General features: G+C 69.7%; 103 protein-coding genes and 3 pseudogenes (1 of these 106 running past the window's edge). 57 read left to right on the top strand and 49 right to left on the bottom strand.

What is annotated here, in order from left to right; genetic code table 11:
- Window positions 1–156, bottom strand: partial view of a Zn-ribbon domain-containing OB-fold protein gene (locus tag DMP23_RS04525; protein ID WP_337820254.1) — the 5' end (the start) only. 828 nt of this gene lie to the left of the window's left edge; the window shows 156 of its 984 coding nt (coding positions 1–156); its start codon is at window positions 154–156; its stop codon lies off the left edge, out of view.
- Between the two features lie 81 nt (window positions 157–237).
- On the opposite strand from DMP23_RS04525, the gene DMP23_RS04520 reads away from it, so the two are divergent.
- The 4 genes and pseudogenes from DMP23_RS04520 (at window position 238) to DMP23_RS04510 (ending at window position 3986) form a co-directional block, all read left to right on the top strand.
- The gene (locus DMP23_RS04520) at window positions 238–1767 is read left to right on the top strand and encodes an acyl-CoA synthetase (RefSeq protein WP_337820253.1); all 1530 of its coding nucleotides are present in this window, start codon (window positions 238–240) and stop codon (window positions 1765–1767) included.
- A gap of 840 nt (window positions 1768–2607) precedes the next feature.
- A pseudogene (locus DMP23_RS47975) lies at window positions 2608–2778 on the top strand (helix-turn-helix domain-containing protein); the annotation flags it as partial.
- A 33-nt stretch (window positions 2779–2811) separates the two neighbouring features.
- The gene (locus DMP23_RS04515) at window positions 2812–3135 is read left to right on the top strand and encodes a helix-turn-helix domain-containing protein (protein WP_240691576.1); all 324 of its coding nucleotides are present in this window, start codon (window positions 2812–2814) and stop codon (window positions 3133–3135) included.
- On the top strand, window positions 3132–3986 hold the full coding sequence (locus tag DMP23_RS04510; protein ID WP_337819872.1) for an IS3 family transposase: 855 nt from the start codon (window positions 3132–3134) through the stop codon (window positions 3984–3986). Before DMP23_RS04515 ends, DMP23_RS04510 begins: the two co-directional genes overlap by 4 nt.
- Before the next feature lie 64 nt (window positions 3987–4050).
- Here the strand turns inward: DMP23_RS04510 and DMP23_RS04505 are convergent, their stop codons facing one another.
- Window positions 4051–4839 carry a crotonase/enoyl-CoA hydratase family protein gene (locus DMP23_RS04505; protein ID WP_337820252.1) on the bottom strand — a complete coding sequence of 263 codons (789 nt, stop codon included), beginning with the start codon at window positions 4837–4839 and terminating at the stop codon, window positions 4051–4053.
- Window positions 4840–4904: 65 nt separating this feature from the next.
- Here DMP23_RS04505 and DMP23_RS04500 point away from each other — a divergent pair, with 65 nt between their 5' ends.
- Window positions 4905–6500, top strand: coding sequence for an acyl-CoA synthetase (locus DMP23_RS04500; protein WP_337820251.1), 1596 nt, complete (start codon window positions 4905–4907; stop codon window positions 6498–6500).
- Window positions 6501–6508: 8 nt separating this feature from the next.
- Window positions 6509–7615 (top strand): nitronate monooxygenase, encoded by a 1107-nt coding sequence (locus DMP23_RS04495; RefSeq protein WP_043829264.1) that lies wholly within the window; start codon window positions 6509–6511, stop codon window positions 7613–7615.
- Window positions 7616–7618: 3 nt separating this feature from the next.
- On the opposite strand, the gene DMP23_RS04490 is transcribed toward DMP23_RS04495, so the two are convergent.
- Window positions 7619–8512, bottom strand: a complete 894-nt coding sequence (locus tag DMP23_RS04490; RefSeq protein ID WP_337820250.1) for an alpha/beta hydrolase — start codon at window positions 8510–8512, stop codon at window positions 7619–7621.
- A 61-nt stretch (window positions 8513–8573) separates the two neighbouring features.
- Between DMP23_RS04490 and DMP23_RS04485 the strand changes: the two genes are divergently transcribed.
- Entirely contained in the window at window positions 8574–9035 is a 462-nt protein-coding gene (locus DMP23_RS04485; protein WP_037810014.1) for a MarR family winged helix-turn-helix transcriptional regulator, read from the top strand.
- 321 nt (window positions 9036–9356) lie between these two features.
- Here DMP23_RS04485 and DMP23_RS04480 read toward each other — a convergent pair whose 3' ends face one another.
- Window positions 9357–10166: a S1 family peptidase gene (locus DMP23_RS04480; RefSeq protein WP_337820249.1), complete on the bottom strand. Its 810-nt coding sequence runs from the start codon at window positions 10164–10166 to the stop codon at window positions 9357–9359.
- 293 nt (window positions 10167–10459) lie between these two features.
- A complete protein-coding gene (locus DMP23_RS04475) occupies window positions 10460–11677 on the bottom strand; it encodes an APC family permease (protein ID WP_337820248.1) in 1218 nt (405 codons plus the stop codon).
- A gap of 75 nt (window positions 11678–11752) precedes the next feature.
- On the opposite strand from DMP23_RS04475, the gene DMP23_RS04470 reads away from it, so the two are divergent.
- From DMP23_RS04470 to DMP23_RS04420, 11 genes are all read left to right on the top strand, one after another.
- Window positions 11753–12529, top strand: coding sequence for a GntR family transcriptional regulator (locus DMP23_RS04470; protein ID WP_337820247.1), 777 nt, complete (start codon window positions 11753–11755; stop codon window positions 12527–12529).
- 55 nt (window positions 12530–12584) lie between these two features.
- A complete protein-coding gene (locus tag DMP23_RS04465; protein WP_037810020.1) occupies window positions 12585–12965 on the top strand; it encodes a DoxX family protein in 381 nt (126 codons plus the stop codon).
- A 105-nt stretch (window positions 12966–13070) separates the two neighbouring features.
- Complete coding sequence (locus DMP23_RS04460) at window positions 13071–14189, top strand: TIGR03364 family FAD-dependent oxidoreductase (RefSeq protein ID WP_337820246.1); 1119 nt, start codon at window positions 13071–13073, stop codon at window positions 14187–14189.
- Entirely contained in the window at window positions 14183–14869 is a 687-nt protein-coding gene (locus DMP23_RS04455; protein WP_337824360.1) for a phosphonatase-like hydrolase, read from the top strand. Before DMP23_RS04460 ends, DMP23_RS04455 begins: the two co-directional genes overlap by 7 nt.
- Entirely contained in the window at window positions 14866–15900 is a 1035-nt protein-coding gene (locus tag DMP23_RS04450; RefSeq protein ID WP_337820245.1) for a 2-aminoethylphosphonate ABC transporter substrate-binding protein, read from the top strand. The genes DMP23_RS04455 and DMP23_RS04450 overlap by 4 nt, the downstream gene beginning before the upstream one ends.
- Window positions 15897–16964 (top strand): ABC transporter ATP-binding protein, encoded by a 1068-nt coding sequence (locus DMP23_RS04445; protein ID WP_337820244.1) that lies wholly within the window; start codon window positions 15897–15899, stop codon window positions 16962–16964. The genes DMP23_RS04450 and DMP23_RS04445 overlap by 4 nt, the downstream gene beginning before the upstream one ends.
- A complete protein-coding gene (locus tag DMP23_RS04440) occupies window positions 16961–17824 on the top strand; it encodes a 2-aminoethylphosphonate ABC transporter permease subunit (protein WP_337820243.1) in 864 nt (287 codons plus the stop codon). The genes DMP23_RS04445 and DMP23_RS04440 overlap by 4 nt, the downstream gene beginning before the upstream one ends.
- The gene (locus DMP23_RS04435) at window positions 17802–18599 is read left to right on the top strand and encodes an ABC transporter permease (protein ID WP_337820242.1); all 798 of its coding nucleotides are present in this window, start codon (window positions 17802–17804) and stop codon (window positions 18597–18599) included. The genes DMP23_RS04440 and DMP23_RS04435 overlap by 23 nt, the downstream gene beginning before the upstream one ends.
- 74 nt (window positions 18600–18673) lie before the next feature.
- Window positions 18674–19162 carry a hypothetical protein gene (locus tag DMP23_RS04430; protein WP_337820241.1) on the top strand — a complete coding sequence of 163 codons (489 nt, stop codon included), beginning with the start codon at window positions 18674–18676 and terminating at the stop codon, window positions 19160–19162.
- Window positions 19163–19206: 44 nt separating this feature from the next.
- Window positions 19207–19707 (top strand): hypothetical protein, encoded by a 501-nt coding sequence (locus DMP23_RS04425; RefSeq protein WP_235146630.1) that lies wholly within the window; start codon window positions 19207–19209, stop codon window positions 19705–19707.
- A gap of 317 nt (window positions 19708–20024) precedes the next feature.
- The gene (locus DMP23_RS04420) at window positions 20025–20462 is read left to right on the top strand and encodes an SRPBCC family protein (protein WP_037810029.1); all 438 of its coding nucleotides are present in this window, start codon (window positions 20025–20027) and stop codon (window positions 20460–20462) included.
- Between the two features lie 18 nt (window positions 20463–20480).
- Here the strand turns inward: DMP23_RS04420 and DMP23_RS04415 are convergent, their stop codons facing one another.
- The 4 genes from DMP23_RS04415 to DMP23_RS04400 form a co-directional block, all read right to left on the bottom strand.
- Complete coding sequence (locus DMP23_RS04415) at window positions 20481–22142, bottom strand: fumarate hydratase (protein WP_337820240.1); 1662 nt, start codon at window positions 22140–22142, stop codon at window positions 20481–20483.
- A 1257-nt stretch (window positions 22143–23399) separates the two neighbouring features.
- Complete coding sequence (locus DMP23_RS04410) at window positions 23400–24431, bottom strand: sigma-70 family RNA polymerase sigma factor (protein ID WP_037810032.1); 1032 nt, start codon at window positions 24429–24431, stop codon at window positions 23400–23402.
- A gap of 277 nt (window positions 24432–24708) precedes the next feature.
- Window positions 24709–25134 (bottom strand): D-aminoacyl-tRNA deacylase, encoded by a 426-nt coding sequence (gene dtd, locus DMP23_RS04405; protein WP_337820239.1) that lies wholly within the window; start codon window positions 25132–25134, stop codon window positions 24709–24711.
- Window positions 25131–26663 carry a class I SAM-dependent methyltransferase gene (locus DMP23_RS04400; RefSeq protein WP_337824359.1) on the bottom strand — a complete coding sequence of 511 codons (1533 nt, stop codon included), beginning with the start codon at window positions 26661–26663 and terminating at the stop codon, window positions 25131–25133. The genes dtd and DMP23_RS04400 overlap by 4 nt, the downstream gene beginning before the upstream one ends.
- Between DMP23_RS04400 and DMP23_RS04395 the strand changes: the two genes are divergently transcribed.
- Both DMP23_RS04395 and DMP23_RS04390 read left to right on the top strand, forming a co-directional pair.
- The gene (locus DMP23_RS04395) at window positions 26656–27948 is read left to right on the top strand and encodes an amidohydrolase (RefSeq protein ID WP_037810035.1); all 1293 of its coding nucleotides are present in this window, start codon (window positions 26656–26658) and stop codon (window positions 27946–27948) included. The two genes, DMP23_RS04400 and DMP23_RS04395, sit on opposite strands and share 8 nt — an antisense overlap.
- 8 nt (window positions 27949–27956) lie before the next feature.
- A complete protein-coding gene (locus DMP23_RS04390; protein ID WP_134668229.1) occupies window positions 27957–28301 on the top strand; it encodes a DUF3099 domain-containing protein in 345 nt (114 codons plus the stop codon).
- Window positions 28302–28693: 392 nt separating this feature from the next.
- Here DMP23_RS04390 and DMP23_RS04385 read toward each other — a convergent pair whose 3' ends face one another.
- The 3 genes from DMP23_RS04385 to DMP23_RS04375 are packed head-to-tail and all read right to left on the bottom strand — an operon-like array spanning window position 28694 to window position 31140.
- A complete protein-coding gene (locus DMP23_RS04385; RefSeq protein WP_134668171.1) occupies window positions 28694–29563 on the bottom strand; it encodes a carbohydrate kinase family protein in 870 nt (289 codons plus the stop codon).
- Window positions 29560–30474, bottom strand: a complete 915-nt coding sequence (locus DMP23_RS04380; RefSeq protein ID WP_337820238.1) for a pseudouridine-5'-phosphate glycosidase — start codon at window positions 30472–30474, stop codon at window positions 29560–29562. The genes DMP23_RS04385 and DMP23_RS04380 overlap by 4 nt, the downstream gene beginning before the upstream one ends.
- A gap of 9 nt (window positions 30475–30483) precedes the next feature.
- On the bottom strand, window positions 30484–31140 hold the full coding sequence (locus tag DMP23_RS04375) for an HD domain-containing protein (protein WP_337820237.1): 657 nt from the start codon (window positions 31138–31140) through the stop codon (window positions 30484–30486).
- A gap of 84 nt (window positions 31141–31224) precedes the next feature.
- Here DMP23_RS04375 and DMP23_RS04370 point away from each other — a divergent pair, with 84 nt between their 5' ends.
- Window positions 31225–31467, top strand: a complete 243-nt coding sequence (locus DMP23_RS04370; RefSeq protein WP_020657970.1) for a DUF3039 domain-containing protein — start codon at window positions 31225–31227, stop codon at window positions 31465–31467.
- 128 nt (window positions 31468–31595) lie between these two features.
- A complete protein-coding gene (locus DMP23_RS04365) occupies window positions 31596–32447 on the top strand; it encodes a hypothetical protein (protein WP_134731151.1) in 852 nt (283 codons plus the stop codon).
- A 2-nt stretch (window positions 32448–32449) separates the two neighbouring features.
- Here DMP23_RS04365 and DMP23_RS04360 read toward each other — a convergent pair whose 3' ends face one another.
- Window positions 32450–33676: a YihY/virulence factor BrkB family protein gene (locus DMP23_RS04360; protein ID WP_337820236.1), complete on the bottom strand. Its 1227-nt coding sequence runs from the start codon at window positions 33674–33676 to the stop codon at window positions 32450–32452.
- A gap of 227 nt (window positions 33677–33903) precedes the next feature.
- Here DMP23_RS04360 and DMP23_RS04355 point away from each other — a divergent pair, with 227 nt between their 5' ends.
- The 6 genes and pseudogenes from DMP23_RS04355 (at window position 33904) to DMP23_RS04330 (ending at window position 41956) form a co-directional block, all read left to right on the top strand.
- Window positions 33904–35649: a DEAD/DEAH box helicase gene (locus DMP23_RS04355; protein ID WP_337824358.1), complete on the top strand. Its 1746-nt coding sequence runs from the start codon at window positions 33904–33906 to the stop codon at window positions 35647–35649.
- 349 nt (window positions 35650–35998) lie between these two features.
- Complete coding sequence (locus DMP23_RS04350; protein ID WP_037819186.1) at window positions 35999–37135, top strand: sugar ABC transporter substrate-binding protein; 1137 nt, start codon at window positions 35999–36001, stop codon at window positions 37133–37135.
- A 95-nt stretch (window positions 37136–37230) separates the two neighbouring features.
- The gene (locus DMP23_RS04345) at window positions 37231–38004 is read left to right on the top strand and encodes an ATP-binding cassette domain-containing protein (RefSeq protein ID WP_037819184.1); all 774 of its coding nucleotides are present in this window, start codon (window positions 37231–37233) and stop codon (window positions 38002–38004) included.
- Window positions 38005–38021: 17 nt separating this feature from the next.
- A complete protein-coding gene (locus DMP23_RS04340) occupies window positions 38022–39455 on the top strand; it encodes a sugar ABC transporter permease (protein WP_037819236.1) in 1434 nt (477 codons plus the stop codon).
- 22 nt (window positions 39456–39477) lie between these two features.
- Window positions 39478–40648 (top strand): annotated as a pseudogene (locus DMP23_RS04335) (ROK family protein).
- 474 nt (window positions 40649–41122) lie between these two features.
- Window positions 41123–41956, top strand: a complete 834-nt coding sequence (locus DMP23_RS04330) for a transposase family protein (RefSeq protein WP_337820148.1) — start codon at window positions 41123–41125, stop codon at window positions 41954–41956.
- A gap of 683 nt (window positions 41957–42639) precedes the next feature.
- Here DMP23_RS04330 and DMP23_RS04325 read toward each other — a convergent pair.
- Window positions 42640–42819 carry a DUF7455 domain-containing protein gene (locus DMP23_RS04325; protein WP_037358805.1) on the bottom strand — a complete coding sequence of 60 codons (180 nt, stop codon included), beginning with the start codon at window positions 42817–42819 and terminating at the stop codon, window positions 42640–42642.
- A 341-nt stretch (window positions 42820–43160) separates the two neighbouring features.
- Between DMP23_RS04325 and DMP23_RS04320 the strand changes: the two genes are divergently transcribed.
- From DMP23_RS04320 to DMP23_RS04310, 3 genes are read left to right on the top strand one after another with little or no spacing between them, the layout of a single operon-like run.
- Complete coding sequence (locus DMP23_RS04320) at window positions 43161–43961, top strand: EamA family transporter (RefSeq protein WP_337824357.1); 801 nt, start codon at window positions 43161–43163, stop codon at window positions 43959–43961.
- Between the two features lie 58 nt (window positions 43962–44019).
- Window positions 44020–45372 (top strand): glutamine synthetase family protein, encoded by a 1353-nt coding sequence (locus DMP23_RS04315; RefSeq protein WP_337820235.1) that lies wholly within the window; start codon window positions 44020–44022, stop codon window positions 45370–45372.
- Window positions 45360–46115 carry a DUF6885 family protein gene (locus DMP23_RS04310; protein ID WP_337820234.1) on the top strand — a complete coding sequence of 252 codons (756 nt, stop codon included), beginning with the start codon at window positions 45360–45362 and terminating at the stop codon, window positions 46113–46115. Before DMP23_RS04315 ends, DMP23_RS04310 begins: the two co-directional genes overlap by 13 nt.
- Here DMP23_RS04310 and DMP23_RS04305 read toward each other — a convergent pair.
- Window positions 46085–46471, bottom strand: coding sequence for a winged helix-turn-helix transcriptional regulator (locus tag DMP23_RS04305; RefSeq protein ID WP_337820233.1), 387 nt, complete (start codon window positions 46469–46471; stop codon window positions 46085–46087). The two genes, DMP23_RS04310 and DMP23_RS04305, sit on opposite strands and share 31 nt — an antisense overlap.
- Here DMP23_RS04305 and DMP23_RS04300 point away from each other — a divergent pair.
- Window positions 46362–47168, top strand: coding sequence for an NAD(P)-dependent oxidoreductase (locus DMP23_RS04300; protein ID WP_337820232.1), 807 nt, complete (start codon window positions 46362–46364; stop codon window positions 47166–47168). The genes DMP23_RS04305 and DMP23_RS04300 overlap by 110 nt on opposite strands.
- A 2-nt stretch (window positions 47169–47170) precedes the next feature.
- On the opposite strand, the gene DMP23_RS04295 is transcribed toward DMP23_RS04300, so the two are convergent.
- From DMP23_RS04295 to DMP23_RS04285, 3 genes are all read right to left on the bottom strand, one after another.
- Entirely contained in the window at window positions 47171–48604 is a 1434-nt protein-coding gene (locus DMP23_RS04295) for an APC family permease (protein ID WP_238607523.1), read from the bottom strand.
- A gap of 110 nt (window positions 48605–48714) precedes the next feature.
- The gene (locus tag DMP23_RS04290; RefSeq protein ID WP_037819172.1) at window positions 48715–49368 is read right to left on the bottom strand and encodes a response regulator; all 654 of its coding nucleotides are present in this window, start codon (window positions 49366–49368) and stop codon (window positions 48715–48717) included.
- Window positions 49365–50540, bottom strand: coding sequence for a histidine kinase (locus DMP23_RS04285; RefSeq protein ID WP_134731245.1), 1176 nt, complete (start codon window positions 50538–50540; stop codon window positions 49365–49367). Before DMP23_RS04285 ends, DMP23_RS04290 begins: the two co-directional genes overlap by 4 nt.
- 124 nt (window positions 50541–50664) lie before the next feature.
- Here DMP23_RS04285 and DMP23_RS04280 point away from each other — a divergent pair, with 124 nt between their 5' ends.
- From DMP23_RS04280 to DMP23_RS04265, 4 genes are read left to right on the top strand one after another with little or no spacing between them, the layout of a single operon-like run.
- Window positions 50665–51234: a hypothetical protein gene (locus DMP23_RS04280; RefSeq protein WP_337820231.1), complete on the top strand. Its 570-nt coding sequence runs from the start codon at window positions 50665–50667 to the stop codon at window positions 51232–51234.
- A complete protein-coding gene (locus DMP23_RS04275) occupies window positions 51231–51434 on the top strand; it encodes a hypothetical protein (protein WP_037819169.1) in 204 nt (67 codons plus the stop codon). Before DMP23_RS04280 ends, DMP23_RS04275 begins: the two co-directional genes overlap by 4 nt.
- Window positions 51435–51444: 10 nt before the next feature.
- Window positions 51445–51822: a hypothetical protein gene (locus DMP23_RS04270; protein ID WP_337820230.1), complete on the top strand. Its 378-nt coding sequence runs from the start codon at window positions 51445–51447 to the stop codon at window positions 51820–51822.
- A gap of 21 nt (window positions 51823–51843) precedes the next feature.
- Window positions 51844–52821: a phosphotransferase family protein gene (locus DMP23_RS04265; protein ID WP_337820229.1), complete on the top strand. Its 978-nt coding sequence runs from the start codon at window positions 51844–51846 to the stop codon at window positions 52819–52821.
- Window positions 52822–53294: 473 nt separating this feature from the next.
- On the opposite strand, the gene DMP23_RS04260 is transcribed toward DMP23_RS04265, so the two are convergent.
- From DMP23_RS04260 to ppgK, 8 genes are all read right to left on the bottom strand, one after another.
- A complete protein-coding gene (locus DMP23_RS04260; RefSeq protein ID WP_337820228.1) occupies window positions 53295–53891 on the bottom strand; it encodes a hypothetical protein in 597 nt (198 codons plus the stop codon).
- A gap of 139 nt (window positions 53892–54030) precedes the next feature.
- Window positions 54031–54966: a DUF3592 domain-containing protein gene (locus DMP23_RS04255; RefSeq protein WP_337820227.1), complete on the bottom strand. Its 936-nt coding sequence runs from the start codon at window positions 54964–54966 to the stop codon at window positions 54031–54033.
- Between the two features lie 80 nt (window positions 54967–55046).
- Window positions 55047–56738 (bottom strand): ABC transporter family substrate-binding protein, encoded by a 1692-nt coding sequence (locus DMP23_RS04250; RefSeq protein ID WP_337820226.1) that lies wholly within the window; start codon window positions 56736–56738, stop codon window positions 55047–55049.
- Between the two features lie 40 nt (window positions 56739–56778).
- Entirely contained in the window at window positions 56779–58911 is a 2133-nt protein-coding gene (locus DMP23_RS04245; protein ID WP_037819153.1) for an ABC transporter ATP-binding protein, read from the bottom strand.
- Window positions 58908–59915, bottom strand: a complete 1008-nt coding sequence (locus DMP23_RS04240) for an ABC transporter permease (protein WP_337820225.1) — start codon at window positions 59913–59915, stop codon at window positions 58908–58910. The genes DMP23_RS04245 and DMP23_RS04240 overlap by 4 nt, the downstream gene beginning before the upstream one ends.
- On the bottom strand, window positions 59915–60892 hold the full coding sequence (locus DMP23_RS04235; protein ID WP_037819149.1) for an ABC transporter permease: 978 nt from the start codon (window positions 60890–60892) through the stop codon (window positions 59915–59917). Before DMP23_RS04235 ends, DMP23_RS04240 begins: the two co-directional genes overlap by 1 nt.
- A 613-nt stretch (window positions 60893–61505) precedes the next feature.
- Complete coding sequence (locus DMP23_RS04230) at window positions 61506–62933, bottom strand: RNA polymerase sigma factor (protein WP_134666455.1); 1428 nt, start codon at window positions 62931–62933, stop codon at window positions 61506–61508.
- Window positions 62934–63155: 222 nt separating this feature from the next.
- Window positions 63156–63917, bottom strand: coding sequence for a polyphosphate--glucose phosphotransferase (ppgK, locus tag DMP23_RS04225; protein ID WP_037819144.1), 762 nt, complete (start codon window positions 63915–63917; stop codon window positions 63156–63158).
- Between the two features lie 64 nt (window positions 63918–63981).
- Here ppgK and DMP23_RS04220 point away from each other — a divergent pair, with 64 nt between their 5' ends.
- The gene (locus DMP23_RS04220; RefSeq protein WP_337820224.1) at window positions 63982–64809 is read left to right on the top strand and encodes an inositol monophosphatase family protein; all 828 of its coding nucleotides are present in this window, start codon (window positions 63982–63984) and stop codon (window positions 64807–64809) included.
- Between the two features lie 34 nt (window positions 64810–64843).
- On the opposite strand, the gene cei is transcribed toward DMP23_RS04220, so the two are convergent.
- Entirely contained in the window at window positions 64844–65527 is a 684-nt protein-coding gene (cei, locus tag DMP23_RS04215; RefSeq protein ID WP_037819138.1) for an envelope integrity protein Cei, read from the bottom strand.
- Window positions 65528–66037: 510 nt separating this feature from the next.
- Here cei and DMP23_RS04210 point away from each other — a divergent pair.
- A complete protein-coding gene (locus tag DMP23_RS04210) occupies window positions 66038–66346 on the top strand; it encodes a DUF4193 domain-containing protein (protein ID WP_013224476.1) in 309 nt (102 codons plus the stop codon).
- A gap of 385 nt (window positions 66347–66731) precedes the next feature.
- On the opposite strand, the gene DMP23_RS04205 is transcribed toward DMP23_RS04210, so the two are convergent.
- Entirely contained in the window at window positions 66732–67217 is a 486-nt protein-coding gene (locus DMP23_RS04205) for a DUF3093 domain-containing protein (protein WP_337820223.1), read from the bottom strand.
- A gap of 24 nt (window positions 67218–67241) precedes the next feature.
- Between DMP23_RS04205 and dut the strand changes: the two genes are divergently transcribed.
- Both dut and DMP23_RS04195 read left to right on the top strand, forming a co-directional pair.
- Window positions 67242–67745, top strand: a complete 504-nt coding sequence (gene dut, locus DMP23_RS04200) for a dUTP diphosphatase (protein ID WP_043838363.1) — start codon at window positions 67242–67244, stop codon at window positions 67743–67745.
- Window positions 67745–68410, top strand: coding sequence for a DUF3710 domain-containing protein (locus tag DMP23_RS04195; RefSeq protein WP_037819129.1), 666 nt, complete (start codon window positions 67745–67747; stop codon window positions 68408–68410). Before dut ends, DMP23_RS04195 begins: the two co-directional genes overlap by 1 nt.
- Window positions 68411–68473: 63 nt before the next feature.
- Here DMP23_RS04195 and DMP23_RS04190 read toward each other — a convergent pair whose 3' ends face one another.
- Window positions 68474–69181 carry an alpha/beta hydrolase gene (locus DMP23_RS04190; protein ID WP_337820222.1) on the bottom strand — a complete coding sequence of 236 codons (708 nt, stop codon included), beginning with the start codon at window positions 69179–69181 and terminating at the stop codon, window positions 68474–68476.
- Window positions 69182–69285: 104 nt separating this feature from the next.
- Here DMP23_RS04190 and DMP23_RS04185 point away from each other — a divergent pair, with 104 nt between their 5' ends.
- Both DMP23_RS04185 and DMP23_RS04180 read left to right on the top strand, forming a co-directional pair.
- Window positions 69286–69666 (top strand): OB-fold nucleic acid binding domain-containing protein, encoded by a 381-nt coding sequence (locus DMP23_RS04185; protein ID WP_009075573.1) that lies wholly within the window; start codon window positions 69286–69288, stop codon window positions 69664–69666.
- 9 nt (window positions 69667–69675) lie between these two features.
- On the top strand, window positions 69676–70422 hold the full coding sequence (locus DMP23_RS04180; RefSeq protein WP_037819126.1) for a DUF3159 domain-containing protein: 747 nt from the start codon (window positions 69676–69678) through the stop codon (window positions 70420–70422).
- 53 nt (window positions 70423–70475) lie between these two features.
- Here the strand turns inward: DMP23_RS04180 and DMP23_RS04175 are convergent, their stop codons facing one another.
- On the bottom strand, window positions 70476–71132 hold the full coding sequence (locus tag DMP23_RS04175) for a potassium channel family protein (RefSeq protein ID WP_009075577.1): 657 nt from the start codon (window positions 71130–71132) through the stop codon (window positions 70476–70478).
- Window positions 71132–71797: a potassium channel family protein gene (locus tag DMP23_RS04170; protein ID WP_037819124.1), complete on the bottom strand. Its 666-nt coding sequence runs from the start codon at window positions 71795–71797 to the stop codon at window positions 71132–71134. The genes DMP23_RS04175 and DMP23_RS04170 overlap by 1 nt, the downstream gene beginning before the upstream one ends.
- Before the next feature lie 150 nt (window positions 71798–71947).
- On the opposite strand from DMP23_RS04170, the gene DMP23_RS04165 reads away from it, so the two are divergent.
- Window positions 71948–73996: an APC family permease gene (locus tag DMP23_RS04165; RefSeq protein WP_134666449.1), complete on the top strand. Its 2049-nt coding sequence runs from the start codon at window positions 71948–71950 to the stop codon at window positions 73994–73996.
- The gene (locus DMP23_RS04160; RefSeq protein WP_337820221.1) at window positions 73993–75183 is read left to right on the top strand and encodes a class I SAM-dependent RNA methyltransferase; all 1191 of its coding nucleotides are present in this window, start codon (window positions 73993–73995) and stop codon (window positions 75181–75183) included. The genes DMP23_RS04165 and DMP23_RS04160 overlap by 4 nt, the downstream gene beginning before the upstream one ends.
- Before the next feature lie 688 nt (window positions 75184–75871).
- Here the strand turns inward: DMP23_RS04160 and DMP23_RS04155 are convergent.
- The 3 genes from DMP23_RS04155 to DMP23_RS04145 are packed head-to-tail and all read right to left on the bottom strand — an operon-like array spanning window position 75872 to window position 80449.
- Window positions 75872–77425 carry a GMC family oxidoreductase gene (locus DMP23_RS04155; RefSeq protein WP_043838358.1) on the bottom strand — a complete coding sequence of 518 codons (1554 nt, stop codon included), beginning with the start codon at window positions 77423–77425 and terminating at the stop codon, window positions 75872–75874.
- Entirely contained in the window at window positions 77422–78948 is a 1527-nt protein-coding gene (locus DMP23_RS04150) for an APC family permease (protein WP_337820220.1), read from the bottom strand. Before DMP23_RS04150 ends, DMP23_RS04155 begins: the two co-directional genes overlap by 4 nt.
- 31 nt (window positions 78949–78979) lie before the next feature.
- Window positions 78980–80449 (bottom strand): aldehyde dehydrogenase family protein, encoded by a 1470-nt coding sequence (locus tag DMP23_RS04145; RefSeq protein WP_134666443.1) that lies wholly within the window; start codon window positions 80447–80449, stop codon window positions 78980–78982.
- A 209-nt stretch (window positions 80450–80658) separates the two neighbouring features.
- Here DMP23_RS04145 and dxs point away from each other — a divergent pair, with 209 nt between their 5' ends.
- Window positions 80659–82575, top strand: coding sequence for a 1-deoxy-D-xylulose-5-phosphate synthase (gene dxs / locus DMP23_RS04140; RefSeq protein ID WP_337820219.1), 1917 nt, complete (start codon window positions 80659–80661; stop codon window positions 82573–82575).
- A gap of 335 nt (window positions 82576–82910) precedes the next feature.
- Here dxs and DMP23_RS04135 read toward each other — a convergent pair whose 3' ends face one another.
- Window positions 82911–83543, bottom strand: coding sequence for a hypothetical protein (locus tag DMP23_RS04135; protein WP_337820218.1), 633 nt, complete (start codon window positions 83541–83543; stop codon window positions 82911–82913).
- Window positions 83544–83710: 167 nt separating this feature from the next.
- Between DMP23_RS04135 and DMP23_RS04130 the strand changes: the two genes are divergently transcribed.
- Window positions 83711–84337 carry a cupin domain-containing protein gene (locus tag DMP23_RS04130; RefSeq protein ID WP_337820217.1) on the top strand — a complete coding sequence of 209 codons (627 nt, stop codon included), beginning with the start codon at window positions 83711–83713 and terminating at the stop codon, window positions 84335–84337.
- A 55-nt stretch (window positions 84338–84392) separates the two neighbouring features.
- Window positions 84393–85256 carry a LysR family transcriptional regulator gene (locus DMP23_RS04125; protein ID WP_337820216.1) on the top strand — a complete coding sequence of 288 codons (864 nt, stop codon included), beginning with the start codon at window positions 84393–84395 and terminating at the stop codon, window positions 85254–85256.
- On the opposite strand, the gene DMP23_RS04120 is transcribed toward DMP23_RS04125, so the two are convergent.
- From DMP23_RS04120 to DMP23_RS04100, 5 genes are read right to left on the bottom strand one after another with little or no spacing between them, the layout of a single operon-like run.
- Window positions 85222–86670: a purine-cytosine permease family protein gene (locus DMP23_RS04120; RefSeq protein ID WP_337820215.1), complete on the bottom strand. Its 1449-nt coding sequence runs from the start codon at window positions 86668–86670 to the stop codon at window positions 85222–85224. The two genes, DMP23_RS04125 and DMP23_RS04120, sit on opposite strands and share 35 nt — an antisense overlap.
- A complete protein-coding gene (locus DMP23_RS04115; protein ID WP_337820214.1) occupies window positions 86670–88076 on the bottom strand; it encodes an aminobutyraldehyde dehydrogenase in 1407 nt (468 codons plus the stop codon). The genes DMP23_RS04120 and DMP23_RS04115 overlap by 1 nt, the downstream gene beginning before the upstream one ends.
- On the bottom strand, window positions 88073–89716 hold the full coding sequence (locus tag DMP23_RS04110; protein WP_337820213.1) for a thiamine pyrophosphate-binding protein: 1644 nt from the start codon (window positions 89714–89716) through the stop codon (window positions 88073–88075). The genes DMP23_RS04115 and DMP23_RS04110 overlap by 4 nt, the downstream gene beginning before the upstream one ends.
- Complete coding sequence (gene speB, locus DMP23_RS04105) at window positions 89713–90666, bottom strand: agmatinase (protein WP_337820212.1); 954 nt, start codon at window positions 90664–90666, stop codon at window positions 89713–89715. Before speB ends, DMP23_RS04110 begins: the two co-directional genes overlap by 4 nt.
- Window positions 90663–92114: a sodium:solute symporter gene (locus DMP23_RS04100; RefSeq protein WP_336158296.1), complete on the bottom strand. Its 1452-nt coding sequence runs from the start codon at window positions 92112–92114 to the stop codon at window positions 90663–90665. The genes speB and DMP23_RS04100 overlap by 4 nt, the downstream gene beginning before the upstream one ends.
- A 107-nt stretch (window positions 92115–92221) precedes the next feature.
- Between DMP23_RS04100 and DMP23_RS04095 the strand changes: the two genes are divergently transcribed.
- From DMP23_RS04095 to DMP23_RS04085, 3 genes are read left to right on the top strand one after another with little or no spacing between them, the layout of a single operon-like run.
- Window positions 92222–93706 carry a PucR family transcriptional regulator gene (locus DMP23_RS04095; RefSeq protein ID WP_337820211.1) on the top strand — a complete coding sequence of 495 codons (1485 nt, stop codon included), beginning with the start codon at window positions 92222–92224 and terminating at the stop codon, window positions 93704–93706.
- Window positions 93707–93765: 59 nt separating this feature from the next.
- Window positions 93766–94437 (top strand): response regulator transcription factor, encoded by a 672-nt coding sequence (locus tag DMP23_RS04090; protein ID WP_009075614.1) that lies wholly within the window; start codon window positions 93766–93768, stop codon window positions 94435–94437.
- Window positions 94434–95558, top strand: a complete 1125-nt coding sequence (locus tag DMP23_RS04085) for a sensor histidine kinase (RefSeq protein ID WP_337820210.1) — start codon at window positions 94434–94436, stop codon at window positions 95556–95558. The genes DMP23_RS04090 and DMP23_RS04085 overlap by 4 nt, the downstream gene beginning before the upstream one ends.
- A gap of 50 nt (window positions 95559–95608) precedes the next feature.
- On the opposite strand, the gene DMP23_RS04080 is transcribed toward DMP23_RS04085, so the two are convergent.
- From DMP23_RS04080 to DMP23_RS04070, 3 genes are all read right to left on the bottom strand, one after another.
- Window positions 95609–97222: a PHP domain-containing protein gene (locus DMP23_RS04080; RefSeq protein ID WP_337820209.1), complete on the bottom strand. Its 1614-nt coding sequence runs from the start codon at window positions 97220–97222 to the stop codon at window positions 95609–95611.
- A 143-nt stretch (window positions 97223–97365) separates the two neighbouring features.
- The gene (locus tag DMP23_RS04075; RefSeq protein WP_337820208.1) at window positions 97366–99474 is read right to left on the bottom strand and encodes a 3-hydroxyacyl-CoA dehydrogenase NAD-binding domain-containing protein; all 2109 of its coding nucleotides are present in this window, start codon (window positions 99472–99474) and stop codon (window positions 97366–97368) included.
- The gene (locus DMP23_RS04070; RefSeq protein ID WP_037819076.1) at window positions 99474–100673 is read right to left on the bottom strand and encodes a thiolase family protein; all 1200 of its coding nucleotides are present in this window, start codon (window positions 100671–100673) and stop codon (window positions 99474–99476) included. The genes DMP23_RS04075 and DMP23_RS04070 overlap by 1 nt, the downstream gene beginning before the upstream one ends.
- Before the next feature lie 283 nt (window positions 100674–100956).
- On the opposite strand from DMP23_RS04070, the pseudogene DMP23_RS04065 reads away from it, so the two are divergent.
- Window positions 100957–101265: pseudogene (locus tag DMP23_RS04065) on the top strand (tetratricopeptide repeat protein); the annotation flags it as partial.
- A 790-nt stretch (window positions 101266–102055) separates the two neighbouring features.
- On the opposite strand, the gene DMP23_RS04060 reads toward DMP23_RS04065, so the two are convergent.
- Genes DMP23_RS04060 through DMP23_RS04050 form a run of 3 tightly spaced genes read right to left on the bottom strand, consistent with a single transcriptional unit; the run spans window position 102056 to window position 104920 of the window.
- A complete protein-coding gene (locus tag DMP23_RS04060) occupies window positions 102056–103027 on the bottom strand; it encodes a 3-hydroxyacyl-CoA dehydrogenase NAD-binding domain-containing protein (protein WP_337820207.1) in 972 nt (323 codons plus the stop codon).
- Window positions 103024–104136 (bottom strand): NAD/NADP-dependent octopine/nopaline dehydrogenase family protein, encoded by a 1113-nt coding sequence (locus tag DMP23_RS04055; protein ID WP_240690770.1) that lies wholly within the window; start codon window positions 104134–104136, stop codon window positions 103024–103026. Before DMP23_RS04055 ends, DMP23_RS04060 begins: the two co-directional genes overlap by 4 nt.
- A gap of 37 nt (window positions 104137–104173) precedes the next feature.
- The gene (locus tag DMP23_RS04050) at window positions 104174–104920 is read right to left on the bottom strand and encodes an SDR family NAD(P)-dependent oxidoreductase (protein WP_337820206.1); all 747 of its coding nucleotides are present in this window, start codon (window positions 104918–104920) and stop codon (window positions 104174–104176) included.
- A gap of 75 nt (window positions 104921–104995) precedes the next feature.
- On the opposite strand from DMP23_RS04050, the gene DMP23_RS04045 reads away from it, so the two are divergent.
- The gene (locus DMP23_RS04045) at window positions 104996–105760 is read left to right on the top strand and encodes an IclR family transcriptional regulator (protein WP_337820205.1); all 765 of its coding nucleotides are present in this window, start codon (window positions 104996–104998) and stop codon (window positions 105758–105760) included.
- A gap of 35 nt (window positions 105761–105795) precedes the next feature.
- On the opposite strand, the gene DMP23_RS04040 is transcribed toward DMP23_RS04045, so the two are convergent.
- From DMP23_RS04040 to DMP23_RS04030, 3 genes are all read right to left on the bottom strand, one after another.
- Window positions 105796–107067, bottom strand: coding sequence for a ribonuclease D (locus tag DMP23_RS04040; RefSeq protein WP_238607493.1), 1272 nt, complete (start codon window positions 107065–107067; stop codon window positions 105796–105798).
- A 71-nt stretch (window positions 107068–107138) separates the two neighbouring features.
- The gene (locus DMP23_RS04035; protein ID WP_033291604.1) at window positions 107139–107855 is read right to left on the bottom strand and encodes a response regulator transcription factor; all 717 of its coding nucleotides are present in this window, start codon (window positions 107853–107855) and stop codon (window positions 107139–107141) included.
- A gap of 672 nt (window positions 107856–108527) precedes the next feature.
- A complete protein-coding gene (locus DMP23_RS04030; protein ID WP_037819065.1) occupies window positions 108528–109091 on the bottom strand; it encodes a DUF3000 domain-containing protein in 564 nt (187 codons plus the stop codon).
- Window positions 109092–109778: 687 nt separating this feature from the next.
- On the opposite strand from DMP23_RS04030, the gene hemE reads away from it, so the two are divergent.
- The 5 genes from hemE to DMP23_RS04005 all read left to right on the top strand — a co-directional run bounded on the left by hemE (window position 109779) and on the right by DMP23_RS04005 (window position 114585).
- A complete protein-coding gene (gene hemE / locus DMP23_RS04025; RefSeq protein WP_337820204.1) occupies window positions 109779–110861 on the top strand; it encodes a uroporphyrinogen decarboxylase in 1083 nt (360 codons plus the stop codon).
- Window positions 110858–112267: a protoporphyrinogen oxidase gene (gene hemG, locus DMP23_RS04020; protein ID WP_337820203.1), complete on the top strand. Its 1410-nt coding sequence runs from the start codon at window positions 110858–110860 to the stop codon at window positions 112265–112267. Before hemE ends, hemG begins: the two co-directional genes overlap by 4 nt.
- A gap of 46 nt (window positions 112268–112313) precedes the next feature.
- Complete coding sequence (gene hemQ, locus DMP23_RS04015; RefSeq protein ID WP_037819061.1) at window positions 112314–113006, top strand: hydrogen peroxide-dependent heme synthase; 693 nt, start codon at window positions 112314–112316, stop codon at window positions 113004–113006.
- 6 nt (window positions 113007–113012) lie between these two features.
- A complete protein-coding gene (locus tag DMP23_RS04010; protein ID WP_337820202.1) occupies window positions 113013–114380 on the top strand; it encodes a CoA transferase in 1368 nt (455 codons plus the stop codon).
- A 64-nt stretch (window positions 114381–114444) separates the two neighbouring features.
- On the top strand, window positions 114445–114585 hold the full coding sequence (locus DMP23_RS04005) for a hypothetical protein (RefSeq protein ID WP_337820201.1): 141 nt from the start codon (window positions 114445–114447) through the stop codon (window positions 114583–114585).
- Window positions 114586–114596 lie beyond the last annotated feature (11 nt).

Raw genomic sequence — 114596 nt, 5'->3', positions numbered from 1 at the left:
CGGCGGCACGTGCACGCGACCGTCGCTGCCGCGCACGCCTTCGATCCGGCGTTCGCAAAGCGCGTTGACGAACCGGCCGAGCACCGGGCCGGTCGAACGGGTGTAGTCGAAGCCGACGTTGAGCGGCGCCGACAGAGGGGCATCCGAAACCGTCACGGCTCCGAGTGAAACACGTTCTCGAATCCGAGGCAAGGAACCTGTTGTGTCTATGTGGAACGCGTTCTAGATTTGGGAGCTATGGACCTGGGACTGTGGACCATCGCCGCGGCCGAGCCCGCCCGGGTGGCGCTGGTGGATCCGGACGGGCGGGAAATTTCCTACGGCGATCTGACGGCGAAAGCCAACCGGTACGCCTCGGGGCTGCGCGAACTCGGCCTCGGCGTCGGCGACTCGGTAGTGCTACTGCTGCCGAACGGCGACGACCTGGTCGCGGCGTACTTCGCAGCGATCCAGACTGGGCTGTACGTGGTGGTGGTGAACTGGCATCTCGTCGGACCGGAAGTCGCGTACATCCTCTCCGACAGCGGAGCCAAGGCGTTTCTGGCGCACGAGCGGTTCGCCGACGTCGCGGTGGCTGCGGCCGATGAAGCCGAACTGCCTGCTTCGGCGCTGTTCGCCGTCGGTTCGGTGCCGGGCTTCCGTCGGGTCGAGGAATTGGGCGCGGGGCTCGGGGAGGGGCGGCCGGACAATCGGACCGCCGGGTCGCCAATGCTCTACACCTCAGGCACGACCGGACGGCCCAAGGGAGTCAAGCGGCCGTTAACCGGGGCGGATCCGGATCAGGTGCCTGCCGCGTCGACGTGGTTCTTCGGGGTGTTCGGGCTGCAGCCGTTCGACGAGCACGTGCATCTGTGCGGGTCGCCGCTGTATCACACGGCGGTGCTGAATTTTGTGGCTATTTCGCTGCAGCTGGGGCATACCGCGGTGCTGATGGATCGTTGGGACGCCGAGGAAATGCTGCGGCTGATCGAGCGGCATCGCGTTACGCACAGCCATATGGTGCCGACTCAGTTCCGGCGGTTGCTTGCCCTGCCGGACGACGTGCGCACGAAATACGATCTGAGTTCGCTGCGCGTGATGATTCACGGGGCCGCGCCTTGTCCGCTTGAGGTGAAGCGGCAGATGCTCGAGTGGTGGGGCCCGGTCGTGACTGAGTATTACGCGGCGACTGAAGGCGGCGGGACGGTGATTTCCGGCGAAGACTGGTTGCGGAAGCCCGGGTCGGTCGGGTTGCCGTGGCCGGGGTCGACGATCCGGATTCTCGATGACGCCGGGGAAGAAGTGTCGGTCGGCGAGACCGGTGCGGTGTACATGAAGATGGGCGACTCGAAGTTCGAGTATCACCGGGACAAGGCCAAGACGGAGAAGGCCCGGGTCGGGGATTTGTTCACGTTGGGTGACGTCGGGCATCTTGACGAGGACGGGTATTTGTTCCTGCATGACCGCAAGGCCGACATGATCATTTCCGGCGGGGTGAATATTTATCCCGCGGAGATCGAGGGGGAGTTGGTGATGCATCCGAAGATCGCCGACGTCGCGGTGTTCGGGGTGCCGCATGAGGATTGGGGGGAGGAGATCAAGGCGGTGGTGCAGCCTGCGGAGGGGGTTGAGGGGTCGGAGGAGTTGACGGCTGAGTTGCTGGCTTATGCGGAGACTCGGTTGGCTCGGTTCAAGTTGCCTCGGTCGGTGGACTATCTGCCGGAGCTGCCTCGGGATCCGAATGGGAAGTTGTATAAGCGGAAGTTGCGGGAGTTGTACGTTTCTTGAGGTGTCGCTGGGGCCCGGTGTCTCGCACGCGGAGGGTGCGGTGGGGTCCGCTGCTCCTCGGCGGGGGCTCACCGTCCCTCGACTGGTCGCTGGGTCGGGCTCACCGTCCCTCGACTGGTCGCTGGGTCGGGCTCACCGTCCCTCGACTGGTCGCTGGGTCGGGCTCACCGCCCCTCGGCCTGGCTGTGGGATGGGCCCATCGTCCCTCGGCTTGGTCGTGGGTTGGGGCTCACCGTCCCTCGGCTTGGTCGTGGGTTGGGGCTCATCGCCCCTCGGCCTGGTCGTGGGGTGGGCCCATCACCCCTGAGGCTGGTCGGTGGGTGGGCCGCTGGCCTTCGGCCCTGTCGTGGGATGGGGGCTCGCCGCCCCTCAGCTGGTCGCTGGGTGGGGCCCACCACCCCTCAGCCTGATTGTGACTACGGCGCGGGGGTGCTTGTCAAGGCGGGAAAGATGCCTTGACAAGCACCCCCGCGCCGTGTTTTTGGCTGTGTATCGGGGTTGCGGGGGTGTGGGTGCCTTGATTCGTTGGGTGCGTCGGTTGCGGTTGGTGCGCGGCTTGGGTGGTTGGTTGCGGTGGGGTTCGCGGGTTGCGGTTTAGCGCCCCAATGTGGCATTGGGTGCATCCCGCGCACCCAATGTGGCGTTCGGTGCATCTGACGCACCCAATGCCGCATTGGGGCGCATCGCGGGTGCCCGGCGTACGGGGGCGGGCGGTCCGTGAAGGGCTCCTTGAGGGAATCTGAGTCCGTGAAGGGGTCCCTCACGGCGTGCGGGAGGTGCGGGAGGCGAGTGAGGGGAACCCTGGGGGAATCAGGGTCAATGTGAACTGCGCCCCGGAAGTTGGACTGGGAATCCAGTTCCAGCTGTCCGGGGAGTGGTTCGTTGCATCCACACAGTTCGTTGTCTGAGTGGCAGCGGGCGTCCGCTGTTGCGTTGTTCGAGGACGGGTATGGCGCGAAGGCCGTGGCGTCCCGGTTGGGGGTGTCGGCGGGTGCCGTGCGACGCTTGCGTGATCGTTGGAGGCTGCGGAGCGCGGGAGCGCTGATGAACAAGCCAGGCAGGCGGTCGTTCGCGTTCGAGTTCAAGCTGGAGGTCGTGCGCCGGTATGTCGGCGGCGAGGCGACCGCGGCCGAGCTGGCGCGCGAGCACGGGCTGTCCTCGCCCAAACTCGTGGAGAACTGGGCGCGGGCGTATCGGCGCGAGGGCGAGGACGCGTTGCGGCCCAAGCCGAAAGGCCGTCCGCCCGGTGTCGCGGACTCGCCGGGTCCCGGCGAGCTGGAGCGGTTGCGGGCGGAGAACCTGCGGCTGTCGGCGGAGAACGCCTACCTAAAAAAATTGCGGGCCTTGAGGGAGCAGGGGCGAGGGTGAAAACCCAGGCCGTCGCCGCCCTCAAGGCCGACTATCCGCTGCCGGTGCTGCTGGCGGTCGCGGGCCTGGCCCGGTCGACGTTCTTCTACCACCAGGCCCGGCCCGACCGGCCCGACCCGCACGCCGGGCTCAAGGCCGCGATCGCCGAGGCGTTCGAGGCCGCCCGCGGCCGCTACGGGCACCGGCGCGTCCACGCGGTCCTGGTCCGCGCCGGCTGGCGGGTGGCGAAGAAAACCGTGCGCACGCTGATGAACGCCCTCGGCCTGGTCTGCCAGGTCCGGCGGCCGCGCCGGCGCCGGACCTGGCCCGGGCAGCCCGGCACGGCCGCCGAGAACCTGCTCAACCGCGAGTTCGGCGCCGACGCCCCGGACACCAAATGGGTCACCGACGTGACCGAGTTCCGCATCGGCGACCGCAAGCTCTACCTCTCGCCCGTGATCGACCTGTTCGACCGGTCCGTGGTCGCCTACGCCTGCGGGCCGTCCCCGACGCTGGAGCTGACGAACTCCTCGCTGCGCGCCGCGATCGCGACCCTGCCCGCCGGAGCCCGCCCGCTGGTGCACTCCGACCAAGGCTTCCAATACCAGCACGCCTCCTGGCGCACCCTGCTCGCCGACGCCGGCCTGACCCAGTCGATGTCCCGGCGAGCCACCTGCCTGGACAACGCCGTCGCCGAGAACTTCTTCGGCCACCTCAAAGAAGAACTCTTCCACCACACCAAGTTCGACACCGTCGACACGTTCATCACGGCACTGCACGACTACATCGACTGGTACAACACCACCCGCATCTCCACCACGCTCCAAGGCCTGAGCCCGGCCGAATACCGAGCCCAGACCCCCGCCGCCTAACCTCTACATAACCAGTCCAACTTCCGGGGCCCAGTTCAATGAGGGGTCCCCTCACGTACCTTCGTCAGCGGCCTTGGAAGTCGGGCTTGCGTTTTTCCGTGAAGGCCTTCGGGCCTTCCTTCGCGTCGGCGGAGGCGAAGACTTCGATGCCGTATTTGGCGTCTAGTTTGAAGGCTTCTTCCTCGTGCATGCCCTCGGTGTCGCGGATGGTCTTGAGGATCGCGCGTATCGCGAGGGGGCCGTTGTCGTTGATCAGTTCAGCGAGTTCCAGCGCGCGAGCCAGCGCTTGACCGTCGGGGACGACGTGGCCTACCAGGCCGATGTCGCGTGCCTCCGCGGCGGTGATGTGCCTTCCGGTGAGGAGGAGGTCGGCGGCGACGGTGTACGGGATCTGCCTGGGCAGCCGCACGGCTGAGCCGCCCATCGGGAACAGGCCCCAGCGGGGTTCGGAGACGCCGAATTTCGCGCTCTCCGCGGCTACCCGGATGTCCGTGCCCTGCAGGATTTCCGTGCCGCCCGCGATGGCCGGGCCTTCGACGGCGGCGATGAGCGGTTTGGTGAGGCGGCGGCCCTTCAGCAGGCCCTCGATGCGGCTCGGGTCGAAGGAGCCGTTCGAGAAGGACTTGTCGGGGGCGTTGCGGGACATGGATTTCAGGTCCGCGCCCGCGCAGAACGCGCCGCCGGCGCCGGTGAGGACGCAGCTGCGCACCTGGTCGTCCGAGTCCACCCGGTCCCAGGCCTCGACCATGATCGAAAGCATTTCGCCGGTGAGGGCGTTGCGGGCTTCCGGGCGGTTCATCGTCACCACGAGCGTGTGGCCTTCGAGGCTGACGAGTGCGTGGGGTTCGGCCACCGGGGCCTCCTTCTCAGCTGGCCGGGGTCATTGCCCAGAACGATAACATGTTCTACTTTGGGTGCGTGGCACTCAACATCGCGGATCTACTCGAGCACGCCGTCGACGCCGTGCCGGAACGCGTCGCGGTCGTGTGCGGCGGACGCCAGGTCACCTTCGCGCAGCTGGAGAAACGCGCGAACCGGCTGGCGCACCATCTGTCCGCGCACGGCGTGGGACCCGGTTCCCACATCGGTGTCTATTCCCGGAACTCCATCGAGGCGCTGGAAGCCATGTTCGCCGCGTACAAACTGCGCGCGATCGCGGTGAACGTGAACTACCGCTACGTCCACGGAGAACTCCGCTATCTGTTCACCAATGCCGACCTGGTGGCGCTGGTGCACGAGCGGCGCTACTCCGACCGGGTGGCGGCGGTGCTGCCGGAAACGCCAAAACTGAAACACGTTGTAGTCGTCGAGGACGGGTCGGACACGCCGTACGAGACGGGCGTCGAGTACGAGTCGGCGCTCGAGGGCGAGTCGGACAAACGCGACTTCGGCGAGCGCAGCGCCGACGATCTGTACATCCTCTACACCGGCGGCACCACCGGTTACCCCAAGGGCGTGCTGTGGCGGCACGAGGACATCTGGCGCGCGCTTGGCGGCGGCATCAACTTCGTCACCGGCGAGTACGTCCCGGACGAATGGACGCTCAGCGAACAAGGCAAATCCGGTTCGCTCGTGCGCCTGCCCGCCGCGCCGCTGATCCACGGGGCCGCGCAGTGGGCCGCGTTCGGTGCGCTGTTCACCGGCAGCCCGGTGGTGTTCGTCCCGCAGTTCGACGCGCACGACGTGTGGCGCGCGGTGCAGGAACACAAGGTGCAGGTGCTGACGATCGTCGGCGACGCGATGGCGCGGCCGCTCGTGGATGCGTACCGCTCCGGCGAGTACGACGCGTCGTCGCTGGTCGCAGTGTCGAGCCACGCGGCGCTGTTCTCGCATTCGGTGAAGCAGGAATTCCTCGAGATGCTGCCGAACGTCGTGATCACCGACGCGATCGGTTCGTCGGAGAGCGGGTTCACCGGAATCGGCATGGTGGGCAAGGATTCCGACCATTCCGCCGGTCCGCGGGTCAACTTCGGCAAGGACGCCATCCTGCTCGACGACGACGGCAACCTGATCGAACCGAAACCCGGCGCGATCGGGCTGATCGGCCGTCGCGGCCACGTTCCGCTCGGCTATTACGGCGACCCGGAGAAAAGCCGCACCATCTTCACCGAGATCGACGGCGTCCGCTACGTCGTGCCCGGCGACTACGCGCGCTACGAGGAAGACGGCACGGTCACGTTGCTGGGCCGGGGATCGCAGTGCGTGAACACCGGCGGCGAAAAGGTGTATCCCGAAGAAGTCGAGGGCGCGCTGAAATCGCATCCGGACGTTTTCGACGCACTGGTCATCGGCATCCCGGACGACCGGCTCGGCCAGCGCGTCGCCGCCGTCGTCCAGCCGCGGCCCGGCGTGCGGCCGGATCTGGCCGCGCTGGAAGCGCACGTGCGGACCGAGGTCGCCGGGTACAAGGTGCCGCGAACGGTGTGGCTGGCCGAGGAAATCGGCCGTTCGCCGAGCGGGAAGCCGGATTATCCGTGGGCCCAGCGGTACGCCGCCGAACACGAACCCGCCTAGGAGGGCGCATGCGCACATCGTTGTGCGACCGGTTCGGCATCGAGGTGCCGATCTTCGGATTCACCCCGTCGGAACACGTCGCGGCCGCGATCAGCCGCGCGGGCGGCATGGGCGTGCTGGGCTGCGTCCGGTTCAACGACGCCGCCGAACTCGACGCGGTGCTGTCCTGGATGGACGAGAACACCGACGGAAAGCCTTACGGCGTCGACATCGTGATGCCGGCGAAGATCCCTTCCGAGGGCACCCAGACCGACCTGAACGAGCTGATCCCGCCGGGACACCGGGAATTTGTCGATAAAGTGCTGAAGGACCTCGCGGTCCCGCCGTTGCCCGACGACACCGACGAGCGCGCCGGGGTGCTGGGCTGGCTGCACTCGGTCGCCCGGTCCCATGTGGACGTCGCGCTGAACCACCGGATCAGCCTGATCGCCAACGCACTGGGCTCGCCCCCGGTCGACGTGATCACCCGCGCCCACGACGCGGGCGTCCCGGTAGCGGCGCTGGCGGGCAAGGGCTCGCACGCCGCTCGGCACGTCGACAACGGCGTGGATCTCGTTGTCGCACAAGGACACGAGGCAGGCGGCCACACCGGCGAGATCGCGACCATGGTGCTGGTGCCGGAAATCGTGGACGCCGTCGGCGACCGCGCCCCGGTCCTGGCAGCCGGAGGAATCGGCTCCGGCCGCCAGGTCGCCGCCGCGCTGGCACTGGGCGCTTCGGGCGCGTGGATGGGCTCGTACTGGCTCGCGACGCAGGAGTACCTCCAGACGATGCCCGAATCGGAGGCGATGCAGGACGCACTGGTCGCAGCGACCTCCGCGGACACCGTCCGGACGCGGATCTACACCGGCAAGCCGGCCCGCCTGCTGAAGACCCGCTGGACGGAGGCCTGGGCGGCGCCGGGTGCGCCGGAACCGCTGCCGATGCCGTTGCAGAACCTGCTGGTTTCCCATGCGCACAACCGGATCCACGCCGCCGCGGACCCGTCGGTGGTGTCGATGCCGGTGGGCCAGATCGTCGGAAGGATGGACCGGGTCCGCCCGGTGGCCGAGGTGATGGCGGATCTGGTGCAGGGGTTCGACGAGACGGTTTCCCGGCTGGACAAGCTTCGCTGAGCTTCAGGCGAGGCGCTGCTTGACGAAGAGGGCGGCCCGGTCGAGGGCTTGCCCTGCTTCGTCGAGGGTGTCGGTGAAGGTTTGGAAGACGTGCGGGACGTCGGCGGTGATGTCGAGGATCACGTCGACGTCCGCCTCGCGGGCGCGTTCTGCCAGCCGGACTGAGTCATCCAGCAGGACCTCGTTCGTGCCGACCTGCAGCAGGATCGGCGGGAAGCCGGTCAGGTCGGTGTGGACCGCCGGGGCGAGGAGCGGCTGGGCCGGATCCGCGCCTGCCAGGTACAGCTTGCCGGTCTTGGCCAAGCTTTCCCTGGTGAAGAAGGGGTCGGCGGCTTCCTTGTCCACCATGGACGCTCCGGAATGCGTGTGGTCGAGTCCCGCCGAGAACGCGACGATCCCGGCGGGCATCGGCAGCCCCGCGTCGCGCGCGGCGAGGGTGGTGGTGACGGAGAGGCCGCCGCCCGCGGAGTCGCCGGCGAAGACGATCGAGGACGGGTCGTTGTCTTCCAGGAGGCTGAGGTAGGCCGCGAGGCAGTCTTCGATCCCGGCCGGGAACGGGTGCTCGGGCGCGAGCCGGTAATCCAGCGAGAGCGCGCGGATTCCGGTGCGCAGAACCAGGTTCGCGGTCAGTCCCATCGCGGTGTGCGGCGAACCCAGCGCGAACGATCCGCCGTGGAAGTACAGGATCGTGCCCGGCCGCGGCGTGCCCGGAGGTTCGACGAGGACGGCCGGTCTCCCGGCGAGCGTGGTCGGAGTTTCGCGATGTTCGGCCGGCACGGGGTACTGGCTCATGAACGCGGTGAACCCGGCCCGCATCTGATCGATCGAAGTCGCTTCGGGCCGCTCCGGTGCGTTTCGCAGCTTTTCGTCCACCGCGCGGCGCTGTTCCCTGCTCATGGGGTCCCCTCAGGATTCCGTGGAAGTATATGCTGAGGCATCTAATGATAGACTATATGCCATGGCAGGTACTTCGGCAAACGAGCAGTTCTTCGACCATCTCGTGCGCTGCGAGACCCGGATCTACAACGCGCTGACGGACGGCCTCAAGGCCGAGCACGGCATCGGCGCGTCGCAGTTCGAATTCCTGCAGTACCTGGGACGGCATCCGCGGTCCCGGGTCGCGGACCTCGCGGTGAACTTCGCCGTCGGGATCGGGGCGACCAGCAAGAGCGTCGACCGGCTCGAAGCACGCGGATGGGTGCGCCGGGTGCCGAACCCGGAGGACCGCCGGTCGTCGCTGCTCGAGCTGACCCCCGCCGGACGCGAGCTGGCCGAGGCGATGGAGAAGACGTTCCAGGACCAGCTCGAGCTGCTGATCGGCTCGGTGGTGGGGGAGGACCGGGTCGCGGAGGTCGTCGCGGTGCTCGCCGAACTGCGGGGGGTGCTGGAGGAGCGGGGGGCGGGGCTTCCTGCGGGTTAGGTTTCGCGGGTTCTGGTGGCGGGGTTGATTCCGGCACGGCGGCGCGGAACACGGCGACTGCGGGCAAGCTGCCAGCGTGGCATCGCAGGCTTTGTCTCAGGAGGAGGTTCGCGAGCTGCGCCTTCCAGCAGCAGTCCGGGCCCCTCGCTTCTGCGACGTGCTCGGCACAATGCCGCGCGAGCCGGGTGCGGAACCCCAGTGGAGTCCCGTGCCCGGCTCGTCAGCGCAGGGGTCAGATTCTGCGACGCGCCCGGCACAACGCCGCGCAAGCCGGGTGCGGAACCCCAGTGGAGTCCCGCGCCCGGCTCGTCACTATAGGGGTCAGATCTTCCCGGCCGCCGCGGCGATGTCGGAGGCGAACGTGCTCACCTCGGTGTACACGCCGGGTGCGTGGGCCCTGGCGCAGCCGTCGCCCCAGCTGACGATGCCTACCTGGATCCATTCGCCCGCTCCGTCGCGGCGGAACATCGGGCCGCCGGAGTCGCCCTGGCAGGTGTCGACTCCGCCGGTGTCCAGCTTGCCCGCGCACAGTTCCGCGTCCGGCTTCAGGTCGGCGTAGTCGCCGCCCTGGGACTGGCACGTCGAGTCGTCCACGAACGGGACCTCGGCCTTCAGCAGGTAGCGCTGCTGCGCGCCGCCTTCCTGGGCCGCGCCCCAGCCGGCGATAGTGAAGGTGCCGGAGTTGTTGTCGGCGTTCTTCGCGATCGGCAGCGTCGGGATTCCGCTCACCGGGCTCGCCAGCTTGATCAGTGCCCAGTCGCCGCCGGTGGAGTCGTACGTCGGGGAGCGGTAGACGTAGGTCGAGCGCACCTTTTTCGCGCTCGAGCTCTGCAGATCGACCACGCCGAGCGTCGCGGTGATCGACGAGTCCGCTCCGGTGCGGTCGACGCAGTGCGCGGCGGTCAGCACGATCTGGTCGGTGTACAGCGCGCCGCCGCAGCCCATCGAAAGCCGGACCATCCACGGGAATTCCCCTTGGTCGGCGCGGGTCCCGCCGACGACCTGAGGCTCCGCACCCGGCGACGGCGGCGTCGACGCGACGGCGGGTGTCGCCAGTCCGGCGGCGGCTGCGAGTGCTGCCGCGCCTGCCAGTACTCGCGTGAGCATGCTGAATTTTCGCTTGTCGGCCAAGGGGATTGTCCTTCCGGTGTCCACAGTGGAGCTTCCGCTCCCGGGGGCGGGGAGGTGTCGTGCGTGACGAATCGACTACACCAGAGCGGCGGTAAGTGGACAACCAACTTTCTTCGGATCTTTCGGATTCTTCACCGGATCCGGCAGATTTCGCCGCCGCAGACGACGCGAAAAAGCAGCCTTGACCTGGGGATGCAGGAGAATCGGAGTAACCCGCCGGAGACGGAGCGAGGGGGACTTTCGTGCACCGCCTGCCGCGCACGGGCCGGAATCCCGTGCGAGAAAGCCAAAACTCAGCGCGCAGCCCCTCGGCGGCGCACCAAGTACGCCACCACCCCGAGCCCCAGCACCAAACACCCGCTGACCACCGAAGCGACCGGCAAACTGAACGCCAGCACCGCGCACCCCGCCAGCCCGCCGGCCGCGACCACCTTCGGCGCGGCTCCCTCGTCCCGGCGCAGGGTCAACGCGGAAGCGTTCGCTACGGCGTAATAAGCCAGCACCGCGAACGACGAAAACCCAATCGCGCCACGCAAATCCGTCGTCGTCGCCAGTACCGCGACCACCACGCCCACCGCCAGTTCAGCCCGGCGCGGCACCGAAAACCGAGGATGCACCGCGGCCAAGAACCGCGGCAAATGCCCGTCGCGCGCCATCGCGAGCGTCGTCCGCGAAACGCCTAGCACCAAGGCCAGCAACGATCCCAACGCGGCCACCACGGCGCCGACTCGAACCACCAGCGACAGTGACGGCACGGCCGAAGCGAGCGGATCGGAGCTCGCGCCGATCCCGTCCGGTCCCAACGACACCAGCAGCACCACCGCCACCACGGTGTACACCACGAGCGTCAGTCCCAAAGCGAGCGGAATGGCCCGCGGAATCGTGCGGGCGGGATCGCGGACTTCCTCGCCAAGCGTGGCCAGCCGGGCGTAGCCGGCGAATGCGAAGAACAGCAATCCGGCGGCCTCGAGCACTCCGCCGCCGTGAAACGGAGTCCACGGCGAAACGTGCGGGTCGGAAAATCCGAAAACCGCGACCAAGGCAAGCACGAGAAGGGTGATGCAAACGATCACCCGGGTAGCCAAAGCGGACCGGTGCACGCCGAGATAGTTCACGCCAGTGACCAATCCGATCACGCCGACCGCGAGAATGCTCCGCCAAGGCTGTCCGAGCCCGGGTGCGGCGTAAGCGACGACGGTCAAGGTCATGGCCGCGCAGCTCGCCGTTTTCCCGACGACGAATCCCCAACCCGCTAAGTATCCCCAAAATTCACCCAGGCGAGCGCGTCCGTACACATACGTGCCACCGGATTCGGGGTACAGCGCGGCAAGCCGGGCGGAAGAAGTCGCGTTGCAGTAGGCGACTAACGCGGCGACGGCGAGCGCGGGCAGCAATCCCGCGCCCGCGGCGCGCGCGGCCGGGGCGAACGCGGCGAAAACGCCCGCGCCGATCATCGAACCGAGTCCGATGAATACGGCGTCGGCGAGGCCTAACCGGCGGGCCAAAGGCATTGCGGGGTCCTCCCGTGGGGTCAGTTCGCGAGACAGCGAACCACGCGCCGCGCGTCTGGCATAGGCTCGGGTCTCGTGCCCACGTCTTCGCCGCTGTCCCGCCTGTCCGCCGACGGACCGGTCCGCGACGGCATCCCGGATCACGGCCGCGTGCCGCGCTACTACGCGGTGAAGGTCGAACTGCTGGCCGTCATCGCCGAACTGGGCGAAGGGAGCGCGCTGCCCACGGAACGCGAACTGTGCGAACGGTTCGAGGTGTCCCGCGCGACGGTCCGGCAGGCGGTCGGCGAGCTGGTCCTCGAAGGCAGGCTGTCGCGACGGCAGGGGAGCGGCACGTACGTCGCCGCGCCGAAGCTGGTCCAGCCGCTCGCGCTCGTCAGCTACACCGAAGGCCTGCGCCGACAAGGAATCCGGCCCGGCCGCACAGTGATCACGCTCGAACGCCGCGCCGCGGGCACCGGATTGGCCGTCGACCTGCGGATCGAACCGGCCGCCGAGGTGATCCACCTGGAACGCGTCCTGCTCGCCGACGACGAACGCGTCGGCCTCGAATCGACCTTCCTCCGCGCCGACAGGTTCCCGACGCTGCAGGAGGATTTCGACCCGGAGCAGTCGCTGTACGCGTACCTGCGCGACGAACTGGGCGTCGTCTTCGACGGGGCCGAGGAACGCGTGGAGACCGTCCTCGCGACGCCCCGCGAGGCGCTGCTCATCGGCACGAATCCGGCGCTGCCGATGCTGCTGATGCACCGCGTGTCGTGGGGCCCGGACGGCGAGCCGTTCGAGCGGGTCCGGTCGCTTTACCGCGGGGACCGGCTGAGTTTCGTCACGCGACTGAGCCGCGTCGAGTAGCTGTCACAGTCCGCGCCGCCGGTTCGTTCCCTCTGCATCGAACGGAGGGACAACCATGGACATCGCATTGTGGACCGCGCAGGCGGCTCTCGCCTTGCTCTTCGCTTTGTCCGGCGTGCTGAAGTCGGCGATGTCGCGCGAGCGGCTGCTCGAAACGGGGCAAACCGGGGTGGCGGCCTATCCGATGCCGGTCGTGCGCTTCACCGCGATCTGCGAACTCCTCGCGGCGGCCGGTCTGATCCTGCCCCGGCTGACCGGGATCGCCCCGGTGCTCACCGGGTGGGCGGCGGTCGGCCTGGCCGTGGTGATGATCGGGGCGATGGCGGGGCACGCGCGGCTGGCGGTCACGGAACACCGCCCGAAGGAGTACCGCAACGTCGCGGCGAATGTCGTGATCCTGGCGGTCTGCGTGTTCGTCGCCGTCGGCCGGCTCTGAAGATAACAGAACGGTAACTCATCTGGTCCAATATTCGAGGCTGCTTCACCTGGCGTTCCCCGTGTCGACAGGCTCCGTTGAGCGCGGGCGGCGACTGTTGCGGCCGTGCGAATCCTCATCGTTGGCGGCGGCGTGCTCGGCACCCAGCACGCCTGGCAGGCCGTGGAACGCGGCCACGAAGTCCTTCAGCTCGAACGCGAGCCGGAGGCGCGCGGAGCGTCCGTCCGCAACTTCGGGCTGGTCTGGGTCGGCGGGCGGGCCGCCGGTCCGGAGCTGGAGGCGGCGGTGCGCGCCCGGGAACTGTGGGAGCGGATCGGCGAACGCGTGCCCGCGCTGGGTTTCCGGCCCAACGGCTCACTGACGGTCGTCCGGACCGACGCTGAGCTGGCTGTCGCGCAGGAGGTCGTCGCCGGGCCGGAGGCGGCGGAGCGCGGCTTCAAGCTGCTCGACGCGAAGGAAACCCGGGCGCTGAACCCGGCTCTGCGCGGCAACTTCTCCGGCGCGTTGTGGTGCGAGCGCGACGCGGCGGTCGAACCGCGGACCGCGCAGCCTGCGCTCCGTGAAGCGCTCAAAGCGAGCGGGCGTTACCAGTGGCTGCCGGGCCGCGAGGTGCGGAACCTGACCGAAAACGGCGTCGTGGACGATCACGGCGAGCGCCACGAAGGCGACGTCGTGGTGTTCTGCACCGGCGCGTGGCTCGGCGGGCTGGTCCGTGAGATCGTGGGCGAGATCCCGGTGCGGCGGGTCCGGTTGCAGATGGCGCAGACCGAACCGCTCGACGAGCCGTTGCCCACTAGCGTCGCGGACGGCGACAGCTTCCGGTACTACCCGGCCTACCGCGGTGGCGCGCTCGACGCGATGAACGAAGCCCAGCCGCAGGGCGAAATCGCCGCGCAGAACGCGATGCAACTGCTGATGGTGCAGCGCCGCGACGGCTCGCTCACCATCGGCGACACGCACGAGTACGCGCAGCCGTTCTCCTTCGACGTCACCGAAGACCCGTACGAACACCTCGCCGAAGTAGCGGGTGCCCTGCTCGGCCGTCCGCTGCCGCGAATCCGCCGCCGTTGGGCCGGCGTCTACGCGCAGGCAACCGACTCGGCAGCTGTGGTGCACCGGGAACGGTTGTCCGGCAACGCTTTTCTCGTCACCGGTCCTGGCGGCCGGGGAATGACCTGCTCGCCCGCAATCGCCGAAGACACCGCAAAGGAGCTGGGCTGGTGACCACCGAACTCGTCGTGCTCGACATGGCCGGAACCACCGTCGCGGACGACGGACTCGTCGAACGCGCCTTCACCGCGGCGATCGCCGCCGCCGGAGTGTCCGAAGAGGACGATCGATACGCCGGAATGCTCGACTACGTCCGGGAAACCATGGGTCAGTCGAAGATCGTCGTATTCCGCGCGTTGCTCGGCGACGAAGACCTCGCCCAGCGCGCGAACGCCGAATTCGAGGGCTCGTACGGACGGCTGGTCGCGGCCGGGGAGTGCAAGCCGATCCCCGGTGCCGAGGAAACCATCCGCGGCCTGCGGGAGAACGGCATCCGGGTCGCGTTGACCACCGGATTCGCGCCCACGACGCAGTGCGCGCTGCTGGACGCGCTCGGCTGGCACGACCTCGCCGACCTCGCGCTCGCTCCCGGCGACGGCGTGCGCGGCCGGCCGTATCCCGACCTGATCCTCGCCGTCGCGCTGAAACTGCAGGTCACCGACGTCCGCAACATCGCGGTGGTCGGCGACACCCCCACCGATGTCCGCACCGGTCTCGCCGCCGGCGCCGGAATCGCCGCCGGAGTGCTCACCGGCGCCAGCAACCGCGCCGACCTGGAAGCAGCAGGCGCGACCCACGTTCTCGACTCCGTCTCCGCCCTCCCCGCCGTACTCGAAGGAGCCACCCAGCCATGAGAATCCGGAAAGCGACCGTCGTCGCTCTCGTCGCGGCCCTCGCCGGCCTGCTGTCCGCGTGCGGCGGCACGGCGGGCGGCGCGTCCGGCGACCAGACCGTCACCGTGTACACCGCGGACGGGCTCGAGGACTGGTACAACGCCCGGTTCGCCGAGTTCAAGCAGCAGGCCGGGATCACCGTCCAGGCCGTCACCGCCGGTTCCGCCGAGGTCGTTTCGCGCGTGGGCAAGGAAAAGGCCAACACTCAGGCCGACGTACTCGTGACGCTCCCGCCGTTCGTCCAGCAGGCGGCGAAGGAAGGCCTGCTCGCGGCGTCCGCGCCAAAGGGCGTCGACCAGGTTCCAGCCGCGCAGAAGGACCCGCAGGGCCGCTACTACGCGATGATGAACAACTATCTGAGCTTCATCTACAACCCGAAGCAGGCGAACCCCGCCCCGAAGACCTGGAACGACCTTCTCGACCCGAAGTACAAGGGCAAGCTCCAGTACTCGACGCCGGGCGAAGCGGGCGACGGCACCGCGGTGCTGCTGCAGGCCCAGCACGTGTTCGGCGACCAGGGCGCGCTCGATTACCTCGGCCGCTTGCAGGCGAACAATGTCGGGCCGTCGTCGTCCACCGGCAAGCTGCAGCCGAAGGTCGCGAAGGGCGAGATCCTGGTCGCCAACGGAGACCTGCAGATGAACCTCGCCGAGATCGACAAGAGCGGCGGGTTCTCGGTGTTCTTCCCGGCTGACGCGCAGGGCAAGCGGTCCACCTTCGCGCTGCCGTACTTCGCCGGTCTGGTCAACAATGCTCCGCACGCGGACAACGCGCGCAAGCTGCTCGACTTCCTGTTCTCGCCCGAAACCCAGGCGAAGGCCAGCGACGCGTACGGCATCCCGGCCCGCTCCGACGTCAAGCCGCAGGGCCCGAAGGCGGAGAAGATCACCGCCGCGATGTCCGGAGTGGACATTTGGACCCCGGACTGGAACAACGTCCTCGGCCGCCTCGACGCCGATCTCGCCGCGCACCGGAAGGCCACCGGGCAGTGACTCCGGCAGTAGAGTTCCGCGGCGTATCCGTCCACTTCGGAGCGACGCAAGCGCTTGCCCCGCTGGATCTCTCGGTAGCGCGCGGCGAAACCCTCGCGCTGCTGGGACCCTCCGGTTCCGGCAAGTCGACCGCGCTCAAGGCGCTGGCAGGGTTCCTTCGGCCGAGCGCCGGACGGGTGCTGCTCGACGGCCAGGACGTCACCGATCTGCCGCCGCATCGGCGCGGTCTCGGCGTGGTGGTGCAGAGCTACGCGCTGTTCCCGCACCAGCGGGTCGCCGACAATGTCGCGTTTGGACTGAAGGCGCGGAAGATGCGCCGGGCGGACGTGGTGAAGCGCGTCGGCGAGGTGCTGGAACTGGTCGGGATGAGCGAGTACGCGCGCCGGTATCCCCGTGAGCTGTCCGGCGGGCAGCAGCAGCGGGTCGCGCTGGCGCGGGCGCTCGCGATCCGGCCCAACGTCCTGTTGCTCGACGAGCCACTGTCCGCATTGGACGCCGCTCTGCGTGAGGACATGGTCGCGGAACTGCTGCGGCTGCGGGCCGAACTGCCGGACACGACGCTGATCTACGTCACCCACGATCAGAGCGAAGCGCTCGCGCTCGCCGACCGGATCGCGGTGCTGCGCGACTCCCGGCTGGTCGAACTCGGTCCGTGCGAACAGCTTTACCGTCGTCCGGCCACCGAGTTCACCGCGAGCTTCCTCGGCGCGGCGAACCTGATCCCGGTCGAACTGGTGCGTGCGGACGGGACCGTCGCGACGGTCCGGCTGGCCGGGCGCGAGCTGTCCGCCGAACCGTCCGGCACGCTTCAACCGGAGCGGCCGGTGGCGCTCGGCGTGCGGCCGCACCGGATTTCGGTCGGCGAACCCGGACCGGGCACCTTCCCGGCTCTGGTGCGCGGCGTGCAGTGGCGCGGTTCCGGATACCGGCTCGACCTGCGGCTCACCGACGAGGTGTGCGACATCCGCGCCGAGGTGCCGGACAGTCCGGTGCTGCCCGCGGTCGGCGACCGGGTCGGGGTGTCCATTCCGGACGGTTGCCCGTTGGTGGGGGTGGGCGGATGACCGGCCTCGCCCTCGGCACCGCCGCGGTCGCCCCAGCTCGCCGCAGCACGCGGCCCCGCCGGTACCGGATCGGCTGGCTGCTTCCGCCCGCGATCGTGGTCGCCGGGTTCTTCGGCTATCCGCTGGTGCTGGTGATCCTGCAGTCGTTCACCGCGCAGGACGGTAGTTTCGGGCTTTCGGTGTGGACGCAAGTGCTGTCGTCGCCGGAATTCGGCCGCGCGGTGTGGCAGACAGTGTTGCTGGCCTTGGGTTCCACCGTCGGTTGCGTGCTGCTCGGCGGATTTCTCGCGCTGGTTGTCGTGTTCGTCCCGTTTCCCGGGGCGACGCTGCTCGCCCGCCTCGTGGACACGGTGCTGGCGTTCCCGTCGTTCCTGATCGCGCTGGCCTTCACCTTCCTTTACGGCGGCGCGGGAGTCTTCGGCACCGCCGGGTTTCTGTACTCGCCGTGGGGCGTCCTGCTCGCCGAGATCACCTTCTACACGCCGTTCGTGATGCGGCCCGCTCTTGCTGCGTTCAGCCAGGTTCCGTCGGCCCAACTGGACGTCGCGGCGAGCCTCGGCGCGCGGCCGGGCCGGGTGCTGTGGCGCGTGGTGCTGCCGGAAGCGTTGCCGTCGCTCGCGTCCGGTGCGTGTCTGGTGCTGCTCTTGACGATGAACGAGTTCGGCATCGTGCTGTTCCTCGGCGCCAAGGGCGTCTCGACGTTGCCGATGCTGGTGTACGGCAAGGGAATCGTCACGTTCGACTTCCCGGCCGCGTCCGTGGTCGCGGTGGTGAACGTGGTGCTGTCGCTGGTGCTCTACACGGTTTACCGGCGAGTCGTCAGGGGAGGGGGCCGTCGTGCTGCTGTGGACGCGGCGTAGCCGGTTGCTGGTGTGGCTGGTGTTCGGCGTGGTTTTCCTCGGGGTGGTGGCCGCGCCGCTGGTGATGATCGTGCTGGCGTCGTTCGCCGGTAGTTGGACCGGTGTGCTGCCCAGCGGGCTCACCGGGGCGCATTACGCCGACGCGCTGTCCGGCGAGACGTTCGCGAGCTTGTCGGTGAGCGTGCAGACCGGGGTGATCACGTCGCTGGTCTCGGTGGTGCTCGGCACCTGGGCCGCGCTGGCCGTCGACCACGCGCCGCCGAGGCTGCGCCGGATCGCGGATTCGCTGTTCCACCTCCCGATCGCGGTGCCGTCGGTGGTGCTGGGGCTCGCGTTGCTGGTGGCGTTCAGCCGTCCGCCGGTGGCGTTCAACGGCACGCGCTGGATCGTCCTCGCCGGACACTTGATGATCCTGCTGCCCTTCGCGTACAGCACGGTTTCGGCCGCGTTGCAACGTGTTGATCCGCTGCTCGCGCAGGCCGCGGCGAGTCTCGGCGCGCGTCCGTTGCGGGTGCTGGTGCGCGTGCGGTTGCCGGTGCTGCTGCCCGCGATGTCGGCTTCGGCCGGTTTGGCGCTGGCGATGTCGATGGGTGAATTGGGCGCGACGATGATGCTGTACCCGCCAGACTGGCGGACGCTCCCGGCGACCATTTTCTCCCTCACTGACCGGGGACAGGTGTTTCTCGCGTCCGCGAGCACGGTGCTGTTGCTGGTGGTGACACTGGCCGGGGTGGTGCTGCTGGGGCTGGTGCGGGGGAAGGCTTCGGCCCGGTGAAATAGTTTCCCGCCCGGATGCAACCTTCCGGGCCGCGATTCCGTCCGCGTTGCATGCGGACTACAGGGAAAATCGTGGGAGCGAGCGCGCTGCTGCTGACGGTCGCGGCGTGCGGGGGCAACGGAACCGTGGCTGCGCCGGTTTCCTCGGGGCCGCCAGCTAGTTCGACGTCGGTTTCCTCGCCGCCGTCTTCTTCGCCGTCGGTCTCCCCGCCGCCGGCTTCAGCGCCGCCGAAGAGCCGTCCGACGCAGGGCGTGCCGCCGGGGGACACCGCGCCCGCGGCCGGGCAAGTCAACGCGTCGGCCCTTCCGGCTGGCTATCCCCACGACGTCACGCTCGCCGAGGGCGGCTCGGTCGTGGTGATCCAGGCCGAGGAAGGCGGATGCGACAAGCTCAGCGCGAAGGCGGGGGAGCAGACGGCGACTCAGGTTGTCGTGCTGGTGACGCTTACCAAGGCGCCGCACGGGCAGATGTGTCCCATGCACATCCGGGAGATTTCGTTGCCGGTACGGCTCGCGGCACCGCTGGGCGGGCGGGAATTGGTATTGAAGCCCGGTCCGTGAAGATCGGGTGCAACCCGGCGGGGCGGTCGGTCCGTCCAGGGATCATGAGGTACTCGACGAAGCTGATCGGAACGACACGACTGGCGGGCGCGGCACTGGTGCTCACGATGGCAGCCGCGTGCGGCAGTCCGACGAGCATGGCGAACGCACCAGCGTCCGGGACCGAGACTGCGCCGCCGAGCGGCAGTGCTTCGGCGCCGCCGTCGTCGCCGGGCAAGCCCCAGTTCAACCCGCCCGCGGGGGCGGTGCGGGTTCCGGACAAACAGGTGGACGGGGCTGCGTTGCCTAAGACGTTTCCCAAGGAGGTTTATTCGGACAGCGGGGGGAAGGTGCTCGTGGTGCGGGCTGAGGAAGGCGGGTGCGGGCATGCGCTCGGGTCCGCTGTCGAGCAGTCTGCGCAGCGGGTGGTGGTGGATTTGAGCGAGACCAAGGCACAGACCGGGCAGATGTGCACGATGGATCTGCGGCATCCGGTGATTTCGGTGCCGTTGGGGGCGCCGTTGGGGGAGAGGACTGTGGTGTTGAAGCAGTCTCCGCCTCGGTGAGGTCGTGGGGTGAGGGGTCGGACGGCTTCGTCGGGGGGTCGTTCGGCTCGTCGCCTGGCGGCGACATTGCGCCTTGAGGTTGGCCACCACCCCTCAGCCTGATTGTGACTACGGCGCGGAGGTGCTTGTCAAGGCGGGAAAGATGCCTTGACAAGCACCTCCGCGCCGTGTTTTTGGCTGTGTATCGGGGTTGGGGGGGTGTGGCTGCCTTGATCGTTGGGTGCATCGGCGCGGGTCTGGACTTCCTTCGGAAGTCCATAGTGGACTTGTTGTGTGCGTCGATGGCAGGGGGAGGGGTGCGCCCCTAGGCTGCGTGAATGGGAACTCGCCAGGTTTCGCGCAGTGCTGTCGTTGCTGCGGCGCCGGAACGGATTTTCGCGTTGCTCGTCGATCCGGCGCAGCATCCGCTCATTGACGGGTCGGGCACGGTGCGGGCCAGTCAGGGGTCGGCGCCGGCGCGGTTGTCGTTGGGGGCGCGGTTCGGCATGGAGATGCGGATGGGGGCGCCGTACCGGATTCAGAACACCGTGGTCGAGTTCGAGGAGAATCGGCTGATTGCTTGGCGGCACTTCTCCGGGCATCGGTGGCGTTGGCTGCTCGAGCCGACCGAGGACGGGCGCACCGAGGTCACCGAGACCTTCGACTGGTCTACTGCTCGGTCGCCGCTGGCTATTCGGTTGCTCGGGTTCCCTAAGCGCAACGCCGAGGCCATCGAGAAAACTCTCGCCCGGTTGGGCGGGATGTTTCCCGGATGACCTCGGCGTCAGCCGGAATCAGCGGAAGCTGATCTGCAGGACCGGTTCGCTGGTTTCGGAGAAGAAGTCGTTGCCCTTGTCGTCGATGACGATGAACGCGGGGAACTCTTCGACCTCGATTTTCCAGACCGCTTCCATGCCGAGTTCGGCGTACTCGAGCACGTCGACCTTCTTGATGCAGTCCTTCGCCAGCCGTGCGGCCGGGCCGCCGATCGAGCCGAGGTAGAAGCCGCCGTGTTCCTTGCAGGCCGCGGTGACCTGCTTCGAGCGGTTGCCCTTCGCCAGCATCACGAGCGAACCGCCCGCGGCCTGGAACTGGGCGACGTACGAGTCCATCCGGCCCGCGGTCGTCGGGCCGAACGAACCGGACGCGTAGCCGTCGGGGGTCTTCGCCGGGCCCGCGTAGTAGACCGGGTGGTCGCGGAGGTACTGCGGCATCTCCTCGCCGGCGTCGAGGCGCTCGGCGATCTTCGCGTGGGCGATGTCGCGCGCCACGACCAGCGGGCCGGTCAGCGACAGGCGCGTCTTCACCGGCAGTTGCGCCAGCTGGGCGCGGATCTGGTCCATCGGCTGGTTCAGATCGACCGACACGACCTCGTCGGACAGGTCTTCCTCGGTGACGTCCGGCAGGAAGCGGGCCGGGTCGCGCTCGAGCTGTTCGATGAACACGCCCTCGCTCGTGATTTTCGCCTTCGCCTGGCGGTCGGCCGAGCAGGACACCGCGACGCCGACCGGGCAGCTCGCGCCGTGCCGGGGCAGGCGGATCACGCGGACGTCGTGGCAGAAGTACTTGCCGCCGAACTGGGCGCCGATGCCGAACTGGCGCGTCATCTCCAGCACCTGCTGCTCGAGGTCGCGGTCGCGGAACGCGTGGCCCAGCTCGGACCCCTCGGCGGGAAGGTTGTCCAGGTAGCGCGCGGAAGCCAGCTTCGCGACCTTGAGGTTGAACTCGGCCGACATGCCGCCGACGACGATCGCCAGGTGGTACGGCGGGCACGCGGCGGTGCCCAGGCTGCGCAGCTTCTCGTCCAGGAACCGGGCGAGCCGCTTCGGGTTCAGGACCGCCTTCGTTTCCTGGTACAGGAACGTTTTGTTCGCGCTGCCGCCGCCCTTGGCCATGAACAGGAACTCGTACGACGGGTCCGCTGCGTCGGTGTCTTTGTGATACAGCTCGATCTGCGCCGGGAGGTTCGTGCCGGTGTTGCGCTCTTCCCAGAAGTTGATCGGGGCCATCTGCGAGTAGCGCAGGTTCAGCTGCTGGTAGGCGTCGAAAATGCCCTGCGACAGCGCGCGCTCGTCGTCGCCGCCGGACAGCACACCCTCGGTGCGCTTGCCGATGACGATCGCGGTGCCGGTGTCCTGGCACATCGGCAGCACGCCGCCTGCCGAGATGGCCGCGTTGCGGAGCAGATCCATCGCGACGAAACGGTCGTTGCCGCTGGCTTCGGGGTCGTCGACGATCGCGCGCAGCTGCTGCAAGTGTGACGTACGCAACAGGTGCTGGATGTCGGTGATCGCCGTGCGCGCGAGCGTCGTCAGCGCTTCCGGATCGACCTTCAGAAACTTCCGCCCGGCGGCTTCGACGGTCTCGACGCCGTCGGCGGTGACCAGCCGGTATTCGGTGGTGGTGTCCTTGCCGAGCGGCAGGACTTCGGTGTGCTGGAACGTGGTGGGCGGCACAGCGAGGCTCCTTTGCCCTGATCGGGATTGGCTCACGGTACTCAGCGGGTTCCGCCCGGTCGCACGGGCGCGGGGACGCTGTGGGATAGCGCACGCCAGCGGTGCTTCCCGCGGGTTTCGGGCAGGCATGGTCGGGAGGCCGGGCCCACCCCGACGGACCCGACCTCCCGGGGAAAGCGGACCGGATGCGCACACACCCGCCCCGCGTGACCAACGGGACCCCCGCCGGCGCGTTGACCGGACGCCGCACAGCGGGGGTCGCGAACGCTTGCTACCCACTGCCCAGAACCGCCAAACGCGAACGAGACGCGAATTCCACGAACGGGTGCGCGGAGTGGTGACGGAATTGCGGTGGGTGTCAGGACGAATCGGATCAAGGGGATGAAACGGGGCACGAAAGGGGGAGGATGCGCTCAAAAGGAGCTGAAGTGGCTGGTGGGGCTCAAGAGGCTGGTGGGGCTGGTGGTGTTGATGAGGCGATTTGTCGGCAATTCGACGTTGCTCTTGCCGAGGTAGTGGATGGGGGGATCGGGGCTGGGTAGGACGAAGCCGCTGGTCCGGGAGCTGAGGAGGCACGCTGGCACCGGGGGGGCAGATGAGGAGGGCTGGGCGCGCCCTCAGTTCGAGAGCTGCGCGATTCCGCCGTTTCCAGGGAGACGGACGGGGTTGGAGACGACGAAGCCAGCGACGCTGCCGTCATCGGAGCGGCGGACGGGGAAATCCAGGGTTTGGCTCCGGCACCCAGTCCGGAAGCGAAGCGATGCCGCCGCCATCGGAGTGTCGGATGGCGAAAATCCGGGGCTGGACGCGGCGCCCCGGCCCAGAAGCCGGGCGACCTCGCCGTTGTCGAAGCGGTGGATGCGAGAAATCCGGGGCCGGACACCCGGCCCCAGCCCAAAGGCGGGCGACTCCGCCGTCCTCGGAGCGGCAGGCAGTGGAAATCCGGGTCCGGACACGACAAGACCCCCGGTCCGAAAGCCGAACCGAGGGTCTTGCGCAACCAGCGGTGCGAACCGCTGCCCATCGAAACAATCTGTGGTCGAGGAGTCCCCGTCCCGCCTGACCGGGCCCCACCCGATTCCCACGGAAAACCCTGACCGTGCCTGTCCGCGTGCTTGCCGCGGCCGGGCTCACCGGACCCCGCGCCCGGTCAGTCCGCCGCGCCAGCCCGAATGCTCGCTGACCGGCTTCTCCGCCCTCCCCGGAACCCGGAACCCGAGCCCGAACCCCGGCCCGGGTCCGGAGAGGGAAGAAAACTCAGCTGGCGTACGCCCGCAGCCGGTCGGCGCGCTCGCCCTGGCGCAGCTTCGCCATGACCTCGCGTTCGATCTGCCGCACGCGTTCGCGCGACAGGCCGAAGTGCTTGCCGATCTGGTCGAGCGTGCGCGGCTGGCCGTCGTCGAGGCCGTAGCGCAGGCGGATGACGTGCTGTTCGCGGTCGTCCAGCGTGGCCAGGACCCGGCGGAGGTCGTCTTGCAGCAGGCCGGAGATCACGGCGCTCTCGGCGTCGGTCGCCTCCGAGTCCTCGATGAAGTCGCCCAGCGGGGCGTCTTCCTCGGTGCCCACCGGCATGTCGAGGCTCACCGGGTCGCGCGACTGGTCGAGCAGGTCCGAGATCTTGTGCACCGGAATGCCCGATTCGGCGCTCAGTTCCTCGTGCGTCGCGTCGCGGCCCAGCTGCTGGTGCAGGTCGCGGCGGATCCGGGCCAGCTTGTTCACCTGTTCGACCAGGTGGACCGGCAGCCGGATGGTGCGGCCCTGGTCCGCCATGCCTCGGGTGATGGCCTGGCGGATCCACCACGTGGCGTACGTGGAGAACTTGAACCCCTTGGAGTAGTCGAACTTCTCCACCGCGCGGATCAGGCCCAGGTTCCCCTCCTGGATCAGGTCGAGCAGCGGCATGCCCCGTCCGGTGTAGCGCTTCGCGAGCGACACCACGAGCCGGAGGTTGGCCTCCAGCAGGTGGTTCTTCGCGACGTGGCCGTCGCGGACCAGCGCGCGCAGTTCCTTGCGGCGCTGCGGCGTGAGGCCCTCGGCGGTGTCGAGCATGTGCTGGGCGAAGACCCCGGCTTCGATCCGCTTCGCCAGCTCGACCTCGTCGGCCGCGGTGAGCAGCGCGGTCTTGCCGATGCCGTTCAGGTACACGCGCACCAGGTCGGCGGCGGGGCTCTGGGCGTCGAGGTCGGCGTCGGTGAGCGCCCCCACGCTCACCCGCTCCTCGGTCTGCTGTGCTGGAATCCCGCGCTCGCGAATCCCGCGCGCTTCGCGTTCGAGAGTCTGGACTGACATTCTGCCTCCCCGGTCACGGGCTGAACGTGTCTCGCCGGCGCCTGCGGGACGGGGCCTGTGGAATCCCGTGTCCGCGGGCCCAGCCGGCTTGGCTGGACACTGGTCTCAACGCTCCGGGTAGGTGAAACGTTCCCGGCTCGCTGAAATGAGGACGGGCGTACCCGCCTCGCGGTTGCTCCACCAAAACTGAGGTTTTGCTGAGAACCGCTGCGCTCCGGGGAATGCGCTCGAATCGCGCTCCGTGCCTTCGATGTTACGCGGCCTTCTCCAATGTGGTCTAGACCTCAACGAGAACGGTGAACGGACCGTCGTTCACGCTTTCCACCGCCATCTCCGCGCCGAACCGTCCGGTCGAGACGGTCGCGCCGCGGCCGCGCAGTTCCGCGACCACGGCGTCCACCAGGGGTTCGGCGATTTCCGGCCGGGCGGCGGCGGTCCACGACGGGCGGCGGCCCTTGCGGGTGTCGCCGTAGAGCGTGAACTGCGACACCACGAGCAGCGGCGCGCCGGTCGTCGCGCACGATTCCTCTTCGCGCAGCAACCGGAGCTCGTGCAGTTTGCGGGCCATCGTTTCGGCTTTCCCGGGATCGTCGTCCCGGTGCACGCCCAGCAGCACGAGCAGTCCGGGTTCCTTGATCTCTCCGGCAATCTCCCCCGCGACGGTCACGCTCGCGCGGGTGACCCGCGCCGCCACCGCCCTCACCGCGGCGAACCCGGCACGAGCATGCCGTGCCGCACAAGTTCGCGGACGATCGGCAAAGCGGCGGCGGTCAGTTCAGCCGAATCGAGGCCCTGCGCGGCGGACAGCAGGTCCAGCAGATCCGACAGCGGCAACGCGCCGCGGCAACCCGCGAGAAGGCGCGTCGTGAGTTCGTCGACCTCGTGCTGCCAACCGGGTCCGTCGGTGCGATGCAACCGCCGCACGGTTGTTTCCCAGCCCTCATCTCCGGGAGAGTCGACGCGTTCGAGCAGCACTGTGTCGGGTACCCGAAACGCTACGTCCCACACATTGTCGCCGTGCGTACGCAGCCACTCGACGCGGTCGAGCCAGTTCGCTGCTTCGGGACCCAGCGGGTCGTCGTAAGCCTGTCGCAGGTCTTCGCAGACAACAGTCGGCGTCTGACCGTTCGCGCGCCGCAGCGTCACGAAGCCGAATCCGATGCCCTGTACGTCGTTTTCGGTGAACCAGTCGAGCCACGCGGCGGCTTTCGCGCGGCCTTCGGGCGAGCGTGGGTCGATGCCTTCGTCGCGAAGCCAGGTGCCGACGTACAGCCCGGGGTCGGCGACGTCGCGCTGTACGAACCAGGCGTCCGTCTCAGGGGGCAGCCAGCGCGCGACGCGGTCGCCCCAGTCTTCGCCGCGACGGTGCAGCCACGACGCGAGGAGCTGACCCGTGCCGCCGTCGTTGAGGAAGCTCGGCAGCTGACGGACGACCAGCGCGCTCGCGTCGTCGCCGGCCAAGCCGGAGTCGCGGTAGGTGTAGTCGACGCGCGGCGGACCGACCACGAATGGCGGATTGCACACGATCTGGTCGAAACGGCGGCGCGCGACGGGCGCGAACCATTCGCCGCGCAGCAGCTCGACGTCCAGCTCGTTCAGCCGGAAGGTGCCCGCGGCCAGCGCAAGCGCGCGGGCCGACACGTCGGTCGCGGTGACTCGCTGCGCGTGCCGGGTCGCGTGCAGCGCCTGGACGCCGTTGCCGGTGCCCAGGTCGAGCAACGTGCCGACGGGGCGGCGGCTGGTCGCGCGGATCAGGCTCAGCGACGCGTGGCCGACACCGAGAACGTGGTCCTCGGGCACGACGTGGCCGAGCATGTCGGCGTCGAGGTCGGAGACGACCCACCACGAACCGTCCTCGTCGCCGTGCGGGCGGATGTCGAGCGCGGCGCGGAACTCGTCCCCGACCGTCCGCAGGATGCCCGCTGCCACCGCGTCGTCCGCGCTGAGCGGGGCGAACGCCGACGAGACGGCCTTCTCCGGCTCGGCGAGACCGAGCAGGAACAGCCGGATGAAGACGCCGAGGTCGCCGGCGTCGAGGCTCGCGCGGCGGGCGGGTTCGGGCTCGCCGCGGCCGAGCGCCGTGTGCGCTGCGCCGCCGAGCGCGTCGACGACGCCGTCAGCGTCGTAGCCGGTGCGTCGGAACGCTTCGCGCAGCCGCGCGCAGAGGTCGTCGGAAAGGTCAGGAAGAGGCGTGTTCGTGCTCACGGTGGGTAAGCCTGCCACGATGAGCATCGTGACCACCGAGACCACCGAGCGTGTCCTGGCTCCGCTTGAAGCGGCACTGCCGGAGCTTGAAGCGCTGTACGTCGATCTGCACCGTCATCCCGAGCTGGCGTTCACCGAAACCCGCACGGCAGCCGAGCTGGCCCGACGGCTGACTGAAGACGGCTTCGAGGTGCACACCGGCATCGGTCGCACCGGCGTAGTCGGCGTCCTGCGCAACGGCGAAGGACCGACTGTGCTGCTTCGTGCGGACATCGACGCGTTGCCGGTCGAGGAGCAGACGGGGCTCTCGTACGCGAGCACTGCGCGCGGCGTCGACTCTGAGGGTCGCGAAGTGCCGCTGATGCATGCCTGCGGGCACGACATGCACGCGACGTGGCTCTCCGGTGCCGCGCATCTTCTCGCGGCTTCGCGGGACGAGTGGTCCGGCACGCTGCTCGCGCTGTTCCAGCCTGGGGAAGAGGCCGGGGACGGAGCTGCCGGAATGGTCCGCGACGGTCTCTTCGACCGGGTCGGCCGTCCCGACGTGGTCTTCGGGCAGCACATCGTGCCTGGTCCGGCCGGGTGGGTGCTGACCCGGCCGGGCGTGATCATGGCGGCGACCGACACCTTGCGGATCACCCTGCACGGACGCGGCGGGCACGGGTCGCGGCCGGAAACCACGGTCGACCCGGCGGTGCTGGCGGCGTCCGTGGTGCTCAAGCTGCAGACGATCGTGTCGCGCGAGATCGCGGCGACCGAGCCTGCCGTGGTGACTGTCGGCTCGATGCATGTCGGGACCGCGGCGAACGTGATCGCTGACCATGCCGTGCTCGAGGTCAACACTCGGGCCTTCGACGACGCCGTGTTGGTGCGGCTGCGCAAGGCGATCGAGCGGATCGTGAACGGTGAAGCCGCGGCCGCGGGGGCGCCTCAGCCGCCGACGGTGGAGGTCGTCGCGTCCTATCCGGTCACGGCGAACGACACTGCCGCGTCGGACGAGTTGACCGAGGTGTTTCGCGGGCACTTCGGTGCTGAGGCGACGATGCCCGCGCCCCTGGTCACCGGCAGTGAGGACTTCAGCGAGTTCGGCCGGGCGGCCGGGGTGCCGTCGGTGTTCTGGCTGGTCGGAGGGTTCGACGCGCAGCAGGTGATCACGGCGATGACCGAGGGGCGGTTCGAGACCGACGTGCCCTCGAACCACTCGTCCAAGTTCGCGCCGGTGCTGCACCCGACGCTGCGGACCGGGGTCGAGACGCTGGTCGTCGCCGCGTTGTCCCGGTTTGCCCGCCCGGGTGTCGCGGAAGGCCGGTGAGTGAGACGATGGAACACGGAGGTGGTGCTGTGAACGCACCCCACGGAGCCGATCCCCGCCCCGAACCTGTGTTGATCACCGAGGCCGAGCCGTCGCTGGACGATCAGCTGGCGTCGCGGAAGCGGAAGTACGTCATCATGATGGTGTGCCGGATTCCCTGTCTTATTTTGGCCGGGCTGACTTATCACACGTGGTGGCTGGCTATTTTGTTTTTGGTGATTTCCGTGCCGTTGCCTTGGATCGCTGTGCTGATCGCTAATGACCGGCCGCCTAAGAAGTCGGAGAAGGTCAATCGGTATGCGCGGGATGCTCGGCAGATCGAGGGGCGGAAGCATCGGGTGATTGACGGGTGATTGACGGGTGATTCGGCTCGTCGCCTGGCGGCGACATTGCCGTGGGGGTTGCGTGGGGCACCCCGAAGCTTGATTGTGCTGACGGTCGGTGGGTGCTTGTCAAGGCGGGAAAGATGCCTTGACAAGCACCCACCGACCGCAGATGAGCTTCGTATCGGGGTGCGGGGGTGGTGTGGGTGCCTCGCTGGTTTGGGTGCGTCGGCTGCCGGTTCTCGGGTGGGGCTAGCGCCCCAATGTGGCATTGGGTGCATGTGACGCACCCAATGTGGCGTTCGGTGCGTCTGACGCACCCAATGCCACATTGGGGCGCATCCCGGGTGGCGAGGGTGGGGCCGTGAGGGGGGCCCTGAGGGAATCTGGGGCTGTCAGGGGGCCCCTCACGGACCTTTGTTTTAGGGTTGCGGGCCGATTCGGCTTACTGCCAGTGCGCCTAGTTGGGTGCCTGTGCGTAGTACGTCCACTGTGGACTTTCCGGCTAGCCAGGTGGTGAGGACGCCTGCGTCGAAGGCGTCGCCTGCGCCGGTGGAGTCCACGCAGGTTGTTTCTACTGCTGGGACTGAGGAGACGCCGGTTGCGTCGATCCAGCTCGCGCCGTCCAGGCCTGCGGTTACTACTACTGCGCCTACGGTGTTCAGCAGTTCGGTGGCCGAGGACGGGTCTGCGGAGCCGGTCAGGGCGACTAGTTCTTCGGTGTTCGGCATGAGCAGGTCGGTGCCGCGTACGTCGTCCAGGAAGGCTGACGGGTCGTGGATGTGGGCGGCTGCTTGGGGGTCCACGGAGGTCGTCAGCCCGGCTTTCTTCGCGGCGGCCAGTGCGGCTAGGCCTGCGGGGCGGGAGGACGGGTCCAGCAGGACATAGCCGGACAGGTGCAGGTGGGTGGAGCCTGCCAGTGCCTCGGAGGTGACGTCTTCGGGGGCGAAGCGTTTGTTCGCGCCTCGGTCGGCGAGCATGCTGCGTTGGCCTTCGCCGTCTACCAGGACTACTACGCAGCAGGTCGGGGCTTCCGGATCGGTCGCGAAGGCGCAGCGGACTCCTGCGGCTTCCAACTCGGCTCGGATCAGGCGGCCGCCCGAGTCGTCGCCGATTCGGGCGATCAGGGTGGTTTCTGCTCCCAGGGAGCGCAGCCACAGGGCGGTGTTCGCTCCGGCGCCGCCGCCGGTGAAGCGGATTGCTGCTCGGGCGTCGCCGCCGTGGGGGAGGGGCTGGTCGTGTCGCGCGACGACGTCTAGGCCCGCGTCGCCGACTACTACGATTCCGGTCACGACAGGGCCACCGCCACCTCGGTCGCGAGTTTGGCGTTGGACAGCACCAAAGCCTCGTTCGCGTCGATGCTGACGCCTTCGCTGGCGGTGTGGAAATGCTCGAGCAGCACGGGGGTCACGTCCGCGCCGTGTACGTCGCCGTCGGCCAGTTTTGCCAGGCCCTCGCGCAGCAGGCGGTCGTGCAGTGCACGGTCCATTTCGGACTCTTCCGGAATCGGGTTTGTCAACAATACGCCCGAATTCGCGTACCGGCGGTGCGCGGAGATGACCGCGGCGGCTTGCTTCGGGTCGTCCACGCGCCAGCCGACGGGGTGGCCGGACGAGCGGAGGTAGAACGCGGGGAAGTCGTCGGTGCGGTAGCCGAGGACGGGCACCGAGTTCGTTTCCAGCACTTCCAGGGTGGCGGGGATGTCCAGGACGGACTTCACGCCGGAGCACACGACCACGGTCGGCACCTTGGCGAGGACGCCGAGGTCGGCCGAGACGTCCCAGCTCTGTGCCGCGCCCAGGTGCACGCCGCCGAGGCCGCCGGTGGCGAAGACGCCGATCCCGGCTGCCGCGGCGAGCGGCGAGGTGCCGGCGACGGTCGTGGCGCCGGAGCGGCCGAGGCCGACCGCGGGGCCGAGGTCGCGCAGGGACAGCTTGTCCAAGCCGGCGTCGGGGGCGCAGACGCGCTCCAGTTCGGCGGGGGACAGGCCGATGACCGGCCGTCCGTCCAGTACGGCGATGGTGGCCGGGACGGCGCCGCCGTCTCGTACGGTTTGCTCGATACGGCGGCCGACGTCGAGGTTCCGTCCGTACGGGAGGCCGTGCGAAAGGATCGTGCTCTCGAGCGCGACGACGGGGTGACCGTCACGCAACGCCGAGGCGACTTCCTCGTGGACGAACAGGGGAGTGGTCTGGGTGGTCACGAACGGACATCATCTGTGATCGCCGCGCACGCTGCGGCATCGGGTCAGCTCTGCCTGCAGATTCTGCCGCGCGGCGGCTTCCCAGCGTGAGCGCGCGCTTTCGGTGAGGTACAGCGCAGGTCGCGCGAGGAGGCTTTCCAGTACCGCGGCGCGGCCGGTTGCCCAGGCGTCGTCGGGATAGTGCGCGTACTCCTGGCGCACGTTGTCCACGTACGCGGCGTACACGGCGGGCGGTGCGCCGAGGATGGCTAGGTCGGCGTCGAGGAGGGCTGCTGCGGCTAGGTCGCCTTCAGGGGCTTCGTGGGCGGCGGTGGCGAGGATGAGGGCTCCGGCCTGGTCGATGTGCGCAGCGGCAACCCCTGCGCGCGTGAGCCAGCGGCGAAGCCACTCCGCGCTGCGCTGCTCGTCTTCGCCGGGTACGGCGTCGTAGACCACGTCGTGTGCCCACGCGGCGAGTACGACGACAGCGCGTTCGTGGAAGGGCAGGTCGGCCGCTAGCCGCTCCGCGTCGTGCGCGACGGCGGTGGCGTGGGCGAGGTCGTGGTAGCGGCGGTGCGGTTCGGTGTAGCGCGTTTCGAGGTCGGCCCAGGCGTCGTGGCCGACGCGGTGGTCGCCGCCGAGGCGGGTGAGGCAGCTGTGCCAGCGGGGTGCGGACTCGTGCGGCATCCGGGCTCCTGAGGGGTCCCTTGGCAGGTCAGGCGAGCCTAGCCGGGCATTACCGCGGGCGCGGCGCTGAGGCATGATGGTGGGGTGAGCACCGAAACGCTGACCAAGCCGGAGACCGACAGCACCGAGTCGACCGACGACGACTCGCCGAAGATGTTCCACTACGTGCGCAAGAACAAGATCGCCGAGAGCGCGGTCATGGGAACGCACGTCGTGGCGCTCTGCGGCGAGGTCTTCCCGGTCACGAAGTCGCCCAAGCCGGGGTCCCCGGTCTGCCCCAAGTGCAAGAAGATCTACGAGGGCCTCCGTCCCGGCGGCGACGACTGAGCGCGCTTCCCGCGCGTCCCGGTGCGCGGGAACAAAGGTGAAAATCCTTCACTCGGTGGCTGTGCACCCGGGGAGGAACTGGTAGACCTGCAGTCCGGCCAGTCGCCTCCCCGCAGGAGTGTCCCCGCATGCGCGCAACCGGGATCGTGCTTTCCCTCGTCGTCCTGATGTCCGCCTTCAGCGCCGTCGCGGCGGGCGCCGCGGACGCGGTGACCGGATGGACCACCGTCGGCTCGGACCGGGCCCGTCCGCTCGACGAGAGCCAGGGCCTCGCCACTGTCGAGCGCTCGTCCGGCACCAGCATCCGCTACACCGGCATCGGCACCGTCGACCCGGGTCTGGCCTCGAAGGGCTGGAACCACATCGGCGACCCGGGGTCGGCGAAGGGCTGGTACGTCGAGCCCTACCAGCGCGACGACCGCGGCGCGAAGCTCTTCCGCGTCGAAGCCCCGGACGGCTCCCGCGCCGACTACCAGCACGCGCTGGAATCGTGGGAGGCCAACAACAACTCGTTCGCCGCGGTGTCGCCCGACGCGCGCTGGCTCGTGTCCGGCGAATGGGGCACGATGGACCGCCTGCTCGTCTACCCGATGCCCGGCGTCGCGGCCACCGACCCCGGCCAGAACCTGCCGTACGCCTCGGCGATCCGGCTCGACCACCAGGTACGCGACGTCCAGGGCTGCGATTTCGTCTCCGCGACCCGGCTCATGTGCTCCTCCGACGACCCGGACGGCAGCCTCTTCGGCACCACCAAACCGCTGCTGCAGGTCGATCTCTCCGGTTCGGTCTCCGGCTCCGATGTCACCGGGCACGTCACCTCGCTCGGCCAGTTGCCGCTGGAAAGCGGCTGCGGCGGCAACTTCGAGGTCGAGGGCATCGACTACGACGAACGCGACGGCGGCACCCTGCGCGTGGTCGTGATGTCGCCGAGCGTCTGCATCGCCTTCGACAGCAAGACGTGGCGGTTCCGCCAGGGCTGACCTCAGCCCTGCTGCGAGCGCGGTTCCGAGCCGGAAGAAGGCTCGGAGCCGCGCTGGTCCGGGGCACGCTCAGGCCGCGCGAGCTGCACGGTCTCCGATTCGGGGCGCTGCACCTCGGCGCCGTTCGGCTCGTCGTGGCCGGTCTCGGACTCGGCGGTGTCGTCTTCGGGGTGCCGTTTCGGCCGGCGCAACGGCATCGTCGTGCGGTCCCACAGGCGGCGGCCCTCCTCGGCCCGCATCCGCTCGTTCGCGCGTTCCATCTCCAGCCGCCGCCACTTGCGCCGCTGCCGCCGGGTCGCCTTCGCGGGCCACAGCTCCTGGATCGCGCTGTTGAAATACGCGCCGCCGACCACCGCGAGGCCGATGAAGAACATCAGCAGCAGGAACGCGATCGGCGCGGCGAGCGCGCCGTAGGTGTAGCCGGTCTTGGTGATCCAGTTCAGGTAGATCCGCAGCCCGATGCTCGACACCAGGAACACCACGCCGGCCAGCATCGCGCCCGGCAGCCCGCGGTGCCAGGGCAGCCGGCGCGGCAGCGCGAGCTTGTACAGCGTCGTCAGCGCGAGCGCGATCATCACGCCCAGCACCGGGTAGTAGAGCGTGCCGACCCAGGACGAGACCATCGGCCGCCAGTCGACCGGGAAGAACTCCGGCAGCAGGTCCGGCCCGATCGCCAGCAGCGGAAGCCCGATCACGAGCCCGATCAGCGCGCACAGGTACAGCAGCAGCGCGAAAATCCGCTGCCACACCTCGTTGCGGACGCCGTACTGGTCGTGCGCGACGGTGATCGCGTCGACGAACGACGACATCGCCGACGAACCCGCCCACAGCGAGATGACGAAGCCCACGGACACGATCTCGCCCTTGCCGACGGTGAGGATGCTGTTCACCGTCGGTTCGATGATCTCCTGCACGGCGTTGGCGCTGAAGATGGTGTGGCTGAAGGTGATGATCCGGTCGTGCACCGCGGTGACCACGTTCTGGCCGAACCACTCGCCGATGAACCCGACGCTGCCCAGCAGCCCGAGCAGCAGCGGCGGGAGCGACAGCGTCTGCCAGAACGCCGCCTCGGCGGCCTCGGAGAAGATGTTGCCGTCCCACGCTTTCGCGAGCGTGCGGGTGAGCAGCCGCCACGGCCCCCTGCGCACGGTCTTCTCCGGCACGCTCTTCTTCGGCACTGCCTTGCCGTCCGGCTCTGCCTCGCCGGCGTCCGGTGTCACCTCGCCCATGGTGTGTCCCAGCATGGTCCATGCGCGCGGTTTTGGCTCGTCACCCCCGCCGAGAGGGGGCGTGTCGGAGGACACCACCCGTGGCGGTGGCGGGCGCCCGGGGACTCGGAAGGTAAGCTGGCCGACGTGCCCTCATCGCGGCGCCCGGCGGCGAAGCCGGTGCCACAGTGGGGGTTTTCGCACGTCACGGCCGCGCGGAGCGGCCCGAGGAGGGGGTGAACCGAGTTTTGTCCGAGACGACCCAGCCGGTCCTCGGGGCGCCGCCCGCAGCGACGGACTCCACCGCGCGCCCGCTGCGCGCCTGGCAGCGCCGAGCGCTCACGAAGTACCTGTCGAGCAAGCCGAAGGACTTCCTCGCGGTCGCGACGCCGGGCGCGGGCAAGACCGTCTTCGGCCTCCGGATCGCCGCCGAACTGCTGTCGGACCGCACGGTCGAGGCGGTCACGATCGTCACCCCGACCGAGCACCTGAAGCACCAGTGGGCGGCCTCGGCCGCGGCGGCGGGCATCCCGATCGACTCGAACTTCCGCAACACCACCGGCGTCACGTCGTCGGACTACCGCGGCGTCGCGGTCACCTACGCGCAGGTCGCCGCGCACCCCACGCTGCACCGGGTGCGCACGGAGAACCGCAAGACCCTGGTGATCCTCGACGAGATCCACCACGCGGGCGACGCGAAGTCCTGGGGCGACGCGACCAGCGAGGCGTTCACGCCCGCGGTGCGCAGGCTCGCGCTCACCGGGACGCCGTTCCGCAGCGACGACTCGCCGATCCCGTTCGTCACCTACGAACCGGACGGCGGCGGGTTCCAGCGCAGCAAGGCCGACCACTCCTACGGCTACTCCGACGCCCTCGCCGACGGCGTGGTCCGGCCGGTCGTCTTCCTCGCCTACTCCGGCGAGGCGTCGTGGCGCACCAGCGCGGGCGAGGAGTTCACCGCGCGGCTCGGCGAGCCGCTCACCGCGGAGCAGAACGCGCGCGCTTGGCGCACGGCGCTCGATCCGGCGGGCGAGTGGATCCCGGCGGTGCTGCAGGCCGCCGACACGCGGCTCAGCCAGGTACGGCAAGGAATCCCGGACGCGGGCGGCCTGGTGATCGCCACCGACCAGGAAACCGCGCGCGCCTACGCCAAGATCCTGGAGCGGATCTGCGGCGAAACGCCGACGCTGGTCCTGTCCGACGACCCGAAGGCGTCCGGGCGGATCAAGGAGTTCTCCGAGACCAAGGAACGCTGGATCGTCGCGGTCCGGATGGTGTCCGAAGGCGTCGACGTCCCGCGGCTGGCCGTCGGCGTGTACGCGACCAGCGCGTCCACCCCGCTGTTCTTCGCGCAGGCCATCGGCCGCTACGTGCGGGCCCGGAAAAAGGGCGAGACGGCGAGCATCTTCCTGCCGAGCGTGCCGGTGCTGCTGGAACTGGCCAGCGAGCTGGAAGCGCAGCGCGACCACGTGCTCGGCAAACCGCACCGGGAGAAGGAAGGCTGGGACGACGAACTGCTCGCCCAGGCCAACCGCACCGAGGCCGAACCGGGCGAGGAGGAGAAGGCGTTCACCTCGCTGCACGCCTCCGCCGAACTCGACCAGGTCATCTACGACGGCAACTCGTTCGGCACCGCGGTCTTCTCCGGTTCCGACGAGGAGCAGGAGTACCTCGGCCTTCCCGGGCTGCTGGAGCCGGACCAGGTCCGCGCGCTGCTGCGCAAGCGGCAGGAAGAGCAGATCTCCGACGAGAAGCGGCGCAAGCCGAAGGACGAGCAGCCGGCCGCGCCGCCGGTCCGGTCGCAGTCGGTGAGCGAACGGCTCGGCGCGCTGCGCAAGGAGCTCAACGCGCTGGTCGGCGTGTACCACCACCGCACGAAGAAACCGCACGGCGCGATCCACAACGAACTGCGCCGCCAGTGCGGCGGCCCGCCCACCGCGATGGCGACGGTGGAGCAGCTCGAAGAGCGCATCGTCACGCTGCGCTCCTGGTAGTTCTCCAGGCACCGCGGCGGGGCGCACGGCGGGTCCGTGCGCCCCTTCCCCAGGTAGAACGGTTCGTCCGGTTCGATCCGGGCGCCTGAACGGGCACCCCTGCCCTGCGGACCGGACAAGACCGGACAAGTTCTCGTTACGCTCGGTGCGTGGCAGGGATCACTCAGTCAGCGCAAGCCCCTGATGAGGGCTGCGTTGCCGAACCGTGTCCATTTGGTGTCGGTTACTCGATCCCGCCATCTTCCGCAGAGCCGCTCCGCAGCATATGTTGTCGGCCACAACATATCTGCGACGGTGCACGGGGACCCCTCCCGATCACCCCGCGAGCATGATCGGAGAAGGAACGAGGATGCGCACCAGAACCCTTACCCTCCTCGCCGCGACGGTGAGCGCCGGCCTGGCGCTTTCGGCGTGCGGCGCCAACAGCGCGGGCTCCGGCAACTCGGGGGACAGCAAGAGCTCCGCCTCCGCCCCGGCAGGCGGCGGCGCCAACGGCAAGGTCGGCGTGATCCTGCCGGAGACCGCCACTTCGGCCCGCTGGGAAGCCTTCGACAAGCCGATGCTGCAGGCCGCGCTCTCCGCGCAGGGCTTCAGCGCCGACATCCAGAACGCCCAGGGCGACAACCAGAAGTTCTCCACCCTGGCCGACGGCTTCATCAGCTCGGGCGTCAAGGTGCTGGTCATCGCCCCGTCCGACCCCGCGGTCGGCGCGGCGATCGAGGCCAAGGCCAAGAACGCAGGCATCCCGGTCATCGACTACGACCGCCCGAGCCTCGGCGGTTCGGCCGACTACTACGTCTCGTTCGACAACGAGAAGGTCGGCGAAATCCAGGCGCAAGGCCTCGCGGACGCGCTGAAGAGCAAGCCGGGAGCCAACGTCGTCCAGATCGAGGGCGCGCCGACGGACAACAACGCGACCCTGTTCGCCAACGGCCACGACAAGGTCCTCAAGCCGCTGTATGAGTCCAAGGCGCTGAACCTCGTGCAGAAGCAGCCCATCGACAACTGGGACGCCCAGGTCGGCGGCACGACGTTCGAGCAGATCTTCACCCGCGTCGGCGGCAAGGTCGACGGCGTCGTCGCGGCGAACGACGAGCTGGCGGGCGCGGTGATCACCGTGCTGAAGAAGAACGGCCTCAACGGGAAGGTCCCGGTCACCGGCCAGGACGCGACCGCGGCCGGGCTGCAGGCGATCCTGCGCGGCGACCAGACGCTGACGATCTTCAAGCCGATCAAGGAAGAGGCCGAGAACACCGCGAAGCTGGCCGCCGCGCTGGCCAAGGGCGACAAGGCCGCCGCCGACGCGATCGCCACCGGCAAGCTGCACGACCCGAAGAACAACCGCGACCTGAAGTCGGTGCTGCTGCAGCCGCAGCTGATCACGATCAAGGACATCAAGACCGTCGTCCAGCAGGGCTACGTCAAGGCGTCCGACATCTGCACCGGCGACCTCGCCGCCAAGTGCACCGAAAACGGCATCTCCTGACGCAGCAGTAACTCCCCGCCAGAGCAGCCGGGCCGGGACGCGTTCCCCCGACGCGCGTCCCGGCCCGGTATCCACGCGAGAGACAAGCGAATCCCATGAGCGAGCCCATTCTCGACATCACCGGCCTGAACAAGAGCTTCGGCCCGGTCCACGTCCTGCACGACGTGGACTTCGCCGTGCGGGCGGGCGAAGTGACCGCGCTCGTCGGCGACAACGGGGCCGGCAAGTCCACTTTGGTCAAATGCATCGCGGGCATCCACCCGTACGACACCGGAGCCGTGCGGTTCAACGGCGCGGACGCGCACATCCGCGGCCCCAAGGACGCCGCCGAACTCGGCATCGAGGTCGTCTACCAGGACCTCGCCCTCGCCGACAACCTCGACATCGTGCAGAACATGTTCCTCGGCCGCGAGCGCGGCAGCAGCTGGCTGCTCGACGAGGCCAGCATGGAGAAGGCCGCGCGCGAGACGCTGGCGTCGCTCGGCGTGCGCACGGTGAAATCCGTCCGCACCCCGGTTTCCTCGCTGTCGGGCGGTCAGCGCCAGACGGTCGCGATCGCGAAATCCGTGCTGTGGAACAGCAAAGTCGTCATCCTCGACGAACCGACCGCGGCGCTCGGCGTCGCGCAGACCAAGCAGGTGCTCGATCTGGTGCGCCGGCTGGCCGAACAGGGCCTCGGCGTGGTGCTGATCAGCCACAACATGGCCGACGTGTTCGAGGTCGCGGACCGGATCGCGGTGCTGTACCTCGGCCGGCTGGTCGCGGAGGTGCAGACCGGCGACGTGACGCACAGCCAGGTCGTCGAACTCATCACCGCGGGCCGATCGGGCGATCTCGGCCTGGCCCGTCCCGAAGCTGTCGCGCTGTGAGCGAGAAAGAACCCGCCATGACCGAAACTTCCGAGAAGCCGCAGACGCCGGACGCGCCCTCCGGGGCGATCGCCGACTTCGGCATCGACACGACCTCGCTGTCCACCGGCGAGGCGATCAAGGACTACTTCGCGCGGATGAAGGACGGGCAGCTCGGCTCGATTCCCGCCGTGCTCGGCGTGATCGTGCTCGCCGTCCTGTTCAGCGCGCTGTCCGGCGACTTCTTCACCCTGCAGAACATCGCCAACCTGCTCGAGCAGGGCGCGGGCCAGACCATCATCGCGATGGGCATCGTGTTCGTGCTGCTGCTGGGCGAGATCGACCTGTCCGCGGGCACCGCGTCCGGCGTCTGCGCGTCGCTGATGGCGCTGCACTATGTCCACAATGGAAACCTGCTGGGCTCCATGGGAACCGGCGTCTTCATCACGTTCATCGCGGTGCTCGTGCTCGCGGTGGTGCTGGCGCTGCTGCAGAAGATCTGGGCCGGGGCGGCGGTTTCGCTGGTCGGCATCGTGGTGATCATGGTCGGCGCGCCGGTCAACGCGTGGGTCGAAATGCTCATCGCGGTCTGCACCGGCACCGCAATCGGCTGCATCACCGGTTTCCTGGTGTCGAAGATCGGCATGCCGTCGTTCGTCGTCACGCTGGCGCTGTTCATCGTCTGGCAGGGCGTGATCCTGCAGTTCGTCGGCGAAGGCGGCACGCTGCCGATCAGCACGAGCGACACGCTCAACGCGGTCGCCAACGGCAACCTCTCGATCGTCGGCAGCTGGGTGCTTTTCGTCGTCGCGGCAGGCGGATACGCGGTTCTCGCGCTCGGACAGCACTTCTCGCGGCTGAAGCGCGGGCTGGTGGTCCAGCCGACGCCGATCGTGCTGGCGAAGGTCGGCGCCATCGCGGTCGTCGCCGCGGTCGCGACCTATCTCCTCACCATCAACCGCGCGTCGAACGACCTCGTCGTGATCGCGGGCGTGCCGTACGTCGTGCCGATCGTCCTGGTCCTGCTGGTGGCGGGCACCTACGTGCTCAACCGCACGAAGTACGGCCGGCACCTGTACGCGGTGGGCGGCAACAAGGAAGCCGCGCGTCGCGCCGGCATCAACGTGCCGAAGCTGCGCACCAGCGTGTTCGTGATCAGCTCGTCGTTCGCGGCGATCGGCGCGATCGTGTACTCGTCGAAGGTCGGTTCGGTCAGCGGCCAGTCCGGCGGTCTGAACACCCTGCTGTTCGCGGTCGGCGCGGCGGTCATCGGCGGCACCTCGCTGTTCGGCGGCAAGGGCCGGATCATGGACGCGGTGATCGGCGGCGCGGTGCTGGCGATCGTGAACAACGGTCTCGGCCTGCTTCAGCAGAAGGCCGCGGTGGTCAACATCATCACCGGCCTGGTGCTGCTGCTGGCCGCTTCGGTGGACGCGTTGTCGCGACGGCGGGCTGAGGCGTCAGCACGCTGAGGGCAGATGGGAAGATGATCCGGTGAGCAGCCCGCCCGTCGCCCGCCCGGACGAGGTGCGCCGGCACAACCGCACGACTCTGTTGCGCCTGCTGCACGTCGGCGGGCCCAGTACGCGGGCTGCCCTGGCCACCGAGCTGGGGCTCAACCGGAGCACCATCAAAACCCTCGTCGACGGTCTCGCCGAGGCAGGCGTGGTCGAGGAGAAAGTGCCGAGGCCAGGGCGAGGGGCGGGCCGCCCCTCGCTCCTGGTCCTGCCGCAGCCGCACGCCGCGGTGGTGCTCGCGGTCGATTTGCAGGTCGAACACGTGGCGATCGCGCTGGTCGGGCTCGGCGGGCAGATCCTCGGGCGCAACAGCTGGAACCTGCACACCCGGACGCGGACCGCGGACGAGGTGATCACGCACGTGATCGAGTCGACCCGGGTCCTGGCGAGCGACCTCGGCGTGGAACCGATCGCGGTCGGCGTGTCGGTGCCCGGGGTGGTGCGACGGGCCGACGGGCTGGTGCACGAAGCGCCCAACCTGCGATGGACCGATGTGGCGCTCGGGGACCGGCTGTCGGCGGTGCTGCGGATTCCGGTGCTGGTAGCCAACGACGCCGAGCTGGGTGCCGTTGCCGAGCATTTGCGCGGGGCGGCTCGGGGGTCTTCGGACTCGGTGTACGTGTCCGCGGACGTCGGTGTCGGCGGCGGGGTGATTTCGCAGGGGTCTTCGCTGCGCGGCGGCGCTGGGTATGTCGGCGAGATCGGGCACATGGCGATCCGGCCTGGCGGGCGGGCTTGTTATTGCGGCAGCCGCGGGTGTTGGGAGACCGAGATCGGCGAGGCCGCGCTGTGCCGGGCTCTGGGGTTGCCGGAGGACACGCCGCGCGGGGTGATTCTCGTTGAGCTGCGGGAGCTGGGGCTGGATACTGTCGCGGCTTCTTCCCGGTTGGCTGAGTATGCGGAGTGGCTGACGTTGGGGCTGGTCAACGTGGTCAACCTGCTGGGGCCGGAGCTGGTGGTGCTGGGGGATTTGCTGACTGTGCTGCCGGAGTCGGTGATGCGGGCGGTTGCCGAGGAGGTTCGGGGGCGGAGTTTGGTTTCCCGGGCTGTTGGGGGGGACTCGGATCGTGAGTTCGGCTTTGGGGGCGGATGTGAAGCTGCTGGGGGCTGCTGAGGTGGCTTTTGAGGTGGTTCTGGATACGGTTTGACGTCCTCTTCGGCTCGTCCCCTTCGGCTCGTCCCCTTCGGCTCGTCGCCTGGCGGCGACATTGCGCCTGTTGGTTGCGTGGGGCACCCCGAAGCTTGATTGTGCTGACGGCTCGGGGGTGCTTGTCAAGGCGGGAAAGATGCCTTGACAAGCACCCCCGAACCGCAGGGGAGCTTCGTATCGGGGTTGGGGGAGGGGCTGGGTGCCTCGCTCGTTGGGTGCGCTGGCTGCGGTCTGGTGGGTGGCGGTGTAGCGCCCCAATGGGGATTTTTCATCTTGTTGGTGCTGGTTAGGTGGGGTTGACGGGGCTGGTTGTGGTTGTGCTGTAACGGAGTTGCGGGGCGGGCGTGGGCCGGGCGGGAACGCGGCGGAGCCCCCGGATGTTGATCAAGTCGTGACTCGAGAAAAAACGTCCGGGGGCTCCGCTCTCACTGTCTCACAGCAGGTTCTGGCCTCGTATCGCAGCGTGCTGCCGGTGTCGCCGCCCACGATCGCGATGCTGGCCGGGTTGATCGGCCGCCGCCGCCGGGCGATCGGGTCGCGGTGGCGCAAGGCGTCCCCGGCCGAGCAGGCGGTGCTGGTGCTGGCGATGCTGCGCCACGACCAGCGGCTGCTGGACCTGTCCCGCGCCAACGCGGTGTCGGCCGCCACGCTGCGCCGCTGGCTGCTGGAGGCCATCGACCTGCTCGCGGCCCGGGCGCCGCGGCTGGGGCGGGTGCTGCGGCGGCTGGCCGCCCGCGGCGCGGCGGTGGTGCTGGCCGACGGGACCCTGATCCGCACCCGCCGCCGCACCGGCACAGACAATCGCCGCAACTACAGCGGCAAGCACAAACACCACGGCCTCAACGTCCAAGGCCTCACCGACGAACACGGACGGCTGCTGTGGGTCTCGGCCGTGCTGCCGGGCAGGACCGCCGACATCACCGCCGCCCGCCGCCACCGGCTGCGCGACCGCCTCCACGCCCACGGCCTGACCCCCGCCGCGGACAAGGGCTACCAGGGCTGGCACAAAGACGTCCGCGACACCCGCCACTGCCCGGACTGCGGCGGCCCCTGCGCGCAGATCGTGCTCACCCCGTTCAAAGCCGAAACCAACCGGCCGCTCACCGAGCCGCAGAAACAGGCCAACAGCGTGTTCAACGCGATGCGCTGCGCGGTCGAGGGCGGCTTCGCCGCCCTCAAAACCTGGCGCGTCCTCGACAAACTCCGCATCGCACCACGCCACGCCACCACCCTCGTCCGCGCCCTGCTCGTCCTCACCCAGCACGAACAAGCCGTCCGCGACACCGCCCAGCCCACCCCGGCCTGACAACTACCACACCCCGTCAACCCGCCATGAACAGCACAAACCAGGATGAAAAATCCCCAATGTGGCATTGGGTGCATCCCACGCACCGAACGCCGCATTGGGTGCATCTGACGCACCCAATGCCGCATTGGGGCGCATCCGGCGGCGGTGGGTGTGGGGCGAGCGAGGCGGGGTCGTGAGGGGAACCCTGCGGGAATCAGCGGCCGTGAGGGTTCCCCTCACGGCATGCCAGCTGGCCAGCCTGCGGAAACGTGGTTGTTCGAGGTCCGTGAAGGGCTCCTTGAGGGAATCCAATTCCCTCAAGGAGCCCTTCACGGACCTTGGGGAAGCGTCTCGCGCTCGGAGCGTGCTCTTGCCGGTTAACGGGGCAGGAACGCGGCGAGGCGGCGCCCATGGGTTGTGCCCCCGCGGAGGTCAGCACTTGCCTAGGCGGCGGGTGTGACGGAAATCGGCGTTCGCCGAGGCTGTCGGTGCGAGGGGGTCAGCACTTGCCGCCGTGGCGGGCGTGCGGGGCCAGTGCGGAGGCCCAGGACTCGCTCAGGCAGCCGAGTGGAGCAGGTTCGCGCCTCAAGTGCCTGACGCGGCCACAGCAAACCGAGTGCGTAACTCGGCCCGAAAAACGCCGGAGGCGGCAAGCGCGCTGCGCCTGCCGCCTCCGGGTAGCTGTTGTCGGGTGAGCGAACTTACTTCTGGATCTCCGCGGCCAGTTCCTTGAGCTTGGCCTCGTGCTCGCGGGCGTGGTGCCCGCAGAAGAGCAGCTCGCCTCCGGAGCTGAGGACAGCGCGTACCTGAGCTGCTGCTCCGCACCGGTCGCATCGGTCGGCTGCGGTCAATTCGGGGCGGGTGAGCGTCGGCGTTGTCATGGGGGTCTCCCTCCGTCCCGGCACCGGTCGCCCGGTGCCTCGATCCAGCTACGCCCACTTCGGTGTCGATGCCTTCGGCGGGGATCGCTTCCGGCTCCGCTGTGTTCGTGCTTCCACTCTTGCAGACGTTTGGCGGCCCGCAAGTGTTCCCGCGCCGGTGGGAGGTGCGTCACGCCGAATTAGCCCGGTTGCCGCAGCGGCGTCCCAACCCGTAGGACCAGACCACCCGGCGCTTGGCGTTTTCCGTGGTCAGGCACCATGCGGGAGTGGGCATTGCACTCTCCTGGAAACGCGTGAACGCGATTCCGGCACCGGTCTTGTTCGTTCTCAGCGGAATTTCCATGTATGCCGGTGCGGCCATCGCGGTCGACCTCTTCGGGCACGCCACGCCCTCCGGGGTTGCGTGGCTGCGCTGTCTCGGGGCGGCCGCCGTGCTGTTGCTGTGGCGGCGGCCGCCAAAAGCAGCCTGGCGGGGCAAGCGGCTGCTGCTCGCGGGCGCTTTCGGCGTCGTCACGGCGGGGATGAACGTGGTCTTTTACGAGGCTATCGCGCGGTTGCCGCTGGGCACGGTCGTCGCGCTGGAGTTCGCCGGTCCGGTGGTCGTGGCGGCGATTGGGTCACGGACCCGGCGCGATTTGATCGCGCTGGTCCTGGTGGCGCTCGGGGTGGTCGCGATCGCGGACGTGCGGATCGCGGGCAGTCCGCTCGGCGTCGTGTTCGCGCTGGCCGCGGCGGCTGCTTGGGCGGGGTACATCGTGCTCGGCAAGCGGGTCGCGATCGGCGGGGACGGGCTGGATTCGCTGGCGGTCGGCTTCGTGGTGGCGACCGTCGTGCTGTCGCCGCTCGCGCTGGGCACCGGTGAAGTGTGGGGTTCGCCACGCATGCTGCTGCTCGGGATCGGCGTCGGCGTGTTGTCCACCGTTGTGCCGTATGCGCTCGACCAAGTGGTCCTGCGCCGTCTCGGGCAGGCGCGGTTCGCGGTGCTGCTGGCATTGCTGCCGGTGACGGCGGGGGTTGTCGGGTTCGTGGTGCTCGCGCAGGTGCCGAGCGTCGTCGAAGCGATCGGGACGCTCGCCGTCGTCGCGGGAGTGGCGTTGCGCAGCCGTGACGACGCCGGGCCGGTCACTGAGCCGCCCGGGTGAACATTCGCGGATGGCCCGGACGGCGCGGGCCCGCGATACTGATCCCGAGGAGGTTGCCATGACCAAGGCGGCGTCGGCGGCGGCGAAAGACCTGGCCGCGGCGGGGGTCGGTGGCGTCCACCTGGCCTGGGCGGACAACAACGGCATCCCGCGCTCGCGGGTGGTCCCGGTCGGCGGGCTGGCCGACGCGGCGGTCCGCGGCGTGGGCGCGACCTCGCTGTTCGCGGTCTTCGACAGCCACGACGCCATCACCTACGCCCATTCCGGCCTCAGCACGCCCTCGGGCGACATCCGACTGGTGCCGGTCGTGGAACGCCTCCGCCGGCTCGCCGGGCAGCCTGCGCTTGCCTGGGCGCCGGTGCGGCAGATCGCCGCGGACGGTTCGCCGTGGCCCTACTGCCAACGTTCCGTGCTGGAGCGGCAGGTCGCCGAGGCAGCACAACGTGGTCTCGAATTCCGGGCAGGGTACGAGCTGGAGTTTTCCGTCGCGCCAGCGGGCAGCGAGGACGTCGTATCCGCGCCGGGACACCGCGGTCCGGCCTACAGTCCGCACGCGCTGATCGGCCTGGACGACTTCATCGCCGCGCTGCTGCACGATTTCTCCGCGAACGGCCTGCAGATCGGCCAGCTGCACGCGGAATACGGCGTCGCACAACTCGAATTGTCGCTCGCTGCCACGGATCCGGTCTCCGCGGCGGACGATCAGCTTCTGGCGCGCCAGACCATCCACGCGGCCGCGCACGCACACGGGCTGGTGGCGACTTTCGCGCCGATGATCGGTCTCGGAGCCGCGGGAAACGGCTGGCACTTGCACACTTCGGTCCGTCGCAAGGGCCGCAACCTCCTGGCTGGTGACGGGGTGCCGGAAGGCGACGGCGCGGCGTACCTCGGCGGGCTGCTGCGGGATTTGCCCGCGCTGACGGCGATCACCGCACCGAGCGTGCCGTCGACGATGCGGTTGCGGCCAGGGTTTTTCGCTGGTGCGTATGCGTTCTGGGGCGTCGAGAACCGCGAAGCGCCGCTGCGGTACGTCCCGGGCACGGCGCTGCTCGGGACGGAGCACGCGAATGTCGAGCTGAAGACGTCGGACGCGTCGGCCAATCCGTATCTCGCGCTGGCGGTAGTGCTCGCTGCCGGGATGGCCGGGATCGAGGATTCGGCGGTGCTGCCGGACCCGATCGCGGAGGACCCGGGCGGCTGGAGCGAAGGGGAACGGAACACCGCGGGCGTGCTGCCGCTGCCGGCGAGTCCGTCCGAACAGGACACTGCGCTGCTGGCGAATCCGCGCGTGTCCGGGGCGATGGGGGACGAGCTGCTCGGCGCGTTCCGCGCGGTGCGCGCCTCGGACGCGGCGTGGGCCGCCGAGCGGGCGCCTGAGGAGATCGTGGCGGCGCATCTGTGGCGGTACTGAACACGGGGCTTTCCGACGTCCACTGGCTTCCCGGCGGTGCGCGCCTGGTCGCCGAGGCCCGGGCGGAACTGCCGCAGAAAGACGGGTTGGCGGCGGCCTTCACCGGGCTCGTGACGCTGCGCGCGGCGGACATCGCGGTGCCGGACCAGGACGAGGTCGCGATCGCGGCCGGGACCGTGCGCGCGTCGCCCAGCCGTCCGGCAGGTGCGTTGTCCCGCAACGACTTCCGCCTTCCGGTGCCGTTCGACGAGATAGCTGCGGGCACCTCGCTGGACGGCTTGGCCGCAGCTATCCGGACGCTGTCGGAAGAGAAGCTGGCGGTGGTTCCGGCGCTGGGGGAGTGGAGCGCGTCGACGGTCTCGGATTTGCTGCTGGGCCTGTGGGAATTGCCGCGAGTGGCGGTGCTGGCGCGGGTCGACCCGGCGGAACTGGGATCGCCGGACACGCCGGAACGAGCGCTGCTGGACTACCTCGACACCGGCATCCCTCCACTGTGGACGAACCGGTGGCGGCCGCCCGCGCCGCACCACGTGCTGATCGCCGGAGTCCGGCTCGGCGCGGAGGGAACGCTGCTGTCCGTTGTGGACACTTACCGCGAACTGGGCGACGACGGCGTGCACGACCAGCCGGTGGAATGGATCGCGGCGGGGCTCGAATCGGTGCTGCTGGTCGCGGATTCCCGGTATGCGGAGGCGTTGGCGCAGGCGGTTTCCTACGCCGGGTTGCGCACCGGCGCGGCGTAGCGCTCCTGCGCGTCCAGCAGTTCTTCCCAGTGCTCGGCGACCCAGCCGTACACCGTCTTCATCGGCTCCAGCAGGCTGCGGCCCAGCGGCGTCAGCGCGTATTCGACGCCTGATGCCGGGTCGGCGTGCGCCGTGCGGGAGACGAGGCCGGAGCGTTCGAGGCCGCGCAAAGTCTGGGTCAGCACCTTCGGCGTGACGCGATGCAGCGGCACCCGCAGTTCGGAGAACCGGCGCGGCCCGTCCTCCATGCAGCGGATGACCAGTGCGGACCACTTGTCCCCGAACCGGAACGGCACCAGCGCGGACGGGCACAGCTCCTCGAACAGGTCGGGAGGCAATGGCTGCCGAACGGTCATCGCGGTCTCCTCTCGAAGTATCCCGGAGGGAACCGGCCCCCTGGCTACCTTCCAGAGCATCGACACCCCAGGAGGTATTCCCACGATGAGCAAGATCGTTGTTTTCGGGGCGGGCGGCCGGGCCGGACGGCAGGCGGTCGCGGAGGCACGGCGGCGCGGGCACGACGTCACCGCGGTGGTCCGCGATCCCGCGCGCTACCGAGACTTGGCCGACGTCGTCGCAGGCGATGTCACCAGCGCGGACGATGTCGCAGCCCTCGCCGCCGGGCACGACGCGGTCATCAACGCGGCCGCTGTTTACGGCGAGGGCACCGACCCGCACGCGTTCTTCACCAACGCCGCACACGCTCTCGTTGCCGGATTAGCGCAGGCTCGGCTGGTCGCGGTCGGGCTGTCCGTGCTGCTGCCCACCGCTGACGGAACCCGGGCGCTGGACTCGGGTCCGGCGGAGTTCCGGCCCTTCTGCCTGGCACACGCGGCGGGGCTCGAGGTGTTGCGCGCCGAAGGCACCGGGCTGGACTGGGTGTACGTCAGCCCGGTCGGCGACTTCGACCACGACGGCGAGCGCACCGGCCGCTACGAAATCGGCGACCAGTTCGACTTCTCCGCCAAGATCTCGTACGCCGACTTCGCCGTGGCGCTGCTCGACGAGGTCGAGAACCCGCGGCACCACCGCGTGCACCTGGCAGTGGCCTGAACCTACTTGGCGAAGCGGGAGTGCTTGCGGCCGTAGAAGAAGTAGATCAGCAGGCCGATCACGAGCCACGCGGCGAACCGGATCCAGGTCATCACGTCGAGGTTCAGCATCAGGTAGAAGCACGCCACCGCGGCGATGATCGGCACCACCGGCGAGAACGGCACGGTGAACGGGCGCTTCAGGTCCGGGCGGCGCTTGCGCAGCACCGGCACCGCGACCGCGACGATGATCATCGCCGACAGCGCCCCGATGCTGACCATGTCGGCCAGCGCCGAGATCGGCACGAACGCCGCCAGCACGGCGATCAGCGCGGCCCCGCCGATGGTCATCCGGTGCGGCGTGCCCCAGCGCGGGTGCGCCGTGCCGATCGCCTTGGGCAGCAGGCCGTCGCGGCCCATCGCGAAGCCGATCCGGCCGATCGTGACCAGTTCGACCATCATCACCGACGTCAGCCCGGTGACCGCGCCCAGCGAGATCAGCGCGCCGACCCAGTGCTGGCCGACCCGGTCGAACGCGTCCGCGAGCGGCGCGCCGGAGTCGATGTCGGTGTAGTGGACCATGCCGGTCAGCACGATCGAGACCCCGATGTAGAGCACCGCGCACACGGCCAGCGCGCCGAGGATGCCGACGCGGAGGTCCTTGCGCGGGTTGATGGTCTCCTCGCCGAGGTTGGCGAGCGCCTCGAAGCCGGTGTAGGCGAAGAACACGACCGCCGCGGCAGTGACCATGCCGGCGATGCCGTATACCGACTGCTCGAGCCCGAGGACGGCCTGGACCACCGGCTGGTGCAACGCGTTCGCGCTGCTCGACGGCGGCTGCGCGGGCGGGACGAACGGGGTGAGGTTCGAGCCCTTCACGAAGAACACGCCGACGGCGAGGATGAGCACGCAGACCGCGACCTTGACGAGCACCAGCAGGTTCGTGAGCCACGAGGACTCCTTGATGCCGACCACGGCCACGACCGTCAGCACCGCGATGATCAGCACCGCGCCGACGTTGACCGTCGCGCTCTCGCCGAACCAGTCCGGCGACAGCCCGAGCAGGTTCGCGAGATAGCCGGACCAGCTGCGCGACACCACGGCCGCGCCGAGCGCGAACTCCAGCAGCAGGTCCCAGCCGATGATCCAGGCGAAGACCTCGCCGAGGGTGGCGAAGGCGTAGGTGTAGGCGCTGCCGGCGGTCGGCACGCTGGAGGCCAGCTCGGCGTAGCAGAGCGCGGCGAGGCCGGCGACCACCGCGCCGATCACGAACGAGAGCGTCACCGACGGCCCGGCGTGCGTTTTCGCCTCGACCCCGGCGAGGGTGAAGATCCCGGTGCCGATGATGATGCCGACGCCGAACCCGATCAGGTCGCGTCCCCTGAGCCGCCGCTTCAGCTCGCCGGATTCCTGTCGCTTGAGGACTTCGTCGACGTCGAGAGTTCTCCGCTCACCCATGGGGGAACGTTAGAAGGTCGCGCGCGGATGCGCAGAACGGTCAGCCGGGTGGCTCAATGCCATGGTCTTGGGCGACGTGGGTTTCGCGGTGGCTTCGCCGGAGGTGCGGGTCAGCCGGGTGGCTCGATGCCGTGGTCCTGGGCCAGGATCGCCGCCTGCACCCGGGACCGCAGGCCGAGCTTGGCCAGCACCCGGGAAACGTGCGTTTTCACCGTCGCCTCGCCGATGTACAGCCGGGTGCCGATCTCGGCGTTCGAGAGCCCTGCGCCGAGGCAGCCGAGCACCTCGCGCTCGCGTTCGGTGAGGTCGGCGAGACCCGTCGGGGCGGGCGAAGGCCCGGCCGGGGTGCTGGCGAACGCGGTGATCAGCCGTTTCGTGACCTGCGGGGCGAGCACGCCCTCGCCCGCCGCGACCAGCCGGACTGCCTCGATCAGCCGCGGCGCCTCGACCGACTTCAGCAGGAACCCGGCGGCCCCGGCGCGCAGCGCGGCGTGCACGTACTCGTCGAGGTCGAAGGTGGTGAGGACGAGGACTTCGGCGAGCCCCTCGGCGATCAGCTGGCGGGTGGCGGTGATCCCGTCGGTGCCGGGCATCCGGACGTCCATCAGGACGACGTCCGGCCGCAGCGCGCGGGCCTGGCGCAGGGCTACCTCGCCGTCGGCGGCCTCGCCGACCACCTCGATGCCCTCGGCGTTGCCGAGGATGAGCGCGAGCCCGGCGCGGATGGCGCCGTGGTCGTCGGCGACGAGGACTCGGACGGTCATGACGGCTCTCCGGCAAGGGGAAGTTCGGCGTGGACAAGCCAGCGCGGCCCGGACGGTCCTGCTCGCAGGGTGCCGCCGACGGCGTGCGCGCGCTCGCGCATGCTCAGCAAACCGTGCCCGCCGCTGTCGGGCTGGGTCGGCGCGCCGAGCAGTTCGTTGCCGATTTCGACGGTCAGCGTGCTGTCGGCCACGCGAAGCCGCACGGTCACCCGGCCGCCCGGCGCGTGTTTGACCGCGTTCGTCAGCGACTCCTGCGCGATCCGGTACGCGGTGAGGTCGACCGCGGTCGGCAGTTCTTCGTCCACAGTGGAATCCACGGTGACCGTCATGCCGGCCGCGCGTGCCGATTCCACCAGCCTGGCCAGTTCGGCCAGCCGGGCCGGAGCGGTCACCTCGTCCTCGGCGGATTCCGAACGCAGCAGGCCGATCATCGCGCGCATTTCCTCCAGCGCGCGCACGCTGTTCTCCCGCACCGCGACGAGCACGGTCTGCGCGGTCTTCGGATCGTCTGCCATGGACAGTGCCGCCTCCGACTGGATGGCGATCGCCGACAGGTGCCCGGCGACGACGTCGTGCAGGTCGCGGGCCATCCGCGCGCGTTCGGCTGCCACCGCTGCCCGCCGGTCCAGCGCGGCGATCGTCGCGAGCTGTTCGGCGTTGGCGCGTTCGGACGCCGCGATATCGCTCTGCTGGCGCACATTCGCGCCCCACCACACCGGGACCAGCAGGAACGACAGCATGCTGAACGCGCCCAGCGCCGCCGCCCGCCAGCCCGCCACGGCCAGGAACACGAACAGCACGGTGAGCGTGACGGTGGCGGTCACGCCGACCAGCACCCGGGTCGTCCACCGGGAACCGTGCAGCATCGCGGAGTACAGGAAGTCCGTGTACGCGATGACGATCGGCAGCGACAGGCCCAGCGCGACGTCGACGCCGACGATCCCGGTGGCGGCCAGCAGCCCCCACGGCACCGTCCGGCGCAGGAACGCGGCGAGGCACATCGCGCCCAGTTCGGCGAACCGGACCCAGAGCGGGAACGGGTCGCCGTTCGGCAGCAGCTGGTGGCCGCCGGTGAGGTACAGCATCGTGCCGCCGGCGAACACCGCGAGCGCGACGAGGCCGTTCTGCTGCCACGGCGGCAGTTCGCGCGGCCGGGGGAGGGCCGAGCGCAGGTCTCGCAGGCGCACCCGACCATGACAGCACACCGCGGCGGCCCGGTCGTCCTACGAAATGATGACCCCCCGATCGTGCCGTCCGCTGACGCGCGCGGACGTCCGCGCCCGCGACAGTGAAGCCATGGACGAGTTTCTGAACAGCCCGCTGACCGCCGCCATCGTGGCGTGCGAGATCGGGTTCTGGGTCTTCATCGCGGCCGGGCTGCTGGCCCGGTACGCGCTGCGCAGGCAGAAGGCCAGCACCGTGCTGCTCGCGCTGGTGCCCGTGGTGGACCTGGTGCTGCTGGTGATCACGGTGATCGACCTGATGAACGGCGCGACGCCGAACGTGACGCACGGGCTGGCCGCGGTGTATCTGGGCTTCTCGGTGGTGTTCGGCCCGTCGATGGTGGAGTGGGCCGACGTCCGGTTCGCGCACCGGTTCGCCGGCGGTCCGCGGCCGGAGAAGCTGTACGGCCGAGCGAAGGCCCGCAAGGAATGGCGCGAATGGGGCAAATGCGTGCTGGCCTGCGCGATCAGTGCCGGGCTGTTGCTGCTCGCGATCGTGGTGGTCGGCAAGTCGGGCCACGTCGAGCCGCTGTGGGGCTGGCTGCCGCGGCTGGGCACGGTCACCGGTCTGTGGTTCGTGTTCGGACCGCTGTGGCAGGAGATTTTCGGTTCCTCCGCGCCGAAAAAGGAGGCGTCGCGATGATCGAGCTGATCGGCGTTCTCCTGGTGGTGCAGGGCGCGGGCGGGCTGATCAACCGGATCGCCGGATCCGAGCACCCGAGCTGGTTCCTGCAGTTGCACGTGCTGCCGCCGCAGCTGCACGTGATCGCCAGCATCGTCCTGCTCGGCGCGGGCGTGGCGGTGCTGTTCGCGAACCGGGCGCGCAACCGCCGCCGCGGCTAAACTCGGGAGCATGGCGGCCGGTCCGGTTCTGCTGTTCGCCGTGGTCAGCGTGGCCCCCTCGGCGTTGTTCTGGGCTGCCCTCCGCGTTCCCGCGCTCTGCCGCTGGCTGAGTCGGCGACGTGCCGCTCCCGTGCCGTCCGCACCGCCGGTGGAGCAGGTGGCCGCGGACTTGCGCCGAGTACGCCGGGCCCTCGCGCAACTCCCCGCCGGAACGCCTGCCGCGCGCCGGATCGGCACCCGGCAGGCGTACGACGAACTGCTCGTCACCGCCTGCCGCGAGATCGGCGTCGAACACCGGCTCGACGGCTTGCGCGAGGGCGCCGACCGGGATCTCGAACGGCTGCGGATCGAGGAATCGCTGAGCCGTAAAGGATTAGTGCTGTCCTGAGCGGAGTGGCAGGATGCTCCGGTGGACTTCCAGCCTCAAGACCGGCCTTCGGACGCGTTCCAGCAACCCCTCTCCGCCGACCAGATCGAACTGCTGTGCCGCCGCGCGCTCGGCACCAGCGTGCGGTCCGCCGTCGAAATCGGATGGGGCGGCTACAACAACACCTACCGGGTGGAGCTGGCCGACGGCCCGGCGATCCTGCGCGTCGCCCCGGAACCGGCGAGGCAGACCCGGATCGAGCCCCAGTTCATGCGCAACGAATACCTTGCCGCGCCGTACTTCGCGCCGATCTCGCCGCTGATGCCGCGCACGCTCGCCGCCGATTTCACGCACCAGGTCATCGGCCGCGATTACGTGCTGCAGGCCGTTCTCCCCGGAGAGCCCGGCCCGGAAGTCCTCCGGGGCTTCGAGCCGGAGGAACGGGCGCCGTACTTCCGCCAGCTCGGCGAAATCACCCGCGCTATCCATGACGTGCGCGGCCCCGGCTTCGGTCTCGTGGCCGGGCCGCACTTCGCGACCTGGAGCGAAGCGCTGATCGCGTACTTCGAGAACAACGCCGCGGACGTCGAAGACCTCGGCCTCGACGGATCGGACCTGCGCGAGGTAGCCGCCTGGGCGAAGCGCGACGCCGCGCTGCTCGACGAGATCGCCGAACCGCGCCTGCTGCACGGGGATCTGTGGCACGTGAACGTGATGCTGACGCCGGAACTGGAGATCGTCGGCGTTTTCGACCACGACCGCAGCTGGTGGGGCGACCCGGCGGCGGACTGGACGATCCGCATGGCGTCAGCGAAAACCGGCTCGAGGCGGGACTGGTTCTGGGACACCTACGGCCAGCCGGACGCATCCCCGTCGGCGCGGAGGCGGGCGTTGTACTACGAAGCCCGCCATCTCGGTGCGGTCCGGTTGGAGCGGTATCGGCTGGGCAAGGAGGGGAAGGTCGAGGAGTCGTATCCGGAGGTGGCGGAGATCCTGACGGCGCTGGAGTCATCGGAGTAGCGGTTTCGCCATCGCCGAGGATGACTGCGCCGGCGAGGAACGCTGCGGTGGTGGAGCCCGCTGCGGCGCCGAGGTTGTTGGCGGTGTCGACCCAGGTGCTGGCTTCGGTGCTCTGGTGTTCGGGAACCAGCTTGTCCGAAGCCAGGTAGGACACGACGAACACGGGGACCGCGGCCATGACGATGCCCAGTACCACCAGGTTTTCCGCTGTCGCAGCGAGTGCGATCCCCGCGGCGAGCACGAGGATCAACCCGGTCAGCGGGGTGGACGCTGGCCGCTGTTGTTCCCGCTGGCGCCAGGCGAGTCCGCCGAGGACGCTCCCGCGGGCGAGCGCGGCTTCGATGTACCGGTGGCTCCCGGGTTGCCGTGCTCTTGTGCGCGGGCGACGACGGTGGTGACAGCGATGCCGGTGCCCGCAGCGGTAATGAGGACGATCGTGGCGAGTGCGGCGAATCGACGGGTGCTCAGCGGTCCTAGACTCCAGTTGAGCGGTTCTGCCGACACGGCTGACCGGGCAACCCCGCGGCGGCGAGCAGCGCGGCAGCCGGGAAGGCGGTCGCGACTATCGCGCCGGTGGTGACCGGACCCGCGAGATAGAGGGTTTCCTCGCAGGCAGAGTCCAGGCTGTACGCGCGTTCGAGGAGCGCGGTGTTCTCGGTGAGGCTTCGCCAGAGCATCCGCATCACTGGCCCCAACGGCGGGGCACAGACGCCGAAGAAGATGCTGAGCAGCAGATACGGGGCCGAGGCAGCGACGCCGGACCAGGCCAGCAGCGCTAGTGCGGCGAGCGGGGCGGCAGTGGCGGTGACGAGAACGGGAAGGGTCCGGGCTGGCCCGAAGCGGTCGATGACGCGGGCTTTGAACGGCATGAGGACCGAGGAGAGCCCGAAGCAGGCGACGGCGGCGCCCGCGGCGGTGAAGGACCCGGTGGCCTCTTGGACGGTGAACAACAACGCAAGCGGGAGCACCCCGAACGCGAGACGGCCCGTCAATGCCGCGCCGAAGGTCGCGGCGGCATGCGGGATCGTCAGGACAGCACGGTAGCTCCCAGCACTCGATGTGCTGGACAAGAACAGCTCCTGGGAACGGCGACACGGCCGCAGGGGACTGCGGCCTTCAGGACAAGGCAGGGTCGCGAGGGACGGGTAGACCCGTCCGGGTTCCTAGGGCCGTTCGACCGACATGGCGCGACTGTAGCAGCGAATCCGCTCAGAGTGACGGGTCCGAGCCGCGCAGGGCGGCCCACCAGAACCCGAACGCCGCGATCAGCACGCTGACCGTCAGCCAGCCCGCGAATCCGCTCCCGTCGACCAGCGCCCAGAACGCGCCCACCACCGGGGCGACCGCCAGCACCGGCAGGTCGGCACGGAACTGCCGCGCGAGCCGTACCGGCGTGGCAGCGGCGAGCGCGCGTTCCTCGTCCGGCTCGGAAGGGTTGTCTAGGCGACGGCCGCGAGGCTCGCCCGTGCGCACCGAACCCGCTGGGTACAGCACCTCGTCGTTGATCCGGACGGCAACGTGGCGGTCCGTACGCAGGTCGCCCAGCACCTCGACGCGCGACGGCGACGGAAGGCCGATCAGCGTCGGCGAGAAATACACCGGGATCCAGCGCGGCGTCGCGGTGTCGGTCTCCAGCCACGACCGCGTCAGTAAGCCGCGCTGCACCTTCACCCGGCGCATCGGCACCGACGCGCTCACCTTGCGCCGAGAGGGCTGCACGAATCGCGTGAAGAGCAGGGAGCCGTTCACCGCCAGCATCGCGAGCACCGCGACCACCGTGACGGTCGCGTACGTCGAGGCACGGTCGGCGGTCACCAAAGCCGAAGCGCCGGTCGTGACCGCGCGCGAGGGGGCCGACGGGTCGTAGCGCACCGGAACCTTCGTGCCCAGCGGCGGGGGAGTGGTGTCCAGTTCGACCGCCGCGCTCGCTTCCTGCTGGTTCGGCACCGGGAACCGCACGGTGACCGTGTTGTCGTCGACCCGCGAGACGATCCCGGTCGCGTTCACCGTCAGCCCCTGCAGCCGCGGCCGGGCGCTGTTGAATTCCAGCAGCTGCACCACGAACACCGCGGCGCACGCGACGAGCACGACCGCGCTCGTCACCAGGATGTGCCGCACCGGCCGCAATCGCAGGAACTTCCGCACAAGGATCACCTTAACTGTCCAAAAAGGAAGGAGCGGCGCGGGGAGTCCGCGCCGCTCCTTCGATTCCCGCTGGGGGAGGATTACTTCACGAACCCGATCTTCGGGTAGTCGTACGGGTTGTTCGCGTAGCCCGGCGAACCGTAGTTGGCCACCGTCTTGCGGACGGCGAAGGCGCCGACCGACTGGAAGATCGGAAGCTGGTGGCCCAGCGCCCAGATCTCCTTGTCCGCGGCGTTGATGTCCGCGGCCCGCTTGGTGTCGTCCAGTTCCTGCGCGGCGGTGTCGAGCAGCTGGTTTTCCTTGTCGCTGCCGATCCGGCCGTAGTTCTGGTTGACGTTCTTCGGGTCGAGGTAGTAGATGCCCTTGCTGCCGCCGATCGGGAACGAGTTCGAGATCCAGCGGAACAGCGTGAGGTCGAAGTTGCCGACGTTCACGTAGTTCTTGAAGAACTCGGTCGACGGGACCGCGACGATGTCGATGCCCACGCCGATCGCCTTCAGCTGCGACTGCAGGATCTGGCCGGTCTGCTGGCTGATCGGGGTGCCCGACGGGATGACCAGGCGCAGCTTCAGCTGCTTGCCGTCCTTGGCGCGCAGGTCGCCGGACTGCTTCCAGCCCAGCTTGTCCAGCTCGGCCTTGGCCGCGTTCTGGTCGAACTTGTACGGGCCGCTGTTGTCCTCGTAGGTCTTAGAGCCCTTGAGGAACAGGTGGTTGCCGATCGGCGTCGTGTCCTTCTGCATCTGGCCGAGGATCGACTTCGCGATGGTCACCGTGTCCACGCCGCGCATGACCGCCAGCCGCAGGTCCTTGTCCGCGAGGATCGAGGACGGGGCGCCGTTGAGCGTCATGTGCGTGTAGTCGGGGTAGGCCGACTGGCGCACGACCGCGTTCGGGTCCGCCTGGGCCCGCTTGAACGCGTTGATGTCGTTGTTCAGCGGGTAGAAGTCGATCTGCCCGTTGGCGAACGCGTCCGCCAGCGCGGGACGGTCCACGACCTTGTAGGTCACGGTGTCCAGCTTCGGCTTGTCGCCCCACCAGTTCGGGTCGCGCTCGAACACCGCGGTCTTGGCGGTGTAGTCGACGCTCTTGATCTTGAACGGACCCGCGGTGATCTGGGCCTTCTGCGCCCAGCCCTTGTTGAAGGTGTTGGCGTCGGCCATCGCCTCCTTCGGGTACAGCGGCGAGAACAGCGACTTCCACTCCGCGAACTTCTTCGCGAAGGTGACCTTGACGTCGAGGTCGTCAGTGCCCTTCTCGACCTTGGCGATGTCCTCGTAACCCGTGGTGCTGGACACCTGGTAGGCGGTGTCCTTGCCGTTCAGCGCCTTCGCCATCGCGGCGAAGTCCTCCCAGGAGAACTGGCGCCCGTTGCTCCACTTGGCCTTCGGGTTGATCTTGTACTCGATGACCTGCGGGTCCTTGCTGACGATCTCAGCAGAGGTCAGGTAGTTCTTGTCCAGGCCGACCGTCGCGTCCGCGTTCTGCGGGAACGGGTAGGGCAGGATCGCGCCGAACATGCTCGCGCCGTCCAGGACCGTGCCGTCGACCTGGTAGTAGTTCCAGTTGTCCGGCAGCTGGTCGACCGGCCACTTGAAGTCGCCGCCGTCCTTCACCTTGTCCATCGGCTGCGCGTTGATGTCGGCGGTCTTGACGCCCGAGGAACCGGTGTCCTGCAATCCCTTGTCGCCGCCGCCGCTGCCTCCGCCGCAAGCGGCGAGCAGGAGCCCCAGAGCGGCAACGGGGGCCACGATCGCGGCCATTCTCCGTCGCATGTGTTTACCTTCCTTCTTCTGGTGTGCCAACGGATCGTGGCTACACGACTTCGCGGGTTTTGGCGTAGTGGCACGCGACGTCGTGGTCCTCGGCGCGGGATTCGCGCGGAGGTTCGACGTCGACGCACTTCTTCTTGTCCTCTTCGGACAGTTGGGAGAAGACGAAACACCGGGTGCGGAACCGGCAGCCCGACGGCGGGTTCGCCGGGCTGGGCAGGTCGCCGGTGAGGATGATCCGGCCGCGTTCGCGTTCCTTGGCCGGGTCCGGGATCGGGATCGCGGACAGCAGCGCCTGCGTGTACGGGTGCTGCGGCGCCTCGAAAACCGTGCGGACGTCGCCGATCTCCACGATCTTGCCGAGGTACATCACGGCCACGCGGTCGGCGATGTGCCGGACCACCGACAGGTCGTGCGCCACGAACAGGTACGACAGGCCCAGCTTGGCCTTCAGCTCGTCCAGCAGGTTGATCACGCCGGCCTGGATCGACACGTCGAGCGCGGACACCGGCTCGTCGAGCACGATCAGCTTCGGCTCCAGCGCGAGCGCCCGCGCGATGCCGATGCGCTGGCGCTGCCCGCCGGAGAACTCCGCCGGGTACCGGTCGGCGTGTTCGGGGCGGAGCCCGACCAGCCCGAGCAGTTCCGGCACCCGCTGGTCGATGCGCTCCTTCGAGAACCCGTGCGTCACCATCGGCTCGGCGATGATGTCGCCGATCGGCAGCCGGGGGTCGAGCGCGGCCATCGGGTCCTGGAAGACCACCTGGAGGTCGCGGCGGATCGACTTGCGGTCCTTGCCCGCGAGCTTCGCCACGTCCTTGCCGAGCACCGCGACCGAACCGTGCGACGGGGCCGCCAGTTCGAGGATCTCCATCAGCGTGGTCGACTTGCCGCAGCCGGATTCCCCGACCAGGCCCAGGGTTTCGCCCTCGACGATGTCGAAGGTGATCCCGTCGACCGCGCGCACGACGCCGACCTTGCGCTTGAAGACGGTGCCCTTGCTGACCGCGTAGTGCTTCTGCAGGTCCTGCACGTCCAGCACGGTCGAGCGCTCGGTGCGCGGCAGGGACGCGACCTCGGCCTCCTCGATCACCTCGGCGCCGTAGACCTCGGCGGCGTCCGCGTCGGGACGGGCGAGTTCCTCGGTGCGGATGCAGGCGGCCCGGTGCGTCGTGTCGACCGGCGCGTTCGGGTTGCCCGGCGTGATCGTGAACAGCTCCGGCTCGGCCGTCCGGCAGGCGTCGATCGCCAGCGGGCAGCGCGGCGCGAACGGGCAGCCCTGCGGCAGGTTCACCAGCGACGGCGGCTGGCCCTCGATCGGCACCAGCGGCTGCTTCTCCCGCGCGTCGACACGGGGAATCGAACCGAGCAGGCCCAGCGTGTACGGCATCCGCGGCTGGGCGTAGATCGTCTCGACCGGACCTTGCTCCACCGCGCGCCCGGCGTACATCACCATCAGCCGGTCGGCGAACCCGGCGACCACGCCGAGGTCGTGCGTGATGATCACGATGCCCGCGCCGGTGACCTCCTGCGCGGTCTTCAGCACCTCCAGCACCTGCGCCTGCACCGTCACGTCGAGCGCGGTGGTCGGCTCGTCGGCGATGATCAGGTCCGGGTCGTTGGCGATCGCGATGGCGATCACCGCGCGCTGGCGCATGCCGCCGGAGAACTCGTGCGGGAACGCCTTCGCCCGCGCCGCCGCGTTCGGGATGCCGACCAGGTCGAGCAGTTCGACCGCGCGGTTGTTCGCCTGCTGCTTGGTGATCGTGCCCTTGCCGTGCACCAGCAGCGCTTCGGCGATCTGCGCCCCGACGGTGTACACCGGGGTCAGCGCCGACAGCGGGTCCTGGAAGACCATCGAGATCTTCTTGCCGCGGATCTTCGACAGCTCGGTGTCGGACTTGCCGATCAACTCGCTGTCCTGGAACCGGATCGAGCCCGACACGCGCGCCTGGGGCGGCAGCAGCCCCATCACCGCCAGCGACGACACCGACTTGCCCGAACCGGACTCGCCGACGATGCCGAGCACCTCGCCGGCCTCGACCTGGTAGTTCAGCCCGCGCACCGCGTGCACGCGGCCGGACTCGGAGGGGAAGGACACTTCGAGGTCGGAAACCTCGAGCACGGTGCCAGTCGGCTTGCCCGTTTCCGCGCTCAGTTCGAGTGCGGCGCTCATGCTTCTGCTCCCACGGTCTGCGTCGAGGCGGTCGACTGGGTTTTTTCTTCGATCCGCTTGCGTTCCTTGCGCCGCGAACGGCTGGACGACGGGTCGAGCGCGTCGCGCAGGCCGTCGCCGACGAAGTTCACCGCGAGCACGGTGAACACCAGGAAGCCGGCCGGGATGTAGAACAGCCACGGGAACGTCCGGACCGCGTCGGAACCCGCCGAGATCAGCGTGCCCAGCGAAACGTCCGGAGCCTGCACGCCGAAGCCGAAGAACGACAGCGACGTCTCCATGATGATCGCGACGCCGACGTTGATCGTCGCGTCGATGATCAGCAGCGAAGCCATGTTCGGCACGATGTGCTTGAAGATGATCCGCCACGGGGACTGGCCCATGAACTTGGCGGCCTTCACGAACTCGCGCTCGCGCAGCGTCAGCGTCATGCCGCGGACGATGCGGGCGGTGATCATCCACTGGAACAGCGCGATCAGGCCGACCAGGATCAGCCAGGTCTTGCCGCGGAAAGCGGGCGACAGGATCGAGATGATCAGGAACGGCGGCAGGATCAGCAGCAGGTCGACGACCCACATCGACACCCGGTCGGTCCAGCCGCCGAAGTAGCCCGCCGCGGAGCCGACGATCGAGGCCACGCCGGTGGAGAACAGCGCGGCCAGCAGGCCGATGGTCAGCGACTTCTGCAGCCCGCGCATGGTCTGCGCGAACATGTCGCCGCCGATCTGGTTGGTGCCGAACCAGTGCGTGCGGTCCGGCGGCATCAGCGTCGAGGTCGGGTCCAGTTCGTCGTAGCCCCACGGCGAATACCAGCTGTAGGTGAACGCCAGCACGTAGAACAGCAGGATCACGACGAGCCCGACGAGGGCCAGCTTGTTGCGGAAGAACCGGCGGGCGACGAGCCTGCCCCGGCTGGAGGACTTCCCGGTCTGCTGCGAGGCGTCCGTTTCGGTGGCGGCGACGGCCGAGTCGGCGAGGTCGGCCTCGTTCAATGGGGCGGCCATCAGATCCTCACCCTCGGGTCGAGCGCGGCGTAGAGCACGTCCGCGAGCCAGCCGGCGAGCAGCACGCAGATCGCGATGAACAGGGTCACGGTGGTGACGATGTTGGTGTCCTGCTTCTGGATGCCGGTCACCAGCCAGTCGCCCATGCCGTACCAGCCGAAGATCTTCTCGGTGAAGACGCCGCCGGTGATGAGCAGGCCGAAGCCGAACGCGAACAGCGTCGCCATCGGGATCAGCGCGGTGCGCAGGCCGTGCTTGAACAGCGCGCGCCTGCGGGTGAGGCCCTTGGCCTGGGCGGTGCGCAGGAAGTCCGAGCCGAGCACGTCGAGCATCGCCGAACGCTGGTAGCGGCTGTAGTAGGCGACCTGGGTCAGCACGATCGCCAGGGTCGGCACGATGATGTGCTGCAGCCGGTCGAGCAGGACGTCGCCGAAACCGCCGTCGACCGCTCCGCCCTCGCCCTGCACGATGAAGAACTGGTAGCCGTCGAGCAGGTTGTCGTTGACCGACTGCGCGCCCGCCTTGAGGATCGTGGCGATCACGAACACCGGCGTCGACAGCACCACGAAGGAGAACGTGGTGGCGATGTAGTCGCTGATCTTGTACTGCCGGATCGCGCTGACCACGCCGACCAGCACGCCGATGATGATGCCGATCGTGATCCCGAGCAGGAACAGCCGCAGGCTCACGCCCGCGCGGCGGAACAGTTCGTCGGTGATCGCCTGATCGGCCACGGTGCGGCCGAAGTCGCCCTGGAACACGCCGCCCAGCCAGGTGAAGAACCGGTGCGGGATCGCCTGGTCCAGGTGCAGCTCGGCGGCCTTGGCGTCGATGGTCGCCTGCGGAGCCGGCGGATTGCGCAGCTTGAGCGCGTCCAGCGGGCTGAACGACAGCGACGCCAAGGAGAACGCCGCGAAAGTCGCGACGAGGCACAGGGCGATGTAGTTGACGAGTCTGCGGAGGAGGAACCCGATCACAGTTGCCTCGCTTCACCGGGGCCGGAGGATCCGCTCCGCGCCGCCGGGCATCCCTGGCTCGCTCGCGATTGAGTTTTCGTCGAAAACACTGGGCGGTGCTGCCTTCCAATACTGACGCTCGTTGTGGGCGCAGCTTAATGGCGATCACTCGTTGCGATCTTCGTTTTCAGGCAACCAAACAATCACGATTTCCGCGTTCGGGCAGAGAACAACCGACTTTCGCCTCTTGCCCGGGTCCCAGTGTCGCGGTGGGTGCGCGACTGTGCACCGGCGATGAGTATTCCGGAACGGTTCCGGGGGTTCCGGGTGAACGGTTGTGAACAGGAAACGGACATGCGCGCAACACCGCCGCTCCGAGTCGCCGCGTACTCGCATGTTCGGGTGCACGTTCGCCCGCCGCGATTCGCTGCGCGGATTACCCTTGCGCCGCAGCGTAATTCGCATCGGATCCGGTGTCGCCGGGTTTTCCGGAGTCGTCCGCGTCCACTGTGGTCAGACGAAGGAAGGATTTCGCGGAAATGCCGGGCCGATGCCGCGGCGGCGTTGTCGGTAAACGCAGAAACCCCGCCGCTGCGTAGTGCGGGGCGGGGTTTCTCGCGGGAACCGGAGAAGCTCAGTCCAGGTAGTCGCGCAGCACCTGCGAACGCGACGGGTGACGCAGCTTCGACATCGTCTTCGACTCGATCTGCCGGATCCGCTCGCGCGTGACCCCGTAGACCTGGCCGATCTCGTCGAGGGTGCGCGGCTGGCCGTCGGTGAGGCCGAAACGCAGCCGGACCACGCCCGCCTCGCGCTCGGACAGCGTCTGCAGCACCGACTGGAGCTGGTCCTGCAGCAGCGTGAACGACACCGCGTCGACCGCGACGACCGCCTCGGAGTCTTCGATGAAGTCGCCGAGCTGCGAATCGCCCTCGTCGCCGATGGTCTGGTCCAGCGAGATCGGCTCGCGCGCGTACTGCTGGATCTCCAGGACCTTCTCCGGCGAGATGTCCATCTCCTTGGCGAGCTCCTCGGGCGTCGGCTCGCGGCCGAGGTCCTGCAGGAGTTCGCGCTGTATGCGGCCGAGCTTGTTGATGACCTCGACCATGTGCACCGGGATGCGGATGGTGCGCGCCTGGTCGGCCATCGCGCGGGTGATCGCCTGGCGGATCCACCACGTGGCGTACGTCGAGAACTTGTAGCCCTTGGTGTAGTCGAACTTCTCCACCGCGCGGATCAGGCCGAGGTTGCCCTCCTGGATCAGGTCCAGGAACGCCATGCCGCGGCCGGTGTAGCGCTTGGCCAGCGACACGACCAGCCGGAGGTTCGCCTCCAGCAGGTGGTTCTTGGCCCGCTCGCCGTCGCGCACGATCCACTTGAGGTCGCGGCGCATCTGCGTGACGAGCTTCTCGCCCTCCTCCTCGGCGGTGCGCACGCGCTCGGCGGCGTAGAGCCCGGCCTCGATCCGCTTGGCGAGCTCCACCTCCTCCTCGGCGTTCAGCAGCGCGACCTTGCCGATCTGCTTGAGGTAGGCGCGGACCGAGTCGGCCGACGCGGTGAGCTCGGCGTCCTTGCGCGCCTGGCGCAGCGCCTCGGACTCCTCCTCGTCCCACACGAAGTCCGGGTTGTCCGAGGACTTGCCGCCCTTCTCGGCGGCGCTCGCGCGGCGGCGGGCGGCAGTGGACGTCGCGGCGCCCGCGGCCCCCTCGGTCGCCTCGGCCTCGTCCTCGGAGTCGTCGTCATCGTCGTCGGTCTCGTCGTTGACCGTCTCGTCGACGACGTCGACCTCGACCTCTTCGAGATCGGACAGATCCGGGCTGTCGAGTTCGGCCTCGTCGAGGTCGACCGGGCCGTCGGGATCGCCGTCGTCGGTCTTCGGACCCTTCGCGGCGGCCTTCTTCGCCGGAGCCTTCTTGGCCGGAGTCTTCTTCGCGCCCGCCGGCTTCGCGGCGGTCTTGCGCGCCGGGGACTTCGCCGCTCCGGTGGCTGCCTCGTCGGCCGGCTCGCCGGCTTCGGTCGCTGTCTTCGTCCCGCCTCGGGTTGCGGTTCTTGCGGCTGCCACTTACGCCCTTTCGCAGCGGTCGATCATGACGAGCCGAGATGTCGCCACCTCAGCTGCCTCACATTCGGGGAACACGCCTCGGCCTGCGGTTTTGCCTCCGCAGCTCCTGCGCCGTGTTCCATTGTAACGACGTCGGCCCACTGCGTCGCGAAGCGATCACCCTCCGGCCCCCTTCCCGGCGCCTCCCGGTGACCGGTCCGAGACCCGGCGCGGACCCGGCGGTCAGTGCCCGGCGCCCTCCGCGGCGGCCGCGGCGGCCCCGACGATGCCCGCGTTGTTCTGCAGCGACGCGACGACCACCGGCGTGCGGATGTCCAGCAGCGGCACCCACTTCTCGGCCTTCTTGCTGACGCCGCCGCCGACGATGAACAGGTCCGGCCAGATCAGGTTCTCCAGCACCGAGAGGTACCGGTGCACCCGCTTGGCCCACTGCGGATACGACAGGCCCTCGTTGTCCTTCACCGAAGCGGCGGCGCGTTTTTCCGCGTCGTGGCCGTCGACCTCGAGATGGCCGAATTCGGTGTTGGGCACGAGCTTGCCGTCGTGGAACAGCGCGCTGCCGATGCCGGTGCCGAAGGTGAGCAGCGCGGTCACGCCGGTGCGCGCGGCCGCGTCGCCGAAGCGGATCTCGGCGAGGCCCGCGGCGTCGGCGTCGTTGAGCATCGTGACCTCGCCGACGCTCTTGCCGAGCCGCTTCGCGAAGAGCGCCTCGGCGTCGGTGCCGATCCACTTGTGGTCGATGTTCGCCGCGGTGTGCGCGGTGCCCCTCTTGACCACCGCGGGAAGCGTCACGCCGACCGGGCCGTCCCATTCCGCCGCGCGGACGATCTCGGCGACGACGTCCGCCACCGCGTCCGGCGTCGAGGGCTGCGGCGTTTCGATCCGGTGCCGGTCCCCGATGAGCTGTCCCTGTTCCAAATCGACCAGCGCGCCTTTGATCCCGCTGCCGCCGATGTCGATTCCGAAACCTCGGGTCGCCGTCACTGACGTGGTCCCTTCTCGCACGATTCAGAAGTCTGCTGCGGAGACTTTAACCGGATGTGGTGACATGGCGGGCGTGGGAGTTGACGAGGCGATGCTGAACGACCTGAAGAACACCTCCGAACAGGTCGCGGTCGAGGCCGCGCACCTGGTCCGGACGGCCTGGGTGCGGATGCGGTCCGGCGGCGAGGTCGCAGTGGACACGAAGTCCGCTGAGACCGACGTGGTGACCGCGGTGGACCGGGAGTCGGAGGAACTGGTCCGCGCCCGGCTGGAGCGGATCCGGCCCGGGGAACCGGTGCTCGGCGAGGAAGGCGGGGGAGCGCTCGGGGGCGGCGTCACCTGGGTGGTCGATCCGATCGACGGGACCGTCAATTTCCTGTACGGCCTGCCGGCCTTCGCGGTGTCGATCGCGGCGCAGATCGACGGGGTGTCGGTCGCGGGAGCGGTCGTGGAGCCGGTGAGCGGCCGGCGCTGGACGGCCGTCCGCGGCGGCGGTGCGTGGCTCGACGGCGAGCGGCTGTCGGTGTCCGCGGCGGACCGGCTGGACCTGGCGCTCGTCGGGATGGGCTTCTCCTACGCGCAGGACCGCCGGATCCGGCAGGGCAAGCTGACCGCGGATCTCGTCGGGCAGGTGCGCGACATCCGCCGCCGGGGCGCGGCTTCGCTGGACCTGTGCGCGGTCGCGGCCGGATGGCTGGACGGATTCTTCGAGCACGGTCTGCACCGCTGGGACTGGGCGGCCGGAGCGCTGGTGGCGCAGGAGGCGGGCGCGACGGTGCTGCTGCCGGGCGAAGCGGCGGATCTGGGGGAGGACGCGACGTTCGCGGCCTCGCCGGGGATCGCGACGGAACTGCGCGCGGCGCTGGTCGCGGGAGGTGCGGCGGAGGTGTGACCGCGGGCCGGCCCTGCTGACCTCGTTCGCGGGGTCAGCAGGTGACGGAGCGCGCCGAGGCCAGGAGCGTCTGGTCGATCACCGGCGCGCCCGGACTGGCGGACTGCTCGCTGCCGCCGCCGCCCTGGTGCGCCTGCGACCAGGCGGTGAGCTGCTTGAGGATCTTGACCGCCTCGGGCCGCGGCTGGACGTCGGTGAAGAGCTTGCCGGTGGCGAGGTCGACGGAGGCGTCCTTGCGGGTGTCGTGCACCAGTTCCGCGCAGGGCACCACCAGGCTGACCGTGCGGGCCGCGGCGGCGCCGTTGTCGCCGTACCGGATCTGGCCGCGGCAGCGCGCGTCGCCCTTCGGGTACGCCGGGTCGTTGGCGGGATCGCCGATCGCGGTGAAGCCGAGTTCGCGCAGCGCGTTGGTGGCGATGCTGCCCTGCCCGCGCGTGCTGCTGGCGTTGAGCACCTTCAGCGCGACCTTGTCCGGGGGCATCGGCGACCGGTCGTCCAGGCCGTTGTGCGGGACCGAGGTGTAGGTGATCCCCGGCGGCGCCTTGGGCTCCGGGCTGCAGCGCACCGCCTCGTCGATGTCGCCGCGGCCGACCACGGCGTTGACCCAGACGAACACCGCGCCGAGCGCGAGCACGCCGATCACGATCAACGCGGGCAGCGGACGGTGCTTGCGGTAAGGCCGCGCACCACGGTTCCCCGCCCCGTTCCCCGACGCCACCTGCCCCGTCCCTTCCCCTCGCAGAACCGGCCGCGGTCGCCCCGCCGCGCCTCGCGGTAACCGCCAGCGTACGCACCGGCGTGGTAGCCGGTGAGCCTAGGCGCTGTTCGCGACGCGCGGTGTCGCGGGTCACCTTCACCCGTTCCGCGTAATGCCCCTCCGCGGCGATCGCACCACGGACGGCTGCGCGCGAGCAAGCCGACTCGGCGGCGAGGTGATGTTTACGACGCCGGGGCAACCCGAACGGAGGACAGGCGTCTCACCTGCGCGTTCCCCCCTCCCGGGTGACGCTGGACCGGCAATGTCCGACTCGGTGCGAGACGCGTCCGGCGGTGAGCTACCCTTCCCGGGCTCCGGCCGCAGAACGAGGCCCGCCAGGCTGAGACCTGGGTCACTCGCGGGCCGGGCACAAACAGGGGCGCTGGAACGTTGACCAGCGGCACGACCGGTATCGGGCGCCTCCGGAACCGGTGCAGGACGACACGCTGAATCGCAGGGGTGAGGGACACCATGGCTACCGACTACGACGCTCCGCGCCGCAGCGAAGCCGACGAGCTGGCCGAAGACTCGTTGGAGGAGCTGAAGGCCCGGCGGAACGAGAACCAGTCCGGCGTCGTCGACGTCGACGAGGACGCGACCGCGGAGAACTTCGAACTTCCCGGCGCGGACCTTTCCGGGCTCTCCGGGGAAGACATGACCGTGAAGGTCGTGCCGAAGCAGGCGGACGAGTTCACCTGCTCGGTCTGCTTCCTGGTGCACCACCGGAGCAGGCTCGCCGAGGACAACGGCGGCAGGCTGATCTGCCGCGATTGCGCCTGACCTGGGGATTTTCACAGGGAGATCTAGGGGAGATTCACGGGGTCAGCGTTTTCGCGGTCTTGGGAAGACCGGGTAAGCACGGGGGTCGGCCGGTGGTCGGCCCCCTTACTCGTGTTCTGACTTCTCGTCGCCTGGCGGCGACATCGGCTTGTGGTTGCGTGGGGCACCCCGAAGCTTGATTGTGCTGACGGTTCGGGGGTGCTTGTCAAGGCGGGAAAGATGCCTTGACAAGCACCCCCGAACCGCAGATGAGCTTCGTATCGGGGTGCGGGGGAGGTGTGGGTGCCTCGCTCGTTGGGTGCACTGGCTGCGGTTTTAGGGTCGTGAGGGGAACCCTGAGGGAATCAGAGTCTGTGAGGGTTCCCCTCACGGCCGGCGCGTGGGGTCAGGCGTTGTTGCGGAGCAGTTCCATTACTCGCTTCGGCTTGCGGGTGCTGAAGAGCCAGTACGGGGTCGGGTCGGCCGGGTCGGTCAGGGTGATGCGGACTGCGGGGCCCACCCAGCCTCGGTGCAGGACGAAGGCGGCTGGGTCGCCGTCGCGGCCCAGGGCGTGGCGTTTGGCGTCCTTTTCCACGACGGTGATCTCGCCGACGTAGCGGAGCGGCAGGTGGGCGTCGCCGACCCAGAGTTCGGGGTCGTCTCCGCTGGTGATCTTGATTTTCGCCCTGCCCAGCGACAGCAGGAGGGCGGCCATGACCGGCACGGCGATCGCGAGCGGGATCCACATCGGGATGGACGGGTAGCCCAGGTGGACCTCGACGCCCAGCAGGATCGCGCCTGCCATCGGCAGGGGCCAGCCCCACCACGGCAGGTAGAGCCGTTCGGAGTGTGCGACGACGCCCGTCGCGGCGGTGTTCACGCGGTCAGCCACAGGACAAGGGTAGTCTCGCCGCCCGTGTCCAGCGTTCAGGTCCTCCTCCAGCGGCTCGACCCCGAAGTCCCGCCGCCCGCCTATGCCCGGCCCGGCGACGCCGGGGCCGATCTCGTCACCACCTCGGATATCGTGCTCGGACCCGGAGAGCGCGGGGTCGTCGGCACCGGGGTCGCGATCGCGCTGCCCGCCGGGTACGCCGGGTTCGTGCATCCTCGCTCGGGGCTCGCGGCGCGCGTCGGATTGTCCGTGGTGAACACTCCCGGCACGATCGACTCGGGCTACCGCGGCGAGATCAAAGTCTGCCTCGTCAATCATGACCCGCGCGAGAAGATCGTGCTGGCGCGCGGCGACCGGATCGCGCAGCTGGTGGTCCAGCGGGTCGAGCACGCGGAGTTCGTCGAGGTCGCCGAACTCGAGACGACCGAACGCGGCGCGGGAGGTTACGGCTCGACCGGCGGGCACGCCACACTGGCACCCGGCGCCGGAGACACCGGCGCGGGCACCGGGGAAGGAACGGAACGATAGTGGGGATTTTCGGACGCAAGCGCCGGTCCGGCGACGACGAGACCGGAGGCGTCGCTTCCCAGCGCGGCGAGAACGCCGAAGCTGACGGCGCCGACGACGCGCTCGAACCCGAGGACCAGCTGTCGGAGACGACCGACGGCCCGTTCGACGCCGCCGAAGCCGAAGAAGACGGCATCCCGCGCATCGACCTGGGCTCGGTGCGCGTGCCGGTGCCCGACGGTTCGCAGGTGCAGGTCGAAATGGACCCGGAGGAAGGCGGCGTGCGCGCGGTGCACGTCGTGACCGAGGTCGGGCAGATCACCGTCAGCGCCTACGCGGCCCCGAAATCCGGCGGCCTGTGGCGCGAGGTGAGCAACGAACTGGCCGACCAGCTCCGCGCGGACGGCGCGAAGGTCAACGTCGGCCGGGGCGAATGGGGCATGGAACTGTCCGCGATCGTCGGCGACGTGGCCCTGCGCTTCGTCGGAGTCGACGGCCCGCGCTGGATGCTGCGCGGCGTGATCGCGGGTCCGCAGTCCACCGCCTCGCAAGCCCCCGAGGTGCTGCGGGCGATCGTGCGCCGCACTGTCGTGGACCGAGGCAACTCCCCGATGCCGGTGCGCACCCCGCTCCCGATCACCCTGCCGGACGCGGTCGCCCAGCACATCGCCGAACAACAGGGCTGACCGCTTTCGCTCTCCAGAAGGCCCTCGCGGACACCGTTCCGTGAGGGCCTTTTCGGCGCATCCTCACAACGCCCGCAAAAACGCCAAAACAGTCGCCCGCCCCAAAGCCTCGCGATCCCGCCCCATCGCGGCGAGCGACGTCTCCCCGTACCGCCCTCGCGGCAACGCGCGAGCCCATTCCCGGGCAACCGAAGCTGGATGAACCGGATCATCCGCGCATCCGCCCACCCCGGCCGGAACGTCCACGCCCCGCAAGTCCGCCAAAGCTGGCGCGGCTCTCCCCGCCGCCGCCCGCAGCCCGGCCTCCAGGCCCGCCCCGTGCCGCCGCCAAGCCCGGTCCAGCTCCTCCGCGAGCCACTCCGGGCTCCCCGCCGCGGCCTGTGCCAGCGCCCCGTCCACCCCCTTGGCGGCCACCAGATCCGCTGTGACCGTCGCGGCCAGCGCCGCGGGTGCTTGCCCGGATTCCCCGTTCCAAGCCGGGAGCGCCGCGAGCAGCCCCCCGCAACGCCCCGGATTCGCCGCCGCCCATTCCGCCGCGAGATGCGCCCCGAACGAGATCCCGCCCACCAGGACCGTCCCGTGCCGGTCAGCGAGACGGTCCAGTTCGGCCAAAAACGCTTCCGCGAGACCCGCCCCGGGCGCCGGCGCGGGCGTGATCATCGGCACGCCGAGCGCGGCGAGCGGGCCGCCGAACACCGAGCGCACGAAGATGTCGTCCGAGCCGGTGCCGGGAAGCAGGACGGCGGCCGGGAGACGGATTGCGGACGTCACGTTGCGATCTTGCCGCAAACCCGTTTCCCTGGCTGAGACCGCAGCTACGCTGGAATACGCACGGGCCGAACGAAGTCGGGGGCCCCGGAGCACAGGAGCACACCATGTCCGCCAAGGACGGCGGCTACTTCAGCCGGTTGGTTCGCAAGCTGACCAGCGACGTCGAGGACCTCGACGCCGACGAGATGTCCGAGAGGTCGGGTGCCGAAGGCGCGCAGCGCGCCTGTGACTGCCGGTCCGGCGAAGAGGTGACGGTGCTCGGCAGGCTCCGCAGCGTCGAGCTGTCGCCGACCGACGGGCCCGCCTCGCTGCAGGCGGAGCTGTTCGACGGCACGCAGGGCGTGACGCTAATCTGGCTGGGCAGGCGCCGGATTCCCGGCATCGAGCCCGGCCGTACCGTCAAGGTTCGCGGCCGGATGGCCGAACGGGACGGGCAGAAGGTGCTCTACAACCCGTATTACGAACTCCAGAGCCCGGTAGGGTGATCAACACTCGTGACTGAACCCGCTGCTCCCCGCGACGACAAGGACGCGCCCGGAAACGGGGACGAGCCCGAGCGGCAGCCGACGCTGATGGAGCAGATGGGCGGGGTTTCCGGCCTGTTCTACTCCTCGGTGCCGGTCATCGTGTTCGTCCTGCTGAACGCGTTCTTCGGGCTCACCGTGGCGATCTGGGGCTCGATCGGCAGCGCGGTGGCGATCACCGTCCTGCGCGTCGTGCGCAAGGAGCCGCTGCAGCCGGCGATCTCGGGATTCTTCGGCGTCGCGATCGCGGCGTTCATCGCGTTCCGCACCGGGTCCGCGAAGGGGTTCTTCCTCTTCGGCATCTGGGCGAGCCTCGCGTACTGCGCCGTGTTCGTGATCTCGGTGGTGGTGCGCTGGCCGCTGGCGGGCGTCGTGTGGAACGCGCTCAACGGCAACGGCACCGCCTGGCGCAAGGACAAGCCGTCCCGCTACGGCTACGACGTCGCGACGCTCGCGATGGCCGTCATCTTCGCCGCCCGGTTCGTGGTGCAGCGCTGGCTGTACGACGGCGACCAGACCGGCTGGCTCGCGTTCGCCAAGATCGCGATGGGCTACCCGCTGTACGCGATCGGGCTGCTGGTGGTCGTCTGGGCGGTCCGCCGGTCCGACAAGCGGCTGAAGGCGCTCGCCGAGGAAGAACCGGAGCCGGAGACCGACGCGCAGGTCGAGGCGCGGCTGCGGCAGAAGTACGCGCAGGCGCCGACTCCGGAGACCTGATCCGACTTACGAAAAAAGGGCGGACCCGTCGCGGGCCCGCCCTCTTTCACGTCTCAGTAGCCCAGCGCCGTCCGGATCTCCGGCTCGACGTCCGAGGTCGCGACGAACAGCAGCTCGTCGCCCGCCTCGAGCGGGTCCTCCGGCTGCGGCACGATCACCCGGTCGCCGCGCAGGATGGTCACCAGCGCCGCGTCGCGCGGCAGCGCCAGTTCGCTCACCGGCTTGCCCGCGAGCGGCGTCTCCTCCGGCAGGGTGAGTTCCACCAGGTTCGCCTGCCCCTGCCGGAACGTCATGAGCCGCACCAGATCGCCGACGCTCACCGCCTCCTCGACCATCGCGGCGAGCATCCGCGGGGTCGACACGGCCACGTCGACGCCCCACGCGTCGGTGAACAGCCATTCGTTGGCCGGATTGTTCACCCGCGCCACCACGCGCCGCACGGCGAACTCCGTCTTCGCCAGCAGCGACACCACGAGGTTCGCCTTGTCGTCGCCGCTCGCCGCGATCACGACGTCGCAGCGTTCGATGCCGGACTCCTCGAGGATCGACACCTCGCACGCGTCGCCGAGCACCCAGTCGGCCTGCGGAACGGATTCCGGCTCGAATTGGTCGGCGTCCCGCTCGATCAGCATCACCTGGTGGTTGCCGTCGATGAGCTCGGCGGCGATGGACTGCCCGACGGCGCCCGCGCCCGCGATCGCGACCCGCATCAGTTCTCCTCCTCGGGGGCGCGAGCGGCCAGGCTCGTCACGTCTCCGACGGTGCCCGAACGCGCCGCCACCCACACGTCGTCGTCGGCTTGCACGACGGTTTTCGCGTCCGGCAGCACCGGGGTGCCGAACCGCATCATGAACGCGACCCGCGCGCCGGTGGTCTCCTGCAGCTCGTGCACGCTGCGGCCGACCCAGCCCTCGTGCAGCGGCAGTTGCAGCAGCGCGACGTTGCCGGACGGATCGCGCCAGGCGGAGGCGACGCCGTCGGGCAGCAGGGTGCGCAGGAACCGGTCGGTCGTCCACGGCACGGTCGCGACGGTCGGGATGCCCAGCCGTTCGTAGACCGCGGCGCGCTTGTGGTCGTAGATGCGCGCGACCACGTGCTCGACGCCGAAGTTCTCGCGCGCGACCCGCGCGGAGATGATGTTGGAATTGTCGCCGCTCGAAACGGCCGCGAAAGCGCCCGCGCGCTCGATCCCGGCCTCGACGAGCACCCGGCGGTCGAAACCCGCCCCGACGACCTGCTGGCCGTGGAAGTCGCTGCCCAGCCTGCGGAACGCCTGCTGGTTCTTGTCGATGACGGCCACGTCGTGGCCGAGCCGCTCCAGCGCCGCGGCCAGAGACGCGCCGACGCGGCCGCATCCCATGATCACCACGTGCACGCTTAGCCTCCTCGCAGGGTGCGGATGACCCGTCGGTGGGTACCCTCGGACACCAGCGCCGAACCTACCTTGCGGCGACCCGGTTACGTCCACCGTCCTCCCCTCCACCGCCCTCAGCGGGGGAGCTTCGCTCCGCTGTACATTCTGCAGGTGTCGAAGTTCCCGACAGTGCTGAAGCGACTGGTCCTAGGGCGCCCGTTCCGCAGCGACCGTCTCGCCCACACGTTGTTGCCCAAGCGCATCGCGCTGCCCATTTTCGCGTCCGACGCGCTGTCCAGCGTGGCCTACGCGCCGGAGGAGATCTTCCTGACGCTGAGCGTCGCGGGCCTGTCCGCGTACGCCTTCGCGCCGTGGATCGGGGTCGCGGTCGCGCTGGTCATGCTCGTCGTCGTGGCGTCGTACCGGCAGAACGTCCACGCGTACCCGAGCGGCGGCGGCGACTACGAGGTCGCGACGACCAACCTCGGCGGGAAGTTCGGCCTGACGGTGGCGAGCGCGCTGCTGGTCGACTACGTGCTGACCGTCGCGGTGTCCACTTCGTCCGGCGTCGCGAACATCGGCTCGGCGATTCCGTGGGTGGCCAACCACAAAGTGCTCGCCTCGGTCGTGATCGTGGCCGTGCTGACCGCGCTGAATCTGCGCGGAGTGCGCGAATCCGGCAAAGCGTTCGCCATTCCGACTTACGGGTTCATCGCCGGCATCCTGCTGATGGTCGTCTGGGGGCTCTTCCAGACCGTCACCGGCACCGAGATGCGCGCCGAGAGCGCGGGTTTCACGCTGCACGAGGAAGGCAACTGGGCGGGCATCGCCTTCGTCTTCCTGATCCTGCGGTCGTTCTCCTCCGGCGCGGCGGCGCTGACCGGGGTCGAGGCGATCAGCAACGGCGTGCCCGCGTTCCGCAAGCCGAAGTCGAAGAACGCGGCCACCACGCTGCTGCTGATGGGCGTGCTCGCGGTGACGATGCTCGTCGGCATCATCACGCTCGCGATCGTCACGAAGGTGAACTTCGCCGAGGACCCGGCGCGGCAGCTGGCCGGCGCGCCCCCCGGCTACGAGCAGAAGACGATCGTCGCGCAGATCGCGCACGCGGTGTTCGCCGACTTCCCGCCCGCGTTCTACTACATCTCGTTCTCCACCGGCATCATCCTGCTGCTGGCCGCGAACACCGCGTTCAACGGCTTCCCGGTGCTCGGCTCGATCCTCGCCCAGGACCGCTACCTGCCGCGGCAGCTGCACACCCGCGGCGACCGGCTGGCGTTCTCCAACGGCATCCTGTTCCTCTCGATTTTCGCGCTCGTGCTGATCATCGCGTTCGACGCCGAGGTCACCCGGCTGATCCAGCTGTACATCGTGGGCGTGTTCGTGTCGTTCACGGTCAGCCAGGCGGGCATGATCCGGCACTGGAACCGGTTGCTGGCCAAGGAAACCGACGCGGCGGCGCGGCGGCGGATGCGCCGTTCGCAGACGGTGAACGCGATCGGCCTCACCATGACCGGCACCGTGCTGGTGATCGTGCTGATCACCAAGTTCCTGCTCGGCGCATGGATCGCGATCGCCGCGATGGTGGCGATTTTCGCGTTGATGACCGCGATCCGGAAGCACTACGACCGGGTGTCCGAGGAACTCAAGGACATGGGCGACGCGCCGACCGTGCTGCCCTCGCGCAACCACGCGATCGTCCTGGTGTCCAAACTGCACCGGCCGACACTGCGCGCGCTGGCGTACGCGAAGGCGATGCGCCCGGACGTGCTCGAGGCAGTGACGGTCAATGTGGACGACGCCGACACCCGCGCGCTCACCCACGAGTGGGAAGCGCACAAGTTCAAGGTACCGTTGAAGGTCGTCGAATCCCCGTACCGGGAAATCACGAAGCCGGTGCTGGATTACGTGAAGCGGGTCCGCGGCGCCAACCCGCGCGACGTCGTGACGGTGTTCATTCCGGAGTACGTCGTGGGGCACTGGTGGGAGCAGGTGCTGCACAACCAGAGTGCGTTGCGGCTCAAGGGAAGGCTGCTGTTCCAGCCCGGCGTGGTCGTGGCGAGCGTGCCGTGGCAGCTGGAGTCGTCGCAGAAGGCGGTGGCGCGGCTGCGCAAGGCCCGTCCGTCCGCCGGTGACGTCCGGCGCGGCTTCACGCCGACGACGCCGCGTCCCCCGGACGCCCCGAAGCCAGCCCCTGCGACAAAGGAATCATCAGAATGACCGAGAGCTGGCTAGGCCGGATCCTGGAACTGGAAGTCGGCCCAGTCGCGCACGGCGGGCACTGTGTGTCGCGTGTGGACGGACGAGTGCTGTTCGTGCGGCACGCGCTGCCCGGCGAACGCGTCCGGGCCGAAGTGACCGAGGACAAGGGCGGCTCGTTCTGCCGCGCCGACGCGATCGAGGTGCTGAGCGGGTCCGAGCACCGGGTGACGCCGCCGTGCCCGCTCGCCGCTCCCGGCGGGTGCGGAGGCTGCGACTGGCAGCACGCCGAACCGGCCTACCAGCGGGAACTGAAGGCCGCGGTGGTGGCCGAACAGCTGCAACGGCTCGCCGGGATCACCCGCGACGTGGTCGTGGAACCGCTCGAAGGCGGCCCGCTCGGCTGGCGCAACCGGGTCCGCCTCGTCGCCGGACGCGACGGCCAGGCCGGGTTGCGCGCGCACCACAGCCACCGCGTCGTCCCGATCGACGACTGCCCGATCGCGGTGCCGGGCTCGCTCGACACCGCGCTGAGCAAGCGCTGGCGGCCGGGCACCGAACTGGAAGTCACCAGCGACGCAGAGAACCACCTCCACCTGCGCGAACTCGCCACCGTGCGCGGGCGGACGCAAGGCAAGCAGCTGTCCGGCGGCATGGCGATCCAGCACGCGGCCGGCCGCGACTGGCGGCTCGACGCGCACGGCTTCTGGCAGGTCCACCCGCAGGCGGCGGACACACTCGCGGAACTCGTGCGGGAGTGGGCGGCCGCGCCACGCGGCGGGGTCGCCTGGGACCTGTACGCCGGGGTCGGCCTGTTCGCCTCGGTGCTAGCCGACCAGGTCGGCCCGGACGGCCAGGTGCTGGCCATCGAATCCGGTCGGCGCGCGGTCTCCGACGGCGAGCGCAACCTCGCCGACCTGCCGCAGGTGAGCTGGCGTTCCGGACGCGTGGAACACCTCATCGGAGACGCCCCGACGCCGGTCGACGTCGTGGTCCTAGACCCGCCGCGCAAGGGCGCCGGCCGAGCGGTCGTCAACGCGATCGCCGAGGGCGAACCGGACCGGATCGTCTACGTGGCCTGCGACCCGGCGGCTCTCGCGCGGGATGTGCAGTTCTTCTCGGAGCACGGGTATTCGCTGACGGATCTGCGGGCTTTCGACGCTTTCCCGATGACGCATCACGTGGAGTGCGTGGCGCTGCTGCAGTGACTTTTGTTGCGGCCGTTGGACATTTCCCGCCACGGCGAGTCCCGTCGCGGCGGCCGGTCCGCGCCGGGCAGCGTGATTACGAGGTCGCGCAGGCCAGCGGCTCGCCTCGGCGTCGGCGGAGGGTCAGGATCGCCAGCGCGAACGCTCCGATGCAGGCCAGCCGGAGGCTGAGGTCGAGGTCGGGTTCTGCGGTGCCCGGCGGCAGATAGTGCGCGGTTGATAGAGCAAGCCCGACACCGCCGACCGCGGCGATCGTCCCGGCCTACGCGAGCGCCTGATTTCCTGCCATGCAAGGAAGTTCACGTTGCTGGGCCGTGGTTTTCACCCAGCCTGGTCTCCCCTCGCGAGGCCAGATGCGGACCTGGCCTGACTCGGCGTTCGGCAGCTTTCTGCCTTCGATTTCGCTGCAGTGCAACGGAATCCGCGGTTCGTGCGGCACCGGGCGAAGGTGACTGTTGGTAACGATTCGGTTACTCGAGAACCTCAGCGCTCTCGCTGGCGACTGACCTGATGTGCATCGGAAAAGGTGCGCTCCGGCAGCCGCCGGAAGACGAGGCGAGGAGTGGACATGATTCTGCGCGCGATGCTGGCAGCGGCACGTGCTCTGGTGACTGGCCGTCGGACCAGTCCGGCAAACCGGGGCGAGCGGGTGGTGGGGCCTAATCGGACACCACCACCCGCCGAGAGGTCAGCCCCGGTCTTCCTTCAGCATGTCCGCGCACTTCTCGCCGATCGCCATCGTCGTGATGCACGGGTTCACCGTCACGAGGAACGGCATCACCGAGGCGTCGGCCACCCGCAGGCCCTCGACGCCGCGGACCCGCAGCCGCTCGTCCAGCACCGCCTCGGGGTCGCCGTCCGCGCCCATCCGGGCCGTGCACGCCGGGTGGTACACGGTGTTGTGCGTTTTGCGCAGGTAGTCGGCGATCTCGTCGTCGGTCGTGCAGTCGCGGCCCGGCGCGAGTTCCACGCCCGCCCATTCGTCGAGGGCGGGCTGGGCGGCGATTTCGCGGGCGAGCTTCACGCCGTAGGTCATCACGCGCATGTCGTACTCGTCGGTGAAGTACCGCGGGTCGACGCGGGGCTTGTCGCGGAAGTCGCGCGTGCGCAGCCGCACGGTGCCCCGCGATCGGCTGCGCGTCACGTTCGGCGTGAGGCAGAAGCCGTTCTCCGTCGTCGGGTAGCCGTGCCGGACGGTGTTCATGTCGAAGGGCACCGAACCATAGTGGAACATCAGGTCCGGGCGGTCCAGGCCCTCCTCGGTCATGGTGAAGATGCCGATTTCCCACCACTGCGTGGATTCGGTGACCATCGGCTGCAGGGCGTCCCACATCACCAGGCCCTCGGGGTGGTCCTCGAGGTTCGAGCCGACGCCCGGCGAGTCCACGAGCACCTCCACGCCGACCTCGCGCAGGTGCTCGGCGGGCCCGATGCCCGACAGCATCAGCAGTTTCGGCGTGTCGATCGCGCCGGAGCTGACCACGACCTCGCGGCGCGCGGTGATCGTGCTGTGGTGGATGAGGTCCGCGTCCAGCACCTCGACGCCGGTGCAGCGGCGGCCGTCGAACAGCAGCCGTTTCGCGCGGGCGCCGGTGCGGATTTCCAGGTTCGGCCGCTTGCCCATGATCGGGTGCAGATAAGACACCGACGCCGAAGACCGGGTGCCGTCCTCGCGGGCGTTGATCTGGAACCAGTTCGCGCCGTGGGTGACGGTTTTGCCGGAGTTGAACTCCGTCGTCGGGATGCCCGCCTGGGCGCACGCCGACAGCAGGGCCGCGCCCGCCGGGTCGTTCGGCGGGACCGACCGGATGGTGACCGGGCCGGAGCGGCCGTGGTGGTCGCCGGGGCCGTCGTTGGTCTCGAGCCGCTGGTACAGCGGGAAAACATCCGCGGCGGACCAGCCGGGCAAGCCCATCGAGGACCACTCGTCGAGGTCCTCGGCCGGGGCCCAGAAGGCGATGCACGAGTTGTGCGACGAGCAGCCGCCGAGCACCTTCGCGCGGGCCTGGCGCAGGTAGGAGTTGCCCGCCTCCTGCGGTTCCACCAGGTAGTCCCAGTCGTACCCGGATTCCAGCAGACCCATCCAGCGGGTCAGCTCCAGCACCTCCGGCACGTCCGTGTCGGACGGTCCGGCCTCGAGGAGGCAGACGGTCACGTCCGGATCCTCGGACAGCCGGGCGGCCACCACCGATCCGGCCGTTCCGCCGCCGACCACCACGTAGTCGAACTCGCTTGCGCTCACCGGGAAACCTCCTCATCGGGCGCCGGGGCGGCGGCGTGGTCCGCCAGCACCCCGACCTTGTGCCGTTGCACGAACCAGTAGTAGGCGAAGCCGCCGGCCGCGAAGACGCCGACGAACAACACCGAAATCCACTTCAGATACCAGTGGAAGGGCGGGGAAGCGTTGTAGATCTCGTTGCGGGGCCAGGCCAGGTTGACCGTCATCGCGCCGCCCCACAGCACCGCGAGCACGTTCACCGGGAGACCCCAGCGGCCGAGGGAGAACCGGCCCGCCGGGGCGCCCTCGCGCGGCCACCGCCCGCGCAGCCTGCGGATCAGCATCGGCACAGTCACGAGGAGGTAGGACAGGTAGATCAGGATGATCGCGAGGCTGGTCACGGCCGAGAAGATCTGCGTGGAGTTGATGTTCAGCACCAGCAGGGCGACCGCGAGCACGCCGATCACGATCGCGGGCAGCACCGGCGTGCCGGTCTTCTTGTTGACCCGCGCCAGTTTCCGGCCGCCGGGCAGAGCGTTGTCCCGTGCCATCGCGAACGCGATCCGGATCGCCGCGGTGTGCACCGCCAGCACGCACACGGTGATCGCGATGAACACGACGAACAGGAACACGCGTCCGATCGCCGGGCCGAGCGCGTCGGTGAGCACGTACTGCAGGCCGACCGTGCCGAGTTCCGGTGCGTTGATGTTGCCGACCGCCATGAGCGCGAACAGGATGATCAGCCCGCCCAGCACGAAGGAGGCGACCAGCGCGCGCAGGATCGCCTTCGGCGCGTTGCGGTGCGGGTTCAGCGATTCCTCGCCGAGCGAGGCGGCGGTGTCGAAGCCGTACATCACATACGAGGAGGCGATGCCTGCGATCAGGAACGCGCCGAGGTAGCCCGACGAATGCCCGGCCTCGGTGCCGTTCGTCTGGGTCACCACCGACGGGCCGCGGACGAAATGGAAGGCGAGGAACACCACCAGCAGCACCGCGAACAGCAGCTCGACGAACACGCCCGCGCTGTTGATCCGGGCCATCAGCTTCACGCCGAACGCGTTCACCAGCGTGGTGAACACGATCAGCACGGTGGCCAGCAGCACGCCGTTGGCCGCGTCGCTGGTGCCCGTGCCGTCGCCGATGAACTGGAAGAACGACGTGATCTGCGGCAGCGTCCGCTGGTAGGCGAGCGCGGTCGCGGAGATCGAGACGATCGAGGCCAGCAGCATCATCCAGCCGGCCATCCACGCGATGTGCGGGTTGCTGAGCTTCTTCGCCCAGTTGTAGACCGACCCGGCGACCGGGTACTGCGCGGCCAGTTCGGCGAAGCAGAGAGCCACCATCAGCTGCCCGACGAACACCGCGGGCCAGGACCACCAGTAGGCCGGTCCGCCCTCGGACAGGCCGAGGTAGGACAGCTGGAACACCCCGGTCAGCACCGAGATGTAGCTGATGCCGGCAGCGAAGGTGTGGAAACTGCCGAGCGTTCTCTTGAGCTGGTTGGTGTAGCCGAATTCGCCGAGTTCGCGGTCGCCGGTGTCGCTCAAGGGCACGGTCCTTTCGGTGGGGGAGGGGGGATCAGCCGGAGAACCAGTGCTGGGGGCCGGGCTTCAGGTTCTGGTGGATGTGCTTGACCTCGGTGTATTCGGCCAGGCCGGTCGGGCCGAGCTCGCGGCCGAAGCCGGACTGCTTGTAGCCGCCCCATTCGGCCTGCGGCAGGTACGGGTGGTAGTCGTTGATCCACACCGTGCCGTGCCGGAGCCGGTTCGCGACGCGCTGGGCGCGGGCCGCGTCCTGGGTGAACACGCCGCCGGCCAGGCCGTAGTGGGTGTCGTTGGCGATGCGGACCGCGTCGTCCTCGTCGGTGAACGTCTCCACGGTCAGCACCGGGCCGAAGGACTCCTCGACCACCGCGGTGCTGCCCTGCTGGACGTTGTCGAGGATCGTCGGCAGGTAGTAGAAGCCGTCCTGCAGCGCCGGGTCGTCCGGACGCTTGCCGCCGGTGCGCAGGACAGCGCCCTCCTCGATGGCGGTGGCGACGTAGCGCTCCACCTTCTCGCGGTGCGCGGCGGAGATGAGCGGCCCGGTCTCGGCGTTCTCGTCGAACGGCCCGCCGAGGCGGATCCGCTCCGCGCGGCGCACCAGCTCGTCGACGAATTTGTCGTGCCATTCCTGCTGGATGATCAGCCGCGCACCGGCCGAGCAGACTTGCCCGGAGTGCAAGAACACCGCGGTCAACGCGTAGTCGACAGCGGTCTCGAAGTCCGCGTCGGCGAACACGACGTTCGGGTTCTTGCCGCCGAGCTCGAGCGCGACCTTCTTCACCGTCGCCGCCGCGTTCGCCGCGATCACCCGTCCGGTGGCCAGGCCGCCGGTGAACGACACGAGGTCGACGTCCGGGTGCTCCGACAGCGGCGCACCGGCCGACGGACCCGCGCCGAGCACGAGGTTCGCGACCCCGCCGGGCAGCCCCGCCTCGGCGAGCAGCCGCATGAACAGGATCGAGGTGTGCGGCGTCAGCTCGCTCGGCTTGAGCACGAACGTGTTGCCCGCGGCCAGGGCCGGGGCGATCTTCCACACCGTCTGCAGCAGCGGGTAGTTCCACGGGGTGATGAGGCCGCAGACGCCGACCGGTTCGTGCACGATCCGGCTGAACGAGTCCGCGCTGCCGGTGTCCACGACCCGGCCCGCGTCGTTGCCCGCGAGCTTGCCGAAATAGCGCAGGCAAGCCGCGATGTCGCTCATGTCGTAGCGGCTCTCCACCAGGCGTTTGCCGGTGTCGAGCGATTCGGCGCGGGCGAATTCCTCGGCGTCGCGGTCGAGCAGGTCGGCCGCGCGCAGCAGCAGGTTGCCGCGCTCGCCTGCCGGGGTCGACGGCCAGGGTCCGGTGTCGAACGCCCGGCGAGCCGCGGCGATGGCGGCCTCCGTGTCCTCCGCGGTCGCTTCGGCGACCTCGGCGACCAGGCTGCCGTCCGCGGGGCACCGGATCTCGCGCCGCCCTCCCGCACGCGCGTCCACCCATTCGCCGCCGATGTACAAGTCCGCCATGGGGTCCTCTCGAGCTCGGGGGTCCGTCCGGGATTATCACGGCCACGCGGGGTGACCGCGACTTGACTGACCGGCCTCGTGATCTTCCCCGCTCGTGGAGTTGCGTTTCCGCCGGAGCTGTGATCCGGGACGCGGGCGGCCGGACCGAGGTGGCGGCCGTCCGTAGACTGGCCGGAACCGGCGGAGGAAGAGACGGACGGGGTGGAGCGGTGACCATGCTGGACTCGGTGCACGGACCGGCGGACCTGAAGCGCATGAGCGTCGAGGACCTCGGGGAGCTGGCGGCCGAGATCAGGGACTTCCTCGTGGACAAGGTCCGCCGCAGCGGCGGGCACCTCGGTCCCAACCTGGGCGTCGTCGAGCTGACGCTGGCGCTGCACCGCGTGTTCGACTCGCCGCGCGACGCGATCGTGTGGGACGTCGGGCACCAGGCGTACGTGCACAAAATCGTCACCGGGCGGCACGGCGACTTCGACAAGCTGCGCCAGCAGGGCGGACCCACCGGGTACCCGTGCCGCGGCGAAAGCGAGCACGACCTGGTGGAGAACAGCCACGCGTCCGCCGCGCTGTCCTATGTGGACGGCATGGCGAAGGCGTTCGAGCTGTCCGGCGGCCCGCGCAGGCACGCGATCGCGGTGGTCGGCGACGGCGCGCTCACCGGCGGCATGTGCTGGGAAGCGCTCAACAACATCGCCGGGCGCAAGGACCGCCCGGTCGTGATCGTGGTCAACGACAACGGCCGGTCGTACTCGCCGACCATCGGCGGGATGGCCGACCACCTGGCGTCGCTGCGGCTGCAGCCGGGCTACGAGCGGCTGCTGGACGGCGGTCGCGAACTGCTGCGCAGCACCCCGGTGGTGGGCAAGCCGATCTACGCGGCGTTGCACGCGGCTAAGGCGGGCATTAAGGATGCGTTGAGCCCGCAGGTGATGTTCTCCGACCTCGGCCTGAAGTACCTCGGCCCGGTCGACGGCCACGACCTGGTCGCGCTGGAGAAGGCGTTCCAGAGCGCCCGGGCGTTCGGCGGTTCGGTGATCGTGCACGTGGTCACCGAGAAGGGCCACGGCTACGCGCCCGCGGTGAACCACCAGGCCGACCAGATGCACCAGACCGACCCGATCGACCCGGAGACCGGCCTGCCGCCGGTGAAGGGCCCGAGCTGGACCGGCGTGTTCGGCGACGAGCTGGCGAAGATCGGCGAGGAGCGCGAGGACGTCGTGGCGATCACCGCCGCGATGCTGCGCTCGACCGGGCTGGAGAAGTTCTCCGAGCGCTTCCCGGACCGCTGGTTCGACGTCGGCATCGCCGAACAGCACGCGGTGACGTCCGCGGCGGGCCTCGCGATGGGCGGCTGCCACCCGGTCGTCGCGCTGTACTCGACGTTCCTGAACCGGGCGTTCGACCAGGTCCTGATGGACGTCGCGCTGCACCGCCAGCCGGTGACGTTCGTGCTGGACCGCGCGGGCATCACCGGACCGGACGGCCCGAGCCACCACGGCATGTGGGACCTGTCGCTGCTGGGCATGGTGCCGGGAATGCGGGTGGCCGCGCCGCGCGACCCGGGAACGCTGCGCGAGGAACTGCGCGAAGCGGTCGCGGTACAAGACGGCCCGACCGCGCTGCGGTTTTCGAAGGGCAGCGTCGGCGCGGACGTGCCCGCGGTGGAACGCATCGGCACGGTCGACCTGCTGCGCCGCCCCTCGGGTTCGACGGACGTCCTGCTGGTCGCGGTGGGTCCGTTCGCGCAGCTGGCCCTGTCGGCCGCGGACCGGTTGGCGGACCAGGGCATCGGCGTGACGGTCGCCGACCCGCGCTGGGTGGTCCCGGTGCCCGCGGAGCTGGTCGCGCTGGCTGAGCAGCACAAACTCGTGGTGACAGTCGAGGACAGCGGCCGCCACGGCGGCTTCGGCTCGGCCCTGGCGGCGGTGCTGCGCGACGCCGAGTGCGACGTCCCGCTGCGCGACCTCGCGGTGCCGCAGGCGTTCCACGACCACGGAACCCGCGCGGAGGTGCTGGACCGGATCGGCCTGACCGCCCAGGACGTGGCGCGGCGGATCACGGAGTGGGCGTCGGGTCGGCTGGGTGCCGATGTGGAGGAGACCGCGGGAGAGAAGCCGCGCGCCTGAGCGGAGTGGGCTCCGGGGCGGCTGGCTGCTGGCTTGGCGGGAGCGCGGAGGTAGGGCGCGCTTGAGCAAAGTGGGCTTCGGGTCGGCACTGGCTCGGAGGGACCGCGGGAGACAAGCGCGCCTGAACGGAGTGGGGCCGGAGTCGGCACTCGGTGCCGACTTGCCGGGAGCGGCGGGGAGAAGCTGCGCGTCTGAGCAGAGTGGGCTCCGGGGTCGGCTGGCGGCTGACACGGCAGAAACGCGAAGGACCAGCCGCGAGCCCGAGCGCAGTGGGGCAGGAGCGAAAGCCTCGCGCTTGAACGGCGGGTCCCCGGCGCAGGAACCCGCCGCGCTCATTACTCAGCAGCAGCGACCGGGACTTCGGCAGCGAAGGTCTGGTCAATGTCCGGGATCCAGTAGCAAATCTCGAGCGTCTTGATCCGCGACATGTGCCAGACCTTCCGGCTGCTGCCCAGCGCCCCGGCCGCCCCGAGCAGCGAAAGCGCGGCGGCTCCGGCGGCGATCACCCGGTGCGGCCCCGTCGCGGTTTGGACGAGCGCGACCACCGCGGCCAGCGCGAACGCGAAGGCGATGTTGCGCAGCATTACCGACTGCGCGCGCATTCGGACGATTTCTCCCGCCGCGTCCTTGTCGTGCAGTTCAGCCGCGGCGACGAGCAGCGCCGGGTTGGACTGGACGTAAGCGCGGTCGCGTGCCTGCGGAACCTGGGCGACGAACTCCTGCTGCGCGGCCTCCGCGTCCCGGCGGGGGCGGAGCCGCTCCAGTTGTGCGGCCAGGGGGTGGAAGAGGTGTCCGAGCAAGTAACTGGCTACGACTGCGCCGGCGACCAGCAGTGCGCCCGGTGCGGACGTCAGTGCGGCGACGTGCAGCACGCCCAGCCGGTCGAGTACGTAGACCAGCAGCGACAACTGGACCGCTCCGGGCACGGCGAAGCTGAACAAGTCGAAGATGCCGACTGCGAACGTCACGAATCGCCTCCAGGACCGGGGTTTCCGGGATCCTCCCACAACTGTCCCGCGCGGGTACCGTGTTTGGTCATCGCTGCGCGCGATAGCTGTGATCCGCGCTGGGCTCTTTCCGTTTTCCGCGTTCCCGGAAGACTCAGGGGAAGCAGGTTATGGGAAAGGTGGAGAGAATGTCGGAAATCAGCAGGCGTGGCGCGCTCGGGGCAGGTGCCGGAATCGCTGCGGCGACCGCGCTCGGGGCGAGCGGGACCGCGCGGGCGAGCACGGAGAAACCAGCGAAACCGACGTACGTTTTCCCGCTCGCCAAATCCGCGCCTGCCGTCCACGACGGCGGGACGTTGCGCGGGGCTCACGAGAAGAACTTCCCGGTATTGGCAGGTCAGCAGGGTTCGGTGTATCTGGTGCATCTCGACCCCGGCGGCGTGCGCGAGCCGCATTGGCATCCGTCCGCGTGGGAGTTGAACTACATCATTTCCGGCAGGGCGGACTGGAGCATTCTCGGGACGCACGAGGATGGCAGTTACCACAATGCGGTTTTCAGTGCGGCAGCCGGGGAACTCGTCTTCGCGCCGCAGGGATTCTTTCACTACTTCGCGAATTCCAGCAACACCGAGGGGCTGGATGTGCTCGTCATGTTCAACACCAGCACCGGCGAGCCGAACGACGACATCGGCATCGTCGGGACGCTGAACTCGCTGCCGCGCGAGATCCTCGCCGCCTCGTTCGGGGTTCCGGTGTCCGCGTTCGCCGCGGTGCCGAAGGATCTCAAGCCGGTGGTGATCACCCGCCGCCGGTAGTGGCAGTGGACACACCTGGTGCACGGTCGCACACCGAGAGTGGTACTCCGGAGTAGTGATCGATCCGGTGCTGCTGCGCACTTTTCTCGCGGTTGCCGAGGCGGGCGGGTTCTCCGAAGCCGCCCGCAGGCTGGATCTCGGGCAGTCGACGGTGAGCCAGCACGTCCGCCGCCTCGAAACGGCGCTCAGTTGCGTGCTGTTCGAGCGCGACACGCACAGCGTGCGCCTCACCGGCGACGGCGAGACGATGACCGGCTTCGCCCGCGGCATCCTCGACCAGCAGGACCGCGCACTCCGCTATTTTTCCCGGCCGGGCCCGCGCGGGCGGGTCCGGTTCGGGGTGTGCGAGGACTTCCTGCTCGGCCACGCCGCGGACGTCCTCGGCCGGTTCCGCGGCGCGCATCCGGGGATCGATCTCGAACTGTCGGTCGAGCTGAGCGAGGTGCTGCATTCCCGGCTCGCCGACGGAGACCTCGATCTGGTGCTCGCCAAACGCGATTCCGGACAGGGCGTGCGACGCGACCCGCTCGTGTGGGTGGGCGCGTCCGGGCTGGAGTTGATCCCGGGAGAGCCGGTGCCGCTGGTCCTCTACCCGGAGCCGAGCGTCACCCGCGCCCGCGCGCTGACCGCGTTGCGCCGCAACGGTGTCCAGTGGCGGATCGGCTGCGTCAGCGAACGGCTGAACGGCCTGCGTGTCGCGCTCGAAGCCGGGCTCGGCGTGGGCCTGTTCGCGGAATCCGTGGTCCCGGACGGGCTGGTCCCGATCGCGGGCCTGCCCGATCCGGGATCGGTGACGTTCGTGCTGAGCCACCGGGGAACGGCGCGGGGTTCGGCGGCGGCGCTGGCGGAGGCGATCCTGTCCGCACAGTGGAGCCGCCCGCCGCTCACGCTTCGGCAACCACCGCTTCCGCAGCGATAGCCGTCGAGGGCCCGAAAACCTCCCGAGGCTCCGGAAACACCTTCACCAGCACCGGATACGCCACCGCTGCCGTGCACAGCGTCACCACCAGGCTGATGTCCACCCCGCCCGCGATGCCTGCCAGCGGTCCGGTGATCATCGGCGTGTTCGCGCACAGCAGGCCCAGCCCGGTGGCAGGGATCCAGGCCGCCATCGCGCGCCAGTTGACGCCTCGGTGGAACCAGTATCGTCCGCCGGTGCGGCCCTCGTTGAACACTTGCAGGTCGGCCGGGTCGTAGTAGCCGCGACGTTGCACGTAGCCGATCATCATGATCACCATCCACGGCGACGTGCACAGCACGATCAGCGTCGCGAAGGCGTTGATGCTGGACACCATGTCGAGCACGAAATTGCCGACGAAAATGAACAGCACACTGAGCGTCCCGATCAGCAGCGTCGCCCGCACGCGGGACAGGCGCGGGAAGATCGAGCTGAAGTCCAGTCCGGTGCCGTACAGCGCGGTGGTGCCGGTGGACAGCCCGCCGATCAGCGCGACCACGATCAGCGGGATCGCGTACCAGAGCGGGGAAATCGCGGTCAGGCCGGTGACGTAGTCGGCCGGGTCGGCGACCAGGGGCGCGGTCGCGATGCCGAAGCCGAACGGCAGCAGCGTCGCCAGCTGGGCGAGGAACGGCGCGGCCAGCAGCGAGCGGCGCGAGTGGGTGGCCGGGATGTAGCGCGACCAGTCGCCGAGGAACGCGCCGAACGAGATCGGGTTCGCCATCACGGTCAGCACGGCGAGGATCCACGTCGGCCAGAAGCCGCCGAGGGCGAAGTTGCCGCTGCCGGCGAACGACGGGTCGAACGAGCCGCCGTAGGCGAAGATCCCCACCAGCATGATGAGCGTGCCCAGCGTTACCGCGACACGGTTGACCAGGAGCATGAAGCGGTAGCCGTAAATGCACACGACGAGAACGGCGATCGCGATCACGCCGTAGGCGACAGCGCGCAGCACAGGACCACCGTCGATGCCGAAAAGCCGTTGTGCCGCACCGGCTACCGCGTCGCCGCTCACCCACACCGAGATCGCGAAGAAGGTGATCGCGGTGAGCAGCGACAGGAACGAGCCGACGCACCGGCCGACCACGCCGAAGTGCGCGCCGGACGAAACCGCGTTGTTGGTGCGGGTGACCGGGCCGAACAAAGCCATCGGAGACAGCACGAGCGCGCCGAGCACCACGCCCACGACGGTCGCCGCGAGCGCCGCCCAGAAGCTCAGCCCGTACGCGATCGGCAGCGTGCCGAGGATGATCGTGGCGAACGTGTTGGCCCCGCCGAACGCGAGCCGGAACAGGTCGCGCGGCCGGGACGTCTGCTCGGCGGGCGGGATCGGGGCGATGCCGTGCTGTTCGACCTCGGTGACTTTGTCGCTCATCACTCGAACCTCGTCATCACGTGCTTGACCCGGGTGTACTCGGCGAACGAGTACGCCGAAAGGTCCTTGCCGTGCCCGGAGTGGCCGAACCCGCCGTGCGGCATCTCGGCGGTCAGCGGGCCGTGCGTGTTCACCCACACGCAGCCGAAATCGAGGTCGCGCGACACCCGTGCGACGCGGGCGACGTCGTTCGTCCAGACCGAAGAAGCCAGCCCGTACGGGACCCCGTTGGCCAGCTCCAGCGCTTCCGTCTCGTCGGCGAACGGCTGGACGGTGATCACCGGCGCGAAGACTTCCTCTTGCACCAGTTCGTCGTCCTGGCGGAGGCCGGACACGACGGTCGGCGCGAGCTGGAAGCCCGGTCCGGGCGCGGTGCCGCCGGTTTCGACGCGGGCGTGCGACGGCAGCCGCTCCAGCAGACCGAGCACGCGGTCGAGCTGGGCGCGGCTGTTGAGCGGGCCGTAGTCGACGTCCGGACGGCGGGTGGCGGCCGTTTTCGCCAGCGCGGCAACGAATTCGTCGTGGACGCTCTCGTGCACCAGCACGCGGCTGCCCGCGGTGCAGTCCTGCCCGGCGTTGTAGAACGCGGCGTCGGCGATCCGCTCGGCGGTGTCGGCGAGGTCGGTGTCCGGGAAGACCAGCAGGGGAGCGTTGCCGCCCAGTTCCAGGTGGGTGCGCTTGAGATCGGCCGCGGCGACGGTGGCCACGTCGATGCCGGCGCGCGTCGAGCCGGTGATGGACACCAGGTCGGTATGCGGGTGCCGGACCAGCGCGCGGCCGGTTTCCCGGTCGCCGCACACGACGTTGAACACGCCCGGCGGCAGGAATTCCGCCGCGGCTTCGGCCAGCAGCACCGCGGTGGACGGCGTGGTTTCCGCCGGCTTGAGCACCACGGTGTTGCCCGCGGCGAGCGCCGGGCCGATCTTCCACACGGCCATCATCAGCGGGTAGTTCCACGGCGCGATCTGCGCGCACACGCCGATCGGCTCGCGGCGGATCACCGACGTGTGCCCGGGCAGGTACTCGCCCGCGCCGGTGCCTTCGAGCTGCCGCGCGGCGCCGGCGAAGAACCGCAGCGTGCTCACGCATTCCGGGATTTCCTCGTCCAGCATGACCGAACGGACCTTGCCGGTCTCGCGGACCTCGGCGTCGGCGAACTCTTCCGCACGGGCTTCCAGCGCGTCGGCGATCTTGAGCAGCGCTTCCTGACGCTGCGCGGGCGTGCTGCGCCGCCACGACCGGAACGCGCGCGCCGCCGACTCCATCGCGAGGTCGATTTCGTTCCGCCGGGAAATGACGCTCGTGCCGAAGACCTTGCCGGTGGCCGGATTGGTCAGTTCGAGGGTCGCCTCGGTGTCGGGCGTGTCGACCAAGGCGCCGCCGACGAAGTTGCGGACGTGGGTCATGAATGCTCCAAATGGGTTGGGGCGAACATCTTCAGCAGCGCGGGAAGCACGACGACCGACGGTCCCGGCGTGCGCAGCGCGTCGGCGAGATCCGTGCGGACACTGTCCACAGTGGTCTTTCGGGCGGGGATGCCGAATGATTCGGCGAGCGCGACGAAATCCGGTCGCGGCAGTTCGGTCGCGGTGGTCTGGCCGAACGCGCCGGTGAGGTACTCGCGGAGGATGCCGTAGCCGCCGTCGTCGACGACCAGCCAGGTCACGTCGAGCTGGTGCTGCACGGCGGTGGCCAGTTCGGCCAGTCCGTACATCGCGCCGCCGTCGCCGGACACGGCCAGCGACCGGACGCCTGCCGCAGCAGCGCCGAGCGCGCCGGGAAGGCCGTAGCCGAGCCCGCCCGCACCTTGCGCGGTATGAATCGGCGCGCCGTCCGGATTCCACACCGACCACGCCCAGTAGGCCGCGATGGTCATGTCCCAGAAGGTTTGCGTGCCTTCGGGAAGCGCGGCACGGATGTCGTCGATCAGCTTCCGTTCGAGCGTGAGCGGCTGACTGTCCAACCTGGACTCGACGCGCGCGAGCAGATCCTTCACCGCGGCTTCGGCGCGGCCGTCCGGGGTGCGCGGCGTGAGCTGGCCGAGCAGTGCGCGAAGGGTGTGCCGGACATCGGCGTGCAGCCCGAGCGCGGGGTAGTTCGACTCCAGCTTCCCGAGATCCGCTTCCACCTGCACGACCTGGCCGCGCGGCGCGAACTCGCGGTAGTTGCTGGACAGCTCGCCCAGCCCGGAGCCGAGCACCAGCAGGACGTCGGCGGCGGAGAGGAATTCCGTGGTGTGCCAGTCTTCCATCCACGATTGCGCGGACAGCTCGTGGTCCCAGGCGAAAACGCCCTTGCCGCCGAACGTCGACACCACCGGTGCGCGCAGCGTTTCGGCGAGCTGGCGCAGTTCCTCGTGCGCCCCCGAACGCAGTGCGCCGCCACCGGCGAGGATCACCGGATTCTTCGCTGCGTCAAGGAGTTTCGCGGCTTCGGCCACCAGCTCCGGCAACGGTTCGAGGGGAGCCGGAGCCGTGGTCACTGACGTCAGCTGCGGCAGGATCGTCTCAGCGAGCAGCACGTCCTGCGGGATTTCCACCCACACCGGCCCGTACGGCGCGGTCGCGGCGGATTCCCACGCCTCGCGCAGCGCGGTCGGGATCTGGCTGATCGACCGGACCACGTGCACCGACTTCGCGACGTCCCGGAAGCTGGCCTGCTGGTCGGTGAGTTCGTGCAGGTAGCCGTGCCGTCCGCCGCCGAGCCCGGCGACCGGGACCTGGCTGGAGATGCCGAGCACCGGCACCGAGGCCGCGCGCGATTCCTGCAGCGACGCCAGCGTGAGCAGCGCGCCGGGGCCGGTCGACACGATCATCGGCGTGACCGGCACCGGGCCGTGCGGATCGGCGGCGAGCCGGGCGCGCGCGTGGCCGTCCGCGGCGAAGGCGAGATTGTTCTCTACCCGAGAGCTGACCACGCGCACGTCTTCAGCGCGGCGCAGGGCTTCGAACAGGCCGAGCGCGTGCTGTCCGGGCAGGCCGAACACGGTGTCCGCACCGAGCGCCCGCAGCGTCTCTACGACAACGTCGCCGCCGATCCGGGTCATGCGTCGCGTCCCAGCGCCAGCAGGCTGACCAGGTCGTAAGCGACGTGCGAAGCAGCGACAGCGGTGATCTCGGCGTGGTCGTAGGCCGGGGCCAGCTCCACGACGTCCGCGCCGACCAGGTTGAGCCCGCGCAGGCCGCGCAGGATCTCCAGCAGTTCGCGGCTGGTCATGCCGCCCGCTTCGGGGGTGCCGGTGCCGGGCGCGTGCGCGGGGTCGAGCACGTCGATGTCCACGGAGACGTACAGCGGACGGTCGCCGATGCGCTGGCGAAGCGCGTCCACGGTCTCGTCGATGCCGCAGCGCAGTACGTCGCCGGAGGTGACGATGCCGAAGCCGAGGCGACGGTCTTCTTCAAGGTCGCGCTTGCCGTACAGCGGACCGCGCGTGCCCACGTGCGACACGGCGCTGGTGTCGAGGATGCCCTCTTCGACCGCGCGACGGAACGGCGTGCCGTGCGTGTACGGCTCGCCGAAGTAGGTGTCCCAGGTGTCGAGGTGAGCGTCGAAGTGAAGCAGTGCAACGGGACCGTGCTTCTTCGCCGCCGCGCGCAGCAGCGGGAGCGCGATGGTGTGGTCGCCGCCGACCGTCACGAGCTTCGTCTCGCCCGCCGTAAGCGCTTCGGCTTCCTGCTGCAGCTTCTCGATCGCTTCGCCGATGTGGAACGGGTTGACCGCGATGTCGCCGGCGTCGACGACCTGCTTCTCCGCGAACGGCGAAACGTCCAGACCCGGGTGGTAGGGCCGCAGCAGCCGGCTCGCCTCGCGAAGCGCCGAAGGACCGAACCGCGCGCCGGGGCGATAGGACACGCCAGAGTCGAACGGCACGCCGACCACGGCTACGTCGGCGCTCGGCACTTCGTCGATCCGCGGCAGCCGCGCGAAGGTCGCGAAGCCGGCGAAGCGCGGGATCTGCGACGAGTCGAGCGGGCCGACCGGACGCTGTTCACTCACTGGGTCAACTCCTGTCGGGTTTCGGATGCGCTGAGATCTTCAGCGGCTTCGGAACCGTGGAGACGGCTTGTCCACACGGAAAGAATGCTGTCCGGCGTACGCGGTGTCGCGAGGCTGACGCCGACGTACACGACCAGGCTGACGCCGAGGCCCCAATAAATCGGACTGTTGGCCGCGACACCGTCGATGATCATGAAGGCGATGACGGACACCGTGCCGGCCACCATCGACGTGTACGCGCCTTCGCGAGTGCCGCGCTTCCAGAACAGCGCGCCGACGATCGTGACGAGAAGGCCGCCGACGAGGATGTCGTACGCGATGGTGAGCGCGTTGACGACGTCGTCCACGAGCATTGCGATACCGATGGCCACGATGCCCAGCACAAGTGTCGTCACTCGGTTACGCAAGACCTCGCCACTCTTAAGGCCGATCTTGCGGAACAGGTCCGAAGTCGTCGTGGTGGCGCACGCGATGAGCGCGCCGCTCGAAGTCGACATCAGCGCCGACAGCGCCGCAGCGAGCACGAGGCCGCGTACGCCGGTGGGCAGGAGCCGTTCGGCGATGGTGGCGAAGGCGTCCTGCGCGCTGCCGAGGTCTGGGTACAGCACCTTCGCCGCCGTACCGATCAGCGCGCCCGCGATGCCGTAGACGAGGCAGTACACGCCGGAGATGACGCCGCCGCCGGTCGCGACGCGCGGCGTGCGCGCGGTGAACACGCGCTGCCAGATGTCCTGCCCGATCAGCAACCCGAACGTGTAGATCAGGAAGTAGGTCAGGATCGTCTCGCCGCCGATCGAGGTGAACTCGAAGTACGACGCGTCCAGCTTCTCGGCCATCCCGCTGAAACCGCCCGCCGAGACGAGCGCGACCGGCAGCAGCACGAACAGGATGCCGATCGTCTTGATCACGAACTGCGCGATGTCGGTCAGCGTGATCGACCACATGCCGCCCAGCACCGAGTACAGCACCACGATCGACCCGCCGATCGCGATCCCGGCCCAGCTCGGGATCGAGAACAGCACCTTGAAGATCGACGCGAACGCCAGCGTCGAGGTGACCGTGAGCATCAGCGTGTAGCCCCACATCACCGCGCCGGACACCGCGCTCGCGCGGCCGCCGTAGCGCAGGTCGAGCATCTCGCCGACGGTGTAGACGCGCAGTTTCACCAGCCGCCGCGCGAAAACCGCGTGCAGCACGAGGATTCCGACGCCGATCGTGATCACCAGCCACGCGCCGGAGATGCCGTAGGTGTAGCCGAGCTTCACGCCGCCGACGGTCGACGCGCCGCCGAGCACGACGGCCGACATCGTGCCGGAGTACATGAACCAGCCGAGCCGCCGTCCGGCGACCAGGTAGTCGGATTTGGTCTTGGCCAGCCGGAGGCCGATCCAGCCGACCCCGATCATGCCCGCGATGTACAGCGCGATCACCGCATAGTCGCCGCCCACGGGTCCTCCTCGAAACGGGGTGGGGTTCTTGCGGGACACCGTAGGGTCGGGCGACCCCGCGGCGGCATGGGACGATGTATCCAGGACTTCGTCGGAGATTGGTTGAAATGACCCACCAGGACGTGCTGTTGCCCGCGGAGGTGACAGTCCCACTACGCACCGTCGCGGGCAACCCGGAGCTGGCGCTCGACGTCGTGCCCGAAACGCTCCGCCCGGGCGCGCTGGACCGGCCGGTGCGGTGGGCGCACGTGAGCGAACTGGCCGACCCCGCGCCGTACCTGGTGGGCGCCGAACTCGTGCTGACCGCGGGCGTGAACCTGCCGAAGGACACCGACCGGTACGTCCGAGGGCTGCGCGACGCGGGCGTCACCGCGCTCGGCTTCGGCCTCACCCCGACGGTCTCGGAAACTCTGCCGTCCTCACTGCGCGACGCCTGCGCGGATCACGGCCTGCCGCTGCTGGTGGTGCCGCCCGCGACGCCGTTCCTGGCGATCAACCGCGCCGTCGCGGTCGCGCTCGCGGAGGCGGGGCGGCACGAAGAACGGCGACTGGCGGAAGGTCGCGAAGCGCTGACGCGAGCCGCTGGCGGCGGCCTGGGGGAGTTGGTCGCCGCGCTCGCCGGACGCTTGCGCGGGTGGGTCGCGATGGTCGGCTCCGGGGACGTACTGGCGGCGGGCTACGACGCGCCGCAGCCGTTGCCGTCGCCGGTGAAGGAATTGCTCGCGACCTTGCGCGCTCGCTCCGGAATCCGCATCGCCTCTACTGAATTGCCGGACGGCACCCATGTTGTCGCGCAGCCGGTCTATCCGCAGGCGACCGCCGCGCACCTGGTCGTGGTCGGCCGGGCGCAACGGTTCGACAGCGGAGACCGGGCGATCCTGGCCGTCGGTGCGGCACTGCTGGGCCTCGTCGGCCGCGCCGGATCGGACAGCGCGGAACTCGGTGCCGCAGCGACAGCGTTGCTGCTCGGCGGTCCCGGCGCGGATGCGCTCGCCGGAGTCGTCGGCAGCGATCAAGCCCGGCTCGTCGCCGGAATCGCCCACCGAAAGGGCCCGGACGCACTCGCCCGGCGGCCGGACTGGCTGCGCGCCCGCCTCGACACCCCGCTGGTCCAGGTCCTGCCCGGCCCCCGCTTCTACGCCATCGCAGGCGAACCCAGCGACCTGGACGGGCTTCTGGAACACGGCTGGCTCGCGGTCGCCAGCCCGCCGCACCCCGCCGCGGACCTGCCCGCCGCCGTCGCGGAAACCGAACTGCTGCTCGCCCGCGCCCGCGCGCTGGCCCGTCCGCTGGCCGCCAGCGCCGACCCGCTCGGCTTCGACGAACTGATCCCGCCCGCCGCGGCAGGCGCGTTCGCCGAACGTCTGCTGGCCCCGCTGCGAGAACTGGATCGCGCGCACAGCCGCGAACTGGTGCCGACGCTGCGGACGTGGCTGGCGAACCACGGAAGCTGGGACCGGACCGCCGCCGAACTCGGCGTGCACCGCAACAGCGTGCGGCACCGGATCGGGCAGGTGGAACGGGCGCTGGGCGTCGAGCTGGCCGACCCGGAAACGCGGATGCGGCTGTGGTTCGCGTTGCGGTGGGGCTGAACGCGAGTGTCCACTAAGGCTTCTCAGGTGCTCTCAGGAAACTATGGGATTGTGGTCTGGTGCGAGTTCTGGTAGTCGAAGACGAAGAGCCGTTGGCCGACGCGATCGCCCGCGGGCTGCGGCGGGAAGGCATGGCCGTCGACATCGCGCTCACGGGCGACGACGGGCACGAGAAGTCGTCCGTCACGCGGTACGACGTGGTGCTGCTCGACCGCGACCTGCCGGGGATGTCCGGCGACGACCTGTGCCGCGAGATCGTGACGTCCGGCGAGCTGACGCGCGTGCTGATGCTGACCGCGAGCAGTTCGGTGTCCGACCGGGTGGACGGGCTGTCCCTGGGCGCGGACGACTATCTCGCCAAGCCGTTCGCGTTCCCGGAGCTGGTCGCGCGCGTGCGGGCGCTGGGCCGCCGCGCGACGCCCGCCGCGCCGCCGCTGCTCACCGCGGGCGACGTCGAGCTGGACCCGGCGAAGCGCACCGTCCGGCGCGCGAGCGGGCCGGTCGAGCTGACCCGCAAGGAGTTCGGCGTGCTCGAGGTGCTGCTGTCCGCCGGCGGATCCGTGGTCAGCAGCGAGGAACTGCTCGAACGGGTGTGGGACGAGAACGCCGACCCGTTCACCACGACGGTCCGGGTCACCGTGATGACCTTGCGCAAGAAGCTCGGCGAACCGGGCATCATCGAGACCGTGGTCGGCTCGGGCTACCGGGTGTCGGTCGCCGGTTCCGAGTGAAGCTTCCCGGCGCCCGCAGCCTGCGGGTGCGCGTCACCGTCCTGGCGACCGTCCTGGTCGCCGCGGCGGGGTTGCTGCTGCTGTGGCTGGCGTGGACGCTCGTCGGCGACGCCGTCGACGCCGTGCCGCACATGCCGCCGGGCACCATCGTGCGGGTCGACGGCATCGACGTGGACGCGTCCACGCTCGCGCAGCACCTGCGTCAGCACGCGGTCACCCGGGTGCTGATCTTCGGTTCGCTGGCGTTCTGTTTCGTGGTGGCCGCGGCGGCGATCCTCGCCTGGACGTTCACGTCTCGCGTGCTGCGGCCGCTGCGCGAGATCACCGGGACCGCGCGGCGGCTGTCGATCGAGTCGATGGGGGAGCGCATCGGCGAGATCCGCTCGCGCGACGAACTGGCCGAGCTGGCGCGGACATTCGACGACATGCTCGACCGGCTCCAGGACGCGTTCGATTCGCAGCGGCATTTCGTCGCCAACGCGAGCCACGAATTGCGCACGCCGCTGTCGGTGATCCGCGCGGAATTGGACGTCACGCTGTCCGACGAACACGCCGACGAGGCCGAATTCCGCCGGATGGCCGGGGTCGTGCTGGACGCGACGAACCGGGCGGGACAGCTGGTGAATTCGTTGCTGCTGCTGGCCAGGACCGACGGAGCCGGGCTGGTGACGCGGGAACTGGTCGACCTGACCGTGCTCGTGGAACGGGCTTGGTCCGCGGTCCGCGGCGAGGCTGAACAACGCGGCCTGCGCGCGGATTTCGCGATGCAGCCCTCGCCCGCGATCGGGGATTCGGCCTTGCTGGAACGGATCGCCGGGAACCTGGTCGAGAACGCGGTGCGGCACAACGTCGACGGCGGCTGGATCGAGGTGACGACCGAGCCGGGCGCGCAATGGTCGACGCTGCGGGTGCGTTCGTCGGGCGGGCTGCTGGACCCGGCGGCGGTGCCGGAACTGTTCCAGCCGTTCCGCCGCGCCGGGGTGGCCCGGACGGCGCGTTCCGGTGCGGGACTGGGACTTTCGATCGTGCGGGCGGCGGTGCAGGCCCACGGAGGGACGGTGTCCGCGGAGCCAGTGGTCGGCGGCGGGCTGGCGGTGACGGTGCGGCTGCCGTCGGTGTAGCGGCTCGTGGGTGGCTAGGCCGGTGAGAACCGGTCTAGCCACCCACGACGTCAGTGGACGTCGACGAACGTGGGGTTCCCGTACAGCCACAGGTCTTCGTACGGATTCGCCTGCCCGATCACGTCCATCGCCGGCTCGATCCCGCCCGCGACGTGCCGCTTCCCGTCCGTTCCGCGCACCCGGACGTAGAACGGCTCCCGTACGTTGCGGAACGTGTGCTTGAACGTCACCCGCCGTCCCGCGTAGCCGCGCGAAGGTGTGAACGACTCGACCACTCGCGTACCCGGCGCAGTTATCGTGTCGCGATCCGCCGCCGGGCCGGTGACCGGGCCCGAGATCAGGTCCAGCCGGCCGAGGCGCGGCACCGAACCTGACCCGTTCGGCCGGTACGTGGTCACCGCGGAAACCACGACCGTCACCGTCGAGCCCCGGCGCACGCGCAGCCGTCCGCCGAACGTCGCGCAGTCGCCGCTGCCGTGCACGCCGACTTCCAGCTGCTGCACCAAACCGCCGTGGGACAGCCAAATCCGGCCCGCGCGCAGGCCTTCCAGCACGCCCTCGAAGCCCGGCCGGGACACGCCGACCACGGTGCGGCTGAACTCTCCGGGGTAGAAATCCGCGTACGGCGCGGACAATTGCGGGACCCCGCTGTCGACCGGGTCCGGGTACTTGCCGGTCTGCTCGTACCAGCCGTCCGGCACCGCCGGGCGCACCAGCTGGTCGCCGCGGTTGTAGTGCGAATCGGAGTTCGTGGTGATCCACCACGGTTTTCCTTCGGCCAGCAGGGAATCCCACAGCCCGCCGACCTTCGCCGTGGTCCAGTCCCAGCCGCCGAACGTGCGGTACGCCTCGGCCGGGAAGCCGGGCCACGAGTCCGCACCGGGGTTGTTGGCGTAGCCGCCTCGCGCACCACCATTGCCTTGCGGCTTGGGGAATCCGTCGGCCTGCGCGCCGGGCGCGCCTTCCATGCCGATCACGATTCCGGGCGCGGTGTCGCGGTAGTTGCGCAGTTCGTGCGGCGACACGCGGCCGTTGCGCAGCGGGTGGTTGATCAGCACGACCGGTGCGTGGATCCGGCGCTTGCGTTCCTGCTCAGCGAGCCACCGCAAACCCTTGAGCGCCAACGCTTCGTGCTCCGGGCTGGACGATTCGGAACCCGTCAGCCGCCAGTCGAAGCCGCGCTCGAACTCGCGCAGCACGGTGGCCTGGTCGCGTCCGGCCTGGAAGAACAGCGTCGCGTGCTCCGCGCCCGGCACGTTCCACTCCATGCCTTGCCACAGCAGCAGATCCGGATGCCTCCGCTGCGCGGCGAGCACGTCGCGGCTGGTCGGCTCCACCGACGACTTCTCGTGCGTCGCGTGCCCGTGATCAGTGAAAACGATCCACTTCGCGCCGTGCTCGCGCGCGCCGGACGCGATCCGGTCGATGGTGTACATCGCGTCGTACGAGTACTGGCTGTGCGTGTGGTGATCGCCGACGACCCACTGGTAGCGGCGGCCGAACAGCCAGTCGAGATCGATCCCGAGGTCGAGGCCCAGATCGAGGCCCGCCGCGTCGGCCTGGCCCGAGGCCAGCACCGGGACCCCGGCCGCGACCGCGCCGGCCAGTCCCGCGCGCTTGAGGAATCCGCGACGGCCGACGCCGTCCGGGTTCGTGCTGTTCATCCTGCTCCTGACCTGCTCCGATGATTCGGCAGGACGCTATGGGGCAGCGGTGAACGGCTGGTGCTCAGAAGGTCACGAAGCGCTCGGTGTGTCCGGGTTCACGGCGGAGCCGCCCTGCGGAACAGGGCGGCTCCGCCTAGGCGTTACGCCGGAACCGAAGCGACGCCCTGGGACAGGAACGGCTTCCCGTTGACCCGCTCCGAGACGCCCGCCCGGTCGAGGTACGGCGTGATGCCGCCCAGCCAGAACGGCCAGCCCGCGCCGAGGATCAGGCACAGGTCGATGTCCTGGGCCTCCGCGACCACGCCCTCGTCGAGCATGATCCGGACCTCTTCGGCGATCGCGTTCAGCGCGCGGTCGCGGACCTGCTCGGCGGTGGACGGCTGGTCGCCCTGCGTCCACAGTGCGGCGACCTCCGGGTCGACCGACGGCGTGCCGGTCGCGTCCCAGGTCCAGACGCCCTTCTTGCCCGCCTTCACGAACTTGTCCAGGTTCTCGCTCACGGTGAAGCGGTCCGGGAACGAGCCGTGCAGCGTCTCGCCGACGTGCAGCGCGATCGCCGGGCCGACGAGCTGCATCAGGTTCAGCGGCGACATCGGCAGGCCGAGCGGTTCCAGCGCGGAGTCGGCCACGTCGAACGGCGTGCCCTCGTCCACCGCCACCAGCACCTCGCCGAGGAAGCGCAGCAGCAGCCGGTTCACGACGAACGCCGTCGCGTCCTTCACCAGCACGCTCGACTTCTTCAGCTGCTTGCCGACCGAGAACGCCGTCGCCAGCGCCGCGTCGTCGGTCTTCTCGCCGCGCACGATCTCCAGCAGCGGCAGCACGGCCACCGGGTTGAAGAAGTGGAAACCGACCACGCGCTCCGGGTGCTGCAGCTTCGACGCCATCGCGGTGATGGACAGCGACGAGGTGTTCGTGGCCAGGATCGCCTCGGGGGAGACGTGCTGCTCCAGCTCGGCGAACACCTGCTGCTTCACGCCCAGCTCTTCGAACACGGCCTCGATCACGAAGTCCGCGTCGGCGAACGCGGCCTTGTCGAGCGAGCCGGTGACCAGAGCCTTCAGCCGGTTCGCGCCGTCCGGGGACACGCGCTTCTTGGCCAGAAGCTTGTCGATCTCCTCGTGGACGTACGCGACGCCCTTGTCGATGCGCGCCTGGTCGACGTCGGTGAGCACCACCGGCACCTTGAGGCGGCGCACGAACAGCAGCGCCAGCTGGCTGGCCATCAGGCCGGCGCCGACGATGCCGACCTTGTTCACCTTGCGCGCCAACGACTTGTCCGGCGCGCCGGCCGGCCGCTTCGCTCGCTTGTTGACCAGGTTGAACGAGTACAGCCCAGCCCGCAGCACGTCCGACATCAGCAGTTCGGCGAGCCCGTCGGTCTCCGCCGCGTAACCGCGGTCGAGGTCGTTCTCCCGCGCCAGCTCCAGCAGTTCGACGGCCTTGGTCGCGCCCGGCGACGCACCGTGCGTGCGACCGTCCACGATGGACTTGGCCCGCGCGATCGCCGCGTCCCACTCCGCGCCGCGGTCGATTTCCCGGCGAGCCGGGGTGATCTCGCCGTTGACCACCTTGGCCAGCCACAGCAGCGACTGCTCGAGGTAGTCCGCGGAACCGAAGACCTCGTCGACGATGCCGAGTTCGGCGGCCTTGCGCACGTTCAGCATCTTGTTCTGCGCCAGCGCGTTCTCGATGATCACGGTGACGGCGGCGTCCGGGCCGATCAGGTTCGGCAGCAGCTGCGTGCCGCCCCAGCCCGGGAACAGGCCGAGGAACACCTCGGGGAACGCGATCGCCGCGGTGTTCTCCGACAGCGTCCGGTAGTGGCAGGACAGCGCGAGTTCGAGCCCGCCGCCCATCACCGCGCCGTTGACGAAACCGAACGTCGGGATCTTCGACTCGGTGAGCCGGCGGAACACGTCGTGCCCGGTCTGCGCGATCTCCCTCGCCAGCTTCGGGTCCGACACCGCCTCGACGCCGGAAAGGTCCGCGCCGACGGCGAAAATGAACGGCTTGCCGGTGACCGCGATCGCGGCGGGCTCGGCGGCGAACGCTTCGTCCAGCGCGGTGTTCAGCGCGACGAGACCCTGCGGGCCGAAGGTGTTCGGCCGCGTGTGGTCGTGGCCGTTGTCCAACGTGATCAGTGCGACCGGCTTGTCCAGCCCCGGGACCTTGACCAGGTTGGTGATCGCGTTGGTCACCACCTCGTCCGGGAACGCGGCCTTCGCCTCTTCAGCGGTGAAAGTCATTACTTCGCCCCCTCAGAGCCGTTGTAGGCCGGGTTTTCCCAGATCACGGTGCCGCCCATGCCGATGCCGATGCACATCGTGGTGAGGCCGTAGCGCACGTCGGGGCGCTCGGCGAACTGGCGCGCCAGCTGCGTCATCAGCCGCACGCCGGACGAGGCCAGCGGGTGGCCGCACGCGATCGCGCCGCCCCACTGGTTGACCCGCGGGTCGTCGTCGGCGATGCCGAAGTGGTCGAGGAACGCGAGCACCTGCACCGCGAACGCCTCGTTGATCTCGAACAGGCCGATGTCGTCGATGGACAGGCCGGTGCGCTTGAACAGCTTCTCGGTGGCAGGCACCGGGCCGATGCCCATGACCTCCGGCTCGACGCCCGCGAACGAGTAGCCGACCAGCCGCATCCCGATCGGCAGGCCCAGCTCGCGCGCGGTGTCCTCGTCGGCGAGGATCGCCGCGGTGGCGCCGTCGTTGAGCCCGGCCGCGTTGCCCGCGGTGATCCGGCCGTGCGGGCGGAACGGCGTCTTCAGCTTCGCCAGCTGCTCGACGGTCGTGCCCGGGCGCGGCGGCTCGTCCTCGGTCGCGAGGCCCCAGCCGAGTTCCTTGCTGCGCGTGGCCACCGGAACCAGCTCCGGCCCGATCTTGCCGGTCTTCACGGCCTCGGCGTAGCGCTCCTGGCTGCGCGCGGCGAACGCGTCCGTGCGCTCCTTGGTGATCTCCGGGAAGCGGTCGTGCAGGTTCTCCGCGGTCTGGCCCATCACGAGCGCGGTCGGGTCGACCAGCTTGTCCGCGACGATCCGCGGGTTCGGGTCGACGCCCTCGCCCATCGGGTGGCGGCCCATGTGCTCGACGCCGCCCGCGATGGCGATGTCGTACGCGCCGAAGCCGATGCCGCTCGCGGTGGTGGTCACCGCGGTCATCGCGCCCGCGCACATCCGGTCGATCGCGAAGCCCGGCACGGACTTCGGCAGCCCGGCGAGCAGCGCGGCGGTGCGGCCGATGGTCAGGCCCTGGTCGCCGATCTGCGTCGTCGCGGCGATCGCCACCTCGTCCACGCGCTCGGGCGGCAGCTCCGGATGCCGCCGCAGCAGCTCGCGGATGGCGTTGACGACGAGGTCGTCCGCCCGGGTCCCGGCGTACATGCCCTTGTCGCCCGCCTTGCCGAAGGGCGTGCGTACCCCTTCGACGAAGACGACATTGCGCACCCCTCGCGCGGTGGGCGCGAGCGGCGGCGTTGCTGGTGCGGCCACGAATGCTCCTGAAGTCGAGAGTGTTCCTGTCCCGCACCCTAGCCCTTGTTACCGGTGGGTAACCAGGGGAGTGGCCCGGTCGAGTGGGGGACGGCACACTCCCGGGTTCGCGGGGCGGCCCTGACGACCCGGCCACGGCTGCTGCTTGCGGAGGCGTTTGGTCCGAAGCATCCGGATGCCGGCGAAGCATCCGGGTGGTTGACGAAGGATTGAACTGCGCAGCAGGCAGACTGTCCAAGTGGGACTCTTCCGCACGAAGCCAGAGCCGGCCGACGAGGTCGCCGCGCTGCAGTCCGCCCTCGCGAAGGCGCGCAACCCGAACAGCGTGCCGAACCTGCGTCGGCGGCTTCTGCTGGGTCAGTCGCTGGTCAAGAACGAGGACTGGCCCGCCGCCGAACGGCACTACGCGGACCTGGTGCCCGCGTTGACGGACGTCTTCGGTCCGCGCGAGCCGAACACCCTTGCCGCGTGGGCGAATCTGGCGTGGTGCCAGACGTCGCAGGGCCGTCCGGCAGAGGCGATCCCGCTGCTGGAACGCACCGCGGAGCTGTTCGAGGAAACGTGGGGCGCGCGCCAGCCCGCGACCTTCAAGACCCAGCTGTTCCTCGCGGAAACCTATGCCGTGGCGGCGCAGTACGAAGACGCGCTGGCGATCCTGGACGCGCATGTCGACTACTGCGCAGCGGAACTCGGCCCGGCGCACCTCCGGACCAAAGCCGGACGACGGCGGAAGATCACCGTGCTGCGTGCGCTGAACCGCTACGAGGCAGTCGAGCAATTGCTGTCGGACGAGGATGCGCTCTGCGAGACCGACGAGCAACGGGACGCGATCCGCGGTCTCCGTTTGGTGGTGCAAGCCGAAACCGGGGACCCGGAGGCGGCGATCGCTCCGCTGCGCGAGTTGTACGGGAAGCGGCAAGCTCTGGCGGAAAGCCTGGCGACCGTGCTGCTGAAAGCGGGGCAAGCCGCCGAGGCAGCCGACCTGCTCCGCGAGCTTCTGGTTGAAGCGCGAGGCCGAGGCGCGCTGCTCCTGCGCGGCACCCTCGCGCAAGCCTGCGTCGAGAGCGGCAACCTGGACGAAGCGGAGCACTCCGCGCGAACCGTGCTGGCCGCCGGTGCCTGGCCAGCCGGACACCCCGTGGTGCTCGGCCTCCGCGCGACACTGGCCCGAGCCGCCGCCCAACGCGGCGACCGAATGGGTGCTGTGGCCGAGCTGGAAGCCGTGGTGTCCGGCTTCAAAGCGGTTTTCGGCGATGCCCATCCGCGCACCGTCCAGGCAACCGGCTGGCTGAACGAGTGCTGGCGGCCGCGGGCCCGAACCCGCGGCCGCCGAAGCATCACTCCGCCGATTCGTCCTCCGGACGCACCGGAACCGGCGTCCCGTCCCGCAAATGCGGTTCCCGCAGCCGGAAGATCTCCTCGAACTCCCGCATCCGCGCCGCCCGGTAGTCGGGCACCCCGGCCTGGTCGAAGCGGTAGAACCCGGCTCCGTCCTGGAGGCCGCGCCGCCGGCCGGTCATGTTGTCCTCGACGATCGCGGGCGCCTGGAACCGCTCGCCGAGTTCGCCGGTCAGGTAGCGCGAGGCGTAGTACAGGATGTCGCCGCCGCCCCAGTCGATGAATTCCAGCGGGCCCAGCACCGAAAACCGCGGCCCGAGCCCGGCGCGCACGGCGAGGTCGATCTCGGCGGCTCCGGCCACCCCTTCCTCGACCATCCGCGCGGCCTCGTTCATCAGCAGCGCCTGCAGCCGCGGCACGATGTACCCGGCGGCGGGCCCGCACACCACCGGCACCTTGCCGATTTCGCGCAGCAGTTCCACGAGCCGGTCGACCGCGGCCGGGTCGGTGGCGTCGCTGCGGCTGACCTCGACCAGCGGCATCAACTCGGCCGGGTTGAGCCAGTGCGCGTTGACGACCCGCTCCGGCCGTTCGGCGAGTTCCGCGATCTGCGTGACCAGGAAGGTCGACGTCGTCGAGGCCAGCACCGCCGACTCCGGCACCTGCGAACCGAGCCAGCCGAACACCTCGCGCTTGACGTCCATGACCTCCGGCACGGCCTCGAACACCACGGTCGCGTCGGCGAGTTCCTTCGCCGAACGGTCGCCCAGCGTCAGGCTTTCCAGCGCGTCCGCGTGGCCGAACATCGCGCGGAGCCGGTCGGCGAGACGCTTGCGGACCTCGTCGCGCCGGAGCTGGCGTTCCTCCTCGGTGCGGTTCTTGACGTCCGCGAGCAGCACCGGATGTCCCGCCGCGAGGAAGGCCAGCGCGATGCCCTCGCCCATCCGCCCGGCTCCGACGATGGCGATCACGACTGGACTCCGTCCCGCAGCAGCTCGGTCAGCCCGGCCCGGTCGAGATCCGCCAGGCCGAGGTTCTCGAAAGTCCGTCCCTCGGCGTAGAAATCGCGGCCGGTGATCGCGGAACCGAGCGCCAGCAGGCCTTCCGCGACCGGCGTCGGCACCCCGGCCCACCGGCCCGCGGACACCAGCAGCGACAGCCCGAGCCGGGTGTCTTCCACCATGTAGCGGTGCGTGTGGAGGTCGATCTTCTCGCGCCAGTCGCCGCTGTCGGTGAGCCGCTCGTGCGCCGAGCGGCCGTACATCCACTCGTCGCCGTCGGCGGCGTAGTGATCGGCCAGCGGGAAGTGCGGCGCGCCGTAGCCGAACGCTTCGCGCAGCGCGACCCGCTCGGCGTCCAGCGCGTCGGTGACGCTGCGGATGGACGGCTGCGTGCCCTCGTTGTGGATGTCCCAGGCGGCGAAATGCTCCAGCGGACCGGCGTTCATCGTGATCAGCGGCGGGTGGATGATCGGGCCCGCGTTCATCAGCGCGCCGCTGAGCCCGTCGCCCGCGTCCTCGACGCTCGGGTACGCCTCGCGCAGCGTCTTGAACGCGCTTTCCGCCAGCCGCAACGGGAAAACCCCGGTCGGCAGCCGGGTCGCGTACCCGCTGATCACCACTTCCGCGTCCCCGTGCCGGCGCGCGAGATACGGCAGCGTCCCGGCTTCGGCGAACGCGATCTCCGCACTGCCGCCCGCCGCCGCGACGGCCTTGGCGAACACCATCGAACCGAACGTGCCCGGCGGCATGAACACCACCTGGCCCTCGGTCAGCAGCGGAGCGAGCTGAGGAGCCAGGTCGTCATGCGTCGTCGACGGCAGCGGGATCACGACCAATGCCGCGTCGCGCACCGCCTCGGCGAGGTCCGCCACCGGGTTGATCTCCCCGGCGCCGTCGCCCACCGGCACCGATCGGGAACCTCGGTAATCCCGGACGCTCACCGCTCCGGTCGCGCGCACCGCTTCCAGCGCCTCGGCGTTCCGCCGCCACCAGCGCACTTCGTGGCCGTTCTCGGCGAGCTCCGCCACCGTGGCCCAGGAACCGTGTCCGCCCCCGAGAACCGCGATCTTCACTGTCATGTGCTCCTGTCTCGTACTGGTGTGCTGTCGCACTTTCTCACGGATCGACCAGGTCGGTCTCGGCCCACAGCCGATCTTGCTGCTCGCGCACGATCGCCCCGAATTCGCCCGGCACGATCGTCCGGTACGGCCCCGATTCGACCGCCACCCGAGCGATCGTCTCGACCGCCGGCGCCGGATCGCGTTGCATCGCGAGGAAATCCGAAAAGTCGTGCTCCGAGGCAGGCGCGTTCTCGACGAGTTTTTCGTTGAATCCGGTGGAAAACGGCCCGGGCTCGACGACCCGGACTTCGATCCCGTGCGGCCGCAGTTCCTGGCGAACCGCCTGCGCCATGGCTTCGAGGGCGAACTTGCTCGCCCCGTACGGGCCCGCCCCGGGCGCGACGAACAGCCCCGCCACCGACGTCACGAACACGATCCGCCCGCCGCGCCCGGCGGCGACAAGCCGATCGGCGACCAGCCGTGTCAGCTCGAGCGTGCCGAAGACGTTGACCTCGAACGTCTTCCGGACCACTGCGGAATCCGTGCGCAGAAGCGGACCTTCCGCACCGAATCCGGCGTTGTTGAGCAGAACGGACGCGTCGAGCGCCGCCGCTGCCTCGCGATCAGCCGGATCGAGCAGATCGAGCCGGGAGACCTCCGCGGCGAGCCCGCGCTCGGCGAACGCCGCCCGCGTCGGCTCGATCTGGTCGTCCCGTTCGACGGTGGCGAACACCCGATGCCCGCGCGCCGCGAGCGTCAATCCCACTCCCAGCCCCAGACCCGATCCCGCCCCGGTGATCACAACTGACTCGCTTGGCCGACCCACGCCCGCAGTGTCGCTTGCGTCGCGGCCCGGCCTCAATCAGACTTCCGCCACATGGAAGCCAGACCCACCGCGGCGGCGCGGCTGCTGTCGGTCCTGGACTGCTTCAGCCCGCGGACGCCGGTGCTTTCCCTGACCGAAATCGCCCAGTCCGCGAGCCTGCCGTTGAGCACGGCACACCGGCTGGTCGGCGAGCTGGCCGACTGGGGAGCGCTGGTCCGCGACGAACACGGCGGCTATCACCTCGGCCTGAAACTGTGGGAGCTGGGCTCGCTGTCGCTGGCCAGGGCGTCGATCCGCGAAATCGCCCTGCCGTACCTGGGCGACCTGTTCGACGCGACCGGCGAGAACGTGCACCTGTCCGTGCTGGACGGGACTGACGTCGTGTTCCTGGCCAGGCTGGCGGGACACCGTTCGGTCGGCATCCTGACCACGACCGGCAGCCGCCTTCCCGCGACCACCACCGCCACCGGCCGCGTCCTGCTCGCGCACGCCCCCGCCGACACCCGCGAATCCGCCCTGACCAGCCCGATCGCCGCGGAAACCCCGCACACCACGACCGACCCGGAAACCCTGCGTGCCGAACTCGCCGACATCGCCCGCACCGGCTATTGCGTCGCTGATCGCCAGCTCGCCGACGACGCGGTCGCCGTCGCCGCCCCGATCCGCGACGCAACCGCACGGGTCACCGCCGCGGTCGCGGTCGTGGGCCGCCGGGAGACGACCTCAGTAGCGCATCTGGTGCCCGCGGTGGTCACCACGGCGACCGGCGTGGCGCGGTCGCTCGGCTACCGCCGACCGACGCGTCGCCGTACGTGAGGTCTCACCTAGAGGTCTGAACCATCCGGCGCAGGTCAGGAAGCCGTGCTGTGCAACGCCTTGCTCAGCACCGCCGCGGTCAGCTCGACCTGCCACGGCCGTGCTCCGCCCGCCCGCAGCGCGTCCGCGACCGAGTCCTCCGCGAGATCGGCCGGGGGACGCCAGCAGGTACGCCGGACCAAATCCGGCAGCAGGAGGTTCTCCACCGGCAGCTTGCGGTCCTCCGCGATCGCGGCCAACGCGGCACGCGCGGCGGCCAGCCGGGCGGCGGCGTCGGGGTCCTTGTCGGCCCAGCGGTTCACCGGCGGCGGACCGTCGTTGGGCTGGCTCGGGCTCGGCAGCTCGCTCGCCGGCAGCGCTTTGGCCGCCTGGAGGTGCCGCAGCCAGCTGGCGGTGTACTTGCGCTGGACGCGTCCGCTGAACACCGGCAGCGCCTGCAGCTCCTCGACCGTCTTCGGATCGGACGTCACCGCGTTGACGATCGCGCTGTCGGGCAGGATCCGGCTCGGTGCGCGGTCGCGTTTGCGGGCCAGCTCGTCGCGGGCCTGCCACATCTCCCGCACCGCGGCGAGGCCGCGCGGGCTGCGGATCTTGTGCACCCCGGACGTCCGGCGCCACGGTTCGGCGCGCGGCGCGGGCGGGGGAGCGGTGCGCACGGCCTCGAACTCCTGCTGCGCCCACTCCAGCTTGCCCTGCGCGGCCAGCTCGGTCTCGAGCTTCGCGCGCAGTTCGTTGAGCAGCTCGACGTCGAGCGCGGCGTAGTTGAGCCAGTCGATCGGCAGCGGACGCTTCGACCAGTCCGCGGCGCTGTGGCCCTTTTCGAGGGTGTACCCGAGCAGCAGCTCCACGAGCGTGCCCAGCGCGACGCGTTCGTACCCGGCCAGCCGTCCGGCCAGTTCGGTGTCGAACAGCGAGCGCGGCCGCAGGTCCAGCTCCGCCAGGCACGGCAGATCCTGGGACGCGGCGTGCAGCACCCATTCGGTGTCGTTGAGGACGTCCCGCAGCGGGGCGAGGTCGTCGGCGAGCGCGATCGGGTCGATCAGCACCGTGCCGGAGCCTTCGCGGCGCAGCTGGACGAGATAGGCCTTGGGCCAGTAGCGATAGCCCGACGCCCGTTCGGTGTCGACGGCCACGGCGCCCGTGCCCGCGGCGAGCCGCGCGCACGCCTCGGCGAGCGCGTCGGGATCGGCCACGACCGGTGGGGTGCCCTCCGCCGGTTCCCTGAGCAGCACCGGCGTTCGGGAGTCCCCGGAGGGGTCGGTGGTCTCGTCTCCGGTCCGGGCTCCGTCCGCCTGTGCAGTTCCCATGTCCGACGACCCTACGGGACGGGCGGACCGCGCCTGGTCCGCCCGCCCCGCAGGGACGTGGTTCGTCGTCGTCAGCGGATCACGCCGGCTCGCATCGCCAGCGCGACCATCTGCGCCCGGTCGCCCGTGCCGAGCTTGCGCCCGATGCGGGACAGGTGGGACTTGACGGTGAGCGCGGAGAGGGAAAGCTCCTCCCCGATCTCCTTGTTCGACTGCCCGTCCGCGACGAGCTGGAGCACCTCCACCTCGCGAGCCGACAGCTCGCGCGGGGTGTTGTCGGTGCCCGCCACTCGCGTGCCGGTCGCCAGGACCGGGGCCACGCTCGGGTCGGCGTAAACGCCGCCTTCGAGAACCCGGCGCACGCCGTCGGTGACCACCACCGGCGACGCCGACTTCAGCAGGTACGCCTGAGCTCCGGCCTGGAACGCGGAGCGCACCGCGTACGGGTCGTCGGAGGATGCCAGGACCACCACGCGCGGCCAGCCGTGGCTACGGAGTTCCGTAACCAGTTCGATTCCGCTGCCGTCCGGCAGTCCGAGATCGAGGATCGCCAGGTCGCACGGGCCGGTGGCCTGTGCTCGCGCCCTCGCCTCGGCCACCGTGGCGGCTTCGTGGACAGTGCCCGCACCCATTTGTGCGAGTCGTGCTGCGATTGCCTCCCTCAACAGCGGGTGGTCATCGACCACCAACACGGAAAAAAGCTCTTCCCGCGGGTGCGGAACCATGCTCGCCGGCAAGGCGCCGGCTGGCGTGGATCGGACGGCCTGAGATAAGCCGACGGTAGCCACGTCACTACCTCCCTGGAGTCGGTCGTGCCCCCCGACCGGCACCGGGACCTTCGGCCGTTCAGCCGCGCCAGCTTTAGACCGAAAGTGGTGTCGTCCCAGGCACTGTAGCCGTCCGGACGCCGTTGCGGGGGGATCGAATGGGTATCTATCCGAAACAGTTCGTCACTCAGCGAGGTCGTTGTAACACGATCGGACTAACGATCGAAGTCTTGTTAACAACTGACGACCGGGCTGCGATGCACCTGAGTTACCGGCAATGAAACGGGCGTGCAGATGGCCCGTGCACCTGCGGGTGCTCGCGGAGCCGGGCCGCCGCCCCCGTGATCCGGATCCGGAAATGCGCCCCGGCCGGGGCAAGATCATTTTCTTTCATGTTTTGCCGCCCGTGCCGCGCGGCCGCGCGCTCCTGGCCGGAGTGACCGGAAAGGGCCCGGAAACCGCGTCGGAGCTGGTTACCGGGGGTTCACTGCCTGTGATCACGCCCGGCCACGAACGTGCGGCATCCGGAGCAGCGCCCGCTGCGGTCCACGATGGACGGTCGGGAGCGGACGCCCGGAAGCCCCGCCGAAGATCCCGCCGGAGCGCTGAGGGGGCCCGGATCCGCCCGGGAAGGCGCGTTCGTGCGCGTGCAAGCGCCGCGGAGACGCTGCCCGACCGGGTGAACTTAGGAAATCAGGAGCTCTGCCGCTGCTCGAACAGCGTGACGCCCACCGGAGGCAGCCCCACGACGCTCGCCATCACCTGGCAGAACGCGAGCCCGTGCGGCCCGAGCGCGCCGTCGGTGGGGGTCCAGGACGCCCGCAGCTCGAGGTCGTCGGTGCGGGCCGGGCCGGAGATGTCGCCGAACCGGGCCGAGGACGTCTCGGTGACGGTGCCGCCGAGCGCCTTCCACGACGCTCCGGAGGCCTCCAGCGCGTCGGTGAGCCACGACCAGCCGACTGCCGGGAGAAACGGATCCGTGGCCAGCTCGCGGTCGAGCTCGGCGCGGACGTACATGACCAGCCGCAGCACGCCGTCCCAGCCCTCCTGGCCGTCCGGGTCGTGCAGCAGCACCAGCCTGCCGGACGCCAGCACGTCCGCGGGCCCGGAAACGTCGCAGCTCAACGCATAGGACCACGGCGCGAGCCGCTGCGGCGCACGCATCGTCTCCAGGCGGATCTCCGGGCGCGGCCGGACGGCTTGCAGCGCCGCGACGGCTTCGCGGAAGAGATCGGGCACTGGCGTCATCGCGGTCACGCTCCGACTGTAGGGCGGCGACACCCGGTTGCGGACGCAGGCGCGCCGAGCGAGACCGACCCGCGACCCACGGGACCGCTTTGGCTGCCCTCCGCCTCCCCTGCGCGGGGCCGCGGCGTGTGGAGGTCCGTGACGGAATCAGACCACGGGACGGCTCCGGCTGCCCTCCGCTTCCCTTGCGCGGGGGAGAGGGAATCAGATTCCCCAGAGTTCCCCTCGCGGACCTAACCAGCGCGCTGTGCTGGGCGGACTTTCGTTCTGCGGTAGATGCTGCGTCGCGTCTGGGCGCGTTCCCCAGGGTTCCTCTCGCGGAGTCGCTGGGCTGCGCTGTGCTGGCGGACCCTCGTTCTGGGGTAGATGTGGTGCCGGGTTGGGCGCGTTTCCCCAGGGCTCGCCTCGCGGATCTGTGCAGCCGTGCTGTGCTGGGCGGACCCTCGTTCTGGGGTAGGGGCTGGGCGAGTCCCCCCCCGGGTTCCTTTCGCGGATCTGCTCGGTCGCGCTGTGCTGGGCGGACTCTTGCTCGGCGGTAGATGCGGCACCGGAGTTGGGCGCGTTCCCCAGGGTTCCCCTCGCGGACATGTTCGGCCGTGCTGTGCTGGGCGGACTCTCGCCCGCGGAAGGCCCACCCCCGGGGGCTGGGCGCGTTGGGCACGGGGCGGCCCGGGACTGTCGGGCCCGAGTGGGACCATGGGGTTCGTGCCTCAGGTTTCGTCCGCGCCCGTCGGCGCCCCGTCCGTTTCGCCCCGTCGCGCCCTGCCCGGGTCGGCCTTCCTCGCCGCCGCGCGCGGGGAGCGGCCCGCGCACGTTCCGGTGTGGTTCATGCGCCAGGCCGGTCGTTCGCTGCCGGAGTACCGCGCGCTGCGCGAGGGCGTCCCGATGCTCGACGCGTGCTTCGACCCGGAGATGCTCGCCGAGATCACGATGCAGCCGGTCCGCAGGCTGGGCGTCGACGCGGCGATCCTGTTCAGCGACATCGTGGTCCCGCTCAAGGCGGCGGGCGTCGACATCGACATCGTCCCCGGCACCGGCCCGGTCGTGGCCTCGCCGGTGCGCGACGCGGACGCGGTGCGCGCGCTGCCGAAGCTCGAACCGGAGCAGGTCGGCAAGGTCGCCGAGGGCGTCCGGCTGCTGGTGGAGCGGCTCGGCGAAACGCCGCTGATCGGGTTCGCCGGCGCGCCGTTCACGCTGGCCAGCTACCTGATCGAGGGTGGCCCGAGCCGCAACCACGAGCACACCAAAGCCCTGATGCACTCGCAGCCCGAGGTCTGGCACGACCTCGCCGCGCGCCTCGCCGACATCGCCGCCACGTTCCTGCGCGCCCAGCTCGACGCGGGCGTCGACGCGGTGCAGCTGTTCGACTCGTGGGCCGGTGCGCTGTCCGAGCGCGACTACCGCGAGTTCGTGCTGCCGCATTCGACCCGGGTGCTGGCCGTGGCCGGCGAGTACGGCGTGCCGCGGATCCACTTCGGCGTCGGCACCGGCGAACTGCTCGGCGCGATGCACGAGGCGGGCGCGGACGTGGTCGGCGTCGACTGGCGGATCCCGCTCGACGTCGCGGTCCACCGGCTCGGCGGCAAGGTGTCCGTGCAGGGCAACCTCGACCCGGCGCTGCTGTACGCGTCGTGGCCGGTCCTGGAGGCCGAGGTGCGCCGGATCGTCGAAGAGGGCCGCGCGGCTCGCGGGCACGTCTTCAACCTCGGCCACGGCGTGCTGCCGAGCGTTGACCCGGAGGTGCTGAAGCGGGTCGTCGACCTGGTGCACTCGCTGTGAAACACGTCGCGGTCGTAGGCGGCGGGATCTCCGGGCTGGCCGCGGCGTACCGGGTGCGCCGGCTGCTCGGCGACCGGGTGACGATCACCGTTTTCGAGAGCACGCCCGCGATCGGCGGCAAGCTGCGCACGGCGGAGGTCGGCGGAGTCAGCTATGACGTCGGGGCCGAGGCGTTCCTCGCCCGGCGGCCCGAGATGATTTCGCTGGTCGAGGAGGTCGGCCTCGCCGATCGCCTGGTCCATCCGACGAAGGCGCGCGCCAAAATCCACGCCGGCGGCGCGGTGCAGAGCCTGCCGCCCGGCACCGTGATGGGAGTCCCGGCGTCCGCGGACTCGGTCGCGGGCGTGCTGTCCGAGGACGGCCGGAGCGCGGTCGAGAAGGAACGCTCGCTAGGCCCGGTCGAACTGGGCGAGGGCGACGTTCCGCTCGGGCCCTTGCTGCGCACGCGCTTCGGAGATGAGCTGGTAGACCGGCTGGTCGACCCGCTGCTGGGCGGCGTGTACGCGGGAGGTGCCGACGGTCTTGGCCTCCGCGCGACGATGCCCGGCCTGGCCAACGCGATCGAAGCCGGAGCGGGTTCGCTCACCGAAGCTGCGTCGTCGCTGCTGCCGAAAACGCCGGGCACCGCACCGGTTTTCGGCAGCCTCGCCGGCGGCTTGCAGGGCTTGCTCGACCGGTTGCTGGAGCTTTCCGGTGCCGAACTGCGCACTTCGTCGACGGTCCGCACGCTGACGCGGACACCGTCCGGCTGGCGCCTCGAATTCGGTGCTGCCGCGCCAGCGCACGCGCCTGCCGACAGCCCGGTCGACGCGGACGCCGTCCTGCTCGCCGTGCCCGCACCGGCCGCCCGGAAACTGCTCGACGGGGTGGTCCCGGCGGCTTCGACCGCGTTCGGCGAGGTGGAACTGGCGTCGATGGCAGTCGTCGCGTTCGCTTTCCCGCCCGGCACGGAGCTGCCGGATGCGTCCGGAATCCTCATCGGTGCGGGAGAGCGGGACGCGGAAGGCGTGCCGTACGCGTCCAAGGCGTTCACGTTTTCGTCGAACAAGTGGGCTCACCTCGGCGACGCCGGACCGGTGCTGGTGCGCGGTTCAGTCGGCCGGTTCGGCGAGCCCGGCGCGCTGAACGGCGACGACGATGCCCTGGTCGCAGCGGTCCGCGCGGACCTGGCCCGGCTCGCCGGCGTCACCGCGAAGCCGATCGACACCCTGGTGACGCGCTGGGGCGGCGGCCTTCCGCAGTACGGCACCGGCCACCTGGAGCGGGTGACCCGGATCGAGAAGGCAGTCGCGGATGTCCCGGGCCTGGCCGTGGCGGGCGCCACGCTGCACGGCGTCGGCCTGCCCGCGTGCGTGGCCACGGCCGACGCGGCTGCCCGCCGGATCGCGGAGCAGCTCTTCGTGTGACGGAGCCCCATGGCGATCGCCGGGCGAGGAGTGCCAGGATGGAGTCATGGCGCGGCTGAATTACAACGAACTCAACGACACGATCCGCTACACCACGTGGTCGGTCTTCCGGATCGAACCGGGGAAGTTGGGGGAGGACCGCGGCGCCGCGGGCCGGGAGACGGCCGAGTACCTCGACGGGCTCGAGGCCAAGGGCGTCGTCGTCCGGGGCGTGTACGACGTGTCCGGCCTCCGGGCTGACGCGGACTACATGATCTGGTGGCACGCCGAGGAGATCGAGCAGGTCCAGGCCGCCTACACCGGGTTCCGGCGTACGCCGCTCGGCCGCGCGTCCACGCCGGTCTGGAGCCAGACCGCGCTGCACCGGCCCGCCGAGTTCAACAAGAGCCACGTGCCCGCGTTCCTGGCTGGCGAGGAGGCGCGCAAGTACATCTGCGTGTACCCGTTCGTCCGGTCCTACGACTGGTACCTGCTGCCTGACGAGGACCGGCGCAAGATGCTGGCCGACCACGGCAAGGAGGCGCGGGACTACCCGGACGTGCGCGCCAACACCGTCGCGTCGTTCGCGCTCGGCGACTACGAGTGGATCCTCGCCTTCGAGGCCGACGAACTGCACCGGATCGTCGACCTGATGCGCCACCTGCGCAACACCGAGGCGCGTCGCCACGTGCGCGTCGAAATCCCGTTCTACACCGGCACGAAGGTGCCGCCCGCCGAACTCGTCGCGGCTCTGCCGTAACCGCCGGTGCAGGACGTACTCGCCGGGGCCTGGCAGTCGCTCGCCGGGGAACCGTTGCCCGCCGTGTCCTTGACCGGCGACGAATCCGTGCTGCCCGGACACTTCCGGGTCCCCGCCATGGCGACCGCGAGCATCGCCGCGGCCACCCTGTCCGCGGGTGAGCTGCTGCGGCTGCGCGGCATCGACCCAGGCACGGTGTCGGTCGATACCCGGCACTCCGCCGCCGCGTTCCGCAGCGAGCACCTGCTGCGCATCGACGGCGAGCCCGGACCGAGCCCGTGGGGCAGGATCGCGGGCGACTACCGCGCCGCCGACGGCTGGATCAAGCTGCACTGCAACACCCCACGGCATGAAGCGGCGGTCTGCTGGGCGCTCGGCGTCCCGGCGACCCGTGAAGCCGTAACCAAGACCGTGGCCGCGAAATCCATGGCAGAGGTCGAATCCGCCGTGGTGACCGCAGGCGGCGCGGCAGCGTTGATGCGCTCGCGCGAGGACTGGCTGGCACACCCGCAAGGCCAGGCCGTCGCGGACTTGCCGCTGGTCGAACTGAACCGCATCGGCGACGCGCCGAAGCGCACCCTGTTCGACTCGGACCGTCCGATGGGCGGCGTCCGCGTGCTGGAACTGACGCACGTCCTCGCCGGACCCGTCGCAGGCCGCGTGCTGGCGGCGCACGGCGCGAACGTGCTGCACGTCGGTGCCGCGCACCTGCCGCGAATCCCAGTCCTGACCATGGACACCGGCCAGGGCAAGCGCTCGGCGTTCATCGCACTCGACACCGAGGGCGGCCGCGCGAAGCTGAAAAAGCTCATCGCCCGCGCGGACGTCCTGCTCCAGACCTTCCGCCCCGGCGCACTCGCCCGCATCGGCTTCGGCCCGGAAGAGCTCGCCGAACTCCGCCCAGGCCTCGTGGTCGCGGATATCTCGGCATACGGCTGGACCGGCCCGTGGGCCCGCCGCCGCGGCTTCGACAGCCTCGTGCAGATGTCGTCCGGCATCGCCGAGGAGTACGCCACCGACGCCCCGGCACCGCTGCCCGCGCAAGCACTGGACCACGCCACCGGCTGGCTCACCGCCGCCGCCATCATGACGGCCCTCCGCCGCACCGTCACCGACGGCGGCACCTGGCACGCCCGCCTGTCCCTCGCCGGCACCGGACGGTGGCTGGATTCCTTGGGCCGCAAGGACCCGGAACCGTCCGAAGTGGACTACACGGACGTCCTGGAGACGGTCGACAGCGACTTCGGCCGGATGACCCGTGTGCGGATGGCGGGAGAGCTGCCGGGCGCGCCGCCGCACTGGGACCATCCGTCGCACCGGCCCGGGGCGGACACTCCGGTGTGGTCGCCGGTCGTGGCTCAGCCGGTCTCGTAAGCGACGCCGGACCCGGCGAGCGGCCGCGCTGGCGACGCGGACACCGCTGTGCTGCACCGGCCTCGTGCGCGGCTTCGGCGAGCTGACTCGCGTGCGGATGGTCGGCGAGTTGCTGGGCGCGCCGCCGCGCTGGGACCATCCGTCGCACCGGCCTGGCGCGGACACTCCGGTGTGGTCGCCGGTCGTGGCTCAGCCGGTCTCGTAAGCGACGCCAGA

The sequence above is a fragment of the Amycolatopsis sp. A1MSW2902 genome, from assembly GCF_017312175.1.
Classification (GTDB): Bacteria; Actinomycetota; Actinomycetes; order Mycobacteriales; family Pseudonocardiaceae; genus Amycolatopsis; species Amycolatopsis nivea.
The sequence above is the reverse complement of the archived record's forward strand: the minus strand, read 5'-3'. Positions and strand labels throughout refer to the sequence as shown.

What these genes read in the sequence shown, in the direction of transcription:
- DMP23_RS04520 (WP_337820253.1), top strand. Translation starts at nt 238, where the DNA reads ATGGACCTGGGACTGTGGACCATCGCCGCGGCCGAGCCCGCCCGGGTG.
- DMP23_RS04515 (WP_240691576.1), top strand. Translation starts at nt 2,812, where the DNA reads ATGAACAAGCCAGGCAGGCGGTCGTTCGCGTTCGAGTTCAAGCTGGAG.
- DMP23_RS04495 (WP_043829264.1), top strand. Translation starts at nt 6,509, where the DNA reads ATGCGCACATCGTTGTGCGACCGGTTCGGCATCGAGGTGCCGATCTTC.
- DMP23_RS04490 (WP_337820250.1), bottom strand. Translation starts at nt 8,512, where the DNA reads ATGAGCAGGGAACAGCGCCGCGCGGTGGACGAAAAGCTGCGAAACGCA.
- DMP23_RS04485 (WP_037810014.1), top strand. Translation starts at nt 8,574, where the DNA reads ATGGCAGGTACTTCGGCAAACGAGCAGTTCTTCGACCATCTCGTGCGC.
- DMP23_RS04475 (WP_337820248.1), bottom strand. Translation starts at nt 11,677, where the DNA reads ATGCCTTTGGCCCGCCGGTTAGGCCTCGCCGACGCCGTATTCATCGGA.
- DMP23_RS04465 (WP_037810020.1), top strand. Translation starts at nt 12,585, where the DNA reads ATGGACATCGCATTGTGGACCGCGCAGGCGGCTCTCGCCTTGCTCTTC.
- DMP23_RS04450 (WP_337820245.1), top strand. Translation starts at nt 14,866, where the DNA reads ATGAGAATCCGGAAAGCGACCGTCGTCGCTCTCGTCGCGGCCCTCGCC.
- DMP23_RS04440 (WP_337820243.1), top strand. Translation starts at nt 16,961, where the DNA reads ATGACCGGCCTCGCCCTCGGCACCGCCGCGGTCGCCCCAGCTCGCCGC.
- DMP23_RS04425 (WP_235146630.1), top strand. Translation starts at nt 19,207, where the DNA reads ATGAGGTACTCGACGAAGCTGATCGGAACGACACGACTGGCGGGCGCG.
- DMP23_RS04420 (WP_037810029.1), top strand. Translation starts at nt 20,025, where the DNA reads ATGGGAACTCGCCAGGTTTCGCGCAGTGCTGTCGTTGCTGCGGCGCCG.
- DMP23_RS04410 (WP_037810032.1), bottom strand. Translation starts at nt 24,431, where the DNA reads ATGTCAGTCCAGACTCTCGAACGCGAAGCGCGCGGGATTCGCGAGCGC.
- DMP23_RS04395 (WP_037810035.1), top strand. Translation starts at nt 26,656, where the DNA reads ATGAGCATCGTGACCACCGAGACCACCGAGCGTGTCCTGGCTCCGCTT.
- DMP23_RS04400 (WP_337824359.1), bottom strand. Translation starts at nt 26,663, where the DNA reads ATGCTCATCGTGGCAGGCTTACCCACCGTGAGCACGAACACGCCTCTT.
- DMP23_RS04390 (WP_134668229.1), top strand. Translation starts at nt 27,957, where the DNA reads ATGGAACACGGAGGTGGTGCTGTGAACGCACCCCACGGAGCCGATCCC.
- DMP23_RS04375 (WP_337820237.1), bottom strand. Translation starts at nt 31,140, where the DNA reads ATGCCGCACGAGTCCGCACCCCGCTGGCACAGCTGCCTCACCCGCCTC.
- DMP23_RS04365 (WP_134731151.1), top strand. Translation starts at nt 31,596, where the DNA reads ATGCGCGCAACCGGGATCGTGCTTTCCCTCGTCGTCCTGATGTCCGCC.
- DMP23_RS04360 (WP_337820236.1), bottom strand. Translation starts at nt 33,676, where the DNA reads ATGGGCGAGGTGACACCGGACGCCGGCGAGGCAGAGCCGGACGGCAAG.
- DMP23_RS04350 (WP_037819186.1), top strand. Translation starts at nt 35,999, where the DNA reads ATGCGCACCAGAACCCTTACCCTCCTCGCCGCGACGGTGAGCGCCGGC.
- DMP23_RS04345 (WP_037819184.1), top strand. Translation starts at nt 37,231, where the DNA reads ATGAGCGAGCCCATTCTCGACATCACCGGCCTGAACAAGAGCTTCGGC.
- DMP23_RS04340 (WP_037819236.1), top strand. Translation starts at nt 38,022, where the DNA reads ATGACCGAAACTTCCGAGAAGCCGCAGACGCCGGACGCGCCCTCCGGG.
- DMP23_RS04325 (WP_037358805.1), bottom strand. Translation starts at nt 42,819, where the DNA reads ATGACAACGCCGACGCTCACCCGCCCCGAATTGACCGCAGCCGACCGA.
- DMP23_RS04320 (WP_337824357.1), top strand. Translation starts at nt 43,161, where the DNA reads ATGTATGCCGGTGCGGCCATCGCGGTCGACCTCTTCGGGCACGCCACG.
- DMP23_RS04315 (WP_337820235.1), top strand. Translation starts at nt 44,020, where the DNA reads ATGACCAAGGCGGCGTCGGCGGCGGCGAAAGACCTGGCCGCGGCGGGG.
- DMP23_RS04300 (WP_337820232.1), top strand. Translation starts at nt 46,362, where the DNA reads ATGCAGCGGATGACCAGTGCGGACCACTTGTCCCCGAACCGGAACGGC.
- DMP23_RS04305 (WP_337820233.1), bottom strand. Translation starts at nt 46,471, where the DNA reads ATGACCGTTCGGCAGCCATTGCCTCCCGACCTGTTCGAGGAGCTGTGC.
- DMP23_RS04295 (WP_238607523.1), bottom strand. Translation starts at nt 48,604, where the DNA reads ATGGGTGAGCGGAGAACTCTCGACGTCGACGAAGTCCTCAAGCGACAG.
- DMP23_RS04290 (WP_037819172.1), bottom strand. Translation starts at nt 49,368, where the DNA reads ATGACCGTCCGAGTCCTCGTCGCCGACGACCACGGCGCCATCCGCGCC.
- DMP23_RS04280 (WP_337820231.1), top strand. Translation starts at nt 50,665, where the DNA reads ATGGACGAGTTTCTGAACAGCCCGCTGACCGCCGCCATCGTGGCGTGC.
- DMP23_RS04275 (WP_037819169.1), top strand. Translation starts at nt 51,231, where the DNA reads ATGATCGAGCTGATCGGCGTTCTCCTGGTGGTGCAGGGCGCGGGCGGG.
- DMP23_RS04270 (WP_337820230.1), top strand. Translation starts at nt 51,445, where the DNA reads ATGGCGGCCGGTCCGGTTCTGCTGTTCGCCGTGGTCAGCGTGGCCCCC.
- DMP23_RS04250 (WP_337820226.1), bottom strand. Translation starts at nt 56,738, where the DNA reads ATGCGACGGAGAATGGCCGCGATCGTGGCCCCCGTTGCCGCTCTGGGG.
- DMP23_RS04245 (WP_037819153.1), bottom strand. Translation starts at nt 58,911, where the DNA reads ATGAGCGCCGCACTCGAACTGAGCGCGGAAACGGGCAAGCCGACTGGC.
- DMP23_RS04240 (WP_337820225.1), bottom strand. Translation starts at nt 59,915, where the DNA reads ATGGCCGCCCCATTGAACGAGGCCGACCTCGCCGACTCGGCCGTCGCC.
- DMP23_RS04220 (WP_337820224.1), top strand. Translation starts at nt 63,982, where the DNA reads ATGGCGGGCGTGGGAGTTGACGAGGCGATGCTGAACGACCTGAAGAAC.
- DMP23_RS04210 (WP_013224476.1), top strand. Translation starts at nt 66,038, where the DNA reads ATGGCTACCGACTACGACGCTCCGCGCCGCAGCGAAGCCGACGAGCTG.
- DMP23_RS04185 (WP_009075573.1), top strand. Translation starts at nt 69,286, where the DNA reads ATGTCCGCCAAGGACGGCGGCTACTTCAGCCGGTTGGTTCGCAAGCTG.
- DMP23_RS04175 (WP_009075577.1), bottom strand. Translation starts at nt 71,132, where the DNA reads ATGCGGGTCGCGATCGCGGGCGCGGGCGCCGTCGGGCAGTCCATCGCC.
- DMP23_RS04160 (WP_337820221.1), top strand. Translation starts at nt 73,993, where the DNA reads ATGACCGAGAGCTGGCTAGGCCGGATCCTGGAACTGGAAGTCGGCCCA.
- DMP23_RS04145 (WP_134666443.1), bottom strand. Translation starts at nt 80,449, where the DNA reads ATGGCGGACTTGTACATCGGCGGCGAATGGGTGGACGCGCGTGCGGGA.
- DMP23_RS04130 (WP_337820217.1), top strand. Translation starts at nt 83,711, where the DNA reads ATGTCGGAAATCAGCAGGCGTGGCGCGCTCGGGGCAGGTGCCGGAATC.
- DMP23_RS04120 (WP_337820215.1), bottom strand. Translation starts at nt 86,670, where the DNA reads ATGAGCGACAAAGTCACCGAGGTCGAACAGCACGGCATCGCCCCGATC.
- DMP23_RS04115 (WP_337820214.1), bottom strand. Translation starts at nt 88,076, where the DNA reads ATGACCCACGTCCGCAACTTCGTCGGCGGCGCCTTGGTCGACACGCCC.
- DMP23_RS04110 (WP_337820213.1), bottom strand. Translation starts at nt 89,716, where the DNA reads ATGACCCGGATCGGCGGCGACGTTGTCGTAGAGACGCTGCGGGCGCTC.
- DMP23_RS04095 (WP_337820211.1), top strand. Translation starts at nt 92,222, where the DNA reads ATGACCCACCAGGACGTGCTGTTGCCCGCGGAGGTGACAGTCCCACTA.
- DMP23_RS04080 (WP_337820209.1), bottom strand. Translation starts at nt 97,222, where the DNA reads ATGAACAGCACGAACCCGGACGGCGTCGGCCGTCGCGGATTCCTCAAG.
- DMP23_RS04075 (WP_337820208.1), bottom strand. Translation starts at nt 99,474, where the DNA reads ATGACTTTCACCGCTGAAGAGGCGAAGGCCGCGTTCCCGGACGAGGTG.
- DMP23_RS04055 (WP_240690770.1), bottom strand. Translation starts at nt 104,136, where the DNA reads ATGACAGTGAAGATCGCGGTTCTCGGGGGCGGACACGGTTCCTGGGCC.
- DMP23_RS04045 (WP_337820205.1), top strand. Translation starts at nt 104,996, where the DNA reads ATGGAAGCCAGACCCACCGCGGCGGCGCGGCTGCTGTCGGTCCTGGAC.
- DMP23_RS04040 (WP_238607493.1), bottom strand. Translation starts at nt 107,067, where the DNA reads ATGGGAACTGCACAGGCGGACGGAGCCCGGACCGGAGACGAGACCACC.
- hemE (WP_337820204.1), top strand. Translation starts at nt 109,779, where the DNA reads ATGGGGTTCGTGCCTCAGGTTTCGTCCGCGCCCGTCGGCGCCCCGTCC.
- hemQ (WP_037819061.1), top strand. Translation starts at nt 112,314, where the DNA reads ATGGCGCGGCTGAATTACAACGAACTCAACGACACGATCCGCTACACC.